General features: G+C 63.6%; 103 protein-coding genes and 4 tRNA genes (2 of these 107 only partly in view). 51 read left to right on the forward strand and 56 right to left on the reverse strand.

Annotated features, from left to right (window positions below; all coding sequences use genetic code 11):
* From ACREP4_RS09025 to ACREP4_RS09035, 3 genes are all read right to left on the reverse strand, one after another.
* Positions 1-142 carry the start of a pathogenicity-like protein gene (locus ACREP4_RS09025; RefSeq protein ID WP_431595852.1) on the reverse strand. Its footprint begins 365 nt before the window's first position, so 142 of the gene's 507 nt are visible here — the first part of the coding sequence; it begins with the start codon at positions 140-142; the stop codon falls past the left edge of the window.
* 3 nt (positions 143-145) lie between these two features.
* Positions 146-1,042, reverse strand: a complete 897-nt coding sequence (gene tesB / locus ACREP4_RS09030; RefSeq protein WP_431595853.1) for an acyl-CoA thioesterase II — start codon at positions 1,040-1,042, stop codon at positions 146-148.
* 134 nt (positions 1,043-1,176) lie between these two features.
* Entirely contained in the window at positions 1,177-1,959 is a 783-nt protein-coding gene (locus ACREP4_RS09035) for an enoyl-CoA hydratase/isomerase family protein (protein WP_431595854.1), read from the reverse strand.
* 37 nt (positions 1,960-1,996) lie between these two features.
* Here ACREP4_RS09035 and ACREP4_RS09040 point away from each other — a divergent pair, with 37 nt between their 5' ends.
* On the forward strand, positions 1,997-2,449 hold the full coding sequence (locus ACREP4_RS09040; RefSeq protein ID WP_431595855.1) for a copper chaperone PCu(A)C: 453 nt from the start codon (positions 1,997-1,999) through the stop codon (positions 2,447-2,449).
* Positions 2,450-2,463: 14 nt separating this feature from the next.
* On the opposite strand, the gene ACREP4_RS09045 is transcribed toward ACREP4_RS09040, so the two are convergent.
* Complete coding sequence (locus ACREP4_RS09045) at positions 2,464-3,336, reverse strand: AraC family transcriptional regulator (protein WP_431595856.1); 873 nt, start codon at positions 3,334-3,336, stop codon at positions 2,464-2,466.
* A gap of 121 nt (positions 3,337-3,457) precedes the next feature.
* On the opposite strand from ACREP4_RS09045, the gene ACREP4_RS09050 reads away from it, so the two are divergent.
* Positions 3,458-3,991, forward strand: coding sequence for a carboxymuconolactone decarboxylase family protein (locus ACREP4_RS09050; protein WP_431595857.1), 534 nt, complete (start codon positions 3,458-3,460; stop codon positions 3,989-3,991).
* A 226-nt stretch (positions 3,992-4,217) separates the two neighbouring features.
* Here the strand turns inward: ACREP4_RS09050 and ACREP4_RS09055 are convergent, their stop codons facing one another.
* Positions 4,218-4,625: an acyl-CoA thioesterase gene (locus ACREP4_RS09055; RefSeq protein WP_431595858.1), complete on the reverse strand. Its 408-nt coding sequence runs from the start codon at positions 4,623-4,625 to the stop codon at positions 4,218-4,220.
* Entirely contained in the window at positions 4,622-7,585 is a 2,964-nt protein-coding gene (gene uvrA / locus ACREP4_RS09060; RefSeq protein WP_431595859.1) for an excinuclease ABC subunit UvrA, read from the reverse strand. Before uvrA ends, ACREP4_RS09055 begins: the two co-directional genes overlap by 4 nt.
* 280 nt (positions 7,586-7,865) lie before the next feature.
* On the opposite strand from uvrA, the gene rplU reads away from it, so the two are divergent.
* From rplU to obgE, 3 genes are all read left to right on the forward strand, one after another.
* Entirely contained in the window at positions 7,866-8,174 is a 309-nt protein-coding gene (gene rplU / locus ACREP4_RS09065; protein ID WP_431595860.1) for a 50S ribosomal protein L21, read from the forward strand.
* A gap of 17 nt (positions 8,175-8,191) precedes the next feature.
* Positions 8,192-8,452, forward strand: a complete 261-nt coding sequence (rpmA, locus tag ACREP4_RS09070; RefSeq protein ID WP_431595861.1) for a 50S ribosomal protein L27 — start codon at positions 8,192-8,194, stop codon at positions 8,450-8,452.
* Positions 8,453-8,636: 184 nt separating this feature from the next.
* The gene (gene obgE, locus ACREP4_RS09075; protein WP_431595862.1) at positions 8,637-9,695 is read left to right on the forward strand and encodes a GTPase ObgE; all 1,059 of its coding nucleotides are present in this window, start codon (positions 8,637-8,639) and stop codon (positions 9,693-9,695) included.
* A gap of 473 nt (positions 9,696-10,168) precedes the next feature.
* On the opposite strand, the gene rpsT is transcribed toward obgE, so the two are convergent.
* Positions 10,169-10,438: a 30S ribosomal protein S20 gene (gene rpsT, locus ACREP4_RS09080; protein ID WP_057629708.1), complete on the reverse strand. Its 270-nt coding sequence runs from the start codon at positions 10,436-10,438 to the stop codon at positions 10,169-10,171.
* Between the two features lie 115 nt (positions 10,439-10,553).
* Between rpsT and murJ the strand changes: the two genes are divergently transcribed.
* From murJ to ACREP4_RS09135, 11 genes are all read left to right on the forward strand, one after another.
* Complete coding sequence (murJ, locus tag ACREP4_RS09085) at positions 10,554-12,158, forward strand: murein biosynthesis integral membrane protein MurJ (protein WP_431596152.1); 1,605 nt, start codon at positions 10,554-10,556, stop codon at positions 12,156-12,158.
* A 64-nt stretch (positions 12,159-12,222) separates the two neighbouring features.
* A complete protein-coding gene (locus ACREP4_RS09090) occupies positions 12,223-13,215 on the forward strand; it encodes a bifunctional riboflavin kinase/FAD synthetase (RefSeq protein WP_431595863.1) in 993 nt (330 codons plus the stop codon).
* A 6-nt stretch (positions 13,216-13,221) separates the two neighbouring features.
* Positions 13,222-16,053: an isoleucine--tRNA ligase gene (gene ileS, locus ACREP4_RS09095; protein ID WP_431595864.1), complete on the forward strand. Its 2,832-nt coding sequence runs from the start codon at positions 13,222-13,224 to the stop codon at positions 16,051-16,053.
* Positions 16,054-16,141: 88 nt separating this feature from the next.
* Entirely contained in the window at positions 16,142-16,648 is a 507-nt protein-coding gene (lspA, locus tag ACREP4_RS09100; RefSeq protein ID WP_431595865.1) for a signal peptidase II, read from the forward strand.
* A gap of 53 nt (positions 16,649-16,701) precedes the next feature.
* Positions 16,702-17,652: a 4-hydroxy-3-methylbut-2-enyl diphosphate reductase gene (gene ispH, locus ACREP4_RS09105; RefSeq protein ID WP_431595866.1), complete on the forward strand. Its 951-nt coding sequence runs from the start codon at positions 16,702-16,704 to the stop codon at positions 17,650-17,652.
* 172 nt (positions 17,653-17,824) lie between these two features.
* Positions 17,825-17,900: transfer RNA gene (locus ACREP4_RS09110), tRNA-Thr, on the forward strand.
* A gap of 274 nt (positions 17,901-18,174) precedes the next feature.
* Complete coding sequence (cyoA, locus tag ACREP4_RS09115) at positions 18,175-19,278, forward strand: ubiquinol oxidase subunit II (RefSeq protein WP_431595867.1); 1,104 nt, start codon at positions 18,175-18,177, stop codon at positions 19,276-19,278.
* A gap of 2 nt (positions 19,279-19,280) precedes the next feature.
* Positions 19,281-21,278: a cytochrome o ubiquinol oxidase subunit I gene (gene cyoB, locus ACREP4_RS09120; RefSeq protein WP_431595868.1), complete on the forward strand. Its 1,998-nt coding sequence runs from the start codon at positions 19,281-19,283 to the stop codon at positions 21,276-21,278.
* 17 nt (positions 21,279-21,295) lie between these two features.
* Entirely contained in the window at positions 21,296-21,910 is a 615-nt protein-coding gene (cyoC, locus tag ACREP4_RS09125) for a cytochrome o ubiquinol oxidase subunit III (RefSeq protein ID WP_431596153.1), read from the forward strand.
* Complete coding sequence (cyoD, locus tag ACREP4_RS09130) at positions 21,910-22,248, forward strand: cytochrome o ubiquinol oxidase subunit IV (RefSeq protein ID WP_431595869.1); 339 nt, start codon at positions 21,910-21,912, stop codon at positions 22,246-22,248. The genes cyoC and cyoD overlap by 1 nt, the downstream gene beginning before the upstream one ends.
* Before the next feature lie 245 nt (positions 22,249-22,493).
* Entirely contained in the window at positions 22,494-23,378 is an 885-nt protein-coding gene (locus tag ACREP4_RS09135; RefSeq protein WP_431595870.1) for an acyltransferase, read from the forward strand.
* A 68-nt stretch (positions 23,379-23,446) separates the two neighbouring features.
* Here ACREP4_RS09135 and ACREP4_RS09140 read toward each other — a convergent pair whose 3' ends face one another.
* Positions 23,447-23,818, reverse strand: coding sequence for a glycine zipper 2TM domain-containing protein (locus tag ACREP4_RS09140; RefSeq protein WP_431595871.1), 372 nt, complete (start codon positions 23,816-23,818; stop codon positions 23,447-23,449).
* A 197-nt stretch (positions 23,819-24,015) separates the two neighbouring features.
* Between ACREP4_RS09140 and ACREP4_RS09145 the strand changes: the two genes are divergently transcribed.
* Together ACREP4_RS09145 and ACREP4_RS09150 are read left to right on the forward strand one after the other, a co-directional pair.
* Positions 24,016-24,939, forward strand: coding sequence for a M14 family metallopeptidase (locus ACREP4_RS09145; RefSeq protein WP_431595872.1), 924 nt, complete (start codon positions 24,016-24,018; stop codon positions 24,937-24,939).
* An 89-nt stretch (positions 24,940-25,028) separates the two neighbouring features.
* Entirely contained in the window at positions 25,029-25,781 is a 753-nt protein-coding gene (locus tag ACREP4_RS09150; RefSeq protein ID WP_431595873.1) for a transporter, read from the forward strand.
* A 9-nt stretch (positions 25,782-25,790) separates the two neighbouring features.
* Here the strand turns inward: ACREP4_RS09150 and phaZ7 are convergent, their stop codons facing one another.
* Positions 25,791-26,930 carry an extracellular native short-chain-length polyhydroxyalkanoate depolymerase PhaZ7 gene (phaZ7, locus tag ACREP4_RS09155; protein ID WP_431595874.1) on the reverse strand — a complete coding sequence of 380 codons (1,140 nt, stop codon included), beginning with the start codon at positions 26,928-26,930 and terminating at the stop codon, positions 25,791-25,793.
* A 108-nt stretch (positions 26,931-27,038) separates the two neighbouring features.
* Positions 27,039-27,944 (reverse strand): LysR family transcriptional regulator ArgP, encoded by a 906-nt coding sequence (locus tag ACREP4_RS09160; protein WP_431595875.1) that lies wholly within the window; start codon positions 27,942-27,944, stop codon positions 27,039-27,041.
* 131 nt (positions 27,945-28,075) lie between these two features.
* Here ACREP4_RS09160 and ACREP4_RS09165 point away from each other — a divergent pair, with 131 nt between their 5' ends.
* Positions 28,076-28,711 carry a LysE/ArgO family amino acid transporter gene (locus ACREP4_RS09165; RefSeq protein WP_431595876.1) on the forward strand — a complete coding sequence of 212 codons (636 nt, stop codon included), beginning with the start codon at positions 28,076-28,078 and terminating at the stop codon, positions 28,709-28,711.
* A 138-nt stretch (positions 28,712-28,849) separates the two neighbouring features.
* On the opposite strand, the gene ACREP4_RS09170 is transcribed toward ACREP4_RS09165, so the two are convergent.
* Positions 28,850-29,641: a prolyl oligopeptidase family serine peptidase gene (locus ACREP4_RS09170; RefSeq protein ID WP_431595877.1), complete on the reverse strand. Its 792-nt coding sequence runs from the start codon at positions 29,639-29,641 to the stop codon at positions 28,850-28,852.
* Between the two features lie 127 nt (positions 29,642-29,768).
* Here ACREP4_RS09170 and ACREP4_RS09175 point away from each other — a divergent pair, with 127 nt between their 5' ends.
* Complete coding sequence (locus tag ACREP4_RS09175; RefSeq protein WP_431595878.1) at positions 29,769-30,059, forward strand: hypothetical protein; 291 nt, start codon at positions 29,769-29,771, stop codon at positions 30,057-30,059.
* Between the two features lie 106 nt (positions 30,060-30,165).
* On the forward strand, positions 30,166-31,218 hold the full coding sequence (locus ACREP4_RS09180) for an HDOD domain-containing protein (RefSeq protein WP_431595879.1): 1,053 nt from the start codon (positions 30,166-30,168) through the stop codon (positions 31,216-31,218).
* Between the two features lie 15 nt (positions 31,219-31,233).
* Here the strand turns inward: ACREP4_RS09180 and ACREP4_RS09185 are convergent, their stop codons facing one another.
* A complete protein-coding gene (locus ACREP4_RS09185) occupies positions 31,234-32,808 on the reverse strand; it encodes a phospholipase D family protein (RefSeq protein WP_431595880.1) in 1,575 nt (524 codons plus the stop codon).
* A 123-nt stretch (positions 32,809-32,931) separates the two neighbouring features.
* On the opposite strand from ACREP4_RS09185, the gene sstT reads away from it, so the two are divergent.
* The 3 genes from sstT to ACREP4_RS09200 are packed head-to-tail and all read left to right on the forward strand — an operon-like array spanning position 32,932 to position 35,170.
* The gene (gene sstT / locus ACREP4_RS09190) at positions 32,932-34,140 is read left to right on the forward strand and encodes a serine/threonine transporter SstT (protein WP_431595881.1); all 1,209 of its coding nucleotides are present in this window, start codon (positions 32,932-32,934) and stop codon (positions 34,138-34,140) included.
* Positions 34,140-34,868, forward strand: coding sequence for an AzlC family ABC transporter permease (locus ACREP4_RS09195; RefSeq protein WP_431595882.1), 729 nt, complete (start codon positions 34,140-34,142; stop codon positions 34,866-34,868). Before sstT ends, ACREP4_RS09195 begins: the two co-directional genes overlap by 1 nt.
* Positions 34,865-35,170 carry an AzlD domain-containing protein gene (locus ACREP4_RS09200; protein WP_431595883.1) on the forward strand — a complete coding sequence of 102 codons (306 nt, stop codon included), beginning with the start codon at positions 34,865-34,867 and terminating at the stop codon, positions 35,168-35,170. The genes ACREP4_RS09195 and ACREP4_RS09200 overlap by 4 nt, the downstream gene beginning before the upstream one ends.
* 101 nt (positions 35,171-35,271) lie before the next feature.
* Here the strand turns inward: ACREP4_RS09200 and ACREP4_RS09205 are convergent, their stop codons facing one another.
* Entirely contained in the window at positions 35,272-35,982 is a 711-nt protein-coding gene (locus ACREP4_RS09205) for an rRNA pseudouridine synthase (protein WP_431595884.1), read from the reverse strand.
* 65 nt (positions 35,983-36,047) lie between these two features.
* Positions 36,048-36,545 carry a YgjP-like metallopeptidase domain-containing protein gene (locus ACREP4_RS09210; RefSeq protein ID WP_431595885.1) on the reverse strand — a complete coding sequence of 166 codons (498 nt, stop codon included), beginning with the start codon at positions 36,543-36,545 and terminating at the stop codon, positions 36,048-36,050.
* 81 nt (positions 36,546-36,626) lie between these two features.
* Between ACREP4_RS09210 and ACREP4_RS09215 the strand changes: the two genes are divergently transcribed.
* Positions 36,627-37,181, forward strand: coding sequence for a DUF2058 domain-containing protein (locus ACREP4_RS09215; RefSeq protein ID WP_431595886.1), 555 nt, complete (start codon positions 36,627-36,629; stop codon positions 37,179-37,181).
* A gap of 80 nt (positions 37,182-37,261) precedes the next feature.
* Positions 37,262-37,528: a DksA/TraR family C4-type zinc finger protein gene (locus tag ACREP4_RS09220; protein WP_431595887.1), complete on the forward strand. Its 267-nt coding sequence runs from the start codon at positions 37,262-37,264 to the stop codon at positions 37,526-37,528.
* On the opposite strand, the gene ACREP4_RS09225 is transcribed toward ACREP4_RS09220, so the two are convergent.
* From ACREP4_RS09225 to ACREP4_RS09235, 3 genes are all read right to left on the reverse strand, one after another.
* The gene (locus ACREP4_RS09225) at positions 37,525-38,046 is read right to left on the reverse strand and encodes a GNAT family N-acetyltransferase (RefSeq protein ID WP_431595888.1); all 522 of its coding nucleotides are present in this window, start codon (positions 38,044-38,046) and stop codon (positions 37,525-37,527) included. The genes ACREP4_RS09220 and ACREP4_RS09225 overlap by 4 nt on opposite strands.
* Positions 38,047-38,131: 85 nt before the next feature.
* The gene (locus tag ACREP4_RS09230; protein ID WP_431595889.1) at positions 38,132-39,391 is read right to left on the reverse strand and encodes a sugar transporter; all 1,260 of its coding nucleotides are present in this window, start codon (positions 39,389-39,391) and stop codon (positions 38,132-38,134) included.
* 414 nt (positions 39,392-39,805) lie between these two features.
* Positions 39,806-40,387 carry a mechanosensitive ion channel domain-containing protein gene (locus tag ACREP4_RS09235; RefSeq protein WP_431595890.1) on the reverse strand — a complete coding sequence of 194 codons (582 nt, stop codon included), beginning with the start codon at positions 40,385-40,387 and terminating at the stop codon, positions 39,806-39,808.
* Between the two features lie 218 nt (positions 40,388-40,605).
* Between ACREP4_RS09235 and ACREP4_RS09240 the strand changes: the two genes are divergently transcribed.
* From ACREP4_RS09240 to ACREP4_RS09250, 3 genes are read left to right on the forward strand one after another with little or no spacing between them, the layout of a single operon-like run.
* Positions 40,606-41,184, forward strand: a complete 579-nt coding sequence (locus ACREP4_RS09240; RefSeq protein WP_431596154.1) for an RNA polymerase sigma factor — start codon at positions 40,606-40,608, stop codon at positions 41,182-41,184.
* A complete protein-coding gene (locus tag ACREP4_RS09245) occupies positions 41,181-41,714 on the forward strand; it encodes a hypothetical protein (protein WP_431595891.1) in 534 nt (177 codons plus the stop codon). The genes ACREP4_RS09240 and ACREP4_RS09245 overlap by 4 nt, the downstream gene beginning before the upstream one ends.
* An 11-nt stretch (positions 41,715-41,725) precedes the next feature.
* Positions 41,726-42,613: a DUF4097 family beta strand repeat-containing protein gene (locus ACREP4_RS09250; protein WP_431595892.1), complete on the forward strand. Its 888-nt coding sequence runs from the start codon at positions 41,726-41,728 to the stop codon at positions 42,611-42,613.
* 246 nt (positions 42,614-42,859) lie between these two features.
* Here the strand turns inward: ACREP4_RS09250 and ACREP4_RS09255 are convergent, their stop codons facing one another.
* Positions 42,860-44,218, reverse strand: a complete 1,359-nt coding sequence (locus tag ACREP4_RS09255) for an Hsp70 family protein (protein WP_431595893.1) — start codon at positions 44,216-44,218, stop codon at positions 42,860-42,862.
* 119 nt (positions 44,219-44,337) lie between these two features.
* Between ACREP4_RS09255 and ACREP4_RS09260 the strand changes: the two genes are divergently transcribed.
* Positions 44,338-44,670, forward strand: a complete 333-nt coding sequence (locus ACREP4_RS09260) for a zinc ribbon domain-containing protein YjdM (RefSeq protein ID WP_431595894.1) — start codon at positions 44,338-44,340, stop codon at positions 44,668-44,670.
* A 95-nt stretch (positions 44,671-44,765) separates the two neighbouring features.
* On the opposite strand, the gene ACREP4_RS09265 is transcribed toward ACREP4_RS09260, so the two are convergent.
* Entirely contained in the window at positions 44,766-45,863 is a 1,098-nt protein-coding gene (locus ACREP4_RS09265; RefSeq protein ID WP_431595895.1) for a transglutaminase domain-containing protein, read from the reverse strand.
* A gap of 367 nt (positions 45,864-46,230) precedes the next feature.
* Between ACREP4_RS09265 and thpR the strand changes: the two genes are divergently transcribed.
* From thpR to ACREP4_RS09285, 4 genes are all read left to right on the forward strand, one after another.
* Positions 46,231-46,818 (forward strand): RNA 2',3'-cyclic phosphodiesterase, encoded by a 588-nt coding sequence (gene thpR, locus ACREP4_RS09270; RefSeq protein ID WP_431595896.1) that lies wholly within the window; start codon positions 46,231-46,233, stop codon positions 46,816-46,818.
* 152 nt (positions 46,819-46,970) lie between these two features.
* A complete protein-coding gene (locus tag ACREP4_RS09275) occupies positions 46,971-47,576 on the forward strand; it encodes an HD domain-containing protein (protein ID WP_431595897.1) in 606 nt (201 codons plus the stop codon).
* Positions 47,577-47,639: 63 nt separating this feature from the next.
* Positions 47,640-47,822: an oxidoreductase-like domain-containing protein gene (locus tag ACREP4_RS09280; protein ID WP_431595898.1), complete on the forward strand. Its 183-nt coding sequence runs from the start codon at positions 47,640-47,642 to the stop codon at positions 47,820-47,822.
* Positions 47,823-47,906: 84 nt separating this feature from the next.
* On the forward strand, positions 47,907-49,253 hold the full coding sequence (locus ACREP4_RS09285) for a virulence factor family protein (protein WP_431595899.1): 1,347 nt from the start codon (positions 47,907-47,909) through the stop codon (positions 49,251-49,253).
* Between the two features lie 59 nt (positions 49,254-49,312).
* On the opposite strand, the gene mprF is transcribed toward ACREP4_RS09285, so the two are convergent.
* Positions 49,313-51,862, reverse strand: a complete 2,550-nt coding sequence (gene mprF, locus ACREP4_RS09290) for a bifunctional lysylphosphatidylglycerol flippase/synthetase MprF (RefSeq protein WP_431595900.1) — start codon at positions 51,860-51,862, stop codon at positions 49,313-49,315.
* Positions 51,863-52,087: 225 nt separating this feature from the next.
* Between mprF and ACREP4_RS09295 the strand changes: the two genes are divergently transcribed.
* Positions 52,088-52,723, forward strand: a complete 636-nt coding sequence (locus tag ACREP4_RS09295) for a DUF998 domain-containing protein (RefSeq protein WP_431595901.1) — start codon at positions 52,088-52,090, stop codon at positions 52,721-52,723.
* Positions 52,720-53,067, forward strand: coding sequence for a RidA family protein (locus tag ACREP4_RS09300; RefSeq protein ID WP_431595902.1), 348 nt, complete (start codon positions 52,720-52,722; stop codon positions 53,065-53,067). The genes ACREP4_RS09295 and ACREP4_RS09300 overlap by 4 nt, the downstream gene beginning before the upstream one ends.
* A gap of 141 nt (positions 53,068-53,208) precedes the next feature.
* Here ACREP4_RS09300 and rnfB read toward each other — a convergent pair whose 3' ends face one another.
* The 10 genes from rnfB to ACREP4_RS09350 form a co-directional block, all read right to left on the reverse strand.
* A complete protein-coding gene (rnfB, locus tag ACREP4_RS09305; RefSeq protein WP_431595903.1) occupies positions 53,209-53,670 on the reverse strand; it encodes an Rnf electron transport complex subunit RnfB in 462 nt (153 codons plus the stop codon).
* Between the two features lie 55 nt (positions 53,671-53,725).
* Complete coding sequence (locus ACREP4_RS09310; RefSeq protein WP_431595904.1) at positions 53,726-54,316, reverse strand: HAD family hydrolase; 591 nt, start codon at positions 54,314-54,316, stop codon at positions 53,726-53,728.
* Between the two features lie 156 nt (positions 54,317-54,472).
* The gene (gene metG, locus ACREP4_RS09315) at positions 54,473-56,554 is read right to left on the reverse strand and encodes a methionine--tRNA ligase (RefSeq protein ID WP_431595905.1); all 2,082 of its coding nucleotides are present in this window, start codon (positions 56,552-56,554) and stop codon (positions 54,473-54,475) included.
* A gap of 234 nt (positions 56,555-56,788) precedes the next feature.
* Complete coding sequence (locus tag ACREP4_RS09320) at positions 56,789-57,235, reverse strand: DUF2147 domain-containing protein (RefSeq protein WP_431595906.1); 447 nt, start codon at positions 57,233-57,235, stop codon at positions 56,789-56,791.
* A gap of 331 nt (positions 57,236-57,566) precedes the next feature.
* Complete coding sequence (locus ACREP4_RS09325; RefSeq protein WP_431595907.1) at positions 57,567-61,145, reverse strand: M1 family aminopeptidase; 3,579 nt, start codon at positions 61,143-61,145, stop codon at positions 57,567-57,569.
* A gap of 12 nt (positions 61,146-61,157) precedes the next feature.
* A complete protein-coding gene (locus ACREP4_RS09330) occupies positions 61,158-62,051 on the reverse strand; it encodes an ABC transporter ATP-binding protein (RefSeq protein ID WP_431595908.1) in 894 nt (297 codons plus the stop codon).
* Between the two features lie 413 nt (positions 62,052-62,464).
* Entirely contained in the window at positions 62,465-62,857 is a 393-nt protein-coding gene (gene gloA2, locus ACREP4_RS09335; protein WP_431595909.1) for an SMU1112c/YaeR family gloxylase I-like metalloprotein, read from the reverse strand.
* Positions 62,854-63,912 carry a serine hydrolase domain-containing protein gene (locus ACREP4_RS09340; protein ID WP_431595910.1) on the reverse strand — a complete coding sequence of 353 codons (1,059 nt, stop codon included), beginning with the start codon at positions 63,910-63,912 and terminating at the stop codon, positions 62,854-62,856. Before ACREP4_RS09340 ends, gloA2 begins: the two co-directional genes overlap by 4 nt.
* A 32-nt stretch (positions 63,913-63,944) precedes the next feature.
* Positions 63,945-65,846 (reverse strand): DUF885 domain-containing protein, encoded by a 1,902-nt coding sequence (locus ACREP4_RS09345; RefSeq protein ID WP_431595911.1) that lies wholly within the window; start codon positions 65,844-65,846, stop codon positions 63,945-63,947.
* A 344-nt stretch (positions 65,847-66,190) separates the two neighbouring features.
* A complete protein-coding gene (locus tag ACREP4_RS09350) occupies positions 66,191-66,868 on the reverse strand; it encodes a DUF502 domain-containing protein (RefSeq protein WP_431595912.1) in 678 nt (225 codons plus the stop codon).
* A 77-nt stretch (positions 66,869-66,945) separates the two neighbouring features.
* On the opposite strand from ACREP4_RS09350, the gene ACREP4_RS09355 reads away from it, so the two are divergent.
* Entirely contained in the window at positions 66,946-68,256 is a 1,311-nt protein-coding gene (locus ACREP4_RS09355; protein WP_431595913.1) for a hypothetical protein, read from the forward strand.
* 43 nt (positions 68,257-68,299) lie between these two features.
* On the opposite strand, the gene ACREP4_RS09360 is transcribed toward ACREP4_RS09355, so the two are convergent.
* From ACREP4_RS09360 to ACREP4_RS09440, 17 genes are all read right to left on the reverse strand, one after another.
* Positions 68,300-68,761 carry a DUF4442 domain-containing protein gene (locus tag ACREP4_RS09360; RefSeq protein ID WP_431595914.1) on the reverse strand — a complete coding sequence of 154 codons (462 nt, stop codon included), beginning with the start codon at positions 68,759-68,761 and terminating at the stop codon, positions 68,300-68,302.
* Between the two features lie 63 nt (positions 68,762-68,824).
* Positions 68,825-70,456 (reverse strand): CHASE2 domain-containing protein, encoded by a 1,632-nt coding sequence (locus tag ACREP4_RS09365; protein WP_431595915.1) that lies wholly within the window; start codon positions 70,454-70,456, stop codon positions 68,825-68,827.
* On the reverse strand, positions 70,453-72,114 hold the full coding sequence (locus ACREP4_RS09370; protein WP_431595916.1) for a FecR domain-containing protein: 1,662 nt from the start codon (positions 72,112-72,114) through the stop codon (positions 70,453-70,455). The genes ACREP4_RS09365 and ACREP4_RS09370 overlap by 4 nt, the downstream gene beginning before the upstream one ends.
* A 158-nt stretch (positions 72,115-72,272) precedes the next feature.
* The gene (trxA, locus tag ACREP4_RS09375; RefSeq protein WP_431595917.1) at positions 72,273-73,133 is read right to left on the reverse strand and encodes a thioredoxin; all 861 of its coding nucleotides are present in this window, start codon (positions 73,131-73,133) and stop codon (positions 72,273-72,275) included.
* A gap of 313 nt (positions 73,134-73,446) precedes the next feature.
* The gene (locus tag ACREP4_RS09380; RefSeq protein ID WP_431595918.1) at positions 73,447-74,145 is read right to left on the reverse strand and encodes a DUF2968 domain-containing protein; all 699 of its coding nucleotides are present in this window, start codon (positions 74,143-74,145) and stop codon (positions 73,447-73,449) included.
* A gap of 151 nt (positions 74,146-74,296) precedes the next feature.
* On the reverse strand, positions 74,297-76,444 hold the full coding sequence (locus ACREP4_RS09385; protein WP_431595919.1) for a TadG family pilus assembly protein: 2,148 nt from the start codon (positions 76,442-76,444) through the stop codon (positions 74,297-74,299).
* A gap of 8 nt (positions 76,445-76,452) precedes the next feature.
* Positions 76,453-76,839 carry a DUF3613 domain-containing protein gene (locus ACREP4_RS09390; RefSeq protein WP_431595920.1) on the reverse strand — a complete coding sequence of 129 codons (387 nt, stop codon included), beginning with the start codon at positions 76,837-76,839 and terminating at the stop codon, positions 76,453-76,455.
* Complete coding sequence (locus ACREP4_RS09395; protein ID WP_431595921.1) at positions 76,836-77,657, reverse strand: Flp pilus assembly protein TadD; 822 nt, start codon at positions 77,655-77,657, stop codon at positions 76,836-76,838. Before ACREP4_RS09395 ends, ACREP4_RS09390 begins: the two co-directional genes overlap by 4 nt.
* Complete coding sequence (locus ACREP4_RS09400; protein ID WP_431595922.1) at positions 77,657-78,589, reverse strand: type II secretion system F family protein; 933 nt, start codon at positions 78,587-78,589, stop codon at positions 77,657-77,659. Before ACREP4_RS09400 ends, ACREP4_RS09395 begins: the two co-directional genes overlap by 1 nt.
* 40 nt (positions 78,590-78,629) lie before the next feature.
* A complete protein-coding gene (locus ACREP4_RS09405; RefSeq protein ID WP_431595923.1) occupies positions 78,630-79,544 on the reverse strand; it encodes a type II secretion system F family protein in 915 nt (304 codons plus the stop codon).
* On the reverse strand, positions 79,541-80,893 hold the full coding sequence (locus ACREP4_RS09410; protein WP_431595924.1) for a CpaF family protein: 1,353 nt from the start codon (positions 80,891-80,893) through the stop codon (positions 79,541-79,543). The genes ACREP4_RS09405 and ACREP4_RS09410 overlap by 4 nt, the downstream gene beginning before the upstream one ends.
* A 1-nt stretch (position 80,894) precedes the next feature.
* Positions 80,895-82,160 carry an AAA family ATPase gene (locus tag ACREP4_RS09415; RefSeq protein ID WP_431595925.1) on the reverse strand — a complete coding sequence of 422 codons (1,266 nt, stop codon included), beginning with the start codon at positions 82,158-82,160 and terminating at the stop codon, positions 80,895-80,897.
* A 10-nt stretch (positions 82,161-82,170) separates the two neighbouring features.
* Positions 82,171-83,430 (reverse strand): type II and III secretion system protein family protein, encoded by a 1,260-nt coding sequence (locus ACREP4_RS09420; RefSeq protein WP_431596155.1) that lies wholly within the window; start codon positions 83,428-83,430, stop codon positions 82,171-82,173.
* Between the two features lie 86 nt (positions 83,431-83,516).
* Positions 83,517-84,581: a Flp pilus assembly protein CpaB gene (gene cpaB / locus ACREP4_RS09425; RefSeq protein WP_431595926.1), complete on the reverse strand. Its 1,065-nt coding sequence runs from the start codon at positions 84,579-84,581 to the stop codon at positions 83,517-83,519.
* Between the two features lie 33 nt (positions 84,582-84,614).
* Positions 84,615-85,097 carry a TadE/TadG family type IV pilus assembly protein gene (locus ACREP4_RS09430; RefSeq protein WP_431595927.1) on the reverse strand — a complete coding sequence of 161 codons (483 nt, stop codon included), beginning with the start codon at positions 85,095-85,097 and terminating at the stop codon, positions 84,615-84,617.
* Positions 85,090-85,623: an A24 family peptidase gene (locus ACREP4_RS09435; protein WP_431595928.1), complete on the reverse strand. Its 534-nt coding sequence runs from the start codon at positions 85,621-85,623 to the stop codon at positions 85,090-85,092. The genes ACREP4_RS09430 and ACREP4_RS09435 overlap by 8 nt, the downstream gene beginning before the upstream one ends.
* 11 nt (positions 85,624-85,634) lie before the next feature.
* The gene (locus tag ACREP4_RS09440; RefSeq protein WP_431595929.1) at positions 85,635-85,835 is read right to left on the reverse strand and encodes a Flp family type IVb pilin; all 201 of its coding nucleotides are present in this window, start codon (positions 85,833-85,835) and stop codon (positions 85,635-85,637) included.
* 479 nt (positions 85,836-86,314) lie between these two features.
* On the opposite strand from ACREP4_RS09440, the gene ACREP4_RS09445 reads away from it, so the two are divergent.
* The 3 genes from ACREP4_RS09445 (at position 86,315) to ACREP4_RS09455 (ending at position 92,733) form a co-directional block, all read left to right on the forward strand.
* Complete coding sequence (locus tag ACREP4_RS09445) at positions 86,315-87,268, forward strand: helix-turn-helix domain-containing protein (RefSeq protein ID WP_431595930.1); 954 nt, start codon at positions 86,315-86,317, stop codon at positions 87,266-87,268.
* Between the two features lie 208 nt (positions 87,269-87,476).
* Positions 87,477-91,889 (forward strand): ESPR-type extended signal peptide-containing protein, encoded by a 4,413-nt coding sequence (locus ACREP4_RS09450; protein WP_431595931.1) that lies wholly within the window; start codon positions 87,477-87,479, stop codon positions 91,887-91,889.
* Positions 91,890-91,959: 70 nt separating this feature from the next.
* Entirely contained in the window at positions 91,960-92,733 is a 774-nt protein-coding gene (locus tag ACREP4_RS09455; RefSeq protein WP_431595932.1) for an OmpA family protein, read from the forward strand.
* A 311-nt stretch (positions 92,734-93,044) separates the two neighbouring features.
* On the opposite strand, the gene ACREP4_RS09460 is transcribed toward ACREP4_RS09455, so the two are convergent.
* The 7 genes from ACREP4_RS09460 to ACREP4_RS09490 all read right to left on the reverse strand — a co-directional run bounded on the left by ACREP4_RS09460 (position 93,045) and on the right by ACREP4_RS09490 (position 99,791).
* Positions 93,045-93,314 carry a hypothetical protein gene (locus tag ACREP4_RS09460; RefSeq protein WP_431595933.1) on the reverse strand — a complete coding sequence of 90 codons (270 nt, stop codon included), beginning with the start codon at positions 93,312-93,314 and terminating at the stop codon, positions 93,045-93,047.
* 185 nt (positions 93,315-93,499) lie between these two features.
* Complete coding sequence (locus ACREP4_RS09465; RefSeq protein ID WP_431595934.1) at positions 93,500-94,147, reverse strand: HD domain-containing protein; 648 nt, start codon at positions 94,145-94,147, stop codon at positions 93,500-93,502.
* Positions 94,144-94,602, reverse strand: coding sequence for a tetratricopeptide repeat protein (locus tag ACREP4_RS09470; RefSeq protein WP_431595935.1), 459 nt, complete (start codon positions 94,600-94,602; stop codon positions 94,144-94,146). The genes ACREP4_RS09465 and ACREP4_RS09470 overlap by 4 nt, the downstream gene beginning before the upstream one ends.
* A gap of 132 nt (positions 94,603-94,734) precedes the next feature.
* Complete coding sequence (locus ACREP4_RS09475) at positions 94,735-95,193, reverse strand: YrhA family protein (protein WP_431595936.1); 459 nt, start codon at positions 95,191-95,193, stop codon at positions 94,735-94,737.
* Positions 95,194-96,540, reverse strand: coding sequence for a PAAR domain-containing protein (locus tag ACREP4_RS09480; RefSeq protein WP_431595937.1), 1,347 nt, complete (start codon positions 96,538-96,540; stop codon positions 95,194-95,196).
* A complete protein-coding gene (locus ACREP4_RS09485) occupies positions 96,537-97,364 on the reverse strand; it encodes a DcrB-related protein (RefSeq protein WP_431595938.1) in 828 nt (275 codons plus the stop codon). The genes ACREP4_RS09480 and ACREP4_RS09485 overlap by 4 nt, the downstream gene beginning before the upstream one ends.
* Positions 97,365-97,376: 12 nt before the next feature.
* Positions 97,377-99,791, reverse strand: a complete 2,415-nt coding sequence (locus tag ACREP4_RS09490; RefSeq protein ID WP_431595939.1) for a type VI secretion system Vgr family protein — start codon at positions 99,789-99,791, stop codon at positions 97,377-97,379.
* Between the two features lie 364 nt (positions 99,792-100,155).
* Between ACREP4_RS09490 and ACREP4_RS09495 the strand changes: the two genes are divergently transcribed.
* The 8 genes from ACREP4_RS09495 to ACREP4_RS09530 all read left to right on the forward strand — a co-directional run bounded on the left by ACREP4_RS09495 (position 100,156) and on the right by ACREP4_RS09530 (position 107,391).
* A complete protein-coding gene (locus ACREP4_RS09495) occupies positions 100,156-100,755 on the forward strand; it encodes a DUF998 domain-containing protein (protein ID WP_431595940.1) in 600 nt (199 codons plus the stop codon).
* 158 nt (positions 100,756-100,913) lie between these two features.
* A complete protein-coding gene (leuS, locus tag ACREP4_RS09500) occupies positions 100,914-103,556 on the forward strand; it encodes a leucine--tRNA ligase (RefSeq protein ID WP_431595941.1) in 2,643 nt (880 codons plus the stop codon).
* Positions 103,557-103,888: 332 nt separating this feature from the next.
* Positions 103,889-104,470: an LPS assembly lipoprotein LptE gene (lptE, locus tag ACREP4_RS09505; RefSeq protein ID WP_431595942.1), complete on the forward strand. Its 582-nt coding sequence runs from the start codon at positions 103,889-103,891 to the stop codon at positions 104,468-104,470.
* A gap of 43 nt (positions 104,471-104,513) precedes the next feature.
* The gene (holA, locus tag ACREP4_RS09510) at positions 104,514-105,557 is read left to right on the forward strand and encodes a DNA polymerase III subunit delta (protein WP_431595943.1); all 1,044 of its coding nucleotides are present in this window, start codon (positions 104,514-104,516) and stop codon (positions 105,555-105,557) included.
* 49 nt (positions 105,558-105,606) lie between these two features.
* The gene (gene nadD, locus ACREP4_RS09515) at positions 105,607-106,266 is read left to right on the forward strand and encodes a nicotinate-nucleotide adenylyltransferase (RefSeq protein WP_431595944.1); all 660 of its coding nucleotides are present in this window, start codon (positions 105,607-105,609) and stop codon (positions 106,264-106,266) included.
* Positions 106,267-106,324: 58 nt separating this feature from the next.
* Complete coding sequence (gene rsfS / locus ACREP4_RS09520) at positions 106,325-106,744, forward strand: ribosome silencing factor (RefSeq protein WP_431595945.1); 420 nt, start codon at positions 106,325-106,327, stop codon at positions 106,742-106,744.
* A 75-nt stretch (positions 106,745-106,819) separates the two neighbouring features.
* Entirely contained in the window at positions 106,820-107,290 is a 471-nt protein-coding gene (gene rlmH, locus ACREP4_RS09525) for a 23S rRNA (pseudouridine(1915)-N(3))-methyltransferase RlmH (RefSeq protein WP_431595946.1), read from the forward strand.
* Between the two features lie 24 nt (positions 107,291-107,314).
* A tRNA-Asn gene (locus ACREP4_RS09530) sits at positions 107,315-107,391 on the forward strand.
* A gap of 468 nt (positions 107,392-107,859) precedes the next feature.
* On the opposite strand, the gene ACREP4_RS09535 is transcribed toward ACREP4_RS09530, so the two are convergent.
* Positions 107,860-107,936 (reverse strand) — tRNA-Asn (locus tag ACREP4_RS09535).
* Between the two features lie 61 nt (positions 107,937-107,997).
* Entirely contained in the window at positions 107,998-108,561 is a 564-nt protein-coding gene (locus ACREP4_RS09540) for a GspH/FimT family pseudopilin (protein WP_431595947.1), read from the reverse strand.
* 158 nt (positions 108,562-108,719) lie between these two features.
* Here ACREP4_RS09540 and uvrB point away from each other — a divergent pair, with 158 nt between their 5' ends.
* The 3 genes from uvrB to ACREP4_RS09555 all read left to right on the forward strand — a co-directional run.
* Entirely contained in the window at positions 108,720-110,735 is a 2,016-nt protein-coding gene (gene uvrB / locus ACREP4_RS09545; RefSeq protein ID WP_431595948.1) for an excinuclease ABC subunit UvrB, read from the forward strand.
* 97 nt (positions 110,736-110,832) lie between these two features.
* Positions 110,833-110,907: transfer RNA gene (locus tag ACREP4_RS09550), tRNA-Val, on the forward strand.
* 271 nt (positions 110,908-111,178) lie between these two features.
* Positions 111,179-112,733 carry the 5' portion of an arylsulfatase gene (locus ACREP4_RS09555; protein ID WP_431595949.1) on the forward strand. The gene runs 674 nt beyond the window's last position, so 1,555 of the gene's 2,229 nt are visible here — the first part of the coding sequence; the start codon lies at positions 111,179-111,181; its stop codon lies off the right edge, out of view.

Consider the following 112,733-nt stretch of genomic DNA (forward strand, 5'->3'; position numbering starts at 1 on the left):
TGTCCAGATAACTGAACTGGCCACGGCGCTTGCTCTGGTACGAACGGCCGTTGGTGACACGCACTTCGATGCCGGCATCGCGCAGCATCTGCGCCACGCCTTCTGCGTTCTCGACACGCTGGCTGCTGAAAATCTTGCGCATGGTTCAGCCCTTGCTCGTATCGGTGTCGTCCGGCGTTACCCGGATCAGACCTTCCTGCGCGGTGCTGGCAACCAGCACGCCGTCGCGGGTGTAGAACTGGCCGCGTGCCAGGCCGCGCGAATCCTGCGCGCTGGGGCTGTCCAGTGAATACAGCAACCAGTCGTCCACCCGGAACGGACGGTGGAACCAGATGGCGTGATCCAGCGAGGCCATCTGCACATGCGGTTGGTAATAACTGATGCCGTGCGGAAACGTGGCCGTGCCCAGCAGGTGGAAGTCGGAGGCATAGGCCAACAGTGCCTGATGCAGCTCCGGCGCATCGCTGACCTTCTCGTTCAACCGCAGCCACACCTGATGGTACGGCGGACGCTTGGGCGGGTTGAGCTCGTCACGCGGATACACATGGCGGAACTCGAACGGGCCGCCGCGTGAGAGCCAGCGCTGCACTTTTACCGGCAAGCGTTCGAGCACATCCTGCGGCACCGGACGGTTGGGTTCGATGTCTTCCGGCTGCGGTACGTCCGGCATTTTGTGCTGATGTTCGGCACCGTGTTCGGCCTGCTGGAACGACGCCGCGCAGAAGAAGATCACCTTGCCGTGCTGGATGGCGGTAACCCGGCGCACGGAAAAACTGCCGCCATCGCGGGTGCGGTCGACGTCATAAATGATCGGGTGATCGATGTCGCCGGCGCGCAGAAAGTACGCATGCAGCGAGTGCACATGGCGGCCGTTTTCGATGGTGGCCTGGGCGGCGGCCAGCGCCTGACCCAGCACCTGTCCGCCGAACACGTACTTGGTGCCGATGTCACGGCTCTGGCCACGGAACAGGTTGTTCTCTAGTCGCTCCAGCGACAGCAGGTCAATCAGCTCGGGAACGACGGGTTCAGCATTGGCGGACAAGACGGCGACCTTCGGTTTAACTGGTCGCGATTATAGGCGAGGGCGGAAAGCAGGAACGTGCTGGCCGGGAGACGGGCGCCGATGACGGCGCTGCGCTCCGGTGGATACAGGTTTCTGCGTCCGCGTCTGCGTGTTCAGCGCTTGCCCAGACGGGCCGCCAGCGCCTGCAGCGCGGCCTGTGCATCGGCCGAATACCAGGCATCGACGAAGCGGTCGAGCTGAATGTGTTCCGGCTGCATGGCTTCCTGCAGATCGGCGCGGGCAATGGCGCGGGTCTGCTGCATCGGCTGCTGCGGCAGCCGGAGCTGGGCCTGCAGCCAAGCGATGGCGGTTTCCACAACCTGGGCGGCGTCATCGGCCAGCTCATCGACCAGGCCAATCTCCAAGGCGCGCTCGGCACTGACCAACTGGCCACCGGCCAACAGCACGCCGGCACGGTGCGGGCCGACCACGCGGCGCATCAGGCGCTGGATGCCTTCCGGCGCGACCAGCCCGACCTGCACTTCGTTCAGGCCGATCACATACGGCTTGGTCGGATCGACACTGCGCGCCATCACCCGGTAATCGCAGCACAGCGCCAGCACACAACCACCGGCCGGCGAATGACCGGTCAATGCGGCGACCACCGGCACGCGGCTTTCAGCCAGCGCACGCGCGGCGCCGAAAAAGGCCTGCCAGCTGTCCATCAGCTTGTGCTTGTCTTCGCCGTGGCCCAGCAGATACGGCACGTCCATGCCGCCGGTGAAAATGCGCTCGCTGCCGGACAACACGATGCCGTGCACGTCCTCGCTCATGGCCTGGGTCAGCGCGCTGATCAATGCGCGGCACAGCTCGGTATCCAGTGCATTGACCGGCGGGCGCGCCAGGCGCAGCTCGCGGATGGGGCCATGGTTGATCACTTCAATAAGCGTGGTCATGCTGCGGTTTCTCGTACGGCAGTGAGTCGTGGCTTCGATGATAACCAAACCATTCATGTGCGTACTGTTGGCTTTGTGTGCTTTTGAAGTGTCGGCACAAACGTCGGCGCCGGCCTGCGTGACCCTCGAGCAAGGCTGGGTGCGCTTGCCGCCCGTCGCCATGCCGATGGCCGCCGGCTATGCGCGCATCCGCAACGATTGCCGCAATGAGGTGGTGGTGATCGGTGCGGGCAGTCGGGCATTTGCCGAGGTGTCGCTGCATGAAACCACGTTGGTGCAGGGCATCAGCCGGATGCGTGAAATCGAGCGCTTGCCGATCGCAGCCGGCGCATCGGTTGAACTGAAACCCGGTGGGCTGCACCTGATGTTGATGCGGCCGGAAGTGCAGCTCAAGGACGGCGCGCAGCTGCCGTTGCGGCTCAGCCTGGAGGATGGCCGCAAGATAGATGGCATGTTGCAGGTGCGGGGCGCGGCGCCCGCGCGGCCGTAGCGGCGCATGCCGTATCAGGCAGGGGAATCGGTGGCCTGCTTCATCCAGTCGCGTGGTGATACCCCGGCCCGGGCAGTAAAGGCACGCGACAGCGCAGAGGCATTTGCATAACCCAGTTCATCGGCCAGTAGCTTGATCGGCTTGCCGCGACGCAGGCCGTGTTGGGCCAGGGCAATGCGCCAGTCCGTCAGGTAGTCCGCGGGTGTCTGTCCAACCCGTTCGCGGAAGGCATTGGCAAACGCAGTGCGCGACATGCCCGCACGCTCGGCCATGCGCGTGAGCGTCCACGGGTGGCCCGGCGCGTCGTGCATTGCCACCAATGCCCGGGCAAGTCGCGGCTCCGACAGTCCGGTGATGAAGCCGGGCCGGATGCCGGCTTCGTCGGGGTTGTCGAGCAACCAGCGCAGCAGTTGGATCACCACCACCTCGAACAGGCGATCAGCCAGCAGCCGTTGGCCGCAGCGCGCTTGGTCGGTTTCGGAAAAAAGCAGCTCCAACGCCATCTCCAGCCCGGGGATTCGCGACAGTGGCAGCGCGATGAGTGGCGGCAGCCCGCGCACCAACGGGTGCGCCACACCGCCGTCGAAGTCCAGTCGCGCACAGGTGAAGTCCGCGCCTTCCTGGGGTGGATTGTGGAAGCGATGGCTGAGCGGGCGAGGGTAGAACAGCAGCGTCGGCACGTCGAAGTGCATCAACGCCGGCACCTCGCGGCTGCCGGGGTGGCTGACTTCCAACTGGCCGCGGCGCAGGACGTGCAGATACGCATGGCCTTCACCGGCATCAAAGGTGGTCAGCCCGCACAGCGGCCCTGAGTGATGCAGCTGCGCCTGGAAGCGGAAGTTCTCCAGGATGCCGGCCAAGCGATCAATCGGAGCTGTGACGTCCATTTGTATCAATTGGTTTGTTTGGTGGACGAATCGTATCAAATGATTCGTTCATGGGCGCGAGACTGGCTCCGGGGGCAGCACGCCCCGGTTCGCCTCAACCCATCACGATCAGGAGATCGCCATGTCCCGCGTCAGCCTTTTATCTCAATCCGCTCCCGCCGCCAGCCAGCCGCTGCTGGCCCAGATCCACCAGGCCTTCGGCGCCACGCCGAACATGTTCAAGGCCGTTTCCAATTCGCCAGTGGCGCTGCAGAGCATGTGGGCAGCGTTTGGTGCCTTGGGCAACGGCACGCTGGGCGCCCGCCTGGGCGAACAGATCGCCGTGGCCATCGCCAACCGCAACCGTTGCGAGTACTGCCTGGCAGCACACACCGTGCTGGGCCAGAAGGCAGGCGCATCCGCTACCGAGATGAGCGACGCACAGGCCGGTCGCTCCGACGACGCCCGCACGGCGGCCGCATTGGCGTTCGCGCTGAAAGTAGTGGAGCAACGCGCGCAGGTCAGCGATGACGATGTCGCGCAGTTGCGTGCCGCCGGATTCGATGACGGGCAGATCGTGGAGATCCTGGCCCACGTCGCGCTCAATCTGTTTACCAACTACATCAACGTGGCGTTGGATGTGCCGGTGGATTTTCCGAAGGTGGCGTTGAGTTAAGTCGTTTGCGGTGAGCGTGCCCCCTCTCCCCAACCCCTCTCCCGCGAGGGGAGAGGGGCTTAGTTCCTGGCAAGTTGAAGCAATCTGAGCAATCGCAGCTTTAAAGCCCCTCTCCCCTCGCGGGAGAGGGGTTGGGGAGAGGGGGAGCATCTTCGCTTCACCACAACATGAAAAAAGAAAGCCGCCCAACAGGCGGCTTTCTCACACGCGTTAGACAGCTCCGCCCTCAGCTCGAAGCATTCCGCACAGCCTCCGGCAATGGCGCACTCTTACCGGTCTGCGTATCCATCCACACCACCACGACGTTGCCGTCCGAATACAGCTTGCTGGCATCGTTCTGGTCGACGATGCGGTGACCAATGGTCACGCTGCTGTTGCCCAAGCGCTCGACAAACAACTCCACCACGATGTCGTTGGGCCACACGATCGGCAGGCGATAGTTGATGTTGGTGTTGGCCACCACCGGCGCGATGCGGTCGGTCATCGACACGCCTTCCACGCCGAGCATCCAGCGCACGCGCGCTTCTTCCAGATACGAAACGTACTTGGCGTTGTTGACGTGGCCCATCGAGTCCATGTCGCGCCAACGCACGCTGATCGGTACCTGCGCCAGTTGCTTGTGTTCGCTGCTCATTCCGAAACCTTCTTCTTCTTGGGAGCGGCCGCCTTCTTGGTGGCCGTCTTCTTGACGGGCTTTTCCTTGCGCGGCGGGCGGGCGTCAGGCTTGTTGGCCACGGCCGCTGGACGCTCCGGGCGCGCGGTGATGGACGGCAGCATCTTGGCCAGGAACTGGCCGGTGTATGACGCCGGATGCGCCGCCACGTCTTCCGGCGTGCCGGTGACCAGAATCGTGCCGCCGCGATGGCCGCCTTCCGGGCCCAGATCGACCACCCAGTCGGCGGTCTTGATCACGTCCAGATTGTGTTCGATCACCACCACCGTGTTGCCTTCGTCGCGCAGCTTGTGCAGCACGCCGAGCAGCGCATCGATGTCGTGGAAATGCAGGCCGGTGGTCGGCTCATCGAGGATGTACAAGGTGCGGCCGGTATCGCGACGCGACAGTTCCTTGGACAACTTCACGCGTTGTGCTTCACCACCCGACAGCGTGGTCGCGCTCTGGCCGAGCTTGATGTAACTCAGGCCCACGTCGACCAGCGTTTCCAGCTTGCGCGCGATGGGCGGCACCGGCTCGAACAGGCGCAACGCATCTTCGACGGTCATCTGCAGCACGTCGTTGATGTTGTAGCCCTTGTAGAGAATCTCCAGCGTTTCGCGGTTGTAGCGCTTGCCGTGGCACACATCGCAAGGCACATACACGTCCGGCAGGAAGTGCATTTCCACCTTGATCAAGCCATCGCCCTGGCACGCTTCGCAGCGGCCGCCACGGACGTTGAAGCTGAAACGTCCCGGCGAGTAACCGCGTGCACGCGCTTCGGGCACCTGTGCATACAACTCGCGCAGCGGCGTGAACAAGCCGGTGTAGGTTGCCGGGTTCGAGCGCGGCGTGCGGCCAATCGGCGACTGGTCGATGTCCACCACCTTGTCGAACAGGTCCAGCCCTTCCACCGTTTTGTACGGCGCAATCGTGTGCGAAGCGCCGTTGATTTCATTCGCGGCCAACGAGAACAGCGTGTCGTTGATCAGCGTGGATTTGCCCGATCCGGACACGCCGGTGACGCAGGTCAACAGGCCGGCCGGGATATCCAGATCCACGCCCTTGAGATTGTTGCCGCTGGCACCGCGCAGGCGCAGCGTCATCTTCGGATTCGCCTTGTGGCGACGCGCCGGGATCTCGATCGCCCGCTTGCCCGACAGGTACTGGCCGGTCAGCGAACGCGGTGCATCCAGGATGTCCTGCAGCGAGCCCTGGCCGACGATTTCGCCGCCATGCACGCCAGCGCCCGGGCCGATATCCAGCACGTAATCGGCCAAGCGGATCGCATCTTCGTCATGCTCAACCACGATCACCGTATTGCCGAGGTCGCGCAGGCGGGTGAGGGTGCCGAGCAGGCGTTCGTTGTCGCGCTGATGCAGGCCGATGGACGGTTCGTCGAGCACATACATCACGCCGACCAGGCCGGCGCCGATCTGCGATGCCAGACGAATGCGCTGCGCTTCGCCACCGGACAGCGTGTCGGCCTTGCGCTCCATCGTCAGGTAATCCAAGCCGACATCGACCAGGAAGCCGAGACGCTCGCCGATTTCCTTGACGATCTTGGCTGCGATCTCGCCGCGCCAACCCGGCAACGACAGCTCGCTGAAGAAACGCTTGGCTTCATCAATCGGCAGCACTGCGATTTCCGGCAGTGGCCGGTCGGCGACGAACACATTGCGCGCGGCCTTGTTCAAGCGCGCGCCCTTGCACTCCGGGCACGGACGCGAGCTGATGTACTTGGCCAACTCTTCGCGAACGGCCGACGATTCGGTCTCGCGGTAGCGGCGCTCAAGATTGGGAATGATGCCCTCGAAGCGGTGCTTGCGCTGGTTGCGGCCACCGTTTTCGGTGAAGTAGGTGAAGGTCACCTGGTCTTCGCCGCTGCCGTACAGCACCGCTTGCTGCACATGCTCCGGCAGTGATTGCCACGCCGCATCCACATCGAATTTGTAGTGCTTGGCCAGCGAGGCAATCAGCTGGAAGTAGTACGCATTGCGGCGATCCCAGCCACGCACGGCACCGGCGGCCAGTGACAGCTCCGGGTGTACCACGACGCGCGAAGGATCGAAGAATTCCGCCACGCCCAAGCCATCGCAGCCGGGGCAGGCGCCCACTGGCGAGTTGAACGAAAACAGGCGTGGCTCCAGCTCTGGCAGTGCGTAATCGCACACCGGGCAGGAGTACTTGGAAGAGAACAGGTGCGGCTGCGCGTTGGCGTCATCCAGCGGCATCACCGACGCCATGCCGTCGCCCAGCTTGAGCGCGGTTTCAAAACTTTCGGCCAAGCGCTGCTTGATGTCTTCGCGCGGGCGGAAGCGGTCGATCACCGCTTCGATGGTGTGCTTCTGGCGCAACGTCAGCGCCGGCACCGCATCAATTTCATACAGCTCGCCGTCCACGCGCACGCGCACGAAGCCCTGCGCACGCAGCTGGTCGAACACCTGCACATGCTCGCCCTTGCGCTCGCGGATGACCGGCGCCAGCAGCATGTAGCGCTGCTCCGGATCCAGGGTCAGTACCTGGTCCACCATCTGGCTGACGATCTGCGCTTCCAGCGGATAGCCGTGGTCCGGGCAGCGCGGGCTGCCGACGCGGGCATACAGCAGGCGCAGGTAATCGTAGATTTCGGTGATGGTGCCCACGGTCGAGCGCGGGTTGTGCGAGGTGGACTTCTGCTCGATCGAGATCGCCGGTGACAGGCCCTCTATATGGTCCAGGTCCGGCTTCTCCATCACGCTCAGGAACTGCCGCGCATAGGCCGACAGCGACTCGACATAGCGGCGCTGGCCCTCCGCGTAGATGGTGTCGAACGCCAGCGACGACTTGCCGGAACCGGACAAGCCGGTGATCACGATCAATTTGTCGCGGGGCAGGTCGAGGTCGATGTTCTTGAGGTTGTGCGTCCGCGCGCCGCGGATGCGGATGAAATCCATCGCCATGGGAAATCCGGTGTTGACCGCTACCGGCAGGCCGGTGGCAGATGTGGGGGGCGTAGCTGACAGCCAATCAAGCAGCCTAGCGGCCTTGTGATTTGGGGGCAATTGCCGCTTTTGCCAGTCCGTGACACCTGCGCCGGTCTGTAGGCAGGTCATTGTTCAGGCTCGGGTTTTACCGTAGGGGGTGACTTGACCCGGCCGGAGGTCTGCCGTTAAAATCCCGCTCCTGTCCGCTCTCGATGGCGGGCACGGCGACCACAATAACTACAGAGGAAGTCTGGTCATGTACGCAGTACTGGTAACTGGCGGTAAGCAATACCGCGTCGCGCAGGGTGAAACCCTTCGCGTTGAAAAGCTCGACGTCGAAGCCGGCAGCGAGATCAAGTTTGACAACATCCTGATGCTCGGCGATTCCGACGGCATCAAGCTGGGCGACGCGCTGAAGGGCGCTTCGGTCACCGCAACGGTTGTGTCCCATGGCCGTGCTGACAAGGTCCGGATCATCAAGTTCCGTCGCCGTAAGCACCACATGAAGCGTCAGGGTCACCGTCAGTACTACACCGAAATTCAAATCACCGGCATCGCCGGCTAAGCACAGGAGAATCCGTCATGGCACATAAAAAGGGCGTAGGCTCCTCGCGCAACGGTCGCGATTCCAACCCGAAGTACTTGGGCGTCAAGATCTTCGGTGGCCAGGCCATCGAAGCTGGCAACATCATCGTGCGTCAGCGCGGCACCCAGTTCCACCCGGGCGCAGGCGTTGGCCTCGGCCGCGATCACACCCTGTTCGCGCTGCTCGATGGCAAGGTTGAGTTCTCGGTGAAGGGCGCCAACAAGCGTCGCACCGTGAGCGTTGTTACGGAAGGTTGATTCCGTACACGCAGGTGCCCACGCCCAGCGTGGGTAGCTGACGAAAACCCCGCTTAGGCGGGGTTTTTCGTTGGCGACAGAATTAAATCGGCGGTTTCCGTCGTTGTTTTCCCTGGCACGGTCGGGGCAGTTAGACTTTGCGGTCGGGCAGTTCGCCTGCCGCCATCAGTGGGCAACCAGAATCATGAAACTTGTAGACGAAGCGGAGATCCAGGTCACCGCTGGCAACGGCGGTAACGGCTGCATCGGCTTTCGCCGAGAGAAGTTCATCCCGCTGGGTGGCCCGGACGGCGGCGACGGCGGCGATGGCGGCAGCGTGTGGATCCGCGCCGACGCAAACCTGAATACATTGGTCGACTTCCGCCATGACCGCATTTTCAATGCGCAGCGTGGCGAGAACGGCATGGGCCGTCAGGCCTATGGCAAGGGCGGCGAAGACCTGATCATCACCGTGCCGGTCGGCACCGTGGTAATCAACGTCGCCACCGATGAGGTCATTGGCGACATGACGGTTCATGGCGATCGCCTGCTGGTGGCCAAGGGTGGCAAGGGCGGCCTGGGCAACATGCACTTCAAGAGCTCCACCAACCGCGCGCCGCGTCAGGCGCTGCCGGGCGAGGAGGGCGAAGAGCGCCTGCTCAAGCTGGAGTTGAAGCTGCTGGCTGACGTCGGCCTGCTGGGTTTCCCGAATGCTGGCAAGAGCACCTTGATTCGTGCGGTCTCGGCGGCGACGCCGAAGGTGGCGGATTACCCGTTCACCACGTTGTATCCGAACCTGGGTGTGGTGAAGGTTGAGAATTACCGCAGCTTCGTGATCGCTGACATTCCCGGCCTGATCGAAGGTGCTGCCGACGGTGCTGGCCTGGGTGCGCAGTTCCTGCGCCACCTGCAGCGCACGCGTTTGCTGTTGCACCTCGTGGACATCTCGCCGATGGAAGGTGGTGTGGAGGGCATTTCGCCGATTGAGCAGGTGCGTGCCATCGAGCGCGAGCTGGGCAAGCACGATCCGGAATTGCTGAAGAAGCCGCGCTGGCTGGTGCTCAACAAGGCTGACCTGATGTTCGAGGACGAAGCCAAGGTTGCGGCCGAGCAGGTGATCAAGGAGCTGGGCTGGAAGGAGCCGTGGTACCTGGTGTCGGCGTTGGGTCGTGAAGGCACCTGGCCGATCATGAAGGACATCATGGCCTTCTTTGATCAGCAGAAGATTCTTGAAGCGGAAGAGCGTCACGCGCTCGGCGAATAAGGTTTTCGCTGGCGGTTGATGTCTATGGAAAACCCGGCCAAGGCCGGGTTTTTTTGTTCAGGCTTCAGGCTTTGGTTTTGCTTCGGGCTTCGGGCTTTGGGCTTTGGCTTTGGATTTGGATTTGGATTTTGATTTTGAGCCCCTCTCCCGCTTGCGGGAGAGGGGTTGGGGTGAGGGCGCTAAAGAGCCAGTAAAGCTAAAAGCTCCCCTCATCCGCCCTTCGGGCACCTTCTCCCGCAGGCGGGAGAAGGGAAAGTCAGGGCCCAAGTCTGAGCCCGGGCCAAAGCCAAAGCCCAAAAGCCAAAAGCCAAAAGCCAAAAGCCAAAAGCCAAAAGCCCTTTCCGTTCCTGGATGTCTTCTTCCGCGAGCGGAAGAGGCGCATCTCGCTTCCCTGGCAATCGCCCAACAAAAAACCCGACACTAGGTCGGGCTTTTCATGTCGCGAGCCTTGCGGCTCCCGCTGAACGCGCGAATCAAGCAGCCTTGATGGCCTTGATGCGAGCGGTCAGGCGGCTCTTGTGGCGCGCAGCCTTGTTCTTGTGAATCAGGCCACGGGCGCTGAAACGATCGAGAATCGGCTGGGCGACAGCGAAGGCTGCCTCGGCGCCGGCGGCGTCGTTGGCATCCAGAGCCTTGATCACCTTCTTGACGGCGGTGCGCAGCATCGAACGCTGAGCCGTGTTGCGCGCGTTGCGCACAACGGTCTGCTTGGCGCGCTTCTTGGCGGACTTGATATTGGCCACGGTGGTGGTTTCCTGAAAATCGGTGTGGTGGGAACAGCAAGCACGCAAGTATGATGGCAGACCAAATGAACGTCAAGTCGAGTTGTCAAGGGGAATATAAGTGAGTTCACCGCGCATGCTGCGGGGGCTGCTGTCGTTCAGCAGCATGACAATGATTTCCCGGGTGTTGGGGCTGGTTCGTGACCAGGTCATCACCACCACCTTTGGCAGCAATGCGATCACGGATGCGTTCTGGGTGGCGTTCCGTGTCCCCAACTTCCTGCGCCGTCTGTTCGCAGAGGGTTCGTTCGCGACCGCGTTCGTGCCGGTGTTCACGGAGGTGAAGGAGACCCGCCCGCACGCGGATCTGCGCGAATTGATGGCGCGCATCTCCGGCACGCTGGGCGGTGTGCTGCTGCTGGTGACGGCGCTGGCGCTGATCTTTGCGCCGCAGCTGGCCTCGCTGTTTGCCAGCGCGCCTGCAGCGGACCCCGGCAAGCAGGGGTTGTTGGTCGATCTGTTCAGGCTGACCTTCCCGTTCCTGCTGTTCGTCTCGCTGACCGCACTGGCCGGTGGTGCGCTGAACAGCTTCCAGAAGTTCGCGATGCCGGCGCTGACGCCGGTGATCCTCAATCTCTGCATGATTGCCGGCGCACTGTGGCTGGCGCCGCGCCTGGGTGGGACACCCGAAAAGCAGATCCTGGCGTTGGGTTGGGCGGTGCTGGCTGCCGGCCTGCTGCAGTTGCTGTTCCAGTTGCCCGCGCTGAAGGGCATCAATCTGCTGACGTTGCCGCGCTGGGGCTGGAATCACCCGGATGTGCGCAAGGTGCTGACCTTGATGGTGCCGACTCTGTTCGGTTCGTCGGTGGCGCAGATCAACCTGCTGCTGGATACGGTGATTGCCGCGAACCTCACCGATGGCTCGCAGTCCTGGCTGTCGCTGGCCGACCGGTTTTTGGAGCTGCCGCTGGGCGTATTCGGCGTGGCGCTGGGAACGGTGATTCTGCCGGCGTTGGCGCGGCATCACGTCAAGACCGATGGCGAAGGATTTTCCAATGCGCTGGACTGGGGGCTGCGCACGACGCTGCTGATCGCAGTGCCGGCCATGCTGGGCCTGCTGCTGTTGGCTGAGCCGTTGATCGCCACGTTGTTCCAGTACAAGAAGTTCACGGCGTTCGATACCCAGATGACCGCGCTGGCGGTCTATGGCCTGAGCTTCGGCCTGCCGGCGTTTGCGCTGCTGAAAGTGCTGCTGCCGGCGTTCTATTCGCGCCAGGACACGCGCACGCCGGTGCGTGCCGGTCTGGTTGCACTGGTGGCCAACATGGTCTTCAACTTCGCCTTGCTGGCGGTGCTGTACCACGTGATGGTGCCGGAGTCGCTCAAGGCGCAGGGTGTGATGGTGGCGCTGTCCAAGCAGCCGGGCCTGCATCTGGCGCTGGGTATTGCGAGCGCCCTGTCCAGTTATCTGAACCTGGGCTTGCTCTGGTACTGGCTGGGCAAGACCGGCGTCTACCAGCGTCGGCCGGGCTGGAGCGCCTACATGGTGCGGTTGGCGCTGGCCTGTGTGGTGATGGTGGCCGTGCTGGCGGCGCTGCTGTACTGGTTGCCGGGCTTCACCGGGATGGACAAGTGGCACCGGATCGGCAGCCTGGCGCTGTTGGTTGGCAGCGGTGGCCTGGCCTATCTGCTGGCGATGGTGGCCATGGGTTTCCGCCCCCGCGACCTGCGCGGGCATTGAGGCGACCGCTATACTTCCGGGCTACACACGACAGAACCGGCCCGTATGGCCGGATCCGGATGGAATGAGCAGGCTTTTTAGAGACGTCGAAGGCGGGGTGTTGTTCCCGCAGGGAAGCGTGGTCTGCATCGGTGCTTTCGACGGCCTGCATCTGGGCCACCGGGCGCTGGTGCGCCACGCGGTTGAGCGCGCCCGCGCGCTTGGGGTTCCGGTGGTAGCGCTGGCATTTGAGCCGCTGCCGCGCGAGTTCTTTGCCAAGGACAACCCGCCGCCACGCTTGATGTTGGCCCGCGACAAGGTCGCCACTTTGCGTGAGCTGGGCGTGGACAGCGTTGGCCTGCTGCGTTTTGACGGCAAGATGGCCGCGACCAGTGCCGAGGATTTCGTGCGCGACATGCTGGTTCGCCGGCTGGGCGCGCGCGAAGTCTGGATCGGCCCCAAGTTCCACTTCGGCAACCGCCGTGGCGGCGATATCGCGCTGCTGCGGGCCATGGGCGCGGAGTTGGGCTTTGTGGCTGGCGAGATCGAGCCGGTGCACCTGAATGGCGAACGCATTTCCAGCACCCGCATTCGCGAGTTGCTGCTGGAGGGCAACTTCGCCCATGCCGGTGACCTGCTGGGGCGGCCGTATGCCATTGGTGGCCGCGTAGTGCGTGGTCAGCAACTGGGGCGCACCCTGGGTTTCCCGACCGCCAACTTGCGTTTTCCTAAAACACCCGCACTTTCTGGTATCTACGCGACGTGGGTGCACGGGGTTTTCGAGCAGCCATGGCCGTCGGTGTCCAGCTTTGGTACGCGCCCAACCGTGCAGGGCGTGGAGCCGCTGCTGGAGGCGCATCTGTTCGATTTCCAGGGCGACCTTTACGGCCGTCATATCGAAGTCGAATTTGTCGCCAAGCTGCGCGATGAAGAAAAGTTCAACGATCTACCTGCATTGACCGAGCAGATGCACCGCGACGCCGAACAGGCGCGCCGCATCCTTGGCGAGCATGCGAGACCCTCGCAACAGGCCGCACCTTTGTGTGCGGACTCCTCAACAGAAGCCGCACAACGGTAAATGCCCGTGACCCAAGACTACAAAGCCACTCTCCACCTGCCGGCAACGGAATTCCCGATGCGCGGCGATCTGCCCAAGCGTGAGCCGGGCATCCTGGCGCATTGGGAAGAGCAGGGCATTTACGCGCAGCTTCGCGAGAACGCGAAGGGCCGCCCGCTGTTCGTGCTGCACGACGGCCCGCCCTATGCCAACGGCCAGATCCACCTGGGCCATGCGGTCAACAAAATCCTCAAGGACATCATCGTCAAGTCGCGTTACCTCGACGGCTTCGATGCGCCTTACGTGCCGGGTTGGGATTGCCACGGCCTGCCGATCGAGATCGCGGTTGAGAAGAAGTGGGGCAAGGTCGGTGTCAAGCTGGATGCCGAGCAGTTCCGCCAGAAGTGTCGTGAATATGCCGAAGAGCAGATCGACATCCAGCGACGCGATTTCAAGCGCCTGGGTGTGATTGGCGATTGGGAGAACCCGTACAAGACGCTGAGCTTCGACTTCGAGGCCAATGAAATCCGCGCGCTGGCCAAGGTCGTCGCCAACGGTCACCTGGTGCGTGGCGCCAAGCCGGTGCATTGGTGCTTCGATTGCGGCTCGGCCCTGGCCGAAGCGGAAATCGAGTATCAGGACAAGACCTCGCCGGCCATCGACGTGGCCTATGCCGCGCGCGATTCCAAGGCGCTGGCCGCCAGCTTCGGCGTGACGCTGCCCGCCGGTGTGGAAGTGGCGGTGCCGATCTGGACCACCACGCCGTGGACGCTGCCGGCCTCGCTGGCGGTGTCGCTGGGTGCGGAGATCGAGTACGCGCTGGTTGAAGGTCCGGCCCACAACGGTCAGCCGCGCTGGCTGGTGCTGGCGTCGGCGTTGGCTGAGCGTTCGCTGTCGCGCTACGGCGTGAATGCCGTGGTCGTGCATGGCCATGCCAAGGGTTCGGCGCTGGAAAACCAGCTGCTGGCGCACCCGTTCTATGCCAACCGCGACATCCCGCTGCTCAACGGCGACCACGTTTCCGATGCCGACGGTACCGGTGCGGTGCATACCGCGCCTGGCCACGGTCAGGAGGATTTCGCGGTCAGCCAGCAGTACGGGCTGATGGACAACTACAACGCCGGACAGATCAATCCGGTCGACGGCCGTGGCGTGTACCTGGCGTCAACGCCGGCTGCCGGCGATGTGGAACTGGCGGGCCAGCATCTGTGGAAAGCACAGCCGCTGATCGTCGATGTGCTGCGTGCTTCCGGTGCGCTGCTGGCCTTCTTTGAAATCCAGCACAGCTACCCGCATTGCTGGCGTCACCGCACGCCGGTGGTGTTCCGCGCGACGCCGCAGTGGTTCATCTCGATGGACAAAGCCAACCTGCGCAATGACGCAATGGCGGCCATCGAAAACGTAGGCTGGTTCCCGAGCTGGGGCAAGGCGCGTATCGGCAGCATGGTGGATGGCCGCCCGGATTGGTGCATCAGCCGTCAGCGCACCTGGGGTGTGCCGATTGCACTGTTCACGCATCGCGAAACCGGCGAGCCGCATCCGCGCAGCGTCGAGTTGATGCAGCAGGTAGCCGACCGCGTGGAGCAGGGCGGCATCGACGTCTGGTATTCGCTGGACGCTGCCGAACTGCTGGGCGATGAAGCCGCGCAGTACGAAAAAGTCACCGACATTCTCGATGTGTGGTTCGACTCCGGCGTCACCCATGAAGGCGTGCTGCTTGCGCGTGGTTTCGGCAAGCCGGCTGACCTGTATCTGGAAGGTTCGGATCAGCATCGCGGCTGGTTCCAGTCCTCGCTGCTGACCGGCGTGGCCATCGACAAGGTGGCGCCATACAAGCAGTGCCTGACCCACGGTTTCACCGTGGACGAGCACGGCCGCAAGATGTCCAAGTCGCTGGGCAACGGCATCGAGCCGCAGGACATCATGAACAAGCTGGGCGCGGACATCCTGCGCCTGTGGATTGCCTCGGCCGACTACAGCAATGAAATGTCGCTGTCGCAGGAGATCCTCAAGCGCAATGCTGACGCCTATCGCCGTCTGCGCAACACCGCGCGCTTCCTGCTGGGTAATCTGGATGGTTTCGATCCGGACCAGCACCTGCTGCCGCTGCAGGACATGGTCGCGCTGGATGCGTGGATCGTGCACCGCGCGTTCGAGCTGCAGGAAAAAATCAAGGCGGCCTACGCCAACTACAACATGGCCGAGATCGTGCAGTTGCTGCTGAACTTCTGCAGCGTCGATCTGGGTTCGTTGTATCTGGATGTGACCAAGGATCGTCTGTACACGATGCGCGAAGATTCGCGCGGCCGTCGTTCGGCGCAGAGCGCGATGTTCCACATCGCCGAAGCGTTCGTGCGCTGGGTGGCGCCGATCCTGACCTTCACCGCCGAAGAACTGTGGGGCTACCTGCCGGGCAAGCGTGCCGACAACGTGCTGTTCACCACCTGGTACGAAGGTTTGGCCCCGCTGCCGGCCGATGCACAGCTCAATGCGGCTGATTTCGAGCAGCTGTTGGCGCTGCGTGAGCAGGTGTCCAAGGTGCTGGAGCCGATGCGTGCCAATGGTGCTATCGGTGCGGCGCTGGAAGCGGAGATCACCGTCGCTGCGAACGAAGAGCAGGCCGCACGCTGGCAGCCACTGGCCGAGGAAATGCGCTTCCTGTTCATCAGTGGCGATGTGAGCGTGCGACCGGCGACCACCGACGAGGTGTTTGTCAGCGCGCAGCCGACCGAGAAGTCCAAGTGCGTGCGTTGCTGGCATTACCGCGCCGATGTGGGCTCGGTGGCAGCGCATCCGGAACTGTGTGGTCGCTGCGTGACCAATATTGACGGCGCTGGCGAAGAACGTCGCTGGTTCTGACGAGCAGTATCCGTGAGTGGTGGGGAACGAGGAGTGGCAACACCTTCGTTCCCGTTCACTCTGTCGCGGCTTAGTACAGGCGTATTTCATGCAAGAAAAATCAGCTAAACCCAATGCCTTGATCTGGCTGCTGCTGTCGGTGGTGGTGATTGGCCTGGACCAGTGGAGCAAGGCGTGGGTGCTGGCGAGCCTGCCCGAGTTCACCCCGGTGCCGGTGATTGATGGTTTCTGGAACTGGTACCGCACCTACAACACCGGCGCGGCGTTCAGCTTCCTCAGCGACGCGGGCGGCTGGCAGCTGTGGTTCTTCACCGCTCTGGCGGTGGCGATCAGCGGCTTGATGGCCTACTGGCTGTCGCAGACCACGCGTGCGAATTGGCGCGCCGCGCTGCCGTACGCGCTGGTGATCGGCGGGGCCATCGGCAACGTCATCGACCGTCAAGTGCACGGTCACGTGGTGGACTTCATCCAGTGGTATGTGGGTGACCATTTCTGGCCGTCGTTCAACCTGGCCGACGCGGCCATTGTCGCCGGTGCCATCGGCATCGCGGTGTTTGGCCTGTTTGACGGCAAGTCCGGCAAAAAGGCCGGATAATCCCTTTACCTGTTTCTGCATGACCGGCTGAGGCCGGCTGGACTGCCTGACTGATGGACGTACTGCTCGCCAATCCCCGTGGTTTCTGCGCCGGTGTCGACCGCGCCATCGAGATCGTCAAACGTGCGATCGAGACGCTGGGCGCGCCGATCTACGTGCGCCATGAAGTGGTGCATAACCGTTTCGTGGTCGATGACCTGAAAGCGCGCGGTGCCATCTTTGTCGAAGAACTGGACGAAGTACCGGACGGCAATACGGTCATCTTCAGCGCACATGGCGTCTCGCAGGCGGTGCGCGTCGAAGCGGATCGCCGTGGTCTGAAAGTGTTCGACGCGACCTGCCCGCTGGTGACCAAGGTGCATCTGGAAGTGGCGCGCCACTGCCGTGCTGGCCGCGACGTGGTGCTGATCGGCCATGAGGGTCACCCGGAAGTGGAAGGCACGATGGGTCAGTGGAGCCGCGAGAAGGGCAAGGGCCACATCTATCTGGTCGAAAGCGTGGAAGACGTGGCCGCGCTGCAGGTCAGTCAGCCCGAAAACTTCGCCTACACCACCCAGACCACGCTGTCGGTGGATGACACGCGCGCGGTGATTCAGGCGCTGCGTGAACACTTCCCGATGGTGCAGGGCCCGAAGAACGACGACATCTGCTACGCGACGCAGAACCGCCAGGACGCCGTACGCGACCTCGCACAGCGTTGCGACCTGGTGTTGGTGGTCGGTTCGCCGAACAGCTCAAATTCCAATCGTTTGGCCGAACTGGCCAGCCGTGAAGGCGTGGAGTCGTATCTGATCGACGGCGCCCACGAAATCAAACCCGAATGGGTGGTTGGCAAGCAGCACATCGGCCTCACCGCTGGTGCCTCCGCACCGCAGGTGCTGGTGGATGGCGTCATCGCGCGTCTGCGCGAGCTGGGCGCCGACGGCCTGTCGGAATTGGATGGCGAGCCCGAGTCGATGGTGTTCGCGCTGCCCAAGGAATTGCGCCTGACGCTGGTGGACTGAGCGGTCAGTCCAAGCTACATGGGGATGACTTTTGAGCGGGGCCATTACGACGATGTTGAGGTGGATGGCGCCGCTGATGGCACCATCTGTGCGTTCATTCAGGCAGCCAGATGACGATTCCGCGCGAAGTGCATTGACCTTCCGGTTCTGACTCGCCTACAATTCGCGGCTCGCCGGAATAGCTCAGTTGGTAGAGCGGCGCATTCGTAATGCGTAGGTCGTAGGTTCGATTCCTATTTCCGGCACCAGTAACAGAAAGCCGACTGCTTGCAGTCGGCTTTCTGCTTTTCCGGGCGCGAGAATGCGCGCGCAGTGCGACAACATGTCGCACGCTGGAAGGCGGCTTTACTGCGCGAAATCATTGTCAATGCCTATCTTAAGTGTTGCGTGAAGGCCTAAAATTGCGCTGCTGAGATTCGGCACCCCCTGCACGCGTTCCCCCGGTGGCAACCTCCGGGCGGGCGTCCGCGTTAGCGCGCATGGGCGGCCGGGTCAGGTACTCCCTCGCAATTGGATCGACCGATGATTCCGTTGAAAACCCTTGGGCGCATGCTGCGCCCGGGCCTTATTGTCGCTATGGCCGTCATGATGACGGGCTGCGACTGGGCCTTGTTTGACCCCAAAGGCCAGATCGCCCGGGACGAACTCACGCTGCTGATCACCTGCACGGTGCTGATGCTGCTGGTCGTCATCCCGGTGATCGTGATGACACTGCTGTTCGCGTGGCGTTATCGCGCATCCAACACCAAGGCCCGTTATGAACCCAACTGGTCGCACTCCACCGCCATTGAAGTGGTGGTCTGGTCGATCCCGTGCATGATCATTCTGGTGCTGGCAGTGCTGACCTGGCGCTCCTCGCACGCCCTTGATCCGTACAAGCCGTTGGTATCCGATGCCAAGCCGGTGCAGATCGAAGCGATCTCGCTGGATTGGAAGTGGCTGTTCGTCTACCCGGAAGAGAACATCGCCGTGGTCAACGAGCTGACCTTCCCGGTCGATACGCCGCTGAACTTCAAGCTCACTGCCGATACGGTGATGAATGCGTTCTTCATTCCGCATCTGGGCAGCATGATCTACTCGATGGCCGGCATGGAAACCAAGCTGCATCTGATCGCCAACGAAGCAGGCAGCTATGAAGGCCTTTCGTCGCATTACAGCGGCGCCGGCTTCAGCAAGATGCACTTCATGGCGCATGCAGTGAGCAATGACGAGTACCAGGCGTGGTTGGCCAAGGTGCGCGGCGATGCGAAGGTGCTGGACCAGAAGTCCTTTGCCGAACTGGCTGCCGAGAGGAACCACGACTATTACCCGGTGACCTACTACGGCAGCACCGAGGCCGGTCTGTTCGACGCGATCATGGCCAAGCACATGGGCGAGAGCAAACACTTCGGCATGAAGCACGACAAGGCGATGTCGCACGAGGCCATGGGCCACGGTGCGAAGCAAGCCGAGCCGATGAATCACGAAGCGATGGACCATGAGGCCATGAACCACGAGGCCATGGGTCACGAAGGTCATGACGCCGCTACCGCTCCTGCCGCCGCCGAGGCCGCTGGCCACGACGGTCACAATGCAAACGAGCCAGCCGAAGCCGCACATGCCGGCCACGGCCCCTCGGGAGAATGACGATGCTTGGAAAACTCTCTCTTGATTCACTGCCGCACGATCCGATCGTGCTCACCACGCTGATCGGCGCGATGCTCGGTGGTCTGGCCATTGTTGCGGCCATCACCAAGTTCAAGCTGTGGGGCTACCTGTGGAAAGAGTGGTTCACCTCGGTGGACCACAAGAAGATCGGCGCGATGTACCTGATCGTGGCGTTCGTGATGCTGCTGCGCGGCTTCTCCGACGCGATCATGATGCGTGCCCAGCAGGCGCTCGCCGCCGGTGGTGCGGAAGGCTATCTGCCGCCGCATCACTACGATCAGATCTTCACCGCGCACGGCGTGATCATGATCTTCTTCGTGGCCATGCCGCTGATCACCGGTTTGATGAACCTGGTGGTGCCGCTGCAGATCGGCGCACGCGACGTTGCCTATCCGTTCCTGAACTCACTGAGCTTCTGGCTGTTTGTCGCAGGCGCAGGCCTGATGATGATCTCGCTGTGGATCGGTGAATTCGCCGCGACCGGCTGGCTGGCGTTCCCGCCGTTGTCCGGGTTGGAGTACAGCCCAAGCGTCGGTATGGATTACTACATCTGGGCGCTGCAGGTTGCAGGCCTGGGCACCACGCTGAGCGGCATCAACTTCTTCATCACCATCCTCAAGATGCGTACCCCGGGTATGCCGCTGATGAAGATGCCGGTGTTCAGCTGGACCGCACTGGTCACCAACGTGCTGATCATCGCCGCCTTCCCGGTGCTGACGATCACCCTGGTGCTGCTGACCCTGGACCGTTACCTGGGCACGCATTTCTTCACCAACGACGGTGGCGGCAACGCCATGCTGTACATCAACCTGATCTGGATCTGGGGTCACCCGGAAGTCTATATTCTGGTGCTGCCGGCGTTTGGCGTGTTCTCTGAAGTCATCGCCACGTTCTCGCGCAAGACGCTGTTCGGCTACAAGGGCATGGTCTATGCCACCTGTGCGATCGGTGTGCTGTCGTTCCTGGTGTGGCTGCACCACTTCTTCACCATGGGCTCGGGTGCCAACGTCAATGCCTTCTTCGGCATCACGACGATGATCATCTCGATCCCGACCGGCGTGAAGATCTTCAACTGGTTGTTCACGATGTACCGCGGCCGCGTGCACTTCACCTCGCCGGTGTTGTGGACGATCGGCTTCATGGTCACCTTCACCATCGGCGGCATGACCGGCGTGATGTTGGCGATCCCGGCCATCGACTTCGTGTTGCATAACTCGCTGTTCCTGATTGCACACTTCCACAACGTCATCATCGGCGGCGTGGTGTTCGGCATGTTTGCCGGTATCACCTACTGGTGGCCGAAGATGTTCGGCTTCAAGCTGGATGAAACCTGGGGCAAGCGCGCGTTCTGGGGCTGGTTCATCGGCTTCTATGTGGCCTTCATGCCGCTGTATGCACTGGGTTTCATGGGCGCAACGCGTCGCCTGCAGAGCTACCCGAACATGGAATACCAGCCGTTCTTCATCGTTGCCGCCATCGGTGCTGCGATCATCGCCCTGGGCATCCTGTGCCAGGTGATCCAGATCGCCGTGTCGATCCGCGACCGCAAGAAGAATGCCGACCTGACCGGCGATCCGTGGGATGCCCGTACCCTGGAGTGGGAAACCGCTTCTCCGGTGCAGTTCTACAACTTCGCCGTCCTGCCGAAGGGCGAGGAACTGGACGACTTCTGGCAGCGCAAGCAGCGTGGCGAAGCCTGGGTCAAGCCGGCCAAGTACAGCGACATCCACATGCCGCGCAACACCGGTACCGGTGTTGTCATCGGCGCCTTCAGCCTGGTGCTGGGTTTTGCGATGGTCTGGCACATGTGGGTGTTCGCCCTCATTGGCCTGGCCGGCATGATCGGTACCTTCATCTACCGTACCTTTGACAAGGACGTGGATTACTGGGTGCCGGCGGCTGAAGTGGAACGTATCGAAAACGAACACCGCAAGCACCTGGTTGCCCAGGGCCTGGTGAAGACCGAGGTGAAGGCATGAGCAGCAACGCCCACACGATGACCCACGGGTCGGCCCACGCGGCCGACCATGGGGACGATCATCACGAGCATCACGACGCCGGCGAGAACACCGTCTTCGGCTTCTGGGTGTACCTGATGAGCGATCTGCTCATCTTCGCCACCCTGTTCGTCACCTACGTGGTGCTGTCCGGCGGCACCAACGGTGGCCCGGCGGCGAAGGACTTGTTTGACCTGTCCTTCGTGGCATGGGAAACCGCGCTGCTGCTGGTGTCCTCGCTGACCTTCGGCCTGGGCATGATTGCCCTGCACCAGTCCAAGAAGGGCCTGATGTTCTTCTGGCTGGCCGTTACCTGGTTGCTGGGTGCCGGCTTCATGGCGATGGAAATCTGGGAGTTCAACCACCTGATCCATCAGGGGCACGGCCCGGACAAGAGTGCCTTCCTGTCGGCGTTCTTCGCCCTGGTCGGTACCCACGGTCTGCACGTCAGCGCCGGCATGTTGTGGTTGCTGGTGATGCTTATCCAGCTGAAGAACGACGGCCTGACTCCGCGCAACAAGACCCGCATGGCGTGCCTGAGCCTGTTCTGGCACTTCCTGGATCTGGTCTGGATTGGCGTGTTCTCTGTCGTCTACCTGTCGGGAGCTATGTAATGTCCGCACATGACAATCATGCACACGGTGCCGGTGGCGAGAGCCACGGCAGCGTCAAGTCTTACCTGGTTGGCTTTGTGCTGGCAGCGGTGCTCACCATCATCCCGTTCTGGGTGGTGATGAGCGGCGGTCTGTCCAGCTTTGCCACCGGTGCGGTGATCGTGGTCGCCGGTATCCTGCAGTTGCTGGTGCACCTGGTGTTCTTCCTGCACCTGGATCGCTCCTCGGCACAGCGCTGGAACGTCAGCGCCGGCCTGTTCACCCTGGTGGTGATCGGCATCATCGTGCTGGGCACGCTGTGGGTCATGTGGAACATGAACTACCACATGATGGGCTGAGCGATCAGTTCGTCACCGCAGTAGAAAGAGGCCGCCGCAAGGTGGCCTTTTTCGTGGGCATCCGTGAGTCGGTGTCGAAGAGGGCGTAAGCGCTGACCGGGTGATGCCGGTGCGTCCAAGTGGGCGACGCTTTGCCGGCCCGACGGAACGGTGCTGTTTGCGGATTCGCGGCTGTCTCACTCCGGCTCACTCCCTGCCGCTCTTTGCTACCCTGTCCGTCTTTCGGACTAGTCCCCGGTATTCCTATGGTGTGGTTGCGTGTCGCTCTGCTTCTGCCGCTGATTGCCCTCAACACGGTGGTGCATTGCCTGCCGCTGTTCGTCGTGGCACTGGTCAAGGCGGTGCTGCCGTTCCAGGCGGTGCGCCGGGCCTGCAATCCGCTGCTGACCGGTTTGGCGGAAAGCTGGATCGGCGTGAACAGCGGCATGATCCGGCTGTTTACCCGCACCCGTTTCGATGTCCGTGGGCTGGAAGGTCTGGATCGCGATGGCCACTATCTGGTGCTGGCCAATCACCAGAGTTGGGTGGACATTCTGGTGCTGCAGAAAGTGTTCAACCGCCGCATCCCGCTGCTGCGCTTCTTCTTGAAGCGCTCGCTGTTCTGGGTGCCAATGTTGGGACTGGCGTGGTGGGCCTTGGATTTCCCGTTCATGGGCCGCTATACGCGCAAGCAGATCGTCAAGAACCCCGAGTTGGGGCGCCGTGATATGGAAGTCACCCGCAAGGCCTGCGAGAAGTTCAGCAGCATGCCGGTGGCGGTGATGAATTTTGTCGAGGGCACGCGCTTCACCCAGGAAAAACATGACGGTCAGAGTTCGCCGTTCAAGTACCTGCTCAAGCCCAAGTCCGGCGGTGTGGCGTTTGTGCTCGATGCGATGGGCAAGGGCTTGCATGCATTGCTGGACGTGACCATCGTCTACCCGAAGGGCATCCCGTCGATGATCGATCTGATGGCCAACCGTCTGCCTGAAGTGAAGGTGCTGGTGCGCAAGCTGCCGATTCCTGCTGAATTGATGGGCGGCAACTATCAGGATGACCGCAGCTATCGTGCGCAGTTCCAGCAATGGATGAACAGCATGTGGTTGCAGAAGGACGCCGACATCGCAGCGATGCTGGAAGGCAAAGCCTGAGGTTTGCCGCAGCGGTGAAACAACAAAGGCCCCGAATGGGGCCTTTGTGTTTTTCAGCCTGGCGCGGGTCAACGGTAAACGCGTTCGCAACGGGTTTCGACGGCGCGCTGGCCGTTACGTTCCTGGTTGCGGCCCTGCACATTGCGGCCGACCATGCCACCGGCCACGGCACCTGCGGCAGTGGCGAGCTTGCGGCCGTTGCCCTTGCCGACCTGGTTGCCGAGCAGGCCGCCGATCACCGCGCCGGTGGCGGTGCCGGCAATGCGGTTCTGGTCGCGGGCGTTGTTGACCACTTCAACCTTGCGGCATTCCACGCGGCTGCCGTCATTGAAGCGGCGGCCTTCATCGCGCGGGCCGTAGGTTTGGGCCTGGGCACTGGCGGCGAACAGCATTCCCAGTCCGACAAGCGTAGTCGCAAGTTTGGTGTGGAAAGTGCGCATGATCTGCTCCTTGTGCGTGTTGATGTCGTGGACCTGGAGTCTCACGCAACAAGCCTGCGTGCGTGCGGCAAAACATGAAGTGAAAGTGGGGTTGGCGAGTTGAAGTGCGGTTCATCTGCGCGGGCCGCTGCAGCTGAATGTGTCGGTGGCTTGGGTGTAGAGTGCGCGCCTGACCGTCATCTTCAACGAGGTATTGCATGAACACTGTTGCCGCTTTCTATCCGGTGGGTACGCCGGGCCAGCCGTGGGGTGCGCCGGAGCGTGCGCAGTGGTTGGAACGCCAGGTGGTGCAGCGCAGTCATGCCGATGAAGTGGTCGCCAGGATTGATGCACTGCGTGCGCGTTTTGACGTGTCGCAGTATGGCGAACTGGACTATCCGAGTGGCCGCTATCCGTTGTTGGCGGTGCGTAGCCGCAACTGGAACGACAGCTTGCCGGTGATGCTGGTCACTGGCGGCGTGCATGGTTATGAAACCAGTGGCGTGCAGGGCGCGCTGCAGTTCATCGACCAACATGCGGCCGATTATGCGGGCAAGTGCAATCTGCTGGTCGTGCCTTGCGTCAGCCCGTGGGGCTATGAGCGCGTGCAGCGCTGGAATGCATTGGCGTTGGACCCGAACCGCTCGTTCGTGACCAACAGCCCTGCGCCGGAATCGGCCGCGTTGATGGCGCTGGTAGCACCGTTGAAGGGCCAGATCGTGATGCATATTGATCTTCATGAAACCACCGACACGGATGAGACCGAATTCCGCCCGGCGCTTGCTGCGCGCGATGGCAAGCCGTTCGAGCCGGGTGAAATTCCGGACGGTTTCTATCTGGTGGACGATAGCGAGAACCGGCAGCGGGCGTTTCAACAGGCGGTCAATGCCGAGGTGGCCAAGGTCACGCATATCGCACCGGCAGATTCGCGCGGCGAGATCATCGGTTCGCCGGTGGTGGCACCGGGCGTAATTGAATACCCGCTCACGGCACTGGGGCTGTGTGCCAGCGTCAGTGGCGCGCGTTATACCACCACCACCGAGGTGTACCCGGACAGCCCGAGTGCGACGTCGGAGCAGTGTAATGATGCGCAGGTAGCAGCGATTATTGGCGCGCTGGAGTTTGCGTTGAGTAATGGCTGAGGGTGATTGTTGATTGGTTGAGGCGCAAAAGCGGAACAGCGCCCCCAACTTCACACCACCACCGCACGCCCGCATGTGAGCATCACCGCATGAAACGACGATTGATGATGTTCCTGATCCTGGCGGTGGCCAGCATGAATGCATGGGCCGGTGAGGCACCGGAGTACGATCGCCCCGGCATCGGCTTTTCTACCAGCACGGTGGGGAAGGGGGTCTTCGTCTGGGAGCAGGGCTTGCCGGATGGCAGTCGCGACCGCAGCGATGGCATCACCACTACCGCATGGACGGCCGATACGCTGCTGCGTCTGGGCTTGTCTGAAACCATCGAAGTCCAGTTCGGTGCCGACACCTGGAGTGGCCTGCGCGTGCGCGGTGCGGGTATCGATGCGCGCGACACGGGTGGCGGTGATGGCAGCATCGCGGTGAAGTGGGCGCCGGCAATGCGGGGCGATCAGCTCTCGCTGGCGTTTAAAGGCGGTGCAACGCTGCCGTGGGGCCGCGCACCGTTGGGTGATGGCGGCAATGACTACGATCTTGGCGTTACCGCTGCCTGGGCATTGCCCGGCGATACCAGTCTGGCGTTGTATGCGGATCGGCAATGGGGCGACAGCGGCAGTGGTTGGTTGTTCTCACCCAGCTATGGGTTTCCGCTGGGCGAGAACGTGTCGGCCTATGTCGAAGGCGGTTATGGCACCGGCGCGCAGTACATGCGTGCGGCCGGTGCCGGCATGACCTGGATGGCCACGCCGCGCCTGCAGCTGGATGCGTCGTTCCTGCGTGGTCTGGATGATGAAACCATCGACTGGCAAGGCGGCGTGGGTATGGCGTTGTACTTCGATTGAATCGATTGCTCAGCGGTTGACCACTGGGCCATACACGCCGCTGTAACCAGCGCCACAGTTGCTGGTGCAGTCGCTGTTGAGCATGTTGCGCACGATCACACCGGCGTTGTTCTTCGAGCGGAAGTGGCCGACGCCATTGCTGGTGTCACCGCCGCCGAAGTTGTACGGACCGCCATCGCTCCAGTCCCAGTCGAAGCTGTAGGCACTGCTGCCTGCGCCGACATCCACCTGTGCGTAGACATTGGCCGCGCTGTTGAACAGCGCGCCGTCGCTGCAGCCGCTGCTGTAGCTGGTGGTGAAGCAATGCACCTGATCGCGCAGGCCGGCGGTGATCGTATAGAAGCGGATGCCGGTGTACGTCGCCGGGAAGCTGCGCAGGCTGCCGCTGCCACTGCCGGTCCAGCGGTTGTAGCCGTAGTAGGCCACGCCGGTGCTCGGGTACAGGCCGAATGTGTAGTAGTCATATGGGAAGACATAGGCCTCGGCATTGCAGGTGGTCGCCAAGGTCGATTGATAGCCGGTGCTGCGACAGGTCTGCAGTCCGCGCAGCCCGCCGGCAATGTTGACGAAGCGGCGCACGCTGCTCTGATTGCCGTGGTACTTGATCATCGCCAGCGCCATCGTTGAACCCAGCGAATGTGTCACCAGATCCACCTGGCTTTTGCCGGTGTACGCCTTCACCTTGTCGATGAAGGTTTTGAGGACTTGATAGCGGGACGGCGAGTGGTAGTTGTACTGAGGCGCCGCGCGTTCGCTGGCGCTGAGGTAGGTGATACCGAACAGCTCGCAATCGTTGTAGCCGGCGGCTTTGAGTTCGGCATAGATCGAGCGCGGCGGTGTGGTGTAACCGCTGACCGCGCCCGCCGGCATGTCGAAGCTGATGGCGCTGTCGCCGTTGCCGGGGATGAATACCACCGGTGTTTTCGTTGCGATGCAGCTGCCACCACCAAAGCCGCCCTGACCGACGCCCGGGTTGAAACCGCCGGCATATTGATTGGCGGTGCCGGCGCAGGTGTAGCCATTGTTGCTGCCGCAATCCAGCGCGCTGGCGTTGCCCGGTGCCAACAGCGCGGCGGCGAGGGTCAGCGGCGCGGCGACGGTGCCGAGCAGCCACGACGCGATGACGGGAAGGGATCGGGTGATCGACATGCGGCAGCTCCGGTTGGGTGACCCTGTTGGATCACCCCAGCATCGGGCTGCAGGTAGCGGGCCGGCAGTGTCCTTTGGGGAAACTTGCAGCGCAGCATCGCTGGCGCGTCACTTGCGGCTGCGCACCAGCATGGTTGAGGCCTGCAGGATGGCGCGGGTCAGCAAGGCCATGGTTTTGACCTCGCCCTTCCAGTGCTGCCAGTACAGCGGCACGTCTTCCCAAGCGCGGGCTTTGACGTAGACCAAACGGCCGCTTTCCAGATGGCGGTGCACCAGCGGCAGTGGATTCATGGTCCAGCCCAGCCCGCCGAGGTTGGCGTGAACGAAGGCGCGGGTGGAGGGAATCCACCAGGTGGCGGCCTGCAGTGGTTGCTCGATACCGGCCAGACGGCGCGCGTAGCGGGCCTGCATGTCGTCCTTGCGGTTGAACACCAGCACCGGTGCCTGCGCCAACGTTTGGGCGTTCACGCCCTTGGCGAAGTAGCGTGCGTGAAATTCCGGAGTGCAGGTGGCGGCGTAGCGGATGCTGCCCAGCGCATGGATCTGGCAGCCCTGCACGGGCTCGGACAGGGTGGTCACCGCGCCCAATACCGCGCCCTGGCGCAGCAGGGCGACGGTGTGGTCCTGGTCTTCGGTGTGCAGGTCCAGCGTGGTGCTGGTGGTCTGCGAGAAGCGTTGCACCGCCTCGGGGAACCAGGTTTCCATGCTGTCGTGGTTGACCGCCACCGGGATGCTGGCGCGGGGCAGCTCGGCGTCGGAGATGCCGATGCGCTCGAATGCGTCCCGCTCCAGCAGGGCGGTCTGCTCGGCCAACTGCACCAGCACCTGGCCTTCCAGCGTGGCTTCGGTGGGGATGCTGCGCTTGACCAGCAATTTGCCGACGCGGTCCTCCAGCGCCTTGATCCGCTGCGAGATGGCCGAGGCCGTGACATTCAGCGACTGCGCCGCGCGCTCGAAGCTGCCTTCGCGGATCACGGCGGCCAGCGCCCGCAGTTGCGAGTGGTCAATGCGCATGAATTAAGTTTCGCTAAAGATGGTTAACGAAGTTTAGCTCTACTTTTCGATGTTGCGCTGCGACAATTGCCGCATCCGGTCGCTGCGGTGGTTGCTCCCGCCGGCCCTCCCCCAAGTAAAGGCAGTTCCCCATGTTTTCCGTTATTTCCGCGCAGGCCGCCGGTAGTGCCTGGCTCAGTGGTGCCGGTATCGGTATCGGCCTGTTCGCCATCGTCGGTGCGCAGAGTGCGTTCATCCTGCGGCAAGGCATCATGCGCCAGCACGTCATTCCGATCATTGCCACCTGCTTTGCCATCGACGGGATCTTCATCCTGGCCAGCGTGACCGGGCTGCGCACGCTCACCGACCAGATGCCGTGGCTGACCACCGTGCTGCTGTGGGGCGGCGTGGCGTTCCTGAGCTGCTACGCGGTGCTGTCGGCACGGCGGGCGATGCTGGGCGGTGGAGGCATGCAGCTGGACGACAACGCCGAGCAGTCGCTGCGTACCGCGTTGCTGGCGGCGGCGGGTTTCTCGATCATCAATCCGCACTTCTGGCTGGACATGATGGTGATCGGCTCGATTGCCGACAATTTCGGCGAGTCGCGCATGGCCTTCGCGGCCGGTGTGATCACCGCAAGCGGCGTCTGGTTGACCGCGCAGGGCTTGGGTGCACGCCTGCTGGCGCCGTTGTTCACCAAACAGTCCACCTGGCGCGTCCTCGACGGCACCATCGCGGTGATCCTGAGCGTGCTGGCCTTGACCCTGGCATTGCGCGGCGTCGGCTGAGCCGCAGTGCCACGCGGCAACCGGCAAATAGAGGGCGATCCTGCAGGCTGCAGGGTCGCCCTTCTGCTATCCGGTGTTGGGTGCTTCAACGCGTGCGAGGGCGCGCAGGCCTGATTCGGCCGATGAATCGCCGTGTGACTACCTGCGCCGCTGGGCGAACATCCATTCCCACATGGCGGGGTTGCGATAGGTCGGGTCCCAAGCGTTGTGCTGGGTGTCCGGATACTCGGTGTAGCGAAAGCCGGCCTGCAGCTTGTCGCTGGCCTGTGCGATGGCGCGGTCATCGTGCGGGAGCACCAGCGCATCGAGCGCGCCATGGAACATCCAGACCGGCACGCCATGCAGGCGCGAGGCGACTGCCGTGTAGGGATCGGCGAGGCCGGCGACTTGGTCCACGATCAAGCCGGTACGTTCCGCGCGCGGGGCCAGCAGTGCGCCGCAGATCGGCACCACCGCTGCGAACTGGGTTGGCCGGCTCAGTGCCAACTCCCAGGTGCCGTAGCCGCCCATGGAAATACCGCTGAGATAGATGCGCGCCGGGTCGGTGTCGAACTCTGCGTTGGCCGCATCCAGCGCTGCCAGCGCCATGCGCGCGTTGCGGCCGCGCCACTCTTCTTCGTCGGGCACCTGCGGGAACACCGCCAGCCCCGGGAAACTGTCCATGTGCTGGCTGATCCACGGGCCGACGCCGGCCTGCGTGGGCTTGATGCCGTCCTCGCCGCGTTCACCGGAGCCGTGCAGGAACAGCAGCACCGGCAGCGGGTGTGGCACCTGCGCGGCCGGCACAAAGACCTGATAGCGGAACTGGCGGCCTTCAAACTCCAGCTCGCGCGTGACGAACTGACCGCCCGCATTGCCGGGCAGGGTGGAGCTGCTGGCGCAGCCCGCCAACACGGACAGTAGAAAAATCAGCATCAGCTTGCGTCGCATGGCGGGTAATCACGTCAGGGCGGTGGCCGCAGCCTAACCCAGCCAAGGTCGCGTGCAGATGGCGATATGCCAGAATTGCCGGCCAATGCCTTCGCTGCCACGGCAGCACTTTCAGGAAGATGCCCGCATGAGGAAATTGCTGATCGCCACGCTGGTCCTGCTGCTGGCTGCCTGCAGCCAAGGCCCGCGCGGCACCTACAGCGATTCGGCGCAGTTGCTGCGCTATACGTTCGAGGCCGATGGCAAAGCCACGGTGTCGGCGATGGGGCAAGTGCAGCAGGCTGACTATGTGCGCGAAGGCGACACGGTGACGGTGCGCGTGCCAGGTTCGGAAGGCGCGCCGGTGGTGTTCAGCGTCAACCCGGATGGATCGCTGCTCGGGCCGATGGGGATTCGTCTGGAGCAGGTGGAGCTGTAATGCGGGACGCGACGCTCAACACCACTCGCTGTCGCATGGCTGAAGAATCCGACGCGTCTGTCGATAAGGTTTGCACCGGTTTGCATGAGGCTTTTCGACTTTCGGCATGGTGATCCTTTCGGCAATCCTGGCGGCAGTGATCGTGGGCGGTATCGCCTGGTTCTGGCTGCGCGGTCGTGTGCAGACGGCGGCACCAGTGCGCGGGGTGCGCGATTCAACGCCGGCCGAATCCGACACGCCGGTTGCCATTGCGCCGGTGGCGGCAGGCGACCTGCAGCGGCGGTTCTTGTTGCACGCGCTGGCGGTAGTCGATGACGCGCCGTTGCGCGTGCAGCGGGCGGTGGTGGAAGACGTGATCATCACCCTGGGGCGCGCGGACTTGTCCTCGCGCTATACGCCGCGCCGCCCGAACCTGTTACCGCAGCTGATACAGAGCGTCAATGACAGTGCCGCATCGTCCCGCTCGATCGCGCGCATCATCGGCAGCGACGCGGTACTTGCTGCGACCTTGCTGCGCATCGCCAACAGTCCGCTGTACCGGCTGCAGCGGCAGGATGTGCAGAGCATCGAACGCGCGGTGACCTTGATCGGCAACGACGGCATCCGCCAGATCATCTCGGCGGCACTGGTGCAGCCGGTGATGCAGGCCGCCAGCGGCGACGATGCGGTGTTCGCGCGGCAGTTGTGGGATTACACGCTGGTGTTGTCGCTGGCCGCTGCCGATCACGCGCGCAGCATGGAGCAGGAAGACGGCTTTGCCGCGCAGTTGGCGGGGCTGTTGCTGGGCTTGAGCGGCGCGATGGTGATGCAGGCCACCGCCGACGTGCTGGCACGTTCGCCGCTGCGCGCGCGCGAGCCGGGCACCTTGTTGGAGGCACTGGAACGCTGCACCGGCCCAACCGCGGTGCGCATCGCCGAGCATTGGAAACTGGCGGCGCCCATCGTGCAGGCGCTGCGCGATGTGGATGGCAACGCGGCGACCGGCTTGGCGCGTTCGCTGCAGGTGGGTCGCTTGGCGGCCAGTGCGGCGATGCTGCATGCCGGCGGCCGCATGCAGGAAGACCAAGCGCTGGCAGCGTTGGCGAGCGAGCTGCCGCCGCACGTCGTGGTGTGGCTGTGGAAACGGGTGAACCGGCAGACGCCGGACGACAAAAACTAAGCGCCAATCACACCGCTACAGCTGCGACTCCAGCGGCAACCAGCTGATCGCGCGGGTCGTGGCGCGTTGCAGGAACGTGGTGTCCGGCTCGGTTCGATAGGTGACCGGTGGTGTCGCGCTGCGGTCCAGCCAGCGCAGCTCCGAGCCTTTGCTCAGGTACACCCAATAACTCTGCTCGGCGTCTGACAGGCGCAGATATTCGGTGCGCAGCCGCGCCGCCAATACCGGATCGTCGAACAGCACGCCCATCTCGGTGTTGAGATAGGCCGAGCGCGGGTCCAGGTTGAACGAGCCGACAAAGCCGCGCCGGTCATCCACCACAAACGCCTTGGTGTGCAGGCTGGCACCGCTGCTGCCGAAGGTGGAGCTGCGGGGACCTTGGTCGTGCGGTTTCAATTCGTACAACTGCACGCCTCCGGCCAGCAGCGGCCGGCGGTAATGCATGTAGCCGCTGTGCACTGCCGCCACATCGTTGGCCGCCAGTGAGTTGGTGATGATGCCGACCTGTACACCGTTCTTCACTTGCCCGACCAGCGCCTTGGTGCCCGCCGCGCCGGGCACGAAGTAGGGCGATATCAGCAGCGATTTGTGCCGCGCGCTGCCCAGTACGTCGGCGAGGTGGGTGACCAGCCAGTCATTGGGATTGGCGTCCTTGCGCTTGTTCGGTGGGTCCGAGCGGATACGCACCTGCGAGGTCCAGTGCAGTGCCAGGCGGTTGCTGAGGTAGGCATCGTCCAGCCGCGCACGCACCCGCTGCAGATACGGCGCGGCGGCCTGTTCCCGGGCCTCGATTTCCGCCTGATCGATGAAGTTGTCCATCTGCTGCTGGGTGTTGTATTGCAGCGCGCTGATCGGCACGACTTCCTGGCTGTTCCAGAACGTGTCGAATACCTGGCTTGCATCGGCGGCGACCGGGCCGGCCAGCAGCAGGTCCAGGTCACGGAAGTTCACGTCCGGGCGCGCGTCGAAATACTCCTCGCCAATGTTGCGGCCACCCACGATGGCCACCCGGCCATCGGCGATCCACGCCTTGTTGTGCATGCGGTAGTTGATGCTGAAAGCACGTTGCACCATTTCCAGCAGCCGCCACAGGCCCTCACGGTTGCGGAAGGGGTTGTACAGGCGGATTTCGATATTGGGATGGGTGTCCAGCGCCATCATCTGCGCGTCCAGCCCGGCGGCATTCATGTCGTCCAGCAGCAGGCGCACCCGCACCCCGCGCTCGGCGGCCTGATAGACATCGCTGGCGAGCAGGTGGCCGACCATGTCGTCGTGCCACATGTAGTACTGCAGGTCCAGGCTGCGGCCGGCCTGGCGGGTGATGATGGAGCGCGCGGCATAGGCTTCCAGCCCTTCGGACAGATACACCGCGCCACTTTCGCCGGGGTGTTCGGCCAGCATCGGCGCCAGTGCGCGGTCGATCAGGGTCTGCGCGGGCTGCAGCGGCAAGGCCTGCGAGGGCGTGCCGAGCGCCTTGGGAGTGAGGTGGTCACCCAGCAGCAGGCCGCTGGCGACCAGCAGCAGCAACGCAGCGACGACATAACCGAGCAGGCGCAGCAGCCGGCGGCCACGGGGGCGGGTGTTTTCCATGCGCGCATCCTAGCGGTGTTCCGGGGTGTGGTCAGGGTAATTGCGCAACCGTGACGTTCCGGAGATGCCAGCGGGGGTGAAGCTGGGAGAGAATCGGGAATTGCGTTCCCTGGGCCTTAGCCGATGACCGACCGTTCCACCTCCTCCCGCGCACCCAGCCTTGTGGTGCAGATTGTCATTGGCCTGATTGCGGGCATCGTGCTTGCAATGGCCTGGCCGCAAGGCGCGACCGCCGTTGGCCTGCTCGGCACGGTGTTCATTTCCGCGCTGAAAGCGGTGGCACCGGTGCTGGTGCTGGTGCTGGTCACTGCGTCCATCGCCAATCACAAGCATGGGCAGAAGACCAATATCCGCTTCATCCTGGCGCTGTATGTGATCGGCACCCTGGCCGCCGCGTTGGTCGGTGTCGGTGCCAGCTTCCTGTTCCCCAGCGTGTTGACGCTCAAGACCGCCGCGCAGGCCGGCATGACCGCGCCGGGCGGCATTGGTGAAGTGCTCCATACGTTGCTGATGCAGGTCGTCGACAACCCGGTGCATGCGCTGCTCAACGCCAATTACATCGGCCTGCTGGCCTGGGCGGTGGGCCTGGGCTTGGCGCTGCGCCATGCCAGTGCCGGCACCCGTGTGCTGGTGACAGATCTGTCCAACGCCATCACCTGGGTGGTGCGCGCGGTGATCAAGCTGGCGCCGCTGGGCGTGTTCGGCATCGTCGCCTCGCTGCTGGCCGAGTCCGGGCTGGGCGCGCTGAAGAGCTATCTGCATCTGTTGTGTGTACTGGTCGGCGCGATGCTGTTCATGGCCTTCGTCGGCAATCCGCTGATCGTGGCCATCGTCACCCGTCGCAACCCGTACCCGCTGGTGCTGCGCTGCCTGCGTGAGAGCGGCATCACCGCATTCTTCACCCGTTCCTCGGCAGCCAACATCCCGGTCAACATGGAGCTGTGCCGCAAGTTGGGGCTGCAGGAGGAAACCTATTCGGTGGCCGTGCCGTTGGGCGCGACCATCAACATGGCCGGTGCGGCGATCACCATCTCGGTGTTGACGCTGGCGGCGGTCAATACGCTGGGCATTGCGGTGGACCTGCCGACCGCGTTGTTGCTGAGCGTGCTGGCCGCGGTGGGAGCCTGCGGTGCCTCCGGCGTGCCGGGCGGTTCGTTGTTGCTGATTCCGCTGGCCTGCGGCCTGTTTGGTATCTCCAATGACGTGGCGATGCAGGTGGTCGGCGTGGGGTTTGTTGTCGGCGTGGTGCAGGACTCGGCCGAAACCGCGCTGAATTCTTCCACCGATGTGGTGTTTGTCGCGGCTGCCGAACAGGCGCACGGGCGGGGCTGATGCGCATGCGCGAGCGGCTGACGCCAGCGGTGCGCATTGGCCTGTCGATTGCGTTCGCCACCGGCTTGTACGGCATTTCCTTCGGTGCACTGGCGGTGGCGTCGGGTTTCAGCGTCGCGCAGACCGCGGCGCTGAGCCTGTTGATGTTCACCGGTGGCTCGCAGTTTGCCTTCATCGGGGTGATCGCCGCCGGCGGTGCGGGCGGCGCGGCGTTTGGCGCGGCCACGTTGCTCGGCATCCGCAACGCGGTGTACGGCGCACAGATCAACCGCATGCTGATGCCACGCGGCTGGCTGCGGCCGATTGCCGCGCAGCTGACCATCGACGAGTCCGCCGCCACCGCCGCCAGTCAGCGCGCGCCGGATGAACAGCGGCGCGGTTTCTGGGTGGCCGGTATCGGTGTCTACGTACTGTGGAACCTGTTCACCCTGGTTGGTGCGTTGCTGGGTGATGCGCTGGGCGATCCGCGCCGCTGGGGCCTGGATGGCGCCGCGGTGGCGGCCTTTCTGGCGCTGCTGTGGCCGCGCCTGCGTTCGCGTGAACCGGTGGCCATCGCCATCGTCTGCGCGTTGGTGACCATGCTCGCCTTGCCGTGGGTGCCGGCCGGCGTGCCGATTCTGTTGGCAGCGGCGGTGGCGGCGGTCTGGGGTTGGTTTGGCCAAGGCCCGGCCGACGAAGGATTGGAACCGGATGTGGCGCTGCCATCCGACGAGGAGCGTGGGCCATGACGCTTTGGGGTTGGATATTGCTGGCCTGTTTGGCGGCGTGGGCGCTCAAATTCGCCGGCTATCTGGTGCCGGTGCGCTGGCTGGAATCACCGCGCATGAGCCGCGTGGCCGGCACCTTGACCATTGGTCTGCTGGCATCGCTGACGACGATGAACGCCTTGTCGGCCGGGCAGGGCGTGGTAGTCGATGCGCGCATCGGCGCAGTGCTGGTGGCCGCCGTCGCGCTGGCGTTGCGCGCGCCCTTCCTGCTGGTGGTGGTGCTGGGTGCAGCGGCCGCCGCGCTGTTGCGCGTGGTCGCTTAGGCAGGGATGCCGGCGCAGCGTAATCCCGGCAATCGAATGAGGCGTTGTCGGGATGCCGGGATGTCATCCCAGTCTGTGCCGGTGTCGCGAGGCCGCTCGGCTCAGAACTTCTGGCTGGACATCAAGAAGCGCCACTGGCCTTCGGGCATCTTGCTCAGGCCGATGCGGCCAATGCGCAGGCGGCGGATAGCCGTGGCCTGCAGGCCCACTTCGTTGCACATGAACTGCAATTGGCCCGGGCGCACATCCTTGATGGCAAAACGCAGGCGTTGCTCGCTCTGCCAGCTGACTTTGCACAAGGGCAGGCTGCGCCCTTCGTAGCGCAGGCCCTGGGTCAGGCGCGACATTGCCCACGGGCTCGGCTCGCCTTCCACATCCACCATGAACTCCTGCTCCAGCGAGGGGCCGGTTTCGATCAGGTGCCGGCGCACGCGCCAGTCCTGGGTCAGCACCACCAGCCCACTGGCCGCATCGTCCAGCGGCATCGGCATTTCCAGGCGCTGGTAATGGCGCTTCAGCAGGTGCTGGGTGACGGCATAGTCGGTGAAGTGGCTGCTTTCTTCGATCAGCGCCAGCAGATTGCCCGCGCCCACACCGGCCGGCTTGTTCAGCAGGAACGTTGCAGGCTCGGCACCGTCGGTATTGGCGTTGTCGGCCAGCGTCACCACTTCATCGGTGACCATGGTCTGCGGGGTTTCCACCACCACGCCATCTACGCTGACCCAGCCGCCTTCAATGTACTGCTGGGCCTGGGTACGCGAGCATTGCAGCTGCGCGGACAGGCGCTTGTCGAGACGGATCGGCGAGGTCATGGGGTCGGTGTTCTACGGCGGGCGGCGAGTGTAGCGCCGATGCGGCGCGGTCGCGAACGCCGGGGTCAGCCCGGTTCGTGTTCCAGCGCGGTCAAATACAGGCGCAGGTCGAACTCCAGCTGGTGGTAATCCGGCTCCATGTGCAGGCACAGCTGGTAGAAGGCCTTGTTGTGGTCGGACTCTTTGATGTGCGCCAGCTCGTGCACCACGATCATCCGCAGGAACTCGGCCGGGGCTTCGCGGAACACGCTGGCGATGCGGATTTCGCGGCTGGCCTTGAGCTTGCCGCCGTGATTGCGCGAGATGGCCGTGTGCGTGCCCAGCGCGTGTTTCACCACCTGCAGCTTGCCGTCGTAGAGCACTTTGCCCAAGGGCTGGGACTGGCGCAGATGGCGGTCTTTCAGCGCCTGCACGTACTCATAGAGCTGGCGGTCGTTGCGCACCGTGTTGGGTTGCGCATAGCGACGGCGGATGGCCTCGCCGAGCTTGCCTTCAGCCAGCAGCTCGCGGGCGCGCTGCTGCAGGGGTTCGGGATAGCCATTCAGGTACTTCAGGGTCTGCATCGTGGCTTTGCGGATTTGCAGGCGGGCTGGGGAACGGGCCGCTATCATGGCAGCCATCGGCAATAGAACACGAATACGATCATGGCAAAGGCAAATCCGCTGCAGGAACAGTTGCTCAAGGCTGGGCTGGTGAAGAAGTCCCAGGTCTCCCAGGTGGCCCGCGAGCAGGTCAAGGCGCGTCATGGCAAAGGCCCGGTTGCGGCCACCGAAAGCCAGCGCGAAGCCGAGCGTGCGCGCGCTGAAAAGGTCGAAAAGGACCGCGAACTGGCCGCCGAGCGCAACGCCCAGCGTCGTGCCGACGAACTGCGCGCGCAGGCGCGGCAGATCATCAATGACCGCAAACTGCCGCGCGGTGGTGAGCTGGAATACCGCTTCAACGATGGTGAAGTCATCCGCACCCTGTTGGTCACCGAAGCCCTGCGCAAGCAGCTGGCGTCCGGTGCGCTGGTGGTCGTGCGCCACGGCGACGGTTTTGAGTTGCTGGCCCGCGTGGCCGCCGAGCAGGTGCGCGCCCGGGCCGCCGAGCTGATCGTGCTCGACCACGGCCAGAGCGAAGACGCCGTCATCTCCACCGGCAATGCCGAGGACGACGCCTATTACGCCCAGTTCCAGGTGCCTGACGACTTGATGTGGTGAGCCTGCCGTTACGGCAGCGTTGAGCTGGCACTCAGGCAATTGCGCTAGGCTGGATCCCGGTTACTACGGAGCATCCAGCCATGGCCACCGGTTGGGCGGGCGACACCGCCGTTCAGGATCAAATTGACGCCACGGTAGAAGACGCGATCAAGCGTGCCCGCAGCCGCATGCCCAGCGGCCCGGGTTTGGAACATTGCGAGGAATGCGACGCACCCATTCCCGAAGCACGGCGCAAGGCCGTGCCCGGCGTGCGTTTGTGCATTGCCTGCCAGCAGGCGCTCGATGCCGAAGAATCGGCTGCCAGCGGTTACAACCGCCGCGGCAGCAAGGACAGCCAGCTGCGTTAGTGCTTGCCCGCCTGAGGCGGCAGCAACGCATTGAGGTATTGCTTCTGCACCGCAGGCCGCAGCAGGCGCGGCCGTTCCATCAATACAAAACGCACGCCCTTGACGGTCTGCGGCGCGGCCTTGGCGACGAAGCCGAATTTCTCGTAGACCGGCACCGCCACTTCCGATGAATTGACCGTGTATTCGCAGCGGCCGTGCGCATGCAGCGCGTGTTCCCACAACCTGCGTGCGATGCCCTGATGCCGCGTACTGCGGCTCACAAACAGATGATGGATGTGGCTGCCGTCGCGCATGGCGATCATGCCGCACAGCTGGCCGTTGTCCTCGACCAGGTAATGCGCAAACTGCGGCGAGCCCAAACGCTGGGCAAAGCTGTCGGCAGTCAGCGTGGCGAGAAAGGCGTGGGCACTGGCGCCGGTGTCGGCATCGAGCAGGTGCCGCGCCAGTGGCGTGACCAGCGCGCTGAGCGCGGCTGCGTCCGTGATGGTCGCATCGCGAAGTGTGCTGCTTTCACCCATTGGCCGCCTCCGTTGCCCTGTCCCTGCGCGGAGCATAGCGGCACTGGCGGCACTGGCGGCAGGCCGGTGCGAATGTCGCCGGTCGTCAATGCGTGGCGTTGCCCAGCCGGAAACTGCCGTTCCAACGCAGCAGTGCAAACGCACACCACAGCCAGCCTGCGGTGGCGATCAGCCCGCCGACCAGACCAATGTGCTGCATGCCCAGGTGCAGGCTGACCTGGCTGCCGATCAACGCGCCAGCACCGATGCCGATGTTGAAGATGCCGGAGAACAGCGCCATCGCCACATCGGTGGCGTCCGAGGCCAGGGTGAGCACCTTGGACTGCATCGACAGCGCGAAGGAAATCATCGCCACGCCCCAGATCGACACCAGCACATACAGCAGCCACGCATTGCCCAGGCCGCTGCGCAGCAGCAACAGGCATGCGGCCAGCGTGCCGATGGCGGTCAGCAGGAAGCCGCGCGGCCAGCGCATGCCATAGCGCGAAAACAGCACGCTACCGAGGAAACCCATGCCGCCGAACAACAGCAGCACCAGCGTGGTGACATGCGCGTCGAAGCCACCGATCTTCTGTACGAACGGCTCGATGTAGCTGTAGCCGGTGAACTGCGCCGAGATCACTACCGCCACCAGCACGTACAACGCCATCAGCGCCGGGCGTCGCAGCAACAGCGGGATGCTGCTGGCCGAGCCGCTGTTCTGGCTGGGCAGGGCCGGCAGCAGGCGTGCCAGCACCAGCGCTACCAGCAGCGCGACGCCGCCGATCGCCATGAAGGTCACGCGCCAACCCAACCACTCACCGACGATGCGGCCCAGTGGAATGCCCAGCACCATCGCCACCGAGGTGCCGGTAGCCAGCAAACCCAGCGCCTGCGGACGCTTGCCCTCGGGCGCCATGCGCACCGCCAGCGACGCAGTGATCGACCAGAACACCGCATGCGCAAGCGCGATACCAATGCGGCTGGCCATCAACACCGGATAACTCCAGGCCACGCCGGACAACACATGGCTGGCGATGAACAACGCAAACACGCCGAGCAGCAGCTTGCGGCGGTCGAAATTGCGGGTGAGCAGCATGCACGGCAGCGAGGTCAGCGCGACGACCCAGGCATAGATCGTCAGCATCAGCCCAACGTGTTCGATGGGCATGCCGAACGCACCGCCGATGTCGCTGAGCAAACCGACCGGCACGAACTCGCTGGTGTTGAACACGAAGGCAGCCAAGGCGAGTGCAATCACGCTGAACCAGCGTTGGCGGTCGCTGGGCTCGGCTGGGATTACGGCAACGGGAGATGTGGTGTCTGCCGGGTAGGCAGAGCAGGGGGCGTTGGCTGGGGAGGACATCGTTTGCGCAGGGGGCGGTCGGAAAGACCGGGGAACGGGTGCGATTTTCGCATGTTGCAGCGCAGCATGAATGAGATGCTGTGATTCAGCGGCTTGCCGCTGCCGTTGGTTCAGCGGAGTGATGGCGGTGCGGGAGTTCCCGCCGGGCTAGGGCACTCACCGGAAGCCGCGAGCTGAGTCCCTCTCCCGCGAGCGGGAGAGGGGTTGGGGTGAGGGCGCCTTTGATTTTTGGCTGTTAGCTGGGATCAGTGAGAGCCAAAAGCCAAAAGCCAAAAGCCGAAAGCCAAAAGCCAAAAGCCCAAAGCCAAAAGCCCAAAGCCCAAAGCCCAAAGCCCCCTCATCCGCCCTTCGGGCACCTTCTCCCGCACGCGGGAGAAGGGAAAAGCATGTTCTTCTGCAAGTAAGGCGTTCCCCTCAACCATCCCCTTCAATCACCCCGTGCACCGCATCACCCCCACGCCAGCGGCGCAGGCCGCGCTGGAAGAACAGGCTGTTGGGGATCTGCATCAAGGTGCCTTCGGAAGGGCCGCCGATCTCGTGCAGGGTGGTGTAGATCAGGTTGATATCTACCACGCTGCCTTTCAGGCCCGGCTTCTCGCCGTTCTCCAGCAGTTCGATCTGGTCACCCAGGCGGAACGGGCGGGTGGTGAAAATCAGGAACGTGCAGAAAATGTTGGACAGCACGCTCCACGCAGCAAAGAACGCCACCGCGCCGACGGCGGCAAACCCGGTGAACGCGGTCCACAGCACCGAAGGCTGCACGCCGATCTGGTTCAGGATCGCCAGCAGGGTCACCGTCCAGATGATGAAGCTGGAGAGCCGGCGGATGGCCATCTCGATGGGTTGCGGCAAGGTGTAGTGGCGGCCCAGACGCGACAGCAGGCGGCGGGTCAGCAGGCGCAGCAGCAGTGCTATCAGCAGGATCGCGACAATGTTCAAGCCGGTGGTCAGCGGGCCGATCCATTCGTGCATCGCCGGTGGCAGGTACTGCTTCATCTTCAATCTCCTTGCGGACTGCAGGCGCGTGGCGCATGCAGCGTGCCGGTCGGCCGGCATGGGGTGTGCCTGTGTGCCAGGCGCATCGCCGCGAAGCGGTGGTGCTTGCCCGGCACCTGAATCGGCAACGGTGGGGGAGGCGATTGTCGGCGATGCGGGCGTGGGCTGCCAACGCACAGGCGTTTAAACCTTTTGCACGGTGCCTGCATCCAATGGATATGCTCGATGCCACCGTGACCACTGCAGCCCCTTCATCGCCCGCCGTGGACGACACCGCGCTGGCCCGAGCCGCCGCTGCCGGTGACGTGCACGCCTACGAGCGCATCTACCGCCGCCACGCGCCGAAGTTGAACGCGCTGCTGTGGCGGCTATGCGGCGGCAATGCCGCCCGCGCCGAGGATGTGCTGCAGGAAACCTTCATCCAGGCATGGCGCAAGTTGCCGCAGTTCCGCTTCGAGAGCGCGCTGGGCACCTGGTTGCATCGGTTGGCGGTGAACACCGCACTGATGGAACTGCGCGCCAGCGCCACCTTTGAATCACTGGATGTCGGTGAGGACGGCTTGGAACTGATGTCGGACATGGCCGCGCCCGCGCGCTGCCACGCCACCGGCATGGATCTGGAGCGCGCGCTGCAGACCTTGCCGCCGCGTGCCCGTGCGGTGCTGGTGCTGCACGACATCGAAGGTTGGAAGCACCAGGAAATAGCCACGGAACTGCGGATGGCGGTTGGCAGTTCCAAAGCACAGTTGCATCGCGCCCGCGGCTTGCTGCGGGTGCGGCTTGGAGAAGCACGATGAATCAGAACGACAACGAACACGACAACGACGAGCTGGCCCAGCGCCTGCGCGAACTGCCTGCCGAGCGCGTCCCGTCAGCAGTGGTCTGGCAACGCATTGCTGCTGAACTGCAGCAGCCACGGCAGCCGGTGCCAGTGGTGATAACGCCGTCGATGCTGCGTCCGGTCATGCACCGGCAGCCTCGTCGTTGGCCTTGGCTTGCCGGTGCGGCAGCGGCGGTGCTGGCGCTGATTGGCACGGTGTCGCTGTGGATTCCGCAGGACCGCCCCGCGCCTGCATCGCCGTTGCAGGCCCAGGCCAATGCCTTGACCCATGAATACCGGTTGGCCATCGCCACCATTCCACAGGACAGCGTGCCGGAAGAACTGCTTCCGGCACTGCACGAACTCGATACCACGGCCGTTGATATCCGCCGCGCCATCGCACAAAGCCCGCAGGCTGCATTCCTGCTGGGACAACTGCAGCGCACCTACGCGCTGCGTCTTGAACTCACCCGGCAAGGCCTTGATGGCGCCGGGCTTTCCACCTGAAGGAGCATTCCATGAAGCCCTCTCTGAGGAATCTGCTGGCCGCCACGTTGCTGCTGGCGCCCCTGTCCGCCTTCGCCCAGAGCGCCGTCAACCAGCGTCTGCCGCTGTCCAGTGGTGGCCGGGTTGAACTGAACAACATTGCAGGTGCGGTCACCGTGCGCGGTTGGGATCGCAATGAAGTGCAGCTCACCGGAACGCTGGGTGACGGCCAGCGGCTGGACGTGGAGAACAGCACCAATCGCGTGCAGTTCAAAGTGGTGTATCCGCAGGGCCACAGCAATCGCGGCGCGACCCTGGAGCTGCGGGTTCCGCGCGCCGCGCAGCTGCAGGCGAGCACGGTCAGTGCCGGCATAGATGTAGCCGATGTGGATCTACGCCGTTTGCAGACCACGACTGTCAGCGGTGCCATCACCGTCAACGGCAAGGCCGATGAGGCCGAGATCAGCTCGGTCAGCGGTTCGATCCGTTCGCAGCTGCGGACGCCGCGGCTGGAGCTGCGCACCGTGAGTGGCGGGATCAACAGTAGCGGCGGAAGTGGTGGTGAAGTGACCGCCAACACGGTGTCCGGCGGCATCAACCTGGACCTGACGTCGGTGCAGCGGCTCAATGCGGAAACCGTGTCGGGCAACCTGGGCGTGCGCAGCGCCGGCTTGCAGCCGGGCGGGCGCATCAGCCTGCAGACGGTGAGTGCACCGGTGGCGCTGACACTGCCGGCACGCACCTCGGCACAGCTGAAAGTCAGCACGTTCAGTGGCGACATCAAATCCGACGTGGGTCAGGTCGAGCGCCCGCGATATGGCCCGGGCAGCAGCCTGGACGCACGCATCGGCAGCGGCGATGGCGATATCTCCATCAACGCGCATTCGGGTGATGTGCGGGTGAGTTTGAGCGGGCGGTGAGCGCTTGAGCCCCAAGCGATCCGAGCCCCTCTCCCGCGTGCGGGAGAGGGGTTGGGGTGAGGGCATGTCGAGATCAGTTCAAATGAAAAAGTCGCCGGCGGATCCGAAGTGGGCTCCGGGCTCCCGAGAGAAATCAAAAGCACCCCTCATCCGCCCCTGCGGGGCACCTTCTCCCGCTCGCGGGAGAAGGGATGGAGTCAGGCATTTCCACTTCTTCGAGCCTCAGCCCTTCTGCTTCTTCGAGCCTCAACCCTGCGCAGCAGCCAACGCCAATCCCTGCACCACCCCAAATGACGGATCGCCATGTACCAGCGTGGCGCTTGGGAACGCTGCCGCAGCGGTGCGCTGCACATAACCGGCGCGTGACATGCCGCCGGTGAGGAACACCGCTGCCGGGTCGTGGCCGATGTCTTCGCGCACCTGCTTCAACAGGCTTTCCAGCTCGCTGAGATAGGTGCCTGCGGCCTGGGTCAGATGCGGTGCGTCGGTTTCCACGTTCAAGCCCGGCTCGATGAAATCCAGTGCGCTGGCGTGGCGATCATTGCTGCTCAGTGCGATCTTGCAGTGTTCCACCGCGCGGTACAGGCGCGCGGTATTGCCGGTGTCCTGCAGTGCCTGCATGCGCGGCCCGTACGGCGCTTCCACCGACGCGTAGTCGTGCTGACGGAAATCACGTTGGCGCGGCATGTCCTGCACCATCGCTGCTTCCACATAGTGGTGCGTCGGCACACGGGTGATGCCGCGCCCGAACAGCGGCATGTAACCGGCCAGGCTCAGCGCGAGATCGATATCGGTGCCGCCGCGTGCGATGCCCCAGGCGCGGTGAATCTGTGGTGCCTCGCTGCCGCCGACGCTGGCGTGGGCGATGTCGGTGGTGCCGCCGCCGACGTCGACGATCACCGCTTCATGGCGCGTGTCGCTGACGGCGTGGTAATGCATCGCCGCTGCGGCCGGTTCTTCCAGAAACTCCACTTCGTCGAACCCCGCTGCCAAGGCTGCGCCGCGCAGGATGTCCAGCGCCTGTGCATTGCCGGCGTCGCCGATGGAGCTGCGGAACTGCACCGGGCGACCGAGCAGCGCGCTGCGCACGTTCTGGCCCAGCTGCTTGGACGCGGTGAGACGGATGTGTTCGAGGATGTGCGTGGCGATGCCGGTGATGGTCTGCTTGGCGCGTGGATGCAGGTTGTAGCCCAGCATCGACTTGGGGCTCTGCACCAGGTTGCCTTCGTTCTCCTCGAAGTAGGCTTCCAGCGCATCGTCGCCGTAGACGGCGTTCTGCAGCAGCGTGGTGGAGCTTTGCGGCTCGCGGATGCGTTCTTCCATCCATTGCCGTCGCACCACGCGCATGGCGTCGCTGCGCAGCAGGTCGTGGCTGCGGTTGGTGCCGGCGGCGCGGGAGGCGCGACGGCCGGATTCGATCAGCTCTTCCAGCTGCTGTTCCAGCGCCGGGGTCAACTCGAAATCGTTGGGATCGCGCATCACCTCGGGGAAATACACCGTGGTGCGGAACTGCAGCGCGTCGCCGAACTGCACCGGCACCACCTTGCCGTCAACGTGAGCGGCGGCGGCCGAGTTGCTGGTGCCGAAGTCAATGCCAAGTTTCATGGAGCGGGGGGCTTCTGCGGCTAAAACGGCCGCGCACTTTACTACGCGGCCGGGCTGGAAGCGTGAGAGCGACCGTGAGCGGCTACAATGCCCGGCCCCTTCATGTTCCGGGAGCTGTCATGTCCGTCTCTTCCTGCCCGCAGTGCTCGCTGCAGAACGTCTACCCCGATGGTGCGCTGTGGATCTGCGCCGATTGCGGCCATGAATGGACGCCCGGTGAGGCGGCAGCCAGCGAACTGGTCGTGCGCGACAGCAATGGCAACGTGCTGGTGGCCGGCGACACGGTCACGGTCATCAAGGACCTGAAGGTGAAGGGCTCCTCGATCCCGCTCAAGCAGGGCACGGTGATCCGCAACATCCGCCTGGTCGAGGACGATGCCGAAAACATCGAAGGCAACTCGGACAAGATCAAGGGACTGGTGCTGAAGACCTGCTTCCTGCGCAAGGCTTGAGAAGCAGGAGTGGGTAACGCCTGAAGGGCCCGCAGCAGCACAGCCGCTACGAACCCCTCATTCCCCGCTCCCAACTCCCCGTTCCCAGCCCCAGCTCAGTGCGCCGCATGACGCGCCTCCAGGCGCCGAATGCCATCCAGCTTGGTCTGGTAAATGGCCCGTTGCTCGTCGCTGCCTCCCAGGGCGCGGGCGCGGGTCATTTCACGTTCGGCCATGCGGTTGTTGCCGCTCAGGAAATAGGCCCGCGCCAGCCCGAAATGGAACTGGTGCGCGCGGCTGTAAAGCCGCACCGCCTTGCCGTAGTAATGCACCGCCAGCGCGTAATCGGCGGCGCGTTCGGCCTGTACGCCCTGCATGAACTGGTAGAACGGATCACTGTTGCGTGAGCGCTCCAGCCGCTTCTGCAACTGCCCGGCGCGGCGCGTGTCGCCCATCTGCAGATACAGCTTGGAGGCGTTGTGCAGCGACGGGGCGTGGTCCTTGTTGATCGACAGTGCTGTCTCGAAATCGTGGCTGGCGGCGTTCAGGTCATTGACCCGCGAATTGAGCACGCCCAGGTTGCTCCAGGCCGGCACGAAGCGGGGCTCCATCTGCAGCGACAGGTCGAAGTAGCGGCGCGCTCCCGGGTAGTCGTGCTCGGCCAGCCGGTCGGCGCCACGGTTGTTGTAGAAATGTGCCAGTGCCCGTCGGTCGGATATCTGTCGCGGACCACGGCTGTCGTAGAGCACGTTGCTGTCCAAGTCCATCGTGGCGATGCGGCCGTTCACGCGCAGCCCGGCGTTGACGTGGCCGGCGTTGAAAATCAGCCCCTGTTCCTGATACCAGGTAACCACTTGGCCGACCTCCTGCACATGCGCCTCCAGCCCAACTTCGCGGGCCAGGGCGACGAACAGCAGGGTGAAGGACAGGCAATTGGCGCGGCGCTGCTGCCAGGTTTCGGCGATGGTCAGGGTCGCATTGGTGTCGTACTGCAGGCCCAGACCGTCGGGCTCGAAAATCACTTCGACCAGCCGTTGCAGGCGTTTTTCCGGTGCGTTGGTGGTGTTGGTAACGCGCTCGCGCAGCAGCGCTTTTATCTCAGGCGGGATGACCATGACCTGCTCGGGCGGCGGAATGTCCACGGCCGGCAGCGGCGCAGGCGTCGGCGAGAGCGAGGTGACGGCAAGCAGGGCAAAGGCGTTCCAACCGATCATGGCGACCACCCGGAGGTTGCTGCGGCAGCCCGAGTGTATGCCTGTGCAGATGGACCGGCGTGAGTGCCGGATCAACGCTGAGCGAGTCGTTTAGCGTTGGTATGAGGCACCGGTCGCGAGCCGCATCGACCTCCGCCCGACATGCCGCCGGCAGTGACGCTGCGCAATCCACAGGCCGTGTGGATCAGCCCTTGGCAAACATGTGGATAACCTTCGGCAGGCCCCGGAGCGCTTGGGTCGCCGGGCGCTGGCTATAATTTGTCCAGCGGGCGTCCCAGTGATGGGTGGGGTCTGCTAGTATCCGCGGCCCCAGTCAGTATCGGCGGCCGTTACCTGCAGGCCAGCCGGCGGCGTTCGACGCGAAACCATGAACAAGTTCCTTCCCTCTGACCAGGCACAGCTCTCGCTGGGCATTGGCAGTGACATCCCCACCGAGCGCCTGTTTTTTGCGGTGCTGCCGGATCCGCTCACCGCTGAGCGGGTTGCCGAGCTGGCCGATGGGCTGCGGGACGAACATGGGCTGGAAGGGCATCCGCTGGCGTGCGAGCGCCTGCACATCACACTGCATCACGTCGGCGACTACGCCGGTCTTCCGCCCAGTCTGTTGGCCAAGATGCGCCAGGCCGCCGGCCGCGTGCGCATGCCCGAGTTCGAGGTCTGTTTCGACCAGGTGGGTAGCTTTGCCGGCAACCGCCAGAACCCATTCGTGCTGCGCAGCGAATATGGCGCCGAACTGCTGACCGGCCTGCACGAAGAACTGGCGCGCTGTCTGCAGGGCGTGGGCGGCAAGACCGACCCGCGTTTCACCCCGCATATGACGCTGCTGTATGACAAGCGCCGCATGCCGATCCAGCCGGTGCAGCCGCTGCGTTGGTTCGTGCGCGAGTTCGTGTTGATCCGCAGCTTCCTCGGTCAAAGCCGCTACCAGCTGGAAGGCCGCTGGCAGCTGGGGTAGGAGCGGCTTCAGCCGCGAAGCAGGTGCTGCTTCCGCCCCCGGAAGATCTGTAATCACGCTGTGTCGGAATGTTGGCTCTACCGGCTTCGCGGCTGAAGCCGCGCCTGCGCGGGGCGTTTACCCGCGTCCACCCTGTGAGGCAGGATGCGTGCATGGAAACCCTCTCGCTGGCGCTGTCCCTGCCGTCGCAACAATTGGCCGAACTTGAAGCGGCCTACGCGCAACCGCCGCGTGCGTATCACAACTTCGCGCATGTACAGGCGTTGCTGCATCACTACCGCGATGTCGCTGATGGCCCGGGCTGGAAGCAGCCGCGTGAAGTGGCGTTGGCGGTGCTGTACCACGATGCGATCTACGAAGCCGGGCGCAGCGACAACGAACTGCGGTCCGCGCAGTTGGCCGTTGCTGCGATTGGGCAGTGGCTTCCGGACGCCGGCGTGGATGCGTCACGCGTGGCCGAATTGATCGAACTGACCGCCCGTCACGGGCAACTGCGGGCAGAAGAACTGGACGCCGATGCGGCCTTGTTCCTGGACAGCGACATGGCCATCCTCGGCGCGCCGCCCGCAGTGTTCGATGCCTACGACCGTGGCATCGCCCAGGAATACAGCGGCAAGGTGCCGGGATTTTTGTTCCGCATCAATCGGCGCCGCTTCCTGAAAGGCGTGTTGGCGCAGCCGCGCATCTTCTTCAGCGACTACTTTCATGAACGCTACGACGCCGCGGCACGCGCCAATCTGCGCCGCATCACCAGCTGAGCGGCCCAGGTTGGCTAAAATGCGCGCCACCGTGCTGCCGAGCCGGCCCGTGTGGCCAGTGCAATGAATCCAATCCCCATCGTCGACCCCGATCCCCGTCCGCAACCGCCTGAGGAACCCGGCCCCAACGAGTGCTGCGGCAGCGGCTGCCCGCTGTGCGTGCTGGACCTGTATTCCGACGAGCTGGGCCAGTACCGGTTGGCGCTTGCGGCGTGGAAGTTGCGTCACCCTGACGCGGCGGATTGATGCGGGCACGCGACGCGGCGGCCCCGACATTTCTCCCGCGCCGGCAGGCGTAGGCTTCAGTTTTCCACTCCTGAGAGCTCATCCATGGTGCGTGCGTTGCTGGGCATGATGGTGGCATTGGCCGTGCAATCGGCACCAGCGCTGGCCGCCGAGCAGGTCAGTCACGGCCGTTTTGAAAACGTGCCGGTGCACTTGCCCAAGGGTTCGCCGCAACGTGTGGTGTTGTGGTTTTCCGGCAACGACACGCCTGCGCAACGACAGGCACGGCTGCAGGCGCTGCGCGACGACGGTGCGATGGTGGTGGATATCGACACCGCGCATCTGCAGCGGGTGCTGGCCAAAGAAAAGGGGAGCTGCGGTTTCTCTGCCGGTGACGTGGAAAATTTCTCGCGCTACGTGCAGGCCTATTACCGCGTGGCCACCTATCGCCTGCCGATTCTGGGCGGTGATGGCGCAGGTGCCGCGCTGGCGTATGCCGTGGCAAGCCAGGCCGCGCCGCAGGTGTTTGCGGGCCTGTTGACCGACAGTTTCTGCCCGCAATGGAGTGCGGGAAAGATGACCTGCGGCGATGCCATCCATGACCGCGCGCTGCTGCCGCAGCCACTGCGTTTCCCGTGGCTGACTGCTGCAGGTAACGGCAGCCATGCGTGCTCCGCGGCTACCGTGAACGCCTTCGTCGGCGCGGTGCCGTTGGCGCGCCAGTTCCAACGCACGCGCAGCGGCAGTGCATTGCCGGGGGAAGTCGCAGCTGCGCGCGTGTTGGGTGCGCAACAGGGCGTCAGCTTGCCGCCGGTGCCGCAGGAACTGGACGGTCTGCCGTTGGTGGAAGTGCCGGCAAGCGGGCAGGGCGATACCTTCGCGATCTTTGTTTCCGGCGATGGCGGTTGGGCCGGTCTGGACAAGGAAGTTGCAGGCGCGTTGGCGCAGGCGGGTGTTTCCGTGGTCGGCGTGGATTCGCTGCGCTACTTCTGGAGCGAACGCACGCCGGCCGGTTTTGCAGCGGATCTGGATCGCATCGCGCAGCATTACGCGCGCCGGTGGCAGCGCCCGAAGTTGCTGTTGGTTGGCTTTTCACAGGGCGCCGATGTATTGCCGGCGGCCATCAATGAATTGCCACCGAGTACCTCGTCAATGCTGCGCATGACTGCGTTGATGTCGGCCGGCACCAACGCCGATTACGAATTCCACGTCAGCAGCTGGATCGGTGGCGGTGCCGACGATGGCCTGCCGATCGCACCGGAAGTGGCGAAGCTGTCGCCGCAACGCACGCTGTGCATCTACGGCGCGGATGACGACGGCGCGCTGTGCCCGCAGCTGCCGGCAGGCGGCGCGCAGGTGGTGAAGCTACCGGGGGATCATCATTTCGAGGGCGACTACGCCGCGCTGGCAAGGGTGATCCTGCAGCAGCTGAAGGAACCGGCAAAACCGTAGTTGCGGCTTGAATTCCCGTACCGCCGCATTCCCCGTTCCCTGTTCCCCACTCCCAGCCTCTAACGCTGCGGGTCCAGCGAGATCAGCCGGGTGACATCCAACAATGCTGCGGGCAGATGCATGCCGCCGGGGGCGGCGAGGTAACGGGGGCGCCAGTCCGGGGAGAATTTCGATTTGAAGCGCCTCAGTCCGCCGAAGCCATAGAAGCGTTCACCGTGGCGCGCCACCAGCGTGGCGAATCGGTTCCAGCGGCCAGCCAGCCGGTGGTCGGCCAGTCCGGTAAGCGGCGCCATGCCCAGCGAGAAGCGCGTATAGCCGTTGGCTGCGCCCCACAGAAACAGTTCGATGAACAGGAAATCCATCGTGCCTTTCGGCGCGTCGGGCAGGTGGCGCATCAGGTCCACCGACAACTCATGCCCGGCCGGTGCCTGCCAGACGTTGGCGAAGGCGACGATGCGGCCTTCGGCCTCGACCAGCGCGACCGGGAAGCGGCACAGATAGGCGTCGTCGAAATTGCCCAGCGAGAAGCCTTTCTCCTCGCCGGATTTTTCTTCCAGCCAGCCATCGGAGATGGCGCGCAATTGCGGCAACAGCGGCGGCACCTCTGCCGCTTCCACCAGGCGAAAGCTCAATGCCGAGCGCTTGCCGCGATTCCACGCTTGCCGCAGATCGGCGCGGGTGCTGCCGGTGAGGCTGAAATTCTGCAGCGGCACCATCGCTTCCTCTCCCAGTTTCACCAGCGTCAGGCCGAGGTCGAGATAGGTCTGCCAATACTTGTCGCTGGTCTGGTAGAAGACCGGACGCAGACCGAGGCGGTCGGCTTCCTCGCGGAATTTCCAGATCAGATCGCGTGCAATAGCGGGCGGGCCGACCGGATCGCCCATCGACACCAGCGAGCCGCCGTAGCGCTGCATCATCACGAAGCCATCGCCGTGTTCGCTGCGCAGGATGGCCTTGTCGCCGGTCATCGACAGGCAGGCTTGGGTGTCGTGTGCCTGCGCCAATACCGGGCGCAGCAGTTCCAGCGTCTCGCCGGTTGGCGCAGGCAGCGGACTGCGGGTGCTGTGCAGTAGGCGCGCCAGCCCGAACACGATCACCACCACGCTGATCAGCAACAGCGCACGCAATGCGCGCGGTGCGTTACCCGAGGTGGCGAACTGCCACCACAGTTCGTTCTGGTATTCGACGTGGCTGTAGACAAAGAACAGCAGCCACACCGTGGCCACCAACACCAAGGCGACATTGCGCAGCCACGGCCACGACCAGGCTTCATCAAGCAGCGCGCCTTCGCGGTAGAACTCGCGCCGCGCCGCCCACAAGGCAATAGCGACCAGCGGCAGCGTCAACGCCACCAGCGCGTGACCACCGCGCAGCCATGCCGGTATCGGCAATGCCACGCATAACGCCAACGCAATCAACCACGCAACGTGGCTGCGCCGCTGCAAGCCCTGGCCGATCAACAGCAGGGCAACGCCGCCGAGGCTGCCGAGCAGGTGTGAGGTTTCCACCAGCGGCAATGGCGCGGGCAGGATGCGGTGACGCGGCACCGGCAAGGTGCCGTCGATCACCAGCAGCGCGCCGACCGCGAACACCGCCAGCGCGATGATCTGCGGCAGCCACGGCCGCAATGCACTCCATGCCGCGCCCGCACCACTGCGAAGCGGGCGACGCACGCTGGCCACCGCCGCGAGCAACGCCGACAGCAGCAGCGGCAACAGGTAATAGGTGACGCGGTAGGCCACTGCTGCGGCGAGGATGGCCGCCGGCGCAATCTGCGGCAGCAGCTTGAGCAGGCTCCACTCAAATACACCCAGACCGGCCGGCACGGTGGAGATCAAGCCGGCCACGACCGCCACCAGATACAGCCCGACAAATCCAATAAAGCCGATTTCCGCCTGCGCAGGCAGCAGCACATAGAACGCGGCCGATGCCAAGCTCAGTTCGACCACGCTCAGTGCGGTGACTTCCAGCACCGTGCGCCGGTTGGGAATCCAGATGTGGTGCGTGCGCCAACCGATGCTGTGCCCGTGCCTGCCGACCACCGCCAGCATCGCCACAAACAACACCAGCATGCCGATGCCCAGCGCACGCACGACGGGGATGGTGATCGGCAGGGCGCGCGCTGCCGCGTCGGGTTCCAGCCACATGGCCAGGCCCAGCAGCAACCACGCGCCGAAGATGAAACCCAGGGTGGACATCAGCACCACCTGGCCGATCTCGGCCAGGCTGAGTCCGGCCCGACCGTAACTGCGCAGGCGGATGGCGCCGCCGGTCAATGCCGCGAACCCAAGCGTTTGTCCGGCAGCGTGGGCGAGGAAGGCGGTGATGCCGATGCGGCTGACAGGCAGGCGCTGTCTTGCGCGGCGCAGGCCAATGGCGTCAAAGCCAATCAGGCAGGCGTAGCTGACCATGCCCAGCAGCGTCGCCATCAGCAATTGCGGCCATGACAGCCCCTTCAACGCCGTGCGGATCTGATGATAGCCGTGGTCGTCAAACTGCCCGGCCAGGGCATGCAGTGCCAAGCCCATGACCGCCAGCGTGATCGCAATGGCGATGAAGCGGCGCCAGCCGGCAGTTTTCTGGTCCGGTACGGCGGAAGGAGCACTCATGCGCGGCGGTGACGGCTGGAGCGCCGGTGTCGGCGCGGGTCGCCAAGACTATCGCCAGTGCGTGACGGCGATGCAAAGCCGCTGCTGTGTATTGTTTGTTCCTTCAGCCAACCAAGGCCCGTCGCTGCGCCTAGACTGGCCGGATTCCACATTGGCGGCGATGTATCGATGCAAACCACTGCGCACCCTGGACAGCGACGGGCACGGGCAAGTCTGGCTGTGGCCATGCTGGCGCTGGTTTCGTTCGCGATCTGCGCAACCTGGCTGCAATTCGCACGCGCCGATCTGGATTGGGCGTGGGCCACGTTGAGCCTGTACCTGCATGGCCCGCACGGCCTGCTGCTGCGCGTGGCGTATTGCCTGCTGGCCTTGGCCATCGGTTTGCTGGCGTGGACGTTGTACGCGCAGGCACGCGGCGTGGCGCGTCGCGGCTTGCCGCCTGCGTTGTTCACCATTGCCGGATTGAGTTTGGCCACGGTCGCCATTGGTGACAGTTGGTTGCCGGAGCGTGCGCCGTTGCTGGCGCCGCTGGTGCATGGCGTGTCGGCGCAGACCGCGTTCCTTTGCGTGACCGTGGCGATGCTGCTGCAGGCCTGGTGTTTTGCCCGCGACCCGCGCTGGTCACCGCTGCATCGCTGGGCGTGGTGGTGGGCGTGGCTGACCTTCGTTGGTCTGTGGGCGCATGTGCTGTGGCGCGAAAGCCCACGCGGGCTTGGCCAGAAGCTGGTGATCGCACTGGTGGTGGGCTGGCTGTTGATGGTGGCCATTGCCGCGTGGCGGCGGCTGCACAAAGAACCAGCTGAAACTTCCGGTTCGGGTCACAATGGCCGCCACATCCAACCGAGGGAAACGCCCCCATGATCGAACGTTTCGATACCGGCCCGCGCATGTCGGAAATGACCATCCACCACGGCGTGGCCTACCTGGCCGGCCAGGTGCCTGAAGACACCAGCGCCGATATCGTCGGCCAGACCGAACAGGTGCTGCAGGCCATCGACGATCTGCTGCGTCTGGCGCCCACCGACAAGACCAACATCCTGCGTGCGGAAATTTTCCTCGCCGATATCGCCGACTTCCCCGGCATGAATGAAGCCTGGGACAAGTGGGTTCCGAAAGATGCCACCCCGGCCCGCGCCACCGTGCAGGCCAAGCTGGCCAACCCGGCGTGGAAGATCGAGATCGTGATCACCGCTGCGGTGCCGTAAGCGGTCATTCGGAATGCCCCGGAGCTTGTGACGTCCGGGGCTGTCCAGCGCGTGATGGTGCCTGGTCAACGATCCGCGGGATCGCGCCCATCCACGCAATTGCAGTCACACCGGCTTCGCGGCTGAGGCCGCGCCTACCGATTAGCGCTGGTGCAGTTCGATGCAATCCACCGGACACGGTGGGATGCACAGCTCGCAGCCGGTGCACAGATCGGCCAACACGGTGTGCATGTACTTGGCGCCGCCAACAATGGCATCCACCGGGCAGGCCTGGATGCATTTGGTGCAGCCGATGCAGTCGGCTTCAACGATGACCGCCACTTGAGGGGGTTTGTGTTCGCCGCGGCTGCGGTCGAACGGCACCGCGACAACGTTCAAGACATGCGCCAACGCGCGCGCACCGGCATCGCCGCCGGGCGGGCAGTGATCCACGCCGGCTTCGCCACGCGCCATCGCCTCGGCATACGGGCGGCAGCCATCAAAACCGCATTGCCCGCATTGGGTTTGCGGCAGCAGTTGGTCCAGGCGTTCGACCAGCGCGGCAATCCCTTCTCCCTTTGAGAGAAGGTGGCGCGCAGCGTCGGATGAGGGTTGAGTCGTCATTTCGTAGTTCTGCTGTGTGCCCTCACCCCAACCCCTCTCCCGGAGGGAGAGGGGCTCAGGACAGGCATTTGCCGCGATACCAGCGCTCATGCGCCAGTGCCAGCATCGGTTTGTCTTCACGGCTGTCGCCGTAGGCGTGGATGCGCTGGAAGCGGCTCAGATCAAATTGCTTGCGGATGTGCACCACTTTGCGCGGCCCACAGTCGCCGTCGGCGTAGCGGCCGGTGAAGCGGTTGTCCTGCACTTCCAGCGTGTTGCAGATCATCTGCAAACCCTGCGCATCGCACCAGTGCTGCAGGTACAGATCAATCGAGGCCGAAACCACTGCAACCGTGTGCCCCTGCGCCTTGTGCCACTGGATCTGCTCCAGCATCTCCGGCCGCACCATGCCGGGCAGGTGCTCGCGTGCGTAGTCGCGGGCCATCTGGGTGATTTCGCCGGCATGGCGACCGGTGAAAACCTGCGAAGTGACACGGCGGCGGATGCGTTCGGCCGAGATCAATTTCAAGCGATACGCCAGCAACCACGGGCCGATCCGCCACCACGCCTGCGCGCGCTGTTCCGGCGTGGCCACGCGCCGCAGAAAGCGGCTGTACGTGTCACAGACGGTGATGGTGTGGTCGAAGTCGAACAGGGCGAGGTGCATGGGGGGCGGGGAGCGGGGACTGTGGGGTTGGGGAATGAAGGGTCTGCTTGCGTTTTAACGAGGTCGGATGACGAACCTTCAACAACAGCTCAGTGAACCATCAGTTGCGATGCAGCCACGTTCCCTGTTCCCTATTCCCCAATCCCAGCTCAAGCATTACCTAACCGGCATGCCCGGCAATGCGCCCGCATCGGCATCCAGCAGGGCAAGCGCGCCGCCGTCGAAACCGGCCGACAGGATCATGCCTTCGCTCAGGCCGAAGCGCATTTTGCGCGGGGCCAGGTTGGCGATGAACACCACGTTGCGGCCGACCAGCGTTTCCGGTTCGGCGTAGCTGCCACGGATGCCCGAGAAAATCTGGCGCTGGCCCAGATCACCGGCGTCCAGCAGGAAGCGCAGCAGCTTGTCCGAGCCTTCGACAAAACCGCACTCCAGCACCTTGCCGATACGCAGATCGAGCTTGGCGAAATCGTCAATGCCGATGTACGCGGAGGCTTCACCGTCGGCCTTGGCTTCCGGCTTGGCCTCGACCTTGGCCGGCTTTTCAGCCTTGGCAGGTTTGGCTTCAGCGGCGGCGGGCGCGGCGGCGAGGGTGTCCTTGGAAGCGTCGGTCATTGCGTCAATCATCTTGGGGTCGATACGGGTGAACAGCGGCATATAGGTAGCGATGCTGTGGGCGGTGAGCGGCGTGGCGATGTCGTCCCAGCCAAGCACCGGGGCGTTGAGGAACGCCTCGGCCTGCAGCGCGGTGGCCGGCAGTACCGGCTTGAGCGCGGCCACCAGCACGCGGAACAGATTCAGGCCCTGGGTGCAGACCGCCTGCAGTTCGGCATCGGCGCCTTCTTGCTTGGCAATCACCCATGGCTTGGTGTCGTCGATGTACTTGTTGGCTTCATCGGCCAGCGTCATGGTCAGGCGGATGGCGGCGGCCGCGTCGTTGCGTTCGTAGGCCTCACGCACCGGTGCCAGTGCCGCGATGAAGCGGTCGTACTGGGCCGGATCCGGCAGCACGTCGGCCAGCTTGCCGTCGAAGCGCTTGGCGATGAAACCGGCGCAGCGGCTGGCCAGGTTGACGAACTTGCCAACCAGATCCGCGTTCACGCGCGCGGTGAAGTCGGTCAGGTTCAAATCCAGATCGTCAACGCCGCCGGAGGACTTGGCCGCAAAGTAGTAACGCAGCGCTTCCGGTGCCAGCCCGGCATCCAGATAGGTGCGAGCCATGATGAAGGTGCCGCGCGACTTGCTCATCTTGGCGCCGTCCACGGTCAGGTAACCGTTGACGTGCAGCTTGGTCGGCGCGCGCAGGCCGGTGCCGTGCAGTACCGCCGGCCAGAACAGACCGTGGAAGTTGACGATGTCCTTGCCGATGAAATGATGCAGTTCGGTGCTGCTGCCGGCCGCCAGCACGGCGTCGAAGTCGTCGCCGGTCTTGGCGCACAGGTTCTTGAAGCTGGACAGGTAGCCGATCGGCGCGTCCAGCCACACGTAGAAATACTTGCCGGGTGCGCCGGGGATTTCAAAGCCGAAGTAGGGCGCATCACGCGAGATATCCCACGCACGCAGGCCGCCTTCGGCATCCAGCCATTCGGCCAGCTTGGCCTTCACGCCGGGCAGGGCGACGTCGCCGGTCAGCCATTCGCGCAGGAACTCCTGGAAGCGGCCGACCTCGAAGAAGTAATGCTCCGAATCGCGCATTTCCGGGGTAGCGCCGGAGACCACCGACTTCGGCTCGATCAGGTCGGTCGGGCCATAGGTGGCACCGCAGACTTCGCAGTTGTCGCCGTACTGGTCGGGCGACTTGCACTTGGGGCAGGTGCCCTTGATGTAGCGGTCCGGCAGGAACATGCCCTTGGCCGGATCGTAGAACTGTGCGATCGAGCGACGGCTGATGTGGCTGGCGGCGTCGAGCTTGCTGTACAGCGCCTCGGTCAGCTCGCGGTTGGTGGCCGAGTTGGTCGAGTCGTAATGGTCAAAATCCACGCCGAACGCGGCAAAGTCGCGCTCGTGGCCGGCCTGGACGTTGGCGATGAAGGCTTCCGGGGTCACGCCAGCCTTCTCGGCAGCCAGCATGATCGGCGTGCCGTGGGTGTCGTCAGCGCAGACGTACCAGACCTTTTCGCCCATCATTCGCCGCGCACGCACCCAGATGTCGGCTTGGATGTAACCCACCAGGTGGCCGAGGTGCAGCGGGCCATTGGCGTAGGGCAGGGCGTTGGTGACTAGGGCGTTGCGGGTCATGGCCATCATTTGCAGCGAGGGAACGCCGGATTATCGCACGCCGGAAAACAGGCAGCCCCGGCAGTGCCGGGGCTGGGGTGACGCGAGCACGGAGCTGGATGTGCTTCCTTCTCCCGCAGGCGGGAGAAGGTGCCCGAAGGGCGGATGAGGGGGGAGCTTCTGACTTTGTATAGCTAGAAGCTTCCCCTCACCCCAACCCCTCTCCCGCAGGCGGGAGAGGGGCTTTAAAGCGGCTTACTGGTCGCGCAGCCAGGTCTGGGTGCGGCAGATGAAGGCGATGCAGCCGGAGACTTCCAGCTTGCGGCCGTTCTCCACCAGGGCGATCTTGGAGCTGTAGGTCTTGCCCTTGGCCGGGTCCAGGATGGTGCCGTTGGCCCACTTGTTGGTGCCGTCCGGGCGCAGGTTCCAGAGGATGGTCATGCCTGCGATCGGCTTGCCCTTGTTGGCGCCATCGCACTTGTCACAGACCGGATTCGGGCCTTGGGCGGACTGCAATACCTGCAGGACCTTGCCGCTCAGGTTGCCGTTGGTGGCCTGGGTGATTTCGACGATGGACTTCACCCGGCCGGTTTCGTCATCAATGGTTTTCCAGCGGCCGGCGGCGCTGTCCGAAGCGCTGGCGGAGAAGCCGGCGGCCATCAGCGGCAGGGCCAGCAACAGGGTTTTGATCGTGGTGCGCATTCATCCCTCCCAGGGTGTGTTTCGGTTGCCGGCGGCGCCGGTACGCTGCCGAATGTAACGCCATTCGACGCCGTACGGAATCCGCGGTGCAGCAGATTCAAAGCAGTTTGGGCGTGGGAATTGCAGCCATGCTCGAGTGCTCCCTCCTCCCGTGCGTGGGAGAAGGTGCCCCAACGGGGCGGATGAGGGGGGCTTTGGCTGTTGCTTCTTTGGCGCTTCCGCTGAAGGAAGGCAAAAGCCAAACCAGGAGCTGCCCTCACCCCAACCCCTCTCCCATGAATGGGAGAGGGGCTTTGAGCAGGAGCGTTGAGCAGGAGCGTTGAGCACATGCCTACTGCAACGTCACCCGCTTGCGGTTGTCGGCGGAGACGCGGTCGATCAGTTTGTTGTACGGGTCGAATCCGGCTTCGTCCGGCTTCTGGTCGACGGTCACGGTGATGGTCGGCGAGCTGGTCGTGATGTGGTGGCGCTGCAGATACAGCACCTTCTCATCGCGCTCCTTGCCCGAGGCGCCGCTGGCAAACACGGCGACTTCGATCCAGTCGTCCAGCGCGCCGGCGGTCTCCTTGCCCACGCCGTCGGCGTAGCGCTTGTCGGCGTGCAGTTGCAGGGTGACGTCGTAGCGGCCGTCACTGCGCTTCCTGGCGGTCGCTTCCACCACGCGGTTGTCGTAGAAGCTGATCTTCTCGAACAGGTCGGTGATCAAGGCCTGCTGTTCGGGCTTGGCTTCGGCACGGATGAACTCCAGCAATTCGGCCGAGGTGGTGTACGGCGGTTGCTGGAATGCCTTGGCCTGGATGAAGCGGTTCAATGCGCGGTTCAGTGCTTCTTCGCCCATTTCCTCGCGCAGGCGGTAGAACACCACCGAGCCCTTGCGGTAATGGATGTATTGCTGGTTCTCCACGCGGTACAGCGGCAGTTCTTCGACGTCCTCACCGCCGCGCCCGGACAAATAGCTGTCCAGTTCTTCCTTCAGGAACTGACGCATGTGGGTGCGCCCGTATTCCTTCTCCATCACCATCAATGCCGAGTACTGCGACAGCGACTCGGACAACACGGTGGCGCCCTGCACGTTGGCCCCGATGATCTGGTGCGCCCACCATTGATGCGCGACTTCGTGCGCGGTGACATAGAACACGTAGTCGATGTCGTTCTTGTCACGCAGGTCGGCGATGAAGCCGATGGATTCGGAGTACGGGATGGTGTTGGCAAAACTCTGGGCGAACGACCGGTAGCCCGGGAACTCGATGATGCGCACCTGGCGGTGCTGATACGGGCTGAAGTTGGCTTCGTAATAGGCCAGTGATTTCTGCACGCCCTCGATCATCCGGTCCACGTTGTACGGATGCTTGGGGTCGTAGTAGATCTCGATCGGGATGTCCTTGTAGGTGGCTTTCTTCACCGCCCAACGCGCCGACAGATACGCATAGAAGTTGAGCATCGGCCGGTCCATCGCGTAGCTGAAGCAGCGGCGGCCGTCGCGTTCAAACTCCTTCTGCAGATAGCCCGGCGCCAGCGCAATCTGGTCTGGCGCAGTGCAGACGGTGGTGCGGAAATCCAGCCAGTCCGAATCGTTGGAGATGTAGGTATTGGCGCGTGCGGCTTGATCCTCCAGCTTGGGCATGCGCGTAGGTTCGCCGAGGTCACGCTTGCGGCGCTCGTTGCGGTCGCTGATCTCAATGCCGCTGTCATAGCCAAACGACGGCAGCACGCGGCTGTTGAAGAAGCTGCCGTTGTCGACGATCTGGCTCTGCGCCTGGTCGGCGGTGATGCCGTTGGGGTGGATGTCCACGGTGAAGGTGATGTCGCGTTCTTCGCCGGGCTGCAGCGGTTTATCCAGCGTGTAGATGCGGTAGCCCAGTTCTTCATCGTGCTGGGTCAGCTTGGCGCCGCCCATGTCGATGGCCGTCAGCGTGGGGTCGTCGCCCATCGCCACGTGGATGGCGGGAATCGCCGCAGCATGCGTGTTGCGCACGCGGTAACGGCCATCGATGCGCACCGACTGGTCTTCCGGATGCAGATCGACGTTGTTGTCGATGGCGATGATGCGCGGCTGCGGCAGATCCTTGTACTTACGGTACTCACGCTCGTAGCGGGCCTGGCGATCCAGTGACTGGTCCGGCGAGACGAACTCGTTGCGGATGTTGGTGCTCCAGTACAACCAGCCGGCGCACGCCACGAATGCCACCAGCGCAACCGCCAGCGCCGCACCGAGCTTGCCGCTCAAACGATGGCGCGCAAGACGCAGGCGTTGACGCCAGCCCGAATCCACGCCGCGCACCCACAAGGCGGCGCACAGCAGCAACAGCACCAGCAGGAACAACGCCCAGTACCCCTGGAACACGAGCTGGCCGGTCAGGAAATGGCCGTAACCATTCATGTCCGAATACGGCGCGATGGGCCAGCTGCCGAAGTTGTAGAGGTTCTGCGTGTAGTCGAGCATGCCCAGCACGGACTGCCCGATCAGCATCAAAATCAACAGCGCATAGCCGAGAAACTTGTTGTTGCTCAGTACCTGCAGCACCAACGCCATGCCGCCCATCAGGAGGTAGACCACCGAATCCAGCGACAGGGTTTTCAGGTACAGCAGCGGTTCGATCTGCGTGTAGCCCTTGCTCAACTGGATGATGATGGCGGTGAGCCCGCCCACGGCCTGGAATGCAGCAACCACCGCAACCAGGGTGAGGAACTTGCCCAGCAGCGGCACCCAGTTCGGCACCGGCATGGCATTGCTGATGCCGTCGATGCGCGCGCTGCGTTCACGCCAGACCAGCTCGCCGGCATAGAACAATACGATGATGATCAGCAGGAAGCTGTAGCTCTGTTGCAGTGCCTCCAGCATCTGCGAGGTCACCGGCCAACTGGGCGTGCCGTACATGGTTTTGCGGAACAACGCGCTGGGAATGAAGTTGGCCATGCCCAACGCCAGCAGCACCAGAAACGGCGCGCTGCGGAACACACCGATCGCATCGAAGCTCACCTGGCGCAGCAACTGCTTCCAGCCGGTGGCGAGGTTGAACACCGGCGTGACCTTGGGTGCGACCACGTTGGGACGCGTACTGTCGCTGGTGGCGACGGCAGCGGTGTTCTTGCGACGGCTGCGGCCGGTGCCACTGCGCTCGGTGCGGAACAAGGCGAAGGTGGCGGCGAACAGTGCACCGGTCACCGCCAACCAGAGCACGCGGTTCTCCAACAAATAGCCGGTGAAGGCGGGCAGGCCGGTGTTGCGCTCTTCGGCCGACCAATAGCGCATGGCCTGTGACATCGCACGCATGCCCAGCGGATCGAGCAGCGAGGACAGGCGCTGGTTGTCGATGTCGACCAGGATGGCGCGGCTGACGCCGTACAGCACGAAGAACACGATGACGCCGATGTACACCCACAGGATGTTGCGGGTGGTTACTGCCAGCACTGCCAACAGCGCGGTGGTGAACAACACATTCGGCAGCACCATGTACACGAACGACCACAGGTACGGCTGCAACGACACCGGGCCGAGGCGTGCGGCATCGATCCACGGCATGAACTGGGCGACGAACAGGCCCGCCGCGATGATCACGTACATCAACAGACTGGCGAGCAGCGCTGCGCCGAGGCGGCCGAGCAGGTAGTCGCGGCGTTTGATCGGACTCGAGAACACCAGCTCGGCCGTACCCGGTTCAAAGTCACGCAGCAACGCATTGCTGACGAACAGCGTGACCACCAGCAGCCCGAGCAGGGTGAAGGAGGTCATGAGGGTGGCAACCACCGACGGTGCATTGCGATGCACGTTGCCGATGCTGCCGCCGATCTGGATGGCGTCACTGGACGCGGCACCGAAGGCGAGCAGGGCGAACAGCACCGCAAGCAGCCACAGCAAGGGAGAGCGGAGCTGCTCGCGCAGCTCGAAGCGCAGGAAGGCGAAGGTCATGGGTTGTCTCCGTCAGGCCGCCTGCGCTTGCAGGCGCAGGCGCTGGAAGTAGACATCTTCCAGACCCGGTTCCACCGGCTCGAAGCCCTGTTCCGGACACGACTGGCTGAAGACATGGATCACCGGGTGCCCGCCCATCAGGCGCGTGGACAGCACGGTGAAGCGTGATTCGTACTCTGGCAGCGCGGCCTTGGTCACCTGCTTGCGCCACACCTGCGCCTGCAGCGCGTCGATGGCGTCGGCGGGGCGGCCGGTCAACAACACCTGTCCCTTGTTCATGATGGCCATGCTGGGGCACAGGTCGGTCACGTCCTCGACGATGTGCGTGGACAGGATCACCGCCACGTTCTCGCCGATTTCCGCCAGCAGGTTGAGGAAGCGGTTGCGTTCTTCCGGATCGAGGCCGGCGGTGGGTTCGTCCACGATCACCAGCTGCGGGTTGCCGAGCAATGCCTGGGCGATGCCGAAGCGCTGGCGCATGCCGCCGGAGTAGGTGCCGAGCTTGCGCTTGCGCGCATCCCACAGGTTTACCTGCTGCAGCAGGCCTTCCACCACTTCCTTGCGCTGCTTGCGCGCGGTGAGCCCTTTGAGCACGGCGAAGTGATCGAGCAGATCCAGTGCGCTCACCTTCGGGTACACACCGAAGTCCTGCGGCAGGTAGCCCAGCCGGCGGCGCAATGCATCCTTGTCGCGGAGAACGTCGATGCTGGCGCCATCGGCGGTGGTCAGCGTTGCACTGCCGGAGTCGGCTTCCTGCAGCGTAGCCAGTGTGCGCATCAGCGATGATTTGCCGGCGCCATTGGGGCCCAGCAGGCCGAACATGCCGCGCGGGATGTCCAGGTCGACATTCTTCAGCGCGTGCACGCCATTGGCGTAGGTTTTCGACAAACCACGGATCTGCAGCATGGACAAAACCTCTCCTTGGATGATGGAAGCATCATTCAGGCCACGCCCACGACGGGCAATGCGCCGGAAGTCACTAGGTCATAGGACGTGCGGGTGCGGCGGATGTGACAGGGGTACAGGGAAGGGCGTGCAGATGCAGGAATTGCAGGAAGCGCAGGAGATGTCAGAAGCACGCGCAGCTGAGCTGCTCCCTTCTCCCGTTTACGGGAGAAGGTGCCCGAAGGGCGGATGAGGGTGCTTGGTGCTTGCTTCAAAGGTTTTTATAGAAGCCAAGGTCAAAGCCAAAGCCAGAGCTGCCCTCACCCCAACCCCTCTCCCGCAGGCGGGAGAGGGGCTTAATCAGGAGCCACAGCCAAAAGCCACAGCCAAAAGCCACAGCCAAAAGCCACAGCCAAAAGCCACAGCCCTCAGCCTCACTCGCCTTCGTACAACTCCAGCGGCAGATCATCTGGATCCGCGAAGAAGGTGAAGCGGCGGCCGGTGAACTCATCCACGCGGATCGGCTCGCAGTCCACGCCTTCGCTTTGCAGGTGGGCGACCACCGCGTCCAGTGCTTCCACACGGAACGCCAAGTGGCGCAGGCCGCAGGCTTCCGGGCGGCTCGGGCGCGGTGGTGGGGTGGGAAAGGAGAACAACTCCAGCTGGCTGCCGTCGGGCAGGCGCAGGTCCAGCTTCCACGAGTCACGCTCGGCGCGGAAATTCTCGGCAGTTACGTCCAGCCGAAGAATGCGCACGTAGAAGTCCCGCGAACGCGCGTAATCCGACGCAATCACTGCCACATGATGGATGCCGGTCAACAATTTCATTGCGCGGCATCCAGCCAGCGCCGGGCGATGTTGATCGCCAGTGCGTAGGGTTCCGGCGCGTTGCGGTTGGTCAGCACGATCACCGTCAGCTTCTGCTTGGGATAACGCACGATCACGTTGCGGAAACCAATGCTCTCGCCGCTGTGCCACAGCGCGTCGCCGTTGATGCGCCAGCCAAAGCCGTAATGCGGCACATCCGGTTCGTTGGTTTTGGTGGCAGGGCTGAACGCCAGTTGCAACGAACTGCGGCGCAGCAGGCGTTCGTCGTACAGCGCGGCATCCCACTTGGCGAGGTCGTCAATGGACGAATAGATGCCGCCGTCGCCAAGCACCGCGCTGGTGGTGCTTTGATCGGTGCGCTGCCAGCGGCCGTCGATTTCGCTGTAGCCGTAGACGCGGTTGGGCACATCGTCCACGCCGTCTTGATGTGCGTAGGTGTTGTTCATGCCAAGTGGCAGAAAGATGCGCTGGCGCAGGAAACTGGCGAAGTCGCTGCCCGATGCCTTGCCCACCACCAAGGCCAATAACGCGTAACCGCTGTTGCTGTAGCGGTAGTCGCTGCCGGGCGTGAAGTAGGTGCGGTTCTCTTTTTCCAGCAGCTGCAGCACGTCGATATCGTGAACCTGGCGGGTGTCGGCCGGGTTCATCAAGTCTTCGTAATCGAGCAGGCCGCTGGTGTGGCTGAGCAGTTGCCGCAGCGTGATGGTGTCGGCCACGGCGGGCAGGCTGGGCAGCCACTTCTTCAACGGGTCATCGATGGACAGCGCACCGTCTTCGGCCAACAGCAGAATCGCCGCGGCGGTGAACTGTTTGCTCACCGACGCCAATCGAAAATTGCTTGCCGGGGTGACGGCGGTGCGGTCTTCGACCGCCGCCAATCCGTAGCTGCGCCGAAATGCCGGCTGGCCGTCCTTGAGCACCAGCACCGAGGCGCCCGGCACCTGGCCGTCATAGGCCTGCATCAGTGCATCAATGCCGGGATCGGGCGGCGCCGCAACAGGGGCCGCCATGGCGGTGGAGAACGCGAACAGGCACAGCGGGGCGAGTCGGTACATCCACCGGTACATGGCAGCTCCAGGGTTGGTTGTCAGGCTTTTTTGCTGGCGATCCAGCGGTCGATCTTGGCTTCCAGAATATCCAGCGGCATCGAGCCGTCCTTCAATACTTCATGGTGGAACTCGCGCACGTCGAAACGCTCGCCGAGCTCGGCCTTGGCCTTGTCACGCAGCATCTGGATTTTGATTTCTCCCACGCGCAGCGCCAGCGTCTGCCCGGGCAGCGCCATGAAGCGTTCCACTTCGGAGGCTGCATCGCTGGCGGCGATGTCGACGTTGTCGACCATGTAGTCGATGGCCTGTTGGCGATTCCAGCCGGAGGCGTTCAAACCGGTATCGGCGACCAGGCGCACGGTGCGCAGCAAGGTGGTCTGCAGATAACCGAGGTGATCGTAAGGGTCGTTGTACAGGCCAAGTTCCTCGCCCAGCGATTCGGCGTACAAACCCCAGCCTTCGACATAGGCGACATCGCCGCCCAGCCGGCGGAAGCGCGGCAAACCAGCCAACTCCTGCTGTGCGCCCAATTGGAAGTGATGGCCGGGAATGCCTTCATGCAGGTATTGCAGCGTCACCGACCAGCGTTTGCGCGAGGGCAGGTCGCCGGTGTTGACGTACAACACGCCCGGCTGTTGACCATCGGCGCTGCCAGGTTGGTAGCTGGCCGCACTTGCCGTGAGCGCGCGCTCCGGCTCCACTGGTTTGATTTCCAGTGCCGCCTTGGGACGCTGGTTGAACATGCGTGGCAGCACGGCCTCCACGCGCTGGCCGGTCTCACGATAGCGGGCCAACAGGGCGTTGGCGTCCTTGAACACGAACTGCCGATCACTGCGCATCGCGTTGAACGTCTTCTGCATCGAGCCACGGATCTTGGCGTCCTTCATCACCGTGGTGATGCGCGCCTGCAGATCCTTTACTTCCTGCTCGCCAAGCGCGTGGATCTCTGCCGGCGTGCGCGCCGGCGTAGTGCTGCTGGCGACGTTGTACGCGTACCACGCCTGGCCGTTGGGCAATGCGCTCATGCCATCGGTGCGGCGGGTGGCCGGCATGTACTCGGTGGCGATGAAGCCACGCAGCGAACGGTACGCGGGGATGATCCGGTACTCGATCATGCGCTTGTATTCCGCGGTCAGCCGCGCCTTGTCCTCGGCGGAAAAATCCTCCGGCATGTTGCGGATCGGGCCCCAGAACAGGCTTTCCTCTGCGGTCGGCTTGATCACCGCATCCAGCTGCGGCAATACCTTTTCCATCAGCGTGCGCGGCTGCACCACACCGGCGGCCATGCCTTCGCGCATGTTGACGATGGCCTGGTCGAACAACGCAGGGATGCCGAGCGAGCGCCGCGACCAGTTCTCGTAATCCTTGACCGTGCGGAACGGCTGCGCGCCTGCGCCGGAGCCGAGTACCGCGATGATGCTGGACAGGTTGTAGTACTGGTTGATCGGCATCATCCAGGTCGGGTACTGCTCACCGGCCAGGGACACATGCGCATCGCGCAGGAAGATTTCGTAGCTGAGCAGGTCCTGGCCCTGCAGTCCGTCGGTGCCGACCTTTTCCACTTTGCCCAGCCACTCGACCATGAAGTCATGCGATTGCTGGCGCGAGGCCGGTGACAGGAAGTTCGGCAACTGGTCGTTGAAACGGGTGTCGCCCTGGAACGTGGCCTGCAGCGGGTTCAGCCGCATCGAGGCATCCCAGTATTCGTCGTAGATGCGATTGAGCTGGGCGGCTTTGTCCTGGCGGATCGGCAGCGGTGCCGGTGTCGCGCGGCGCGGCGCCGGACGCGGTGCGGTACGCGGCTTGGGCTTGGCCGCGCGGCTCTGCGACGACGCCGGGCGCTGGCTCTTCTTCTTGGCTGCCTCGGCCGGAGCCACGGCGGACAACGTCATGATTGAAGCGATTGCGAGCGCAAGAAGGCGAAGCGGGCTGAAAGGCATCGGTTGGTCCGAAAACACACTGGCCCGGGAGCTTGCCCGATAACGCACGCGACGACCAGCGGCCCGTTGTTTGAATACGACCCGGCGTTACAACTGGAGTTACGAAGGCGTTAAACGGGCGCAGCCAGCGGCGGAGTAGGCGCACAGGCACCGTAGCAACGTGGCCGATATAAGCGTCAGCAAAGGTAGCCCGGGTACGCGGAGCGCACCCGGAAGCAGGACCACGTCAGATCTGCAGGCTTGTTGGGTTTGCTGTGAGCAGCCCCGGGTGCGCTGGCGCTTACCCGGACTGCAACGTTCGCTTGTTTCGTTCGTAGCGGGCGGGGATTTGATCCCCGTCGGATTCAGCGGTCAGCGGTGCGGGTGAACGGCACGGTTTCCGGAGCGACGGCGCCGCCGGAAATGATGAAGCTCATCGCCTGGTCCACCGTCCAGTCGGTGGGGGTGAGCAGTTCCACCGGCACGATTTCCAGATAGCCGGACGTGGGGTTGGGCGTGGTCGGCACATAGACGGCGGCCAACTCGCGGCCGGTGCCGGTCTCGCGGATGACGCGGGTCACCAGGCCGACCGACTTCATGTCGCGGTGTGGGAAGTCGATCAACACCACGCGCTGGGTGCTGCCCGGCTGGGTCTGCAGGATGTCCAGCAGCTTCTTGGCGCTGTCGTAGATGATGCTGGCCAACGGAATGCGGCGGATCACCGCGCCAAACCACCGCAGCAGGCGCTGGCCGATCACCCGGCGGCTGAGGATGCCAACGGCCAGGATCACCAGCAGGGTGGCCAGCAGGCCGGTGAGGTCCTGCATCCACTCCACTTTGATCCAGCCCAGGTAGTGCGGGAACGAGGCAGCGATGCGCTCGGACAGCGGGATCACCAGCGGGCTGCTGATGCCCGAAAGCAGCACAAACACGAATTTGACGACCACCCAGGTCAGCCAGATCGGCAGCAGCGTGAGCAGGCCGGTCAGAAAAAGACGTTGCAGGGAGGGGCGGGGGGAGGGGGACACGGCATCGGGCGACATTGGTCGATTGTAGCGGCACCGCACCGGCGGATAAGCTCAGCCGCGTTCAGGGACGAATACAAGGGGAGAACGCTGTGTTGAAGGGATTGCGATGGGTGCTGCGGGTTCTGGCGGCGTTGGTACTGCTGGTGGTCGGGGTGTGGATGGTGTCGCGGCTGATGCCGCTGCCCAAGGCACAGCAGGAAGCCTTGGCGCTGCTGCGTCCAGCGCCTGCCGAGCCACCGGCCGGCGGCAACGCATTCGATGGCATCTGGCTCATCGGCTTTGAGGGTGTGCCCGCTGACGCGCGTGCGGCGATCCTTGCCGAAGACGAAACGCGGATGCGGCGCCTGGCCGAGCAGTCCGGCGATGCACCGTTCACGGCGGCAGCCACGGCCAGTTCTGCGCAGGGGCGCTACCGCGAGGTGCCTGACGCGACTTTGCCCTGCCGCTGGCGACAGACCGATTGTCTGGCGCAGGTGCGCGCCGATCCGACCAGCGTGGAAGCTGCGCTGGTCGATCAGCAGGGGTTGCTGGTGCGGATCAACGCTTTGTCCGGCGACAGCCATTACCGCAGTCGCTTTGCTGCGGATGCGCGCTTGCCCATGCCCAGTTTCAACTTGCTGCAACGCTCGCTGTCGGCGCATGCGCTGGCCCATGTGCAGGGCCGTAGCGATGCAGCGTTGGCCGGCATCTGCAGTGATGTGCGCACGGCAAAAACATTGATGTCGCATAGCGACGGTTTGGTGCCGACCAATCTGGGTGCGGCGATGATCGGCGGCAACGTGCAGCTGCTGGCATCGGTGCTGGCGGAGTTGCCGCTGGATCAGCCGCTGCCTGCACGTTGTGACGGTGTGTTCGTCACACCGGCCCCGCAGGCGCTGAGCCTGTGCCCGGCGATGCAGGGTGAATTTGCGATGGTCAGCAGCGGCCTTGCGGTTACGCCGGCATCGTTCGCCTGGTTGGTGCTGGACAAGCCCAAAACCGAAGCGCTGCTCGCAGTGCCGATGGCCGGTGCCTGCACACAGCGCAGCACCGAGGCATTGGCGGCTGACATCCCGGTGCAGTGGGAACGCATATCACGCAGCAATTGGCGTTTGGAATGCGCAGCCAATGCCATGGGCTGCATCGTGGCGAGCATTTCGGGGCCGGCGTTCAACGACTACGGTTTGTCCCTGCAGGACGCCGGTGCGCGGCTGCGGCTGGCCGAAGCGTTGTTGTGGATGCGGGCCAATCCTCAGGCCAATGCGGCGGCTGCCTTGGCGCAGATGCCGGCCCACTTGCGTGATGGCAAACGGCCGTTGCGATTGGGCAAGGAGGGCACCAGCCTGCAGGTGGTGTCTTACCACGCCAGAGATAACGGCATGGACTTCGCGGTGCCTTTGCCGGGCACCGCGGTGGAGCCTTGATCGATCAGGCCGGATCAATCGTGCGTTGATCCGGCGGGTTGAATCAGCCCTGTGCGCGAGCGTCGGGCTTCAGTCGCACGTAGACCTGCTTGCGCACCCGGGCGACCACCTCGCCCTTGGCATCGACGATGTCGTTGTCGAACCAGCGCAGGTATTTTTCGCCGCTCGCGGTGGCGGCCTTGACCTCGTCGAGGATGGCGTCGTCGAGCTTGAACTCGGTCGACACCACGCCACGGCCGGGCTTGAGGAATTCAATGGCGCCAGCACGGTCCCAGACGAAGTAGCGGCTGCCCATGTTCTGCAGCAGACACAGCATCCAGAACGGATCGGTCATGGCGAACAGGCTGCCGCCGAAATGGGTGCCCACGTAGTTCACGTTCCACGGCCGTTGCCGCAGCTCGACCCGAACATGCCGGTAGTCGGCGCTGATGTCGGTGACGTGGATGCCGGCGAACAGGAACGGCGGCCACAGGTTGATGCCGAAGCGGAACAGGCTGGCTTTCATCGCAGGGCAGGTTGAGCGAAGGGCGGCCAGTCTAGCATTCGCATGCGTATGGTTTGCCGGGTGTCAGGCGGGCGGCGGCTCGGCGCGGTAGGTATCGCGGCCGGCTTCCTTGGCCCGGTACAGGGCGGCATCGGCGGCCTCGAACAGGCGCGCCGGGGTATCCAGCGCGGCTGGCACCACCGTGTAGACGCCGATGGTGAGGCTGACCTGGGCCAGATGGCCCTTGTCCACGTTGATGCCTTGCTGGCGAGTGCGTGCCAGCAAGCTTTCGATCAGCTGTACGGCGCCAGCTTGTGGGGTGTCGGGCAGGATCACCGCGAATTCATCACCGCCGAAACGAGCTGCCAGATCGCGCGGGCGCCGGGCGAGGTCGTGGATGGTGTCGGCGACCTGGCGCAGCACCTTGTCGCCGATGTAGTGGCCGTAGGTGTCGTTGTAGGACTTGAAGTGATCCACATCGACCAGCAGCAGGCTCAGCGGGCGGCCGCTGCGGCGCGCAGCATCGGTCTCCAGCTGCAGCGTTTCTTCAAAGCGCATGCGGTTGGCCAGGCCGGTGAGCGGATCGCGATTGGCCTGACGGCGCCAGTAGCGGATGCGCCACAGCCCCCAGGCCAATAGCAGGACGACGATGCTGGCCACGGCCGCGACCGGCGCGAACCACAGGTTGAAGCCGCGCAGCAGGATGAAACTGAGCAGTAAGGGCGCCGGTATCGCCACCACGCCTACCAGCCACGGTGGCAATGACGAGGTGGTGGCCAAGGTGCACAGCATTACCAACAGGGTGACAAAGGCGATCTGCGCCGGCGGCATCAGCGGCAGGATGACGTGTTGCCCGAGCAGCATCGAGGCGACATTGGCTTGGTATTCGCTGCCGCTCATCCAGCGTTCGTGTGAGGTGGGCGTGAGCAGGCGTGGGGCGACGCCGCTGGCGGTCATGCCCACGATCACCCGCCGTCCATGCAGCAGGCCCGGTGCAATGCGGCCTTCCAGCACATCGCTGTAGGACACCTGCGGGAAGGTGCCCGGCGGGCCGGCGTAACGCAGGCGCACGTAGTTGTCGCGGTGCCATTGGTATGGCGTGAGCGCGTCGTCCTGCGGGCTGGGCAACCCAGGCACGGTTCCGGAGGTGCCGGCCAGGGCCAGACCCAGTGCCGGCCAGTACGCTGAGCCGATGCCGGCCTTGAGGTACAGGCCGCGCGCGACGCCGTCGCCTTCGATTTCGATGTCGGTGTGCGCCAGCTGCGCGGCGGCGGTGGCAATGGCCGGCACCGGCATCAGCTCTTCCGGCACGGCCTCATCGCTGGGCGCGACGGCGAGCACCGGCAGCAGCACGTTGCCACTGCGCTCAATCGCATCGGCCAGCAGCGTGTCCTGCGCACTGTCCTTGCGGTCCGGCTCGATGAACATCAGGTCCAGCGCGACCCGCTCGGCGCCGGCTTCCTGCAACCGGTCCAGCACGCGCGCGTGGGTGCTGCGTGGCCACGGCCATTGCCCGAGTTGCTGCAGGCTGTGGTCATCAATGGCAACGATCAGCAGGCTGGGATCGGCTGGGTAATCCCAGTTGCCGACCAGTTGGTCATAGGCATTTTCATCCTGCTGCCAGAACACGTTGGCGTGGCTGATCCAGCCGGCCACGGCACCGACAACGGCGGCCAGCAGCAGGTGTTGATGCCAGCGCAGCCGCAGCACTCTCATAGCGCGAGCAGCAGTAACAGGGCGCCGGTTCCGGCGCCGTAGCAGAGCTTGCAGGGCAGGTGAATCTGCTGCGCTGGCGAGAACGGGCCGGCATAGCCGTCGTCGTCCAATGTCTGCACCCGCACGTACAGCTTGCCGCCGCGCCAGGGTTGCTTGAGCGACACCTCAGGCGTGTCCACTTCACGGTCGAGCAGTGGTTTGGAGAAATCGGCATGGCGGTCGATCTGCACCCGATAGCGCTGGCCGCTTTCGCCCGCCTGCCAGCGCAGCGTGAACAGACCTTTCTGGCCCTTGTCCGACTGCAGCTGCGGGTCCTGCGGGGCATCGCTGATCTGCAGTGGCAGGGCTTGGCCGAAACGACCGCGCTGACCGTTCGCGTCCAGCGAGGCGACCCGCCAGAAGTAGTCGCCCGGTTCGAGCGCGGACTCGGCGCGAACGCGGTTGCCGCGTGCTTCCTGTTCCAGCAAAGGCTGCAGGAACAGCGGTTCGCGGGCGATCTGCAAGGCGGTACCGGTGGCACCGGGCACGGTCGCCCACTCAAAACGGGGCTGCGCTTGGCGGACGGTTTGCGCGTGCAACGGTGCCAATGTCAGTGGTGCCGGTAGGCCGTCGGGCACGCTGAAGGTCTGTTCGGCATCGAGGCCTTCCACACCTTCGGCGCTGACCGCACGCACCAGCAGCTGCAGTTGGCCGGGTGGCAGGTCGTCGATCTGCAGCTTCGGTTCGGCAAGGTCGCGGGCGAACAGCAGCACTTCCGGTGTATCCGCGCGTACCACTTCAGCGCGGTAGCCGCTGGCGCCGGGCACGGCTTGCCAGGTTGCCAGCAAGGGCAGTGGCGCCAGCCGCAGCTGTGTTGGGTCGAGTTGCGGGGCGGGCAGCAGTGCGTGCGCCGGCGCCGGCGCAGCGCTGTTGGACGCGCTGATGCTGGCGTAGCCGGGTTCAACCAGACGTTGACCAAGGCGGTTGCCCACCTGCACGCGGCCTTCCATCACTTCGGTGGAGCCGGCGACGGTTGCATTGCCTGCGCTGACGCGGAACGCGGTGCCGCGCACGCTGCTGGTCGCGGTGGGCGCGGTGATCATGTAACGCGAAGCCGGTCCGCGCGCGGGCGTTACCCGGTTGCTGCTACGTCCGCGCTGCAGGCGGATGCGGGTATCGACCATGCCGGTGCTGCCGTAACTGCTGAGCTGGTCAAGCAGGATCTGCGAGCTTTCGCGCAGGAGCAGGCGCGAGTCATCGGCAAACACCAACGTCACGCTGGCGTCGGCGCCGGTCTGGACTTCACTGCCCATCGGCAGTTGCATGCCTTCGCGGATGGGTTGCGAACCCAGCCCTTTACTCGTTACCTGGGCGGGACCGCGTACCGCAAGCACGCGCGCTGGTGCCGGCTCAACCCGCAGCCAGGCAATTGGAAAACGCAGGGTCTGGCCGGGCGGCAGGCGGTACGGATCGGAAACCGCGTTGTGCTGTTTCAGCTGTTGCCAGGGTACAGATGGCTTGAGATAACGCGCGCCCAGGTCCCACAGGTTGTCACCGGGGCGGACACGGTAACTCCAGTCCTGGGCGTGGGCTGGAACGGTGTTGAGCAGCAACAGGCTGGCAAGCAGCACTTTCAGCAACACGCCAAAGTGCAGGAATCGCGGGTTCTGCAGGGTCACGGAAATCTTGTCCTCAGGTACGGGTACCTGGAGCGCGGCTTCCTGACCGTGCATCTCCATCCCCCCGGATACCGCGATACCGCTGCGGCGCGATCATGGATTTGATCAGCGCCGCATTATCATTCAGGCCGCGTTTCGTCTGCCTGAACGTGTGCCACCTAGAACAACAGCGAGGACATGCGGCGGCGGAAGCGGCCGACCAGGTCTTCGTCCTCGATCACCCGGAAAGCGTCGATCAAGGCCTTCTTGGGCAGGCTGTCGCGGAAGTTGCGGTCAATGCGCAGCATCTCGATGAACTGCTCCAGTGCGGCTTCGTCCTCGCCACCGAGCAGGTGGTGGATGCCGAGCTGGTAGCGGGCTTCCAGGTCATTGCTGTCGGCCTGAATGCGGTGGGTCAGCACGTCGGTGGCCGGTGCGTCCTTCAGCGCGTTGCTGAAGTCCAGGCGGGCACGGGCGCGGATGGCGCGGTCGTCGGTGGCCAGGTTGGCGGGCAGGGCGTCGAGCAGCGGGCCGGCTTCTTCGGCAGCGCCGGTCTTGAGCAGGGCCAGTGCCAGGTCGAGCTTGAGTTCGTCCTTGTCCGGTTCGGCGGCGACGGCCTCGCGCAACGCGGCGACTTCGGCCTGCGGATCCAGCGCAAGGGCTTCGGGTTCATCGGCGACCGGGGCCGCTTCCAGCGGCAGCACGCCGTGCTGGGTGAGGAATTCGCGCAGCTGGCCTTCGGGCATGGCGCCGGGGAAGCCATCAACGATCTGGCCGTCCTTGATCAGGAACACGGTCGGCACCGAGCGGATCTGGAATGCGGCAGCGACCTGCTGCTCCTTGTCCACGTCCACCTTGGCCAGCTCGAAAGCGCCGTTGTATTCACCGGCCAGTTTTTCCAGCAGCGGGCCGAGGCTCTTGCACGGGCCGCACCAGGTCGCCCAGAAGTCGACCAGCACGGGCGTCTGCATCGACTTCTGCAGAACCTCGGCCTCGAAGGTGTCGGTGGTGGCTTCGAAAACGTGGGGAAGTTCGCTCATGACGGGATTCGTGACTGACAGGAATGTTCTTTATGGCGACGATTGCTTGGGTTCTCAACCACCTGGATGCGGACCCTTGGGGGCGACGTGCGGTGCGGTGGGGGTAGGAGTGGCTTCAGCCGCAGGATGCGGTTGCCCGTTGCGTAGGCTGGGATGCAATCCCAGCGTCTTTTGTGGGATGGATGACGCGCTGGAATTTCATCCCAGCCTACGCCGCTTGTCCGTCGTTCCGGCACCGGCGCGGGCGGCATCGGCTCCATACGCAGACAGCCCGCCAAGGGCGGGCTGTCCGGGAGCGTGCGCGGTGGCTTGCTCAGTGTTGTGCGGGTGACTCGGTCGCCGGCGTTACCACTGCCGGGGCGGCGACTGGCGCCGGTGGCAACGAGAGTTCCGGATTGACCTGCAATGCCTGCAGCGCCTTGATCTGCTTGTCCAGCGCTTCGAGCTGGGTGTTGGTGGCGCGCAGGTCCGAGCTCAAGGCGACGGCTTGCTGCTTGCGCTCCTGCAGGGCGTTGCTGACCTGCATCGACTGCTGGCGCTGCTGCTCCACTTCCTGCTGCAGGCCGCGCAGGCGGCGTTCGTTCAAGGCCACCAGTTTTTCGCTATAGCCCTTGCCGGCCTGCAGACGGATGGTGTCCAGGTAGACCTGGGCCAACTGCTTGGTCTGGTCGGCGAAGGTGACATACAGCGCTTCGGCGTTTTCCACCGAGTCGGTGCGGATGACCCGCCAGAACTCTTTTTCGTGGAACAGCGCCACGTAATAGTTCATCGAATCGGCATGGAACAGCAGGCTGGCGCCGTAGTTGCCGTTGTAGGTGGTGCGCAGTTCGGTCAGCTCGCGGTTGTTCATCAGCCGCTGCAGTTCTGCAACGGTGTTGCCGACGGCGGTGTCTTCGCTGTTGGCCGGTGCGGCGGGCGGCTCGGCTTCACCGCGCTGCCAACGCGCGGCCAGCGCGTGGGGAGCGGCCACAAGGCCAGCAAGCAGCAATGCCCAGGCCAACCGGGCCGGCAATCTCTCGATCCTTCTCATAGATCCTCGTAATTCCCCCGAATTGCGATGGCCGTCGCAGATGCTGATTGCGTACGGGTCGGCGCCGAGCATAGCACGCGTTTCTGCGGCAAAAAGCGCCGTGCCGCAACGATCCGGCGGGCGATTGATTGGCTCATTCCACCAGCTGGCTGCGGCCACATTGGATCGACTGCATGTGTACATCGCTGCGGCCCAGTTGCAGGCCAAGCACGTCGGACAGAATCACCGACAACAGCTTGCCGACCGCATCAAGCGCCGGCCGCAGGGTGGCGTCGATGACGGGTTTGAGCAGGCTGCACACCACGCCCGAGCAACTGCCGCTGCCACTGACCGGGTTGTAGCTGCCATTGCCGCTGATGCCGCCGGGCTTGGTTTGCAGGTACTTGGCCAAGGCGTTCTCCACGCAGCTGTTGTAGGCCAGCAATCCGGCCAGCAGGCCTTTGCAGGAAGTGATGCCCAGCACGTCGAGCAGGCCGCCGATGATGCTCGGATCGCTGACGTTGGTTTCGTAGAGGAAACCGGTCCACACGTTGCCGTTTACCTTCTTCGGGGTGCAGCCCAGCAGCCAGTAATCGCAGGTGGGGATCTGCGTGTCCCAGTTGCCCAGTGCCGGCAGTGTGGCGCTTCCGTCGCGCAATGCAGCGACGACGGCGTCGGGTTGGTAGAAGCCATTGACCTTGGTGGCTTCCAGATACTGCCGCGCGACATCCTGGGCGGTATCGGTGCTGCTGCCTTGCGGGGAGAGCAGCGATTGCAGCGTGCCCAGCAGCGCGCCAACCAGATCCGACACCAGCGTGCCGACCTGAAGATCGTTGGGCTTGACCGTGCCGGTCTGGCCTTCGCTGAGCACCAGCTGGTCGTGATTGGGCAGCGCGGGCAGGGCGATTTTGTGGGTGAGCACATTGCGGCCGAGCAGGGTGATCAGCTGCTCGTTGCCCAGGCCGGTGTTGCACAACTCGCGTGTCGAATCCCACGGCGTGGTTGCCTTGCCGATGCAGATGTTGGCGATGGGGCTTTCCACGTCAACCGTGGCGGTCGCCGGCTGCACGCTGCAGTTGATGGCCGATAGCCGGCCAAAACCGTCGATCACGTCGATATAGGTCGGCAGCTTGATCCGGGTGCCGAGGAAGCCCAGCACCTGGCCCAATCCCAGTGGCAGGTGCTGCGAGTCGATATCCAGAAACAGCCGCACCTGGCTGTTGTACGCCGTGGTGCCGACCGGGCCGATGGCGATGGAGGCCGGCTCCACGATGCTGGCCTTGGCCTTCAACAACAGCAGGTCGAGTTGCGGAATGGCAACGGCATGTTTGGCGTTGGCAATGGAGATGCTGGTGCCGAGCAGGTCCAGCGCGTTGAGGTCCACATCCAGCGCGCTGCTGGCGGCGTTGCTGCCGCCTGCGATGGTGGCGAACAGACCGCTGCTGGTTGCGGTGGAGCCCAGTTGCACCAGTACATCGCTCAACCCAACGCCCAATAATTTCTGTTGCAGCAGGCCGAGGCTGACGTTCGCCACACCTTGATCGTTGGCCAGGTCCGCCATGACATCCAGCAGCTTGGCAACGCTGATCTGGTTGGTGGCCAGCAAACTGTTGAGTTCGCCAGCGCTGATGTCCACCGCGACCGGAATGCCGAGCGCTTCCAACAAACCGCGTGGCGTGATTTTGACGTTGGCCAAACCTTGGTAGCTGCCGATCTGCGTTTGATTGAGGTCGATGCCGACCAGCCGCAACAGGCCTTGCAGCGGCGCACTGCCGTTGACGTTGAGCAGCCGTGAGCCAACGCTGAAAGCGGCCTGCGGTTCGGTGCGGCGTGCGGTGGCAGTGGCGCTGATTACCGGCATCGCTCCGATCTGCCCGAAGAACGGCACGGACTGTCGTGATGCGGTGACACGCACCGCATTCAACGGACGGCTTGTTGCGGTGATGCCGACAAAGCGCGCGTTGCTGGGCAGTTCTGCGCCCCAGTAGCCACAGTCGATGGCGAGCGTGCCGGCAAAGCCGTTGTCGTCCAGTGCGTTGTCGCGTGCAGCGAGGTTGTCGGCGTAATCGGTGGTGCACAGCTCCAGACGTTGCGCGCCGGCCAACGCAGCCAGATCGGCGGTCTTCTGCACGTCGCGCTTGGCCCAGTACAAGTAGCCAACTTCCACCAACCCCAAGATGGCCACCAGGCCCAGCAGCAACAGCATCATCATCACCGCCATGCCACCGCGCTGGCGCAACGCCGAGTTGCACGGGGGAGAATGTCGCTGACCGTTGCGGAACTGCAGGGACAGGCGTTTCATGGCTGGCCTCAGCGGCTGCTGCCGCCTTGCTTGGAATTGGGCAGGGTGGCTTCGAAGTACTCGGGGATCGGGTGATCGAAGCTGTTGAGATAGCGCTGGTAGCTGCGGCTGGCGGTTTCACCGAGCATCGGCAGCGCATTGCCGGCGTGGCTGCCATCGGCCTGCATGCGCAGCAGGGCGCGGGTGGTGTCGCCTACCTGCGAACGCGTTGAGGTGCTTGTCAGTGGGGTGGTGGCGACGGACGCAACGGCATCAGCCGGCGTAGTGGCATACGCCGTCGCTGCGGGCGCTGCCGGTGCGTCGGCCATGCGCTCGATCAACGGCGTGTGTTGTGCGCAGGCAAGCGTTGGCAATCCAGCCAACAGCAGGGCGGCGATCACGGAACGCTTGCTCATTGCACGGTCTCCTGCAGCGGGGCGGTTGCGGGGCTGAAGCGGTCGAGCATGGAGCGCGGTGGCAGCGGCCGTAGCGAGGTTGTGCTGGGGGCTTGTTGCGCGGCCAGCGATGCGGGCGTTGTGTGGGTATCGGTATGGATGGCGACGGGCCTGCGAAGGGTTGAAGCCAGTCGCAGAATTTCCTGACGTGTGGCCTGCGGCAGATTCGCGCGCTGGATCATCGCGTCGGCCATTTCCGGCTGTCCATTGAGCAAGGCCCACAATGCGAGATTGGACACCGCGCGCACATTGCCTGGCGCGAGTTCGGCCGCCTTGGCCAGTGGCACGCGCGCCAGTTCGAGCTCGCCCGACTGCAGCAGCGCGAAGCCGAGGTCGCCGAGATAGGCGACGTTGAGCGGATCAATCTGCACGGCGTTCTGCAACGCGAGTTGTGCACCGCTGTGATCGTTGTCGGTGGCGGCAATCAGGCCGAGCCCGTGCCAAGCCGGTGCGGCTTGCGGGCCCTTGGTCAAGCTGCGGTACTGCTGTGCGGCGACGGCGCGTTCGCCGGTTTCGCGCAGGCCATCGGCTTGCAGGATGCGCAGCTCCGGGCTGTCGCCGAAACGCTGGCGGAACGCATCGATATGCGCCAGCGAGGCAAAGTAGGCGCCTTGCTGCTGCATCTTCCGGATCAGGTCCAGATACATGCCGCGATCATTCTGCGGTGTTTCGACCAGCGAAGGTTCGACCGGCGGCACTTTGTAGGCAGCACGGTTTTTACCGCAGCCGACGAGCAATACCGGCACCAATAGAAGCGAAAGACAAGTGCGTGCGCGCATCACATTCCCCTGACTGCATTGACCAGTGAGATGATGGCCGGGCCACCGAGGACCAGCATCAACGCCGGCAACAGCGTGACCATCATCACCACGGTCATCTTCACCGAGAGCTTCCCGACCTTCTCTTTCATCTTCATCCGCCGCTGTTCGCGCAAGCGCATGCCGAATTGTTTGAGCGGTTCCTGCACCGCGCCGCCGTGTTGGTGTACCTGCAGGATCATCTGCATCAGGCTGCGCAGGTCGTCGTTGCCGAAGGAGTCGGACAGGCGTCGCAGTGATTGCTCGCGGCTGCGCCCGCGCGTGTAAGCGACATGGGCCAGCTGCAGTTCCTTGCCCAGCACCGGTACGGCGATATGCAGCTTCTCGCCCATCATCTGCAGGCTCTGGTCGATGCTGAAGCCAACGCCTTGCAGCAGCCGCAGCAGGTCGATCAACAGCGGCAGTTCGTCATCCACTTTTCTGCGCAGGCGCGCTGCCCAGGTGCGCAACACCAGCTTTGGCAGCAGGATGCCGAGCGCGAAACCCACCATCAGCACGATGAAGGCTTGGCCGCCGGAGGGCCGCAACAGCAGCAGGCCGAGCACGGGCAACGCCACTGCCAAAATCACCCGCAATGCAAGGAATGCAGCGGTGCCGGTGGTGTGGTTCCAGCCCACCTGTTCCAGCAACAGGCGGTCTTCCGGCGCCAGCAATGCCTTCTGCACGCGGCTGCCTTCAAAGTGTTGGCCGATGGCCGACAGATCCGCCAGGCGCTGCTGCAACCAGCTGCGCGGCGCGGTGGTGTCCGGGGCAAGATGCTGTGCGCTGTCGAGCGCGCTCTGCAATGCGGCGCTGGCCTGTTGCGTGCGACGGCCGTGATACAGCAGGCCGGCGACCGCCAACAGCAGCGCGATGACTACCAGCATCAAAGACAGTGACAGCAGCAGGTTCATGGCGCGACCTCTGATCTGTTCGACAGCATGGTGGATACGTTCATAGCGATTTGGCCAGGCGATACAGCAGGAACGCGCCGATGGCTTCCATCGCCACCGCCATCAGCAGAATCTTCTTGCCCAGCGGGTCATGGAACATGGGCTGGAAGAAATCCGGGCTCAACAAGGCCATCAACATGGCTGCGATCACCGGCAGCAGCCCCAGCACCCAGGCCGACATGCGCGTCTCGGAGGTGGTGGCCTGCAGTTCGCGCTGTACTTCTTCCAGATCACGCATGAAATCACTCATGCGCTGCAGAATCTGATCGCTGCGGCCGCCGATGCGGATGCTGGTGCCCAGGATCACCGACAGCATTTCCAACGGACGCAAGCGATACGCCTGCGCTGCCTGCTGCAAGGCGCGGTCCAGGTCCATGCCGGCGCGGGTGTAGGTCAGCGCGGAGTCGAGGATCGGCCGCAGCGGTGGGTCCACGTTCTGCGTCGCGCTCTGGAATGCCATCGACAAGCTGTTGCCGATGCCGGCCATGCGCACCATGTTTTCCAGGAAGTCCGGCATCTGTGCCACCAGTCGCTGCTGGATCTTCTCGATGCGACGGAACAGCCACAGCCAGGCGCCCAACAGGTACAAGGCCAGCACAAAGACACCGAAACCGACCGAATTCATGCGCAAGCCGGCGCCTATGCCAGCCAGCAGGCCCGGAACGAGCAGCAAGACGAGCGTGCGCGCGGATTCGGGCAGACCGGCGCGGCGTAGCAGTTCGGCCCAACGCCGCGTTTTCTTGCGCTGCGCGGCCGGCGTGTCTGCGTTGCGTTGTGCATCGGGATGCGACAAGCGTGTTTCTGCGTGCTCGGCGGCGGCGCGTTGTTGCACGCGCGTGGCCAGCCCCCACCACAAACCCATCGCAACGGCGACGAGCAGCAGGGCGGAACTGCCGAGCAGCAGAGGCAGCATCATGCAAAGTTCCCCATGTTGGCTTCGCGCAGTTCCTGGCGGAAGGGTTCGAGTTTGTAGTTGTGCGGGTGGAAGCCGAGTCCGGCCCAGCGATCACGCTCGCGACCATCCTGCTCGATCCACGGCTCGTGCTTGAACAACTCCTGGCTGGTAATGATGTTGTCGCTGACGCCGGTGATCTCGGTGATTGAGGTGATGACGCGACGGCCGCTGCCCAGCCGCGAGATCTGCACGATGAAGTTGATGGCGCTGGCGATCTGCCGGCGCAGGCTTTCCTCGCTGCCGTTGAAGCCGGCAAAACCCGCCAGCATTTCCAGACGGTAGAGGCAGTCCCGCGGGGAGTTGGCGTGGATGGTGGCCATGGAGCCGTCGTGGCCGGTGTTCATCGCCTGCAGCATTTCCAGCACTTCGGCGCCGCGCACCTCGCCGACCACAATGCGGTCCGGGCGCATGCGCAGGCTGTTGCGAACCAGGTCGCGGATGCTGACCGCGCCGGCACCATCAAAGCCGCCCAGGCGACTTTCAAGACGAACCACATGCGGATGGTTGAGTGCCAACTCGGCGGTGTCTTCAACGGTGACCACGCGTTCGTTGTGCGGCACGAAGGTCGCCAGCGCATTCAATAGCGAGGTCTTGCCGGAGCTGGTGCCGCCGGAGATGAGGATGTTGCAGCGGCCGCGCACCAGTGCGTGCAGCAGGGCGTACATCGGCTTGTCGAAGGCGCCGCGTGCGAGCAGTTCGTCGGGGGTGAAGGGATCCTTGCGGAACTTGCGGATCGACACCATCGGGCCATCCACCGCCAGCGGCGAGATGATGGCGTTGAGGCGGCCGCCGTTGGGCAGTCGCGCATCGACCATGGGATTGGAGTCGTCCAGCCGGCGGCCGAGCGGGGCGATGATGCGGCGCAGGATGCGCAGCAGGTGGCGGTCGTCGCTGAAGCGCTGGGTCGCGCGACGCAGCTGGCCGCCGCTGGAAATATGCACGTCCTTGTAGCCGTTGATGAGGATGTCCTCGATCTCCGGATCATGCAGCAGATCATCCAGCGGGCCGAACCCGGTCAGCTCCTTGTGCAGCGCGGTGGCGACCGCTTCCATCTCCTGCGCGTTGACCGGAATCTTCCACTCTTTGACGAATGCGGCGGTCTGGCTCTGCACGTACTTGCTGGTGGTTTCCGGTGACCACGCGTCGATATCAACCCGCTGGTCCTCGATGTGGTTGAGCAGGTATTCGTGCGCGGCCGACAGCACGCTCTGGAACTGCTCGGACTGTTCAAACGGAACGCTGGCCGCCGGCTCGATGGGCAGCGGCGGAACCATCGGGCGTGCGGGTAGGGGAGTGACTTTGTCTTCCATGTCATTTGCCCAACAGGTTGGCGAGACGGGTGAATGGTGAGCTGGAGGCGGGCGCGGCAGCGTGCTTGCTGTCCAGCGCCTGCAGCAGCGGCAGCAGGGCTTTGAGGTAGGGATCGCGCGGCGCCGATTCGGTAAGCAGATGGCCCAGGCCCGCGTTGGAACGCAGCACGCGGGCGCGGTCGGGCAGGGTGGCGAGCAGTGGAAGGTCGAAGCGCTGCGCGATCTGCAGGTCGTTCAAACCGCCATTGGCGTCGAAGCGGTTGACGATAAGCTTCAGCCGCGCGTCGCGTTGGCCGCGCTGTTCCAGTTCGCGCATGGTCTGGTCCAGCGACACCAGCGAGCCAATGGCCTGGTCGGCCACCAGCCAGATGTCGGTGGCTTGCTGCAGCAGGCTGGTTGGCATGAGTTGGATGGGCAATCCGCCGGCATCGCACAAGGTGATCGGAAATACGCTGCGCAGGCGTTCCAGCAGGGCGGCGGGTTCGTGCTTCTTCAGCAGGGTGCCACTGGCGTTGCCGAGCAACGACAGGCCGCTGGAGTGATGGGAAAACGCAGTGGCGGCGAAGGTGCGATCCAGCCGGTCGACATTGCTCAATGCTTCTTCGTAGCTGAAGTGGCTTTCCATGCCGAGGTACAGCGCGGCATCGGCCGACGGTTGGCCTACGTCGAGCAGCAACAGTTGCGTGTTGTGTTGGCTGTTGTCGTTGACGCTGGGATCCTGCCTGACCAGCAATGCGCCAAGATGCGTTGCCAAGGTGCTGGTGCCGATGCCGGCGCGCACGCCCAGCAACAACACCAGGCGGCCGCTGGGTTTGCTTTCGACGACGGGCGCGACGCTGGGTTTGGTCGACGCGGGCGCGCTGCCAACCCGCTCGAACACTTCCAGCATCTGCGCGGTGGTGTTGTCGATGTCGATGAAGTCACGCACGCCCGAACGCACCGCCGCCAGCAGATGCGTGGCTTGTTCGGGGCCGGTGGTGCCGATGCCGATCAGCGAACGATAAGCCTGATGTGCGCTCAACTGGCGGGCGATGTCGGTGGAGTAGGCCGCATTGCCGCCGCAGTAGTCGAGCAGAATCACCGCCGCGTCCGGCGCGCTGTCCAGTAACTGGCGTGGCTGGATTTCGCGGCTGTCGGCCCAGCGCAGATCGACATGCCCGGCCAGCACGCTGCCCAGCCGCGCGATGTGCCGGTTGTCCGGCGCATACAGCACCAACTGCAGATGGGTCGCGCTTTGGGTCAGGGGCAAGGTCATCACCGAGGACATGAGTGGGACTTCAGCGTGAGAAGCCGGGCAGTTGATCCGGGCTTGCGGGATGCAGCAGCCAGGAACCCCAGACCGGCAGGTTGGGTTGCGCTTCGCGTTGGCCCGGCAGCGGGATTTCGCTGCCGCGCGCCAGCGGCCGTACCAGACGTGGCGTCACCACGATCACCAGTTCCTTGTCCTCGCGTTGGTAGGAAAGGTTGCGGAAGAACGAGCCGATGATCGGCAGATCGCCGAGCAGCGGAATCTTGTTCACCACCGACGACAACTGGCTGCTGACCAGTCCGCCAATGACGAAGCTCTCCCCGTCACCCAGTTCAACCGTGGTATCGGCACGGCGCGTGGAAATTGCAGGGACTTGTGTGCCGTCAATGCTGATGCCGCGGCTGTAATCCAGATCGCTGGCCTCCGGTGCGACTTTCAGCGAGATGCGGTCGGCCGACAGCACGGTCGGCGTCACGGTCAGGCCGATGCCGAAGGGCTTGAAGGTGACGGTGGTGGTGCCCAGCCCCTGCGGCTCCAGGATCGGCAGTTCACCGCCAGCCAGGAAGCTGGCGCTTTGGCCGGACAGCGCCACCAGTGTCGGCTCGGCCAGTACGCGGGCCATGCCGTTGCTTTGCAGGATGTCGATGTTGGCGGTCCAGTCGTGGGAGATCGACTTCAGCACCAAGTTGAATGCTGACGAAAGCGCGCCACCATCGGAACCTCCTGTTGGCGAGGTCATCCCGTATTTGAATCCCTGGCCGTTGCCGTTGCCATTGGCGTTTTCAAAGTTGATGCCAATCTGCCGCAGCACCTTCTTGTTGAACTCCACCACTTTTACTTCCACCTGCACCACGCCACCGTGGCTGATGGTGGCAGCGTCATTGATGGCGCCCTTGTCACCGACCGCCGATGCGGCAGCCTTGCGGCTGGCTTCGTGTTCCAGCAGTGAGGTGGAGCTGCCGGACAGCAGCGCCTGGCCGGCCTGCACGGTCACCGCGCTGCCACCGCCATCGAGCAATCCGCCCTGGATCGCATTGCGCACTTCTACGCGGATGCGTTGCGGCGTGGCTTGCTTGTTCAGCCACAACAGCAGTGTGGTGCTGCCCGCTGCCTTGCCAACCAGCAAGGCTTCGTTGTTGCGCCCAATGCGGGTGATGTCGGCAATGGACGGATCGGCGATGGCGATGCGCTCCACGCCTGCAGGCAGGTTCCACGGGCGCTGCTCATTGAGTTCCAGCAGCACGGTGTTGGCCGATACTTCCGCGTGCGCCAGCGGCGCGACAAACATTGGCATCGCGCCGCCGCCGAGCAAGGCCAGCGCGGTGATGAGAGACGTGGCTTTGAGTGGACGTTGCAGCAAGTGATGGCCCCCGGTCATGGCGACGACTGACGATTGGATGGCGTGGTGCCACGGATGATCTCGATGCCCTGCCGAGTCGCCGGTCGCGTGGCGCGCGGTCGCGACGGTGCCGCAGCGATAGGTGCCGCTGCGGCAGGTTTTCTGGCGGTGGCGTCACCGACCAGCGCGGCCAGGCTGATGCCTGCATAGGCCTGGTTTTCCGGGCGTTCGGCAGCTTCGGCATCCATTGCATCCAGGTCGCGGCGCAGCGGCAGTACCGATGCGGGCGTGGCGAAGATCGAGGCGTCGGCCAGTGCGGTATCGCCCGGGTTGCGCAAGGCCAGGAACAACTTGCCGCTGTGCGCTGCCAGCAACAGGCGTCCCGCGTCCTGCACTGGCACCGCAAGGATGGCGCTGCGTGCCGGCGCGGTGTTGCCGTCGTTCTTGCCCGAGCCGCTGCTGTTGCCGCGCGAGGCAATGGTTTCGGCGCGGCTGCCGGGCTCAGGTTGCCCGGAGGCGGAGGCATCTTCCGCTTGCGCGGCGGCCTGCTGCGTGCCCACATCTTCGGCGCCATAGCCCAGCACCCGCAGCCGTGACAACAGCAAACGTGCCTGTGGGTTGTCGCGTTGTGCACCCGCTTCAGACGGTGCCTGCAGGCTCATGAAGACATCGACGTAGTCGCCCGGCGTGATGCGGTTGCTGACGCCGGCCAGCTCGTCAACGGGAATGGCCACCGCGCGCTCACCGGGCTTGATGCCTGCGGCAATGCCCTGCAGCAACTGCCCGGGTGCAACCATCGCACCAGCGGCGATGTCGCTGTTGGGAACCCGGCCGACCACCTCGGTGATGGCCGGAAAGCCTTCATGGGCGGCGACCTGCAGTTCCGTGGTTGAAAGGTCGGCGGCGGTGATCTGTTGCCCCGCCGGCAGCGCTCTGGTCGCTACAACGACCACGCGTTTGGGCACGCTGGGAGCGGGCTCGGCCTTGACCGTGAGTTCGGGCGCGGAGGTGGTTTTGCGGCCGATGCCGACGGCCAGGATCGCCAGTACCACGGCAAGCACCAGCAACAGGATGGCGGCGATGCGGATTGCCTTTGGCATGGTGTGACTCCTCCTCCTTGGAGATTGCGACGGTCAGCGGTTACCTAGATCCAACTGCACAACGGCGCTACTGCTGAGCGATTTGCCCAGGGTCCAGCCCAACAGTCGCCCGGTGCCGGGCAGGAACGGATGGGCATCGTGGTCGTAGGAAGCAATTACCCGGATGCACTGCACGCTGCTATCAGATGTGCACGCAAACGGCTGCGAAACGGTGATGGGTGGCGCGTTGGCCGCGCTGCAACTGGGCGTGGATCTGGAGAAATTCAGAAGCCACTGCATCGAGCGCGCTGCGGCCATGCAGGCATTGGCGCGGCGCTCGGGTATGTCGCCGTAGCGCAGCGCTGCGCGCGCACCCTCGCCAGCGGCAAGCGTCAGCGATTGCTTGGCGGCAAAGATCATCACGCCGCTGAACGTCACCAGCAGCAACGGCAATACGCCGAACATCATCAGGAACGCGAATTCGAGGGTGATCGCGCCGCGTGCGTTGCGACGTCGTGGCGGCTGGCGCTCAAACATACCCACCTCGCTGCAGCACGTAGCCGATCATGGCAACGCCCAGATACGCCGCGTAGGGAATGCCCGCGCGCCCTTGCCGGGCCGCGCGCAGGTTGCGTTGCCAGTCCTGCAGCCAGCCGTTGCCGTGATACGCCGTGCTGGCTCTGTACAGCGGAATAGGGAGGTAGCGCACCGCCAAGGGCCACGCGACGACGAGGAACGCGTGACCCCCGGCGGCCAAACTGGCGCAGACCCAGATGGGCAGCAGCGCCTTGGCACCGAGCAGAAAACCGATGGTCGAAAACAACTTCACATCGCCGGCACCCATCCAGCCGATGACATGGAACGGAAGCAACACCGCCAGCCCGATCACGCCACCCAGCAGGCAATCGGCGACGGACGGCGCAGCGCCGTTGCCAAACAATTGCGCGACCAGCACCACACACAACACCGCCAGCAACACGCGGTTGCTGACGCGCCGAGCCGTCAGATCGCTGATAGCGACCTGCAGGCCCAGCAACAGTGCGGTGAGCGTGATGAGGGTCATGGCGGGCTCTATCAGCCGCCACCACCGCCGGCTGGCGCAGTGCCTTCGTCGACAACGCCTCTGAGTTTCTCAAGCACGGTCTCGAAGATTTCGGTCAGGCCGTCGCGTGCGAAGAAAATAATGATGCCGGCAATCACTGCGGCCAGCAGTCCGTATTCAAGTGCGGTGACACCGTCTTCTTCTTTGAAGAACTTGCGGATCCGAGCGTTCATAGCGATTCCCCTGATGACCCGGTGTCGATGATGCTCCGACGGACAGCCGGGCAAAACTGGGCATTCCTGCCCGAGAGTGGTCATTGGGTTTGCGTGATGCCGACCGGTGCGTTGATAGCTGTTCGACTGCCGTGTATCCGGCTTTCCCCAGCCGTTGCTTCCGTATTGCCCCTGTCGACATGCATGGCATGCCCGTGAACATCATTGCAACGTGTGTGTGAAGGAAGGTGCGCGAATTCGGCAAAAAATAACTCTTTTTCATATCTGTGATGCGTGTCGCCATTTCGCGACTGGGCTCTTACGGGTCCCTCATTGTTTTTTTGTCAGTATCGGTAGCGAGCGAACAGCAGAAGCTATTTGCTCACGACGTTTTGTAGGGAAGTTCAGGATGTGCGTCAGGGGATTGCGGGCTGAAACGCAGCCGGCAGTGGATAGTCGCTTCTGAATTCAGTTCCTTCGGGAGCTGCAAAGGCGTTCACATGGATGCGGTGGCTGACGGTCGAGGTTTGCGCTCGTTTGATTTGACAGCGTTGGGTAACACCCTGCGTGTCTGTCATGTCGAACTGGTGCTGCTGGACGACCAACCGCCCACCGCTGCCATCTCGTCGTTCGTGCATGACCAGGCGCTGCTGTGCAGCTTTGAAACGGGTGCGCGCACGCGCGGACGGTTTGTGTTGCCGCTGGATTGGTGTCTGCTGGGTTGGCTGCAATCAGCCGATGCGCAGAGCAGTTGGTGCCATGGCGTGCCGCTGACATCGGGCAACATCATTTCGGTGATGCCCGAGGGCGTTACCGAATTCGCCTTGGGCGCGGGCAGTCGCGCAACGTTTGTACTGGTGCCACTCAAGCGTTTTCAGGAACGCGCCACAGCGCAGCGCCTGGCCGGACTGGGTGAAGCGCCGGCTGGGGTTCCACTGGTCAGCAGCCGCACCCATATTCCGCTGCAGGCCTATTACCACGGGCTGCATGAGCGCATTGCGCAAGGTGAAGTCAGCGCTGGTGAAATCGAGGCAATGCTCGATGCGCATGTGAAAGAGCTGGTTGCCAACGGCCCGGTCGAACGCATGAGCTGCAACCGCAGTCGCCGTGTGCGCTATCTGATTTTCCGCCGCGCCGAAGACATGATGTATGCCAATCTGCGTCGGCATATCTATATGCAGGAGCTGTGCGATGCGGCCGGCGTCAGCGAGCGCGCATTGCGCTATGCATTTGAAGAACTGGTCGGCATTTCGCCGGTGCGTTACTTGTCGATGCTGCGGCTGTGCGAAGCCTGCCGCAGCCTTTCCAGCGCCGATGCCGGCCGCAAGTCGGTCAAGTCCATCGCGCTGAGCTGTGGGCTATGGGACTTGTCGCGCTTTGCCGACAACTACCGCCGCGTGTTCGGCGAGCTGCCCAGCGAAACCCTGATGCGCGGGACGTATACGCCTGCTTGAGCCGTGGGTTGACCGGACGCGGGATGCGCATCACCCAATAACGACGATTGCCGAATACGTGCATCGGCTTGCCGGTAACGGGCAACGCTTTGCCAAATCGTCCTATGGGTGTGCCGGAAGCGGGCAATTTTCAGCGCACGCAGAAGGTGTACTGGCCTCACGAACCAAGACCCGTCCGCGCCCGGATGGATCGACACGGAGGCTCCACATGAACCGCATCTATCGATTGGTCTGGAACCGCACCCTCAACGCATTCGTCGTGGGTTCCGAACTGGCCAGCGCACAGGGCAAACGCTCAGGTCCATCGAAGTTGTCACCGGCTGCATCGTGGCGCCTGGCAGGCTTGGGTAGCGCCATCGCGTTGGCCATGGCTGGGCCAGCAGCGGCAACCGACGCCAAGCTGGCCGACCTGCAGGACCTGGTGGCCAAATACAGCACTACCGACGCGCAGCAGATGGTGTCCGCCGCGTTGCCTACGGTGAATGCGGGGGTGTCGCTCAATGCCTCGGTGAATCTGCCGGCACTGGTGCAGGTGGATGCTGCCGCAGCGCTGACGGTCAAGCCGCGCGCCGCCGCTTCAACGGCCGGCGCACGCGCGCAGTTGGGTGTGCGTGCGGCATTGCCCCAACTGCGGCCACATGCCTCTACGGCAACGCCGGCAGCCGCACTGTCGGTCGTGGCCGATGCTGCGCTCGGATTGAAGCCGGTAGCCGCCAACGCCAATGCCGCGGTGACCGCGACGGTGGGGCCGCTGAAACACAACGGATCGGGCCTGAAGGGCTTGGCCAACGTACTGCTGCCGGGCAGGGAAGAGGGCGGTAGCCCGCTGCACGGCACGCTGGTGTCCACCGTGGGCGCGGTCAAAGAGCTGACCGGCGAAGTGGTCACCGGCAAGCCGGTGGCTGCGGTCGAAACGCTGACCTCGCATGCAACCACTACGGTGGCCTCGCTTACCGAGCACGTAGGTAGCACTGTTGCCGGCGTTGGCACGGTGTTGTTGCCCGGTAAGGAAGAAGGTGGCAATCCCGTGCGTGACACGGTGACCGGCACGGTTGGCGCGGTCGAAGCGCTGACCGGCGGTGTCGCCAAAGGCACCGGCTTGGGCGGATTGGTGAATGGCCTGGTCAACGGTGTTGCACCGGTGTTGAACGGCGTAGGCGATCTGCTCGGCGCAGTGGTCGGCGGTGTGACCGGCTCGGACACGCTGGGCACTGGCATCACTGATACGGTCGGCACGCTGACTGGCGGGCTGAAGGACACCACCGGCGCGCTGGCCAACGGCGATGTCGCCGGCACGGTGGAGAACCTGCTGGGCACGGTGGACGGCACCGCTTCTACCCTGCTGGGTGCGACCGGCAATACGCTGGGCGGCATCACCGGTTCGGGGTCGGGCGTAAGCGGTGTGACCGATACGTTGAGCGGCGTGATCGGTGGTGTGACCGGCGGCTTGTCGAACGTGATCGGCGGGCTCACTGGCAACCCGGTCACGCCCAACGCGGCACCGGCAGCGCCGGGCCCGTCGGGATTGATCGTCGGCAACGGCGGGTTGGTGGGCTCCGTCAACCAACTGGTGGATTCGCCGCTGACGTCGATCCTCGGCGGCAACGGCTACATCCAGAACGGCAGCCTGAAGGTCAACAGCACCAACGTGATGCAGGCCTACTCCTCGCTGGAGTTGCTGGGGACGCTGCCGGTGGTGAATCTGAGCCCGGTGGGCGGGGTGCTGGATGGGCTGGGTGGTTTGACCACCGGTGGGAATTCGCATCTGACCTTGATCGGCGGCGTCACCTCCGACAGTTACATCACCCACATCAACAACGGTGATCCAGGTGGCCTGCTTGGCCTGGTGTTGCCCGACGGCGCGCCGGCCTGGGCCAAGGATTGCCTGGACTTGCTGGGCTTGGCGCAGGTGAAGTGCTGGGCCGTGCCCGCCGCGCAGGACTATCAGGTGCTGATCGGTGACGGCGCCTTTGCCAACGGCTCCAAGGAAGTGGTGATCGGCAGCAATGCCGAGCATCGCCTGCCAACGCAGACCGCAGACCAGGTGTTCGTTGATGCCAACGGCGTCATGACCGGCGTTCCGACTGCTGATTACGATGCACGACAAGGGCATTCGGTGGTGGTCGGCGACAGTGCCAAGGGCAGCGCCAATGCGCAGACATTGCTGGGCGCCGGCGCAACCTCGGACAAGGCCAATAGCGTCGCGTTGGGCTTCAAGTCCAACGCCGCACGCGGTGGTCAGGACAACTACGCCGCCTTCGGTTTGACCGCTGCACAAACCTCCATTGGTGAAGTGGCGGTGGGTTCGGCAGGGCGCGAGCGGCAGATCACCCACGTCGCTGCCGGCAGCCAGGACACCGATGCCGTCAATGTCATGCAGCTGCGTGGTGCGATCGATCAGATTGATGATCTTGGATTGGCGGCAGTGGTCTACGACGAAGACGCTGCAGGCGTCATCAACTACGGCAAGGTGACGCTGGGCGCCGGCCAAGCCGCCAACGGTACGGTGCTGGCGAACCTCACTGCCGGCGCGGTTGCGGCGGGCAGCATGGAAGCCGTCAACGGCGGCCAGTTGTTCGCCACCAACAGCGCGGTGGCTTCGGCTATCGGCGGCACGATGCAGTTCAACAACAGCACCGGCCAGTGGAGCGCGCCCAGCTTCACCATCACCTCCATCACTGCCACCGGCAGCACCAGCCAGCAGACGCTGGGCAATGTCACCGACGCGTTTGCCGCGATGGACGACTCCATCGTCAACGTCAATACGCGTATCGACAACATCCAGAATGGCGGGGCAGGCAGCGAGTACTTTGCGGTGAACTCGACCAAGGCGGCAGCTTCGGCAACCGGCCAGGACAGCATGGCGGCCGGCCCGGAAGCGACCGCCGGCGGTGACCAGACAGTGGCCATCGGTGACGGTGCCAGCGCATCGGCAGCCGGCAGTGTTGCATTGGGTGCGGGCGCGCTGGCCGACCGCGCAAATACGGTGTCCGTTGGTACTGCGGGGGCCGAACGCCAGATCACCCATGTCGCCGACGGCAGCCAGGACACCGATGCGGTCAACGTCAAGCAGCTGCGTGGTGCGATCGATCAGATTGATGATCTGGGCCTTGCGGCGGTGGTTTACGACGAAGACGCCAATGGCGTCATCAACTACGGCAAGGTGACGCTGGGCGGCGGACAGGCCGCCAACGGCACGGTGCTGGCAAACCTCGCTGCTGGCGCGGTTGCGGCGGGCAGCATGGAAGCCGTCAACGGTGGTCAGTTGTTTGGTCTGGGCAACTCGATGGCGACGTATCTGGGCGGCGGCGCGACCTTCAACGGTGGCGTGCTCGGTGCGCCGAATTACCAGATCAACAGCATTGGTGTGGCGGGTGCGGCGTCGCTGCAGCAGTTCGGCGATATCGGCAGCGCGTTCACGTCCATCAGTGACTCGTTGCTCAACCTGATGAACCTGCCGCGTACTGGGCCGGTGGGCGCTGATCCACTGGCGGTGCAGTACACCGCCGATGGCGCGGGCAATCCTACCAACGAAGTTCGCCTGGCCGGCGATGGCAGCGGCGCAGCGGTTGCACTGGGCAACGTCGCCAACGGCAGTGTCGCGACCGGCAGCCTGGATGCGATCAACGGTGGGCAGCTGGCGGCGACCAACGAGGCGTTGGCCTCGGCCATCGGCGGCACGCTGCAGTACAACAGCAGCACCGGGCAGTGGAGTGCGGCCAACTTCACCGTGACCTCCATCAACAGTGCGGGTACCAGTACGCAGCAGACGCTGGGCAACGTCACCGACGCGCTGGCGGCGATGGATGGTTCCATCGTCAACGTCAACAATCGCATCGACAACATCCAGAACGGCGGTGCCGGCAACGAATACTTCGCGGTGAACTCGACCAAGGCGGCCGCGTCGGCGACGGGCCAGGACAGCGTGGCCGCCGGCCCGGCAGCCACGGCCAGCGGCAATCAGGCGGTTGCCATCGGTGACGGCGCCAACGCCTCGGCAGCAGGAAGCGTGGCCTTGGGTGCCGGCTCGGTGGCCTCGCGCGCCAACACGGTGTCCGTTGGCACGGCCGGTGCCGAACGCCAGATCACCAATGTCGGCGATGGCAGTGAAGCCACCGATGCAGTGAACGTCCGCCAGCTGCAGGCATCGCAGCAGGGCACGGTGCGTTACGACCAGAACACCGACGGCAGCACCAACTACGGCAGCGTGACGATGGGGCGCCCGGGCACCAGCACGGTCATCCACAACGTGGGCACCGGCGTGGCGCCGACCGACGCAGTCAACGTTGCACAACTCAACAAGGGCTTGGGGGACGTGATGGACTGGTCGAAGAACTACACCGATCAACGCTTCAATGACGTCAACCGCGACATCAAGCGCATCGACGACCGCGCTTCGGCCGGCGTCGCCTCGGCGATGGCGATGGCAGGTTTGCCGCAGCCGACCGAAGCCGGCAAGCGCATGGCGTCAATGGCCGCCAGCACCTTCCACGGTGAGTCGAGCATGGCGGTGGGTGTGTCCGGCGTCACCGATGGCGGCCGCTGGATCTACAAGCTCAGCGGCTCGGCCAACACGCGTGGCGATGGCGGCGTGACCGTCGGCGCCGGCTTCCAGTGGTGATGACAGACAGCGTGCCGGCACCTGCGTGTGCCGGCACCCGACAGCTGCGCCAACGCGCACGGGGGATGTGATGAACACGAAATGGTCTGTACTTGCACTGGTAGTGACGTTGGCCGCCTGCAGCAGCAAAGGGCAGGTGCGCGACGACACGTTTCCCGATCCCGCCCGCGCCTATCCGGCCGGCGGCACCTACGTGAATCTGGACAACCTGCGCCAATACGCGCCGGGCATGAGCAAGCAACAACTGCAGTCACTGCTGGGCACACCGCATTTCAACGAAGGGTTGTGGGGCGTGCGCGAATGGAATTACCTGTTCAATTTCCGGGGAAGCGTTGGCGCCGAACCGATCAAGTGCCAGTTCCAGGTGCGGTTTGGCGATGGCGGCATCAGCACCGGGCAATCGTGGAAACCGGAAAGCTGCGCCGCCTTGCTGCAACCCGCTCCCGCGCCGGCGCCACCTCCACCGCCGGTAGCAGAAACACCGCTGCGGATTTCGGCCGATGCCTTGTTCGCTTTCGACAGCGCCACCCTTGCCGAAGCCGGCAAGGCACGCCTGAGCGAAGTGGTGCGCAGCCTTGGCCCGCGCATGAATGAAGTGAACCTGGTCGTCGTCGGCTACACCGACCGAATCGGCAGCGATGCCTACAACCTGGGTTTGTCGCAGCGACGCGCGGAAACCGTGCGCGAATATCTGGTGCAACAGGGAATTCCTGCCGGCTCCATCCGCGCAGAAGGGCGGGGCAGTACCGGCCCGCTGGTGGATTGCGAAGGCTCCAGCGGCAGTGAACTGGTGACGTGCCTGGCACCCAATCGCCGCGTGGAGATTTCCGGCATCGGCAGCTGAAAGCAGTGTGTGCAAGCGTCCCGGCGGCATTCCCTCCCCAATCCGCCGCCGGGATTGCTGCACGCTCGACGCGCCTGCCGGGCGGCGGCCTCATGCGCAAGTGCAGGTGAGCGAACCCACTGATTCGTGGGGAAAGGAAGGGAGCAGAGTGGCGCGGCAGCCGGCGTTCCGAATCTCCCCGCCGGTTGATGCTTTGCTCCTTTCCTTTCTCGACGGATTTGGTGAGGGATTCTTAAGGATGTTGTTGTGTGCCTGCAGTGCAGGGCGTTCGCGCCCGCTCTCCAGTGCGCGTGAGGAAGCGATGGGCTGTCTTACAAATTCCAGGGGTCAAAGACTTCCCATAGCTTGTCGCGCAGTGCGTCGAGTTCCCGGTTTGCTTCGATCCTCTGCTCTACTTCAGGAGCGTGGACGTAGTACTCGGAGAATCCTCTGCCGCCCGTCGCCATGCCCAGATAGATGGAGGCCGCGTTTTCAAAGCCTGCAGGATCCATTTCTCCATCGGGAGAATAGAATTTGTTGAGGGCTGTCGAGATGCCTCTGCTCCAGTTCTCCTCATTCTGCTCGATTAGCAGGTCACTCAACTGTTGCAGAAGATCGTGCGCGAGTCTGGCTGTGCTCCGAGGAACTGGGGATGTCATCTGTTGATTTGTATCGGTAGGAATTCTTGTGGTTCAAGGTCGAGCAAGATTGCTCACAGTCGACTCGCTTCAGCTCCAGTGCTTTCGATTGGCGCGTTCGCGCCAATTGAAGCTATCCAGAGGCAAACCTATGTAGCTTGGCTGTCAGCTGCTTTCGATGCAGCTTCAAGGTTGCGGGTCAATTCACGCATTCGAGTGACCGTAATCCTGATTTGGAGTGCGGGGGCGGTGTCAGCGGCGTCGAAGATTTCGGATAGCGCTTGGTAGTACTGCAGTGTTCCTTCAGTGCCGCCTTTGAAGCGTTTGAAGACAGTTAGGCCCATGGCCGGATTTTCCAGGTCTTGTACGATGGTGCGCGCGTTGTGCAGCTTGTCACAGGCCGATACCAAAATGACTTCCGCCGCGGCCTGCCTCAGATGCTCAAGATAGGAGCGTTTGCGCGCAAGCCATTCGTTTTCCATTGCTCTCGCATCATCCGGCCTGACTTTCTGCTCTGCGGTGCTATCAGAACAGCCCATTACTATGTTCGCGACGGCACTGCCGAACTGCGCTTTGATCAAGTGCTCATGCATGCCGCCGCAATCTTCAACAACGTCGTGAAGCACTCCTGCAATGGCTTGGTCTTCGTTGCCACCAAATTCGATGATCAGGCAGGTAACACTGAGCGGGTGATATATGTAGGGCGTGTTCGAGCCCTTCCGTACGTGCGCTGCGTGTGCGATGCGAGCGTAGTCGATGGCGCGAATGAATTTGTCGGTAAGAAGGGATGCCTTCATTTGGCCGTGTGCTCTGGCTGTAGCTCGATTTTTAAGGTCAGGAGCCGGAAGTACTTAGGGTCATCTTCGGAGAAAATTTCATCACCTCCTCCCATGTATGCGCGTAGCAGCTCTTGAACCGCCGCTTCCATCTCCCCTTGCTCGAAAAGAACTTGGCCTCGTCGCAGGTGAATAAATGGATTCCCTATTGCGGAAGGGCACTGCATTGCATAGTCAAGTGCCTCTCTTGCTGATATGAAGTATCCCGCCTTGAATGCAGCGTCAGCGATGGCGGTTAATATCCAGGTCGATGCCTCCCATTCTGTCTTCGGTTGGGGGATAAATTCCCAAGCGGAGTTGTACTTCTTGAGTGCCTCATCATATTTGGCGGCTTCTGCAAAGATGTCGCCTTCTGCGGAAAGTTGCTGAATTCGGTTGTGTATGTGTTGATCCAATTCAAGCTGGTCTTCAATCATTGATTTCCCTTCTTTGCAAAAGCAGGGGTGGCTAGTTTTTGATCGATCGCGTGCCAGCGGAAGAGCGGATGACTCATAAATGCTGAAATTTTGATTTTGTCTTCTTGTTGCTGAAGTGATGTGATCGCAAGTTCAAGTCTGGCCGAGGCTCTTATTGATCGCGTACTCCGCAAGATCCTTGAACGTGCCGAAGGTTTCGTACGCGTAATCCAGTGGGACACGGTCTCGCGCTTCGTACTGTCTGGATTGGGTGTTGTATAGGTAATAATCCAGGTTGTCTTCGCCGATCAATATGAATTCTGAATAATTTCGGCTGGCTAGGAAGACGGCGTTCTGCTCAAGAATTCCATATAAAACGGCAGTTTCACCTGTTGCAGTTGAGTTCTCTGATGGGTACAGGGATACGCCGTTCCAAGCATATCCATTGGTGGATTTCAGAAAATCCGTGTACTCGGTAGGCAGCGCCATTCCTAGTTGCTCTATTGCTTTTAGTTGGAGCGATTCTATCTGCTCGATGGTTGCAGGAGGCTGCAGTCTTGATTGGTGCGCTTGTTGCTCCTCTGCAGCACGCTCAAGGAGTTTTCTGTACATTTAATTTGCCTTCTTTGGGTAGATGAATCCATCTGGGATTGGGAAGTCGACGATGCGGCTGTCGCCAGGCTTCATGTCTCCCGTAAGGCTTCGTTGCTCGTTAGTTATGGTTTTGTGGTAAGGCTCATTCTTAATTAGTACAAGGTTGCCTGCGGAGTTATCGCCGCCGTCGTCCAGTGGACGTTTGTGATGAACCTGCCAGTCCTTGGGTGGTCGACCATTCGCTAGGCCAGAGATGTCATTTTCAGTCAGGCCGGCCTCTTTCAGAGCAGATCTATTTTTTGGGTCGGATGCTAGGCCTTTGAGGAATGTTTCGCGCGCGCCGCCGGACTTGTCGAACTCGCTGCGCAGCACTTTTGTCTCTTCGGGAGCTCGCTTTATGTACTCAAATCGTTGTGTTTTTACATTCGGCAGCTCGACTTGCGCACCGCGAAGTTTCCCCACGAAGGGTTCCTGATTCTTTGGTCGCATTCCAATCTCAACATTTCCAAGATTGGAGCCGAGCTTGTTTGGATTTATTTTTACTTCCGTGCGGTTCAGGACGTCGATTGCGCTGCGTCCTCGTTGCGTCTTGGCTGCCCTTGTGCCAATGCCCAATGTTGCAAAACCAACCGCACCCACCATGATGTCGCCATAACCCGGGCCAAGCGATTCGCCCCAGCTGTGCAGGGCTTCCATGCCGAGCATTGAGCCGCCGACGACCACTCCGAAAACCGCAGTGGCTCCAATTCCCGCAGCAATTGCGCCCAGCGCCGCGCCACCAAGGGCTGCGAAGCCCAAGACCTGTAGGCCGGTCTCGAACATTTCTTCGTGGTCGGTGACCTCCACAACGCAGATGGTTGGTCCGCCCACCGTGACGTTGTTACTGCCGCCTTTGATCTTCGCGCCGCAGACCAGCCGCATCGACTGGCGTGCCATCGGCCTGCCATTGATGGTGACGGTCTTTGAGCCCTCGGCGATCAGGACCGGCGCAGGCATCGCAAAGTGATTCATCGGTGCGCCGCTACAGCCGGCTGAGAAATCCACGCCTGCGCGCAATGCCGCCCGGCCATTGACGGTTACCCGGCTGGGCCCGGCAGCGGCGAGGACGCCGGTGGTGGGTCCGGGTAGATCAGCGGCCTTCATGATGCCGCGTGCGAGTGAGCCACCCGCAAGGCCGCCGCCGGCAATGCAACCACCCACAATGACGGCGATAGCCAGGCCGCCGGTGGCGACGCCGGCAACGACGATGGCTGCAGCAACCGCGGCACCGATCACGGCGCCTGCGACCATGCCGATCAAACCGAAGCCGTGAACAACCTCATCGGCCAATCGCGCAGCACGCAGTGCAGCCTCGGCACCGCTCATGCCAAAGCGTCGGCTGGCAAGGCAGTTGCAAGCAGATGGCTGTTTATCTGCTCCAGGGTTTCAAAGGGTGCCGCACCTTGCGCGATGGTCACGCCGCTCATGCGTTTCATCAACGGCAATGAAACACCTGCAGTGTCGGGGGCGAGTTCATAGAAGCCGCGTTCTATCCGCAGCATGCTGCGACGATTGGGCTTGATGAAGTGTGGCTTGAGGGGCATGCCGCTACTGGCAAAGAACACCCAGCCATCGTCCTCGACTTCCAAAGGATCTATCTGGTGGCAGGCATCATGCGCAGCAGCAAACACGTGCAACTGCCGGTCGCGCGCCGAAAGCGCGAATACATGGGGAAGCGCACTTGCAACGGCGGTTTCAGCGGTCATCGGTACTTCGATCTCGCGCTCAAACAATTTGAAGCTTGCCAAGAGCGTCGGCCACATCTCATCGATTTGCGCGAATTCGTCTGCCATCGCCGAAGCGGTGAGTGTCAACATCACCGATTGATGGCGGACGTAGAGCTGGCGTTGTCTCAGCAGTGCGCTGCCATTGCTGCGCCATTGGTAATCGACGACGGCGGCAGGCTGTCCGTCGATCTGCGCTTCAATCCGCTCAATCTGCCTGTAGCCAGGGAAGCTCTTCCTGGCGGCTTCCTGCTGTGCGTCGGCGTACTCGGCCGCTGTGGCCAAAGGTGTCTCATAGTCACGCGTCAGGATGATCGCCGCATCCTTGTTGCTGTTCTTTCCGGGGAGCCGGAAAACGTTCATGGACTGGTCGCGCCAACCAGCTGGCACGCACAACAGACCTTCATGGAGGTGATAGTTAGGCATTGATCTTCTCCGTCACGGATTGAGGTCGACAGACGAGGTGCCGACGATCTGCACGATTTTTCCGTTGAGCAGGATCGTGCCGTCTGCCTGCAATTCCAGGCTGCTCTTTCCAGCCACCAACCGCACGAGTGTTTTGCCGGTGATCGTGACGTGCTCCGTTTCAGATTCCAGCGTTACCGCGGCTTTCGCTTTGGCTGCGATATTCGCGGCTTGCGACGTTAGCTTGATTTCGGTCTTCGCCTTGACCGTGATGCTTTCATCGACAGACGTGATCTCAATGGATTTCTGCACCGTATTTGTCTGAAGCCCATGGCTGACCACGTTGGTCTGCTCGGGTCCTTTGACCACGGTCGCCATGTTGTTCAGCGTCGTGACATTCATGTCCTTCTGCGAAAACAGATCAATCAGCTCCTGCCCGGCGGTATCGCGAATCGTCATGCGGCACTGGCCGCCGCCGCCCGGCGTGGAGTTGCTGATGAAGCCCATGACGTTGGCCGCTTCGGGGCCGTCGAATGGCATCTTCTGTTGCGCGTTGAACAATCTGCCGGTGCTGACCGGGCGGTCGGGGTCGCCTTCGATGTAATCGATCAGCACTTCCTGGCCGATGCGTGGAATGGCGACCGTGCCCCAACCGCGTCCTGCCCACGGCTGCGATACGCGAATCCAGCAGGAACTGGATTCGTTGTGGCGGCCTTCCAGATCCCACGGGAACTGCACCTTGATGCGCCCGTATTTGTCGGTATGGATTTCCTGTCCCGCCGTGCCGACGACGGTCGCGGTCTGCGGGCCTTTCATGATCGGCTTGGCGTGGTGACGCACGGGGCGATACGGAATCTTTCGCCGGATCAAGGTCAGCGTGTTGCTGTAGACATCACCGCTGCCTTCGGTGACGTCGTCACCCAGGTTGAAGTTGTTGCGCGCATCGATCTGCGTGCCCACCACCAGGAAATCCGCATCCGCGTCGGATTCAAACCAATGGTGCCCGGTGAGCACGAAGGTGTGCCCGGCCTGTATGCCGCGGCATTCGGATTGGGCGACGAACAACTTGGCCTGCCATTCGTAGGCTTCCATCAGCAACTGCGCGTCGTGGCGACCGGCCTTCTGGTCTTTGTGCGTGAACGCCGGATTGCCGTGATACACCGTCAGCTTCGGCACATCGCCTTGTTCGGCCAAGGTCGGCTGTTCAACGTATTGAATGGCGTAGGGGTCTTTGTACTTGAACGTGTTCAAAGCGACCGCGCTGGGCTGGAAGCTGCGGTGCGCCGACAGCGCGGTCAATGTGTCCTGCGCATCCACGCGATCGCCGGCGTTGTAGCGCACCACCGCATGCGCTTGCTGCGCGGGGCAGCACGATGAATCAGGTGAATCGTCGCTGATGATCAGGCTGTGGCCATCATCGCGATGCTCGAAGTAGTAGAACAAGCCGTGGCGTTCCAGCAGACGGCTGACGAAATTCAAATCACTTTCGTCGTACTGGACGATGTAGGTTTCCGGGGCAGGGCGCTTGCTGATGCGCAACTGGTAGTCAGGCAGGCCGCCGTAGTCTTTGAACACTTTGTCCAGCACATCCAGCACCGACATGTCCTGGAAAATCCGGCTGGTGATGCGCGTTTGCAGGTACCACAGCCACGGTGTCATCTCGGCGGTGTACATCGCCAGGCCGCCATCGGTGCGCGAGAAGCCAAAGGCGGTGATGTAGCCGTTGATCGGATGCTCACTGCCATCGGCAAGGCGGATGCCGACGGTGAAGCTCTTGCCCATCACCTCCTGCAGATCGATATCCGCGTTGCGCGACAGCAGCTGCAGCCGGTAGTGATACGGGTTGGAGAGCGCGGCATTGCCTTCCAGCGCGGCGATGTACAGCCGCTTGTCATCGCCCAGCGGTGCATGCAGCCGCAGCAGTCGATTGCGGTCGTCCAATACGCCGGCGGCGCTGCTGTCCAGATCCTGCGGACGAATAAGCGGCGGTGCGTAGAACTCGGGCGACTGAATGAAATCACCGATCGCCTGGCCGCCGAGCGGATGCACATCCGGCCGCAAACTGCCCGGCACAAATGGTGGGGTCGCGCTGGCCGCCAAGTTCGGCACGGCACTGAACGTCTGCGCCAGCGATGCGACCTGCGACGCGGCACCGGTGACCTGCGCTGCCTCAGGGCTCGCCAATCCCACCAGCTCGGCGCCCTTGGCCATCAAGCCGCCCACATCGATGTTCTGCGAGGTCTGCAGCAACTCGGCGGCGGACTTTGCCGCTGAAAGCACCTTCTGCGCTTTGGCGACGGTTTTGTTGTCCACGGCGCCCATCACGGCGTCGGCGGCATTCAGTGCCATCGACGGGGTGAGTTCAACGCCGGAAGACGGCTTGGCGACGAACCCGGAGGACGCTCCGCTGACGGGAGCGGAGAACGTGGATTTGGTCTTGTCTGACATGCAGCCTTCGTCCTTGGCTGGCGAAAGACGGCAGCGCTTGGGGGACTGGCGAATATAGGAACAAGCCCTCAGCGAATCTCTGAGAAACGTCTGAAAAGGCGTAGCCACTTCCGCGTCGGCGCTGAGTGGTTCGCTAAGGGAACTACGGACTTATATTTCGCAGAAAGGTGGCGAGTTCGGATGGCTTTTCTGCGAATGGCGATGCCGGATGCGCATCGATAGGTGCTTCGGCGCGCGCCTGCGTGAACCTTCGAGCGATCGCGCATTCCAAAATGCAATCGTGCAGCGGCATTCGACAGCCCTCACAATGCAGCGGTCAGCCGGAACGCCTGTGTCCCGGCCATAGCCGGGCAGGGTGCGTGTTGTGTCGAAACTGAAAGTGTTGGCGTGGGCAGGGCCGGTCGCGGCGGCGGTGTGGCTTGTGGCGGTGATGGTGTTTGGCGCCCGTCTGGATGGCTACGACCAACTGCGCCATCCGATTTCCCTGCTCGGCGCGCGCGGCGTGCCCGGCGGTGAACTGTTCAGTGCGGTCGGTTTTGTGCTGCCGGGCCTGTTGGCGGTGCTCGCCATGCTCGACCTGGTGCTGCGCATGCCGGCCAACGCGCCGCGCAGCTTGCGGGTAGGCGGGCAGATGCTGCTGCTGGCGGGTATTGCCTTCGTTGCGATGGGGCTTTTGCCGCTGGACATGGACGATATCGAGAGCCGCGCCAGCCAGTTCCACGCCAGCGCATGGTTGCTGTGGCTGGTGGCGTTCTGCGCCGGTGCCATCGCATTGCGGCTGGGCGCCGGCAAGGCCAGCCCGTGGCGGTCACTGGCAACCTTGGCGGTGGTCTGCGCGATCTGGAGTGCCTGCAGCGCCTTCCTGTTCCAGGCGGCCATGCCGGTGGCGATGGCGCAGCGGCTGGCCTTCCTGGGGTGGCTGGTGTGGCTGTTGGCGGCGTGGCGGCTGGCGCCGGCACGCTGAAACGCGCCAGTGGCTACTGTCCGCAATTGTTGGTCGCGCGTGAAACCCTTCAGATATCAATGACCTGGGGGTTTCCAGAAGAGACGGGTTCGGCCCGGATTGGAGTGCGATGATGCACTGCGGTACCCTTTGCGGCTTTGCCGTTGCCCAGCGTTGCCATGCCCAGCGTCGAACCCAATATCTACGATCCCCAGCAGGTTGAATCCGCCGCTCAGAAATTCTGGGAGGACACGCGTGCCTTCGAGGTGACTGAAGCCTCGGACAAGCCCAAGTATTACTGCCTGTCGATGTTGCCGTACCCGTCCGGTGCGCTGCACATGGGCCATGTGCGCAACTACACGATTGGCGACGTCATCAGCCGCTACAAACGCATGACCGGCCACAACGTGCTGCAGCCGATGGGCTGGGATGCTTTCGGTCTGCCGGCCGAAAACGCCGCAATCAAGAACAAGACCGCGCCGGCCAAGTGGACCTACGCCAACATTGCCCACATGCGTGGTCAGTTCAAGGCGATGGGCTATGCGATCGACTGGTCGCGCGAGTTCGCCACCTGCACGCCTGAGTACTACGTGCACGAGCAGCGCATGTTCACCCGCTTGATGCGCAAGGGCTTGGCGTACCGCCGCAACTCGGTGGTGAACTGGGATCCGGTGGACAACACCGTGCTGGCCAACGAGCAGGTCATCGATGGCCGCGGCTGGCGCTCTGGCGCGCTGGTCGAGAAGCGCGAGATCCCGCAATGGTTCCTGCGCATCACCGATTACGCACAGGAACTGCTGGACGGCCTGGATGAACTGCCGGGCTGGCCGGATTCGGTCAAGACCATGCAGCGCAACTGGATCGGCCGTTCCGAAGGCCTGGAAATCCAGTTCGACGTGCGCGACGTGGACGGCGCCGCGCTGGATCCGCTGCGCGTGTTCACCACCCGCCCGGACACGGTGATGGGCGTGAGCTTTGTCTCCATCGCTGGCGAACACCCGCTGGCGCTGCATGCAGCCAAGAACAACCCGCAGCTGGCCGCGATGCTGGCTGAAATGAAGCAGGGCGGCGTCTCCGAAGCCGAGCTGGAAACCCAGGAAAAGCGCGGCATGGACACCGGCCTGCGCGCCATCCATCCGGTCAGCGGCGAGCAGGTGCAGATCTGGGTCGCCAACTTCGTGCTGATGGGCTACGGCACCGGCGCGGTGATGGCGGTTCCCGGCCATGACCAGCGTGATTTCGAATTCGCTACCAAGTACAACCTGCCGAAGCTGCAGGTCATCGCGCTGAAGTCGCCGAAGAATGACGACGAGCGCAGCTACGATGCGACCTGTTGGCAGGATTGGTACGGCGACAAGAGCCGCGAGACCGAACTGGTCAATTCGGCCGAGTTCGATGGTCTGGATTTCCAGGGCGCCTTCGAGGCACTGGCCGAGCGTTTCGAGCGCAAGGGCCAGGGCCAGCGCCGCGTCAACTACCGCCTGCGCGACTGGGGCGTCAGCCGCCAGCGTTACTGGGGCTGCCCGATTCCGGTGATCTACTGCGACGCCTGCGGCGCGGTGCCGGTGCCGGAAGACCAGTTGCCGGTGATCCTGCCGGAGAACGTGGAACTCAACGGTACCGGTTCGCCGATCAAGGCCGACCTGGAATGGCGCAAGACCACCTGCCCGGACTGCGGCGGCGCGGCCGAGCGCGAAACCGACACCTTCGACACCTTCATGGAGTCGAGCTGGTATTACGCCCGTTACACCTCACCGGGTGCGCGCGATGCGGTCGACAAGCGCGGCAATTATTGGCTGCCGGTGGACCAGTACATCGGTGGTATCGAGCACGCCATCCTGCACCTGATGTACTTCCGTTTCTTCCACAAGCTGCTGCGTGACGCACGCATGGTGGAAAGCAACGAGCCAGCGCAGAACCTGCTGTGCCAAGGCATGGTCATCGCCGAAACCTTCTACCGGCAGAACAGCGACGGCTCCAAGGATTGGTTCAATCCGGCCGATGTGGACACCGTGCGCGACGAGCGTGGCCGCATTGTCGGTGCGACCCTGCGCGAAGACGGCCAGCCGGTGGTGATCGGCGGCACCGAGAAGATGTCCAAGTCCAAGAACAACGGCGTCGATCCGCAGGCGATGGTGGCCAAGTACGGCGCCGACACCGTGCGCCTGTTCTCGATGTTCGCCGCACCGCCGGAACAGTCGCTGGAGTGGAATGAAGCCGGCGTCGACGGCATGGCGCGCTTCCTGCGTCGTTTGTGGACGATGGTCTACAAGCACACCGCCGACGGCAGCGCTCCGGCGCTGGACGTGGCGGCACTGACGGCCGAGCAGAAGACTGCTCGCCGCAAGACCCACGAAACCATCGGCAAGGTCAGCGATGACTACGGTCGCCGCCACGCCTTCAACACCGCCATCGCCGCGGTGATGGAGCTGCTCAACGCGCTGGCCAAGTTCGACGACGCCAGCGAGCAGGGCCGCGCCGTGCGTCAGGAAGCCTTGCAGGCCACCGTACTGCTGCTGAATCCGATCACCCCGCATGCCTGTCATGCGATGTGGCAGCTGCTGGGCAATGGCGAGACGCTGCTGGAAGACCAGCCGTTCCCGCAGGCCGACGCCGCCGCATTGGTGAAGGACGCCGTGACCCTGGCCGTGCAGGTCAACGGCAAGTTGCGCGGCACCATCGACATGGCCGCCGACGCCTCCCGTGAGCTGATCGAAGCCACTGCCAAGGACGAGCCGAACACGGCCAAGTTCCTGGAAGGCCTGACCATCCGCAAGGTGATCATCGTCCCGGGCAAGATCGTCAACATCGTCGCGGCGTAAGCCTGCAGTCGATGCGACTCAAAGCCCCTCTCCCGTGAGAGGGGCGAACGGCTCCTTCTCCCGCACGCGGGGCATGCATTTCCCTTCTCCCGCACGCGGGGCATGCATTTCCCTTCTCCCGCAAGCGGGAGAAGGTGCCCGCAGGGCGGATGAGGGGGAGCTTCTGCTCCTTGTCCAGCAACCCACACTCAAGCAAGTCTCCAGAAAAGAGTGCCGAACGGCCCAGGCGTGCCTCCAACACCGCGCGGTTTCATCCCCGCTCACCTCCAATGCGCGATGATCCGGGGCTGTTTTCTATTGCCGCTCCCGGCTGGCTCCTACAGACTGTGTCCATGACTCGATACCTGATCGCCCTGATCCTTGCCACGACCCTGACCGGCTGCGGTTTCCATCTGCGCAACCGGCTGACCCTGCCGGCGGACATGCCCTCAGTCAAAGTGGAGTCGCAAATCCGCTACAGCGAGCTGGTCAAGCTGATCAATCGCGGTCTGCGTGCTTCCGGTGCCAATGTGGTTGGCGAGGACGGAACGCCAGGACGCGGCAAGGACGATCCGGGCCTTGCGCGCCTGCAGATCCGTTCCGAGCGTTGGGGTGATCTGCCCATCGCCATCGACGCCCAGGGCCGCGCCCAGGAATACAGCCTGCGCTACGCCGTGGTGTTCACCTTCCTCAAGCCGGACGGCAGCGTGCTGGTGCCGGAGCAGGCGGTGGAGTTGTCGCGTGATTACGTGTCGCCGCCGCTGGATGCCACCGGCACCACCACCGAACGCGAAATCCTGGCCGACGAACTGCGCCGGGAAATGTCCGCCTCCATCCTGCGCCGCATCGACAGCGTGATCCGCGCCGATGTGGAGAAGCAGAAGAATGCGCCGCCTGTCATCGAAGGTGCCAAAGGCGAGGGCGATGCCGGCTGAGGCATTGCCGGTGTTCCCCATGTCGCGACGGCAGGAGTAGGCAATGGAGCTGCGTCCAGAACAGTTGGTGACCCAGGCCGCTTCCTCAGCCCTGGCGCCCGTCTATTTGATCGCCGGCCCGGAGCTGCTGCGGGTTATCGAAGCCGCTGACGCGGTGCGGGCCAAGGCCCGCGCCGAAGGCATCAGCGAGCGCGAGGTATTCGACGCCGACGGCCGCGATTTCGATTGGAGCCAACTCTCCTCCAGCTTCAATGCGCCGAGCCTGTTCAGTGCCCGGCGTTTGGTGGAAGTGCGCCTGCCCAGCGGCAAGCCAGGCAAGGAAGGCGCCGAAGTCATCAGTGATTTCTGCGCGCGGCCGGCGCCGGATGTGGTGCTGCTGATCACCGCTGGCGAGTGGAGCAAGGCGCATCAAGGCAAATGGGCCGAAGCGGTGTCCAAGGCCGGCGTGCTGTCGGTGGCGTGGGCGATCAAGCCGCATGAACTGGGTGACTGGATCGAACGTCGCCTGCGGGCCAAGGGCCTGCGCGCCGATCCAGCGGCCGTGCAACGGCTGAGCGAACGCGTGGAAGGCAACCTGCTGGCTGCGGCGCAGGAAATCGACAAGCTGGCGTTGTTGGCCGATGGCCAGCCGCTGGATGTAGCAAAGATGGAGTCGCTGGTCGCTGATGCCGCCCGTTACGACGTGTTCCGCCTCAACGAAGCCGCCTTCTCCGGCCAGCCGCAGGCGGTGCTGCGCATGCTTGCCGGCCTGCGTGGCGAAGGCGAGGCCGTTGCCGCCTTGATGCCGATGGTGATCCGCGAGCTGTTGCTGACCGCTGGGCTGGCGCGGGTGCAGGCCGCTGGCGGCAACCTTGGCGGTGAGATGAAGGCCAAGGGCATCTGGGAATCGCGGCAGGCACCGTTCAAGCGCGCATTGCAGCGGCATCCGGACCCGCGTCGCTGGGAGCGCTTCGTTGCTGAAGCCTCGCAGGTGGATCGCATGGCCAAAGGCCGCGCCGACGGCGATCCGTGGTTGGCGCTGGAGCGCCTGTTGATTGCCCTGTCCGAAGCGCGCGCCGTGCGATTGCTGGCGCGCGGGGTGCGTTGACGTGCAACAACCGGTGCTCGCGCCGCCCGCTGATCCCGCCGCTGCCGGAATGTTGATGTTCTACGGCGGCACGTTCGATCCCATCCATAACGGTCACCTGGCCATTGCCCGCTGTGCGGCGCAGGAGCTGCGGGTGCCGGTGCGGCTGATGCCGGCCGCCGATCCCCCGCACCGCGCCGTGCCCGGCGCAAATGCCCGGCAACGTGCGCGAATGCTGGAGCTGGCAGCAGCGGACGAGCCTGACTTCATCGTGGACCTGCGCGAGCTGGAGCGCGCCGAGCGGCAGCCCGGCGTGCCCTCGTGGACGACGGATACCTTGCGCGATATTCGCGCTGAATTCGGAATGTCGCGCCCGGTCGCGCTGCTGATGGGCGCCGACAGCCTGCTGGGGCTGACCACCTGGCATGAATGGGAACACCTGCTTGAGCTGGCCCATATCGTGGTGGCTGAGCGGCCAGGCAGCGCCTTGGATGGCGCATTGCCGCCGCTGCTGGCGGCTCACCTCCAGAATGCCTGGGCGCCGACTATTGGCGTGCTTTCCAGTGCGGCGGGGCGGGTCTGGCGGCTGCGCCAGCCTCTGCATGCGGAATCGGCCACAACCGTACGCGAGCTGATCGCCAGCGGCGGCCCGTGGCAGTCGCTGGTGCCAGCCAAGGTCGCTGACTACATTCAGGATCAGGGCCTTTATGACTGCCATCCATCGCCGTGAATGCCGGTTTCGGCTGGGTTCTCTATAATCGACCCCTTATTCATCGAGTTATGCTGCTTTGACCACCGAAGCCCAAGTCATCAAGACCCAATTGCCCAGCCCGCCGCCGTCTGTTCCGGCCCTGCTGGCATCCGTTCATGCCGCGCTGGAAGAACTCAAGGCCAAGGACGCGGTAGAGATCGACGTTCGTGGCAAGTCCAGCGTCGCCGATTACATGGTCGTCGTCTCCGGCACCTCCACCCGTCACGTCAAGTCGATTGGTGACGAAGTCGTCCGTTTCGCCAAGAACCTCGGCATCATGCCGCTGGGCGTCGAAGGCGAGCGCGAGGCGGAGTGGGTGCTGGTGGATCTGGGCGACGTGATCGTTCACGTGATGCTGCCGCGCGTGCGCGAGTTGTATGCACTGGAGCGTCTGTGGACCGTTGGCGACCAGCCGCCGTCCGCATACGACGACGAGGATGAGCAGTTCGATCGCTGATCGTTTGCTGCTGCATGCTTCGCGACGGCGCCGCAGGGCGCCGTCTTCGTTTCAACGCCGCACCGAGGTTGCGCCATGAAAGCCAAGTTGATTGCCACCGGTGAGCGCGCACCGTCCTGGGTGGCGCAGGGTTTTGCCGAGTACCAGAAGCGCCTGTCGCATTGGTTGCCGCTGGAGTTGGTGGAAATCGAGCCGGGCCTGCGTGGCAAAGGTCGCGACCCGAAGCGGGCCATCGAAGACGAAGGCAAGCGCGTGCTGGCCGCGCTGCCGAAGAATGCGTATGTCATCGCACTCGATGTGCCGGGACGTCAGCTCAGCTCCGAACAGCTGGCGCAGCGCCTGGAGCACTGGCGTTCGCAGGGGCGCGACTTGGCGTTCCTGATTGGCGGCCCGGAAGGGCACGCCGCGGAAGTGTCTGCAATTGCCGATGAAAAGTGGTCGATTGGCCCGCTGACCTTGCCGCATATGTTGGTTCGGCTGGTTGTCGCCGAGCAGGTGTATCGCGCAGCAGCAATGTTGGCCAATCACCCCTACCATCGCGCGTAACATGCGTATAGAATGCGCGTCCCCGCCCGAATAGCTCAGCCGGTTAGAGCACTTGACTGTTAATCAGGGGGTCGTTGGTTCGAGTCCAACTTCGGGCGCCAGATACTGAAAAAGCCGCGAGAAATCGCGGCTTTTTCTTTGCCTGTGTGCTGGGGCTGGCAGGTCGCGCGGAAAGCCGTCGCACGTCTCGCGCCCGGGCGATGCGCAGCGTGTGCGCATCGGAATGGAATTTCGACGCCATGTCGCCGTTCGACGAAATGCACGCAGGCAATCGCGAGCCTTGACGAAGGTATGGCGTTCTTCAGTGCCATGTATTGAAGCGCTGGGGGCTGCGGCAGGTGCTTTCCATGGGATGAAATCCCAGCATCAAGCGTCAATGCGCCGGCTCGTAATCATCGCCGCGAATATCGCCGCCGGCCCGGCTGTCGCATCGTTGCCGACATCACTCTTGAGTTGCTGGGATTCCATCCCGGCCTACGGTGTTGGTTGCCGAGCGGGATTGAAGAGTGCGCAGCAAATGACGGGCAACAAAAAAGCCTGCGATTGCTCGCAGGCTTTTTCTTGAATCTTGGCGCCCGAAGTTGGACTCGAACCAACGACCCCCTGATTAACAGTCAAGTGCTCTAACCGGCTGAGCTATTCGGGCGGGGAGGCGCATTCTAATCGTCCTGAGCAGGACGCGCAACCATTCATCTGCCCGAATTTGCTCATTCAACACAGGGGCGCGGCGTCTTGGGGCGCTGGCTGCGTGCGCGGCCGGCGTTGTTGACGATGATCTGGCTGAGCATCGCGCCGTCCTTGCTGCAGATGGAGATGGTGAGATTGGAGCCGGTGCTGCGCCCGTCGGGCAGGTAGCGGATGCTGGATCTGCCGCGCGTGCTGATGAGCCTGAGCTTGGATGAAGTGGGATGGTTGTCGCCGCGCACGATATCAGCCGGGTCGCCCGGCACCCGCTTGCCGTGGTGATCCACGAATACCAGCCAGCCGATGCTCCAGTCGTTCCGGCCGCTGCAGTGCCAGCCGTCAAGCGACGGACATAGCACCGCCGGTTTCCTGCGCGTGACCGCTGTTATCCGGGCCAGTTGCAGGTGATTGATCAGGGCATGCTCGGCGGTAATGGCGCGGTGCCGTTCCAGCAGTGCCGACAGCGACGGGGTGGCGAGGGCAGCCAATAGTGCGATCACTGCCATGCAGACGATCAGTTCGACCAGGGTGAACCCTTGCCGCAGGGCGGCGGAAAGGTGTCGCCGAGAAGGGGGAAGGCGGGACATGCGCGGCCTTTCCTGAGGAGGGAGACCGGTCAGGGTTGCGGGACGGCCGAGGCTGGGCCGTCAGTGTCCAGCGTGGCTGAACGTGGGGCTGCGCCGTGGCCGGTCGTCATCCGGCGGCTGGCATACTGGGCAGTCCACGCAGGCCAGTGCTCCCCCTCATGTCTGATCGCTTTCAGCTCGTATCGCCGTATTCCCCGGCGGGTGACCAGCCCGCCGCCATCGACAAGCTGGTGTCGAACTTCGAGGCCGGCATCGCCAAGCAGACGCTGCTCGGCGTCACCGGTTCGGGCAAGACCTACACCATCGCCAACGTCATCCAGCACGTGCAGCGCCCGACGCTGGTGATGGCGCCGAACAAGACGCTGGCCGCGCAGTTGTACGGCGAGTTCAAGGCGTTCTTCCCGCACAACGCGGTGGAGTATTTCGTCAGCTATTACGACTACTACCAGCCCGAGGCGTATGTGCCGTCGTCGGACACCTTCATCGAGAAGGACAGTTCGATCAACGAGCACATCGAGCAGATGCGCTTGGCGGCGACGAAGACCCTGCTGTCGCGGCCGGATGCGATCGTGGTGGCTACCGTATCGGCGATCTACGGCTTGGGCGCGCCGGAGGATTACCTGTCGCTGCGCTTGATCCTGTCCACCGGCGAGCGCATCGATCAGCGTGACCTGATCAAGCACCTCACCCAGCTGCAGTACTCGCGCAACGAATACGAGTTGCAGCGCGGCACGTTCCGTGTGCGCGGGGAGGTGATCGACGTATTCCCGGCCGAACTGGATGGTGAGGCGGTGCGCATCGAGTTGTTCGACGGTGAGATCGAGCAGCTGAGCATGTTCGATCCGCTTACCGGTGAAAGCCTGCGCAAGATGCAGCGCTACACCATTTATCCGAAGACGCATTACGCCACCACGCGCGAGCGGGTGCTGGCGGCGGTCGAAACCATCAAGGCAGAGCTGAAGGAGCGATTGGAGCAGCTGTACGCACAGAACAAGTTGGTGGAAGCGCAGCGTTTGGCGCAGCGCACCCAGTTCGATCTGGAGATGATGGTTGAGGTGGGCTACTGCAACGGCATCGAAAACTATTCGCGGCATCTCACCGGCAAGGCGCCGGGCGAGCCGCCGCCGACCTTGTTCGACTACCTGCCGGCCGATGCGCTACTGGTGATCGACGAATCGCACGTCACCATTCCGCAGATCGGCGCGATGTACAAGGGCGACCGTTCGCGCAAAGAGACGCTGGTGGAATTCGGCTTCCGCATGCCGTCGGCGCTGGACAACCGCCCGCTGCGTTTCGAGGAATGGGAGGCGCGTTCGCCGCGCAGCATCTATGTGTCGGCCACGCCGGGTCCGTATGAGCTGCGCGAGTCGGGCGATGACATCACCGAGTTGGTGGTGCGGCCGACGGGCCTGATCGATCCGCAGATCGAGATCCGCCCGGTCGGCACGCAGGTGGATGACCTGATGTCCGAGTGCAACGTGCGCATCAAGATGGGCGACCGCGTGCTGGTCACTACCTTGACCAAGCGCATGGCCGAGAACCTCACCGAGTACCTGGGTGAACACGGCATTCGCGTGCGCTACCTGCACTCCGATATCGATACGGTCGAGCGCGTGGAGATCATCCGCGATCTGCGCCTGGGCAAGTTCGATGTACTGGTCGGTATCAACCTGCTGCGCGAAGGTCTGGATATGCCGGAGGTGTCGCTGGTCGCCATTCTCGATGCAGACAAGGAGGGCTTCCTGCGTTCAAGCGGCTCGCTGATCCAGACCATCGGCCGCGCCGCACGCAATGTGCGCGGCAAGGCGATCCTGTACGCCGACAAGGTGACGCGCTCGATGCGGGTGGCCATCGATGAGACCGATCGTCGTCGCCAGAAGCAGGTGGAGTACAACGAAGCGCACGGCATCGTGCCCAAGTCGGTGGCGCGGCCGATTGTCGACATCCTCGAGGGTGCCTACGACGATGGTTCGGCCAAGTCCGCTGCCAAGGGCAAGGGGCGGCGCGTGGCAGAGCCGGAGGCCGACTACCTGCCGATGGAGCCGGCCAAGCTGGTGGCCCGGATCAAGGAGCTGGAGCAGAAGATGTACCAGCACGCACGCGATCTGGAGTTCGAGGACGCCGCCCGCGTGCGCGACCAGATTCACCGCCTGAAGGAGGCGAATCTGGGTTGAGGGAGGCAATGTGAAGATATTTGCAGAAACCTATTGTTCTTCCCTGTTTCCTTGGTTAAGATACGCGCCCTCGCAACGAAGAAATTGTTGCTGAGAAGGGCGGTTAGCTCAGCGGTAGAGCACTACCTTGACATGGTAGGGGTCACAGGTTCGAACCCTGTACCGCCCACCACTTCCCGGAAACGGCGAAGTGGAGATAAACGAAAAAAGCCGGCCATTGGCCGGTTTTTTTGTTTTTGCCCGGCGCGGGGCATCCGCCGTTCACGCGCGACGCAAAACGGTTTCGCCGCACTCAGCGCGGGGCCGTCGCAGCTTTTGCGGAAGCGTGATCGGGCAATACGCATCACTGTGGCGAACCTGCGCACTGAAGCTAGCGTGCCTGGGTTGTTCGCGTGTCGCGCCATCGGCCAGTCTGTGCAGAACAATGCGCGGGAGAGGGCGTGATGGGCAAGAGTTGGAAGCGGGGAGTGGCTGGCGTGGCGATCTGCATGGTCGCGCTGGCAGCGGTGTTCCAGGCGGCTGCGGAAACGTGGCGGCCAGTGCAGGCTGCCGATGGGGCGCCCAACATCATTGTGGTGCTGCTGGACGACGTCGGATTCAGCGATCCCGCCGGCTACGGCGGCGTGGCCGAAATGCCGGGCTTTGATCGGGTGGCCGACACCGGGCTGCGCTTCACCAACTTCAACACCACGGGCATGTGTTCGCCAACGCGCGCGTCATTGCTCTCCGGCCGCAATCATCATGCGGTGGGTTTTGGTCGTGTAGCTGATTGGGCAACCGACACGCCCGGATACGATGCGGTGTGGAAGCCCGATTCGGCGCCCATTGCGCGCGTGCTTGCCGATGCCGGCTACAGCACCGCGGCGATAGGCAAATGGCACAACACGCCGGAGTGGGAGGTTTCCCCCGCCGGGCCGTTTGACCGTTGGCCCACCGGGCTGGGTTTTGACTACTTCTACGGCATCATGAATCACGGTGGTGACAACCACTGGGAGCCGGCCAGTCTCTATCGCAACACCACGCCGGTGGAGCCGGTGCGTGTCGCCGGCCGTGAATACCATCTCACTGGCGACTTCGTGGACGATGCCATCGCGTGGGTGGGGACGCATCGTTCGGTGGCACCGCAAAAGCCATATTTCCTGTATCTGGCCACGGGTGCGGTTCACGCGCCGCATCATGTGCCGCAGGAGTGGATTGCAAAATATCGCGGACGTTTTGACCAGGGCTGGGATCAGCTGCGCGAAGAGATATTCGCGCGACAGAAGTCGCTGGGGATTGTTCCGGCAAGTGCGCAGCTGACACCGCGGCCGGATGAAATCCCGGCCTGGAAGTCACTCAATGCCGAACAGCGGAAGGTCTTCGCCAGGCAGATGGAGGTCTTCACCGCCTATCTGGCACATACCGATCATGAAGTGCAGCGCCTGCTGGAGGCCGTGTCGGCACATGACCCGGCCAGCAATACGCTGGTTTTCTATATCGCCGGCGATAACGGTGCCAGTGGCATGGAGGGCATCCACGGTTACATGGATGCTGCGGGCGGGTACGCGCCGCAGTTGGAGCACCTGGATGAGCTGGGTGGCCCGCTGCATTTCAATGACTATTCATCCGCATGGGCCTGGGTGGGCAGCACGCCGTTCCAATGGATGAAACAGGTTGCCTCGCACTTCGGTGGTCTGCGTGTGGCCATGGCCGTTTCCTGGCCGGGAAAGTTGCAACAGCCTGGTGCGATCGTGGAGCGGTTCGCCCATGTCGATGATGTTGCGGCGACGATTCTTGATGTTGCCGGCGCCTCGATGCCGGACGTGCTGGCCGGGGTTGCGCAGCGCCCGCTTGATGGAAAGAGCTTCCGTGACGTTTTTGCGAATACCGATGCGCAGGCCGATGGACGCGTGCAGTACTTTGAAATGCTGGGCAACCGCGCGCTGTATCAGGATGGCTGGATCGCGAGCGCGCGCCACATGACGCCGTGGATCAAGCCGTATCCGGAGGATTTCGAGA

The sequence above is a fragment of the Stenotrophomonas sp. genome (genome assembly GCF_050737575.1).
Classification (GTDB): Bacteria; Pseudomonadota; Gammaproteobacteria; order Xanthomonadales; family Xanthomonadaceae; genus Stenotrophomonas.

Excerpts from the sequence above, each read along its gene's own strand:
- ACREP4_RS09035 (WP_431595854.1), bottom strand. The coding sequence starts at position 1,959 with ATGACCACGCTTATTGAAGTGATCAACCATGGCCCCATCCGCGAGCTG.
- ACREP4_RS09040 (WP_431595855.1), top strand. The coding sequence starts at position 1,997 with ATGATAACCAAACCATTCATGTGCGTACTGTTGGCTTTGTGTGCTTTT.
- ACREP4_RS09045 (WP_431595856.1), bottom strand. The coding sequence starts at position 3,336 with ATGGACGTCACAGCTCCGATTGATCGCTTGGCCGGCATCCTGGAGAAC.
- ACREP4_RS09050 (WP_431595857.1), top strand. The coding sequence starts at position 3,458 with ATGTCCCGCGTCAGCCTTTTATCTCAATCCGCTCCCGCCGCCAGCCAG.
- ACREP4_RS09055 (WP_431595858.1), bottom strand. The coding sequence starts at position 4,625 with ATGAGCAGCGAACACAAGCAACTGGCGCAGGTACCGATCAGCGTGCGT.
- uvrA (WP_431595859.1), bottom strand. The coding sequence starts at position 7,585 with ATGGCGATGGATTTCATCCGCATCCGCGGCGCGCGGACGCACAACCTC.
- rplU (WP_431595860.1), top strand. The coding sequence starts at position 7,866 with ATGTACGCAGTACTGGTAACTGGCGGTAAGCAATACCGCGTCGCGCAG.
- rpmA (WP_431595861.1), top strand. The coding sequence starts at position 8,192 with ATGGCACATAAAAAGGGCGTAGGCTCCTCGCGCAACGGTCGCGATTCC.
- obgE (WP_431595862.1), top strand. The coding sequence starts at position 8,637 with ATGAAACTTGTAGACGAAGCGGAGATCCAGGTCACCGCTGGCAACGGC.
- murJ (WP_431596152.1), top strand. The coding sequence starts at position 10,554 with ATGCTGCGGGGGCTGCTGTCGTTCAGCAGCATGACAATGATTTCCCGG.
- ACREP4_RS09090 (WP_431595863.1), top strand. The coding sequence starts at position 12,223 with ATGAGCAGGCTTTTTAGAGACGTCGAAGGCGGGGTGTTGTTCCCGCAG.
- lspA (WP_431595865.1), top strand. The coding sequence starts at position 16,142 with ATGCAAGAAAAATCAGCTAAACCCAATGCCTTGATCTGGCTGCTGCTG.
- ispH (WP_431595866.1), top strand. The coding sequence starts at position 16,702 with ATGGACGTACTGCTCGCCAATCCCCGTGGTTTCTGCGCCGGTGTCGAC.
- cyoA (WP_431595867.1), top strand. The coding sequence starts at position 18,175 with ATGATTCCGTTGAAAACCCTTGGGCGCATGCTGCGCCCGGGCCTTATT.
- cyoB (WP_431595868.1), top strand. The coding sequence starts at position 19,281 with ATGCTTGGAAAACTCTCTCTTGATTCACTGCCGCACGATCCGATCGTG.
- cyoC (WP_431596153.1), top strand. The coding sequence starts at position 21,296 with ATGACCCACGGGTCGGCCCACGCGGCCGACCATGGGGACGATCATCAC.
- cyoD (WP_431595869.1), top strand. The coding sequence starts at position 21,910 with ATGTCCGCACATGACAATCATGCACACGGTGCCGGTGGCGAGAGCCAC.
- ACREP4_RS09135 (WP_431595870.1), top strand. The coding sequence starts at position 22,494 with ATGGTGTGGTTGCGTGTCGCTCTGCTTCTGCCGCTGATTGCCCTCAAC.
- ACREP4_RS09140 (WP_431595871.1), bottom strand. The coding sequence starts at position 23,818 with ATGCGCACTTTCCACACCAAACTTGCGACTACGCTTGTCGGACTGGGA.
- ACREP4_RS09145 (WP_431595872.1), top strand. The coding sequence starts at position 24,016 with ATGAACACTGTTGCCGCTTTCTATCCGGTGGGTACGCCGGGCCAGCCG.
- ACREP4_RS09150 (WP_431595873.1), top strand. The coding sequence starts at position 25,029 with ATGAAACGACGATTGATGATGTTCCTGATCCTGGCGGTGGCCAGCATG.
- phaZ7 (WP_431595874.1), bottom strand. The coding sequence starts at position 26,930 with ATGTCGATCACCCGATCCCTTCCCGTCATCGCGTCGTGGCTGCTCGGC.
- ACREP4_RS09160 (WP_431595875.1), bottom strand. The coding sequence starts at position 27,944 with ATGCGCATTGACCACTCGCAACTGCGGGCGCTGGCCGCCGTGATCCGC.
- ACREP4_RS09165 (WP_431595876.1), top strand. The coding sequence starts at position 28,076 with ATGTTTTCCGTTATTTCCGCGCAGGCCGCCGGTAGTGCCTGGCTCAGT.
- ACREP4_RS09170 (WP_431595877.1), bottom strand. The coding sequence starts at position 29,641 with ATGCGACGCAAGCTGATGCTGATTTTTCTACTGTCCGTGTTGGCGGGC.
- ACREP4_RS09175 (WP_431595878.1), top strand. The coding sequence starts at position 29,769 with ATGAGGAAATTGCTGATCGCCACGCTGGTCCTGCTGCTGGCTGCCTGC.
- ACREP4_RS09180 (WP_431595879.1), top strand. The coding sequence starts at position 30,166 with ATGGTGATCCTTTCGGCAATCCTGGCGGCAGTGATCGTGGGCGGTATC.
- ACREP4_RS09185 (WP_431595880.1), bottom strand. The coding sequence starts at position 32,808 with ATGGAAAACACCCGCCCCCGTGGCCGCCGGCTGCTGCGCCTGCTCGGT.
- sstT (WP_431595881.1), top strand. The coding sequence starts at position 32,932 with ATGACCGACCGTTCCACCTCCTCCCGCGCACCCAGCCTTGTGGTGCAG.
- ACREP4_RS09195 (WP_431595882.1), top strand. The coding sequence starts at position 34,140 with ATGCGCATGCGCGAGCGGCTGACGCCAGCGGTGCGCATTGGCCTGTCG.
- ACREP4_RS09200 (WP_431595883.1), top strand. The coding sequence starts at position 34,865 with ATGACGCTTTGGGGTTGGATATTGCTGGCCTGTTTGGCGGCGTGGGCG.
- ACREP4_RS09205 (WP_431595884.1), bottom strand. The coding sequence starts at position 35,982 with ATGACCTCGCCGATCCGTCTCGACAAGCGCCTGTCCGCGCAGCTGCAA.
- ACREP4_RS09210 (WP_431595885.1), bottom strand. The coding sequence starts at position 36,545 with ATGCAGACCCTGAAGTACCTGAATGGCTATCCCGAACCCCTGCAGCAG.
- ACREP4_RS09215 (WP_431595886.1), top strand. The coding sequence starts at position 36,627 with ATGGCAAAGGCAAATCCGCTGCAGGAACAGTTGCTCAAGGCTGGGCTG.
- ACREP4_RS09220 (WP_431595887.1), top strand. The coding sequence starts at position 37,262 with ATGGCCACCGGTTGGGCGGGCGACACCGCCGTTCAGGATCAAATTGAC.
- ACREP4_RS09225 (WP_431595888.1), bottom strand. The coding sequence starts at position 38,046 with ATGGGTGAAAGCAGCACACTTCGCGATGCGACCATCACGGACGCAGCC.
- ACREP4_RS09230 (WP_431595889.1), bottom strand. The coding sequence starts at position 39,391 with ATGTCCTCCCCAGCCAACGCCCCCTGCTCTGCCTACCCGGCAGACACC.
- ACREP4_RS09235 (WP_431595890.1), bottom strand. The coding sequence starts at position 40,387 with ATGAAGCAGTACCTGCCACCGGCGATGCACGAATGGATCGGCCCGCTG.
- ACREP4_RS09240 (WP_431596154.1), top strand. The coding sequence starts at position 40,606 with ATGCTCGATGCCACCGTGACCACTGCAGCCCCTTCATCGCCCGCCGTG.
- ACREP4_RS09245 (WP_431595891.1), top strand. The coding sequence starts at position 41,181 with ATGAATCAGAACGACAACGAACACGACAACGACGAGCTGGCCCAGCGC.
- ACREP4_RS09250 (WP_431595892.1), top strand. The coding sequence starts at position 41,726 with ATGAAGCCCTCTCTGAGGAATCTGCTGGCCGCCACGTTGCTGCTGGCG.
- ACREP4_RS09255 (WP_431595893.1), bottom strand. The coding sequence starts at position 44,218 with ATGAAACTTGGCATTGACTTCGGCACCAGCAACTCGGCCGCCGCCGCT.
- ACREP4_RS09260 (WP_431595894.1), top strand. The coding sequence starts at position 44,338 with ATGTCCGTCTCTTCCTGCCCGCAGTGCTCGCTGCAGAACGTCTACCCC.
- ACREP4_RS09265 (WP_431595895.1), bottom strand. The coding sequence starts at position 45,863 with ATGATCGGTTGGAACGCCTTTGCCCTGCTTGCCGTCACCTCGCTCTCG.
- thpR (WP_431595896.1), top strand. The coding sequence starts at position 46,231 with ATGAACAAGTTCCTTCCCTCTGACCAGGCACAGCTCTCGCTGGGCATT.
- ACREP4_RS09275 (WP_431595897.1), top strand. The coding sequence starts at position 46,971 with ATGGAAACCCTCTCGCTGGCGCTGTCCCTGCCGTCGCAACAATTGGCC.
- ACREP4_RS09280 (WP_431595898.1), top strand. The coding sequence starts at position 47,640 with ATGAATCCAATCCCCATCGTCGACCCCGATCCCCGTCCGCAACCGCCT.
- ACREP4_RS09285 (WP_431595899.1), top strand. The coding sequence starts at position 47,907 with ATGGTGCGTGCGTTGCTGGGCATGATGGTGGCATTGGCCGTGCAATCG.
- mprF (WP_431595900.1), bottom strand. The coding sequence starts at position 51,862 with ATGAGTGCTCCTTCCGCCGTACCGGACCAGAAAACTGCCGGCTGGCGC.
- ACREP4_RS09295 (WP_431595901.1), top strand. The coding sequence starts at position 52,088 with ATGCTGGCGCTGGTTTCGTTCGCGATCTGCGCAACCTGGCTGCAATTC.
- ACREP4_RS09300 (WP_431595902.1), top strand. The coding sequence starts at position 52,720 with ATGATCGAACGTTTCGATACCGGCCCGCGCATGTCGGAAATGACCATC.
- rnfB (WP_431595903.1), bottom strand. The coding sequence starts at position 53,670 with ATGACGACTCAACCCTCATCCGACGCTGCGCGCCACCTTCTCTCAAAG.
- ACREP4_RS09310 (WP_431595904.1), bottom strand. The coding sequence starts at position 54,316 with ATGCACCTCGCCCTGTTCGACTTCGACCACACCATCACCGTCTGTGAC.
- metG (WP_431595905.1), bottom strand. The coding sequence starts at position 56,554 with ATGACCCGCAACGCCCTAGTCACCAACGCCCTGCCCTACGCCAATGGC.
- ACREP4_RS09320 (WP_431595906.1), bottom strand. The coding sequence starts at position 57,235 with ATGCGCACCACGATCAAAACCCTGTTGCTGGCCCTGCCGCTGATGGCC.
- ACREP4_RS09325 (WP_431595907.1), bottom strand. The coding sequence starts at position 61,145 with ATGACCTTCGCCTTCCTGCGCTTCGAGCTGCGCGAGCAGCTCCGCTCT.
- ACREP4_RS09330 (WP_431595908.1), bottom strand. The coding sequence starts at position 62,051 with ATGCTGCAGATCCGTGGTTTGTCGAAAACCTACGCCAATGGCGTGCAC.
- gloA2 (WP_431595909.1), bottom strand. The coding sequence starts at position 62,857 with ATGAAATTGTTGACCGGCATCCATCATGTGGCAGTGATTGCGTCGGAT.
- ACREP4_RS09340 (WP_431595910.1), bottom strand. The coding sequence starts at position 63,912 with ATGTACCGACTCGCCCCGCTGTGCCTGTTCGCGTTCTCCACCGCCATG.
- ACREP4_RS09345 (WP_431595911.1), bottom strand. The coding sequence starts at position 65,846 with ATGCCTTTCAGCCCGCTTCGCCTTCTTGCGCTCGCAATCGCTTCAATC.
- ACREP4_RS09350 (WP_431595912.1), bottom strand. The coding sequence starts at position 66,868 with ATGTCGCCCGATGCCGTGTCCCCCTCCCCCCGCCCCTCCCTGCAACGT.
- ACREP4_RS09360 (WP_431595914.1), bottom strand. The coding sequence starts at position 68,761 with ATGAAAGCCAGCCTGTTCCGCTTCGGCATCAACCTGTGGCCGCCGTTC.
- ACREP4_RS09365 (WP_431595915.1), bottom strand. The coding sequence starts at position 70,456 with ATGAGAGTGCTGCGGCTGCGCTGGCATCAACACCTGCTGCTGGCCGCC.
- trxA (WP_431595917.1), bottom strand. The coding sequence starts at position 73,133 with ATGAGCGAACTTCCCCACGTTTTCGAAGCCACCACCGACACCTTCGAG.
- ACREP4_RS09385 (WP_431595919.1), bottom strand. The coding sequence starts at position 76,444 with ATGAAACGCCTGTCCCTGCAGTTCCGCAACGGTCAGCGACATTCTCCC.
- ACREP4_RS09390 (WP_431595920.1), bottom strand. The coding sequence starts at position 76,839 with ATGAGCAAGCGTTCCGTGATCGCCGCCCTGCTGTTGGCTGGATTGCCA.
- ACREP4_RS09395 (WP_431595921.1), bottom strand. The coding sequence starts at position 77,657 with ATGCGCGCACGCACTTGTCTTTCGCTTCTATTGGTGCCGGTATTGCTC.
- ACREP4_RS09400 (WP_431595922.1), bottom strand. The coding sequence starts at position 78,589 with ATGAACCTGCTGCTGTCACTGTCTTTGATGCTGGTAGTCATCGCGCTG.
- ACREP4_RS09405 (WP_431595923.1), bottom strand. The coding sequence starts at position 79,544 with ATGATGCTGCCTCTGCTGCTCGGCAGTTCCGCCCTGCTGCTCGTCGCC.
- ACREP4_RS09410 (WP_431595924.1), bottom strand. The coding sequence starts at position 80,893 with ATGGAAGACAAAGTCACTCCCCTACCCGCACGCCCGATGGTTCCGCCG.
- ACREP4_RS09415 (WP_431595925.1), bottom strand. The coding sequence starts at position 82,160 with ATGTCCTCGGTGATGACCTTGCCCCTGACCCAAAGCGCGACCCATCTG.
- ACREP4_RS09420 (WP_431596155.1), bottom strand. The coding sequence starts at position 83,430 with ATGTTTGTCGCGCCGCTGGCGCACGCGGAAGTATCGGCCAACACCGTG.
- cpaB (WP_431595926.1), bottom strand. The coding sequence starts at position 84,581 with ATGCCAAAGGCAATCCGCATCGCCGCCATCCTGTTGCTGGTGCTTGCC.
- ACREP4_RS09430 (WP_431595927.1), bottom strand. The coding sequence starts at position 85,097 with ATGTTTGAGCGCCAGCCGCCACGACGTCGCAACGCACGCGGCGCGATC.
- ACREP4_RS09435 (WP_431595928.1), bottom strand. The coding sequence starts at position 85,623 with ATGACCCTCATCACGCTCACCGCACTGTTGCTGGGCCTGCAGGTCGCT.
- ACREP4_RS09440 (WP_431595929.1), bottom strand. The coding sequence starts at position 85,835 with ATGAACGCTCGGATCCGCAAGTTCTTCAAAGAAGAAGACGGTGTCACC.
- ACREP4_RS09445 (WP_431595930.1), top strand. The coding sequence starts at position 86,315 with ATGGATGCGGTGGCTGACGGTCGAGGTTTGCGCTCGTTTGATTTGACA.
- ACREP4_RS09450 (WP_431595931.1), top strand. The coding sequence starts at position 87,477 with ATGAACCGCATCTATCGATTGGTCTGGAACCGCACCCTCAACGCATTC.
- ACREP4_RS09455 (WP_431595932.1), top strand. The coding sequence starts at position 91,960 with ATGAACACGAAATGGTCTGTACTTGCACTGGTAGTGACGTTGGCCGCC.
- ACREP4_RS09465 (WP_431595934.1), bottom strand. The coding sequence starts at position 94,147 with ATGAAGGCATCCCTTCTTACCGACAAATTCATTCGCGCCATCGACTAC.
- ACREP4_RS09470 (WP_431595935.1), bottom strand. The coding sequence starts at position 94,602 with ATGATTGAAGACCAGCTTGAATTGGATCAACACATACACAACCGAATT.
- ACREP4_RS09475 (WP_431595936.1), bottom strand. The coding sequence starts at position 95,193 with ATGTACAGAAAACTCCTTGAGCGTGCTGCAGAGGAGCAACAAGCGCAC.
- ACREP4_RS09480 (WP_431595937.1), bottom strand. The coding sequence starts at position 96,540 with ATGAGCGGTGCCGAGGCTGCACTGCGTGCTGCGCGATTGGCCGATGAG.
- ACREP4_RS09485 (WP_431595938.1), bottom strand. The coding sequence starts at position 97,364 with ATGCCTAACTATCACCTCCATGAAGGTCTGTTGTGCGTGCCAGCTGGT.
- ACREP4_RS09490 (WP_431595939.1), bottom strand. The coding sequence starts at position 99,791 with ATGTCAGACAAGACCAAATCCACGTTCTCCGCTCCCGTCAGCGGAGCG.
- leuS (WP_431595941.1), top strand. The coding sequence starts at position 100,914 with ATGCCCAGCGTCGAACCCAATATCTACGATCCCCAGCAGGTTGAATCC.
- lptE (WP_431595942.1), top strand. The coding sequence starts at position 103,889 with ATGACTCGATACCTGATCGCCCTGATCCTTGCCACGACCCTGACCGGC.
- holA (WP_431595943.1), top strand. The coding sequence starts at position 104,514 with ATGGAGCTGCGTCCAGAACAGTTGGTGACCCAGGCCGCTTCCTCAGCC.
- nadD (WP_431595944.1), top strand. The coding sequence starts at position 105,607 with ATGTTGATGTTCTACGGCGGCACGTTCGATCCCATCCATAACGGTCAC.
- rlmH (WP_431595946.1), top strand. The coding sequence starts at position 106,820 with ATGAAAGCCAAGTTGATTGCCACCGGTGAGCGCGCACCGTCCTGGGTG.
- ACREP4_RS09540 (WP_431595947.1), bottom strand. The coding sequence starts at position 108,561 with ATGTCCCGCCTTCCCCCTTCTCGGCGACACCTTTCCGCCGCCCTGCGG.
- uvrB (WP_431595948.1), top strand. The coding sequence starts at position 108,720 with ATGTCTGATCGCTTTCAGCTCGTATCGCCGTATTCCCCGGCGGGTGAC.